This is a genomic window from Planctopirus hydrillae (genome assembly GCF_001707835.1).
GTDB lineage: Bacteria > Planctomycetota > Planctomycetia > Planctomycetales > Planctomycetaceae > Planctopirus > Planctopirus hydrillae.
Genome location: NZ_LYDR01000144.1, coordinates 1 through 108,520, shown reverse-complemented (window position 1 = coordinate 108,520; position 108,520 = coordinate 1). Strand labels below are relative to the sequence as shown.

General features: G+C 53.5%; 83 protein-coding genes, 2 tRNA genes and 2 pseudogenes. 53 read left to right on the top strand and 34 right to left on the bottom strand.

What is annotated here, in order from left to right; translation table 11 throughout:
• Window positions 1-69: 69 nt before the first annotated feature.
• From A6X21_RS17655 to A6X21_RS17635, 5 genes and pseudogenes are all read left to right on the top strand, one after another.
• A pseudogene (locus A6X21_RS17655) lies at window positions 70-1,167 on the top strand (transglutaminase family protein); the annotation flags it as partial.
• A gap of 179 nt (window positions 1,168-1,346) precedes the next feature.
• The gene (locus A6X21_RS17650; RefSeq protein WP_068850496.1) at window positions 1,347-4,040 is read left to right on the top strand and encodes a circularly permuted type 2 ATP-grasp protein; all 2,694 of its coding nucleotides are present in this window, start codon (window positions 1,347-1,349) and stop codon (window positions 4,038-4,040) included.
• 50 nt (window positions 4,041-4,090) lie between these two features.
• A complete protein-coding gene (locus tag A6X21_RS17645; protein ID WP_068850493.1) occupies window positions 4,091-5,005 on the top strand; it encodes a transglutaminase family protein in 915 nt (304 codons plus the stop codon).
• 84 nt (window positions 5,006-5,089) lie between these two features.
• On the top strand, window positions 5,090-6,595 hold the full coding sequence (locus tag A6X21_RS17640) for a circularly permuted type 2 ATP-grasp protein (protein ID WP_068850490.1): 1,506 nt from the start codon (window positions 5,090-5,092) through the stop codon (window positions 6,593-6,595).
• Between the two features lie 104 nt (window positions 6,596-6,699).
• Window positions 6,700-7,707: an alpha-E domain-containing protein gene (locus A6X21_RS17635; RefSeq protein WP_068850487.1), complete on the top strand. Its 1,008-nt coding sequence runs from the start codon at window positions 6,700-6,702 to the stop codon at window positions 7,705-7,707.
• A 54-nt stretch (window positions 7,708-7,761) separates the two neighbouring features.
• Here the strand turns inward: A6X21_RS17635 and A6X21_RS17630 are convergent, their stop codons facing one another.
• Complete coding sequence (locus A6X21_RS17630; RefSeq protein ID WP_068850484.1) at window positions 7,762-8,154, bottom strand: DUF1801 domain-containing protein; 393 nt, start codon at window positions 8,152-8,154, stop codon at window positions 7,762-7,764.
• Between the two features lie 457 nt (window positions 8,155-8,611).
• On the opposite strand from A6X21_RS17630, the gene A6X21_RS17625 reads away from it, so the two are divergent.
• The 8 genes from A6X21_RS17625 to A6X21_RS17585 all read left to right on the top strand — a co-directional run bounded on the left by A6X21_RS17625 (window position 8,612) and on the right by A6X21_RS17585 (window position 18,574).
• A complete protein-coding gene (locus tag A6X21_RS17625; protein ID WP_068850482.1) occupies window positions 8,612-10,366 on the top strand; it encodes a HAMP domain-containing sensor histidine kinase in 1,755 nt (584 codons plus the stop codon).
• A 291-nt stretch (window positions 10,367-10,657) separates the two neighbouring features.
• The gene (locus tag A6X21_RS17620) at window positions 10,658-11,596 is read left to right on the top strand and encodes a PstS family phosphate ABC transporter substrate-binding protein (RefSeq protein ID WP_068850523.1); all 939 of its coding nucleotides are present in this window, start codon (window positions 10,658-10,660) and stop codon (window positions 11,594-11,596) included.
• 218 nt (window positions 11,597-11,814) lie between these two features.
• Window positions 11,815-12,846 (top strand): phosphate ABC transporter permease subunit PstC, encoded by a 1,032-nt coding sequence (gene pstC / locus A6X21_RS17615; RefSeq protein WP_068850480.1) that lies wholly within the window; start codon window positions 11,815-11,817, stop codon window positions 12,844-12,846.
• A gap of 125 nt (window positions 12,847-12,971) precedes the next feature.
• A complete protein-coding gene (gene pstA, locus A6X21_RS17610; RefSeq protein WP_438822581.1) occupies window positions 12,972-13,907 on the top strand; it encodes a phosphate ABC transporter permease PstA in 936 nt (311 codons plus the stop codon).
• 8 nt (window positions 13,908-13,915) lie between these two features.
• Window positions 13,916-14,797 (top strand): phosphate ABC transporter ATP-binding protein PstB, encoded by an 882-nt coding sequence (gene pstB, locus A6X21_RS17605; RefSeq protein ID WP_083233702.1) that lies wholly within the window; start codon window positions 13,916-13,918, stop codon window positions 14,795-14,797.
• 75 nt (window positions 14,798-14,872) lie between these two features.
• Window positions 14,873-15,547, top strand: coding sequence for a phosphate signaling complex protein PhoU (phoU, locus tag A6X21_RS17600; protein WP_068850478.1), 675 nt, complete (start codon window positions 14,873-14,875; stop codon window positions 15,545-15,547).
• Between the two features lie 314 nt (window positions 15,548-15,861).
• Window positions 15,862-16,569 carry a response regulator gene (locus tag A6X21_RS17595; protein ID WP_013109749.1) on the top strand — a complete coding sequence of 236 codons (708 nt, stop codon included), beginning with the start codon at window positions 15,862-15,864 and terminating at the stop codon, window positions 16,567-16,569.
• 550 nt (window positions 16,570-17,119) lie between these two features.
• Window positions 17,120-18,574 carry a hypothetical protein gene (locus tag A6X21_RS17585; RefSeq protein WP_068850472.1) on the top strand — a complete coding sequence of 485 codons (1,455 nt, stop codon included), beginning with the start codon at window positions 17,120-17,122 and terminating at the stop codon, window positions 18,572-18,574.
• An 843-nt stretch (window positions 18,575-19,417) separates the two neighbouring features.
• Here the strand turns inward: A6X21_RS17585 and A6X21_RS17580 are convergent.
• From A6X21_RS17580 to A6X21_RS17545, 8 genes are all read right to left on the bottom strand, one after another.
• Window positions 19,418-20,026 (bottom strand): hypothetical protein, encoded by a 609-nt coding sequence (locus A6X21_RS17580; RefSeq protein ID WP_068850470.1) that lies wholly within the window; start codon window positions 20,024-20,026, stop codon window positions 19,418-19,420.
• Window positions 20,027-20,136: 110 nt separating this feature from the next.
• Entirely contained in the window at window positions 20,137-21,504 is a 1,368-nt protein-coding gene (locus tag A6X21_RS17575; RefSeq protein ID WP_131818410.1) for a class I mannose-6-phosphate isomerase, read from the bottom strand.
• 155 nt (window positions 21,505-21,659) lie between these two features.
• Window positions 21,660-22,898, bottom strand: coding sequence for a glycosyltransferase family 2 protein (locus tag A6X21_RS17570; RefSeq protein WP_068850464.1), 1,239 nt, complete (start codon window positions 22,896-22,898; stop codon window positions 21,660-21,662).
• 89 nt (window positions 22,899-22,987) lie between these two features.
• Window positions 22,988-24,076 carry a DUF1559 domain-containing protein gene (locus tag A6X21_RS17565; protein WP_083233701.1) on the bottom strand — a complete coding sequence of 363 codons (1,089 nt, stop codon included), beginning with the start codon at window positions 24,074-24,076 and terminating at the stop codon, window positions 22,988-22,990.
• Between the two features lie 98 nt (window positions 24,077-24,174).
• Window positions 24,175-26,091, bottom strand: coding sequence for a hypothetical protein (locus tag A6X21_RS17560; RefSeq protein ID WP_068850458.1), 1,917 nt, complete (start codon window positions 26,089-26,091; stop codon window positions 24,175-24,177).
• A complete protein-coding gene (locus A6X21_RS17555) occupies window positions 26,088-27,689 on the bottom strand; it encodes a glycosyltransferase (protein ID WP_068850455.1) in 1,602 nt (533 codons plus the stop codon). The genes A6X21_RS17560 and A6X21_RS17555 overlap by 4 nt, the downstream gene beginning before the upstream one ends.
• Window positions 27,690-27,942: 253 nt before the next feature.
• Entirely contained in the window at window positions 27,943-28,692 is a 750-nt protein-coding gene (locus A6X21_RS17550) for a hypothetical protein (RefSeq protein WP_068850452.1), read from the bottom strand.
• A gap of 144 nt (window positions 28,693-28,836) precedes the next feature.
• Window positions 28,837-30,063 carry a GTP-binding protein gene (locus A6X21_RS17545; protein WP_068850517.1) on the bottom strand — a complete coding sequence of 409 codons (1,227 nt, stop codon included), beginning with the start codon at window positions 30,061-30,063 and terminating at the stop codon, window positions 28,837-28,839.
• Window positions 30,064-30,338: 275 nt separating this feature from the next.
• Between A6X21_RS17545 and A6X21_RS17540 the strand changes: the two genes are divergently transcribed.
• Window positions 30,339-31,115 carry a sulfite exporter TauE/SafE family protein gene (locus A6X21_RS17540; protein ID WP_068850449.1) on the top strand — a complete coding sequence of 259 codons (777 nt, stop codon included), beginning with the start codon at window positions 30,339-30,341 and terminating at the stop codon, window positions 31,113-31,115.
• 205 nt (window positions 31,116-31,320) lie between these two features.
• The gene (locus A6X21_RS17535; RefSeq protein ID WP_068850445.1) at window positions 31,321-32,904 is read left to right on the top strand and encodes an aldehyde dehydrogenase (NADP(+)); all 1,584 of its coding nucleotides are present in this window, start codon (window positions 31,321-31,323) and stop codon (window positions 32,902-32,904) included.
• A 104-nt stretch (window positions 32,905-33,008) separates the two neighbouring features.
• On the opposite strand, the gene A6X21_RS17530 is transcribed toward A6X21_RS17535, so the two are convergent.
• Together A6X21_RS17530 and A6X21_RS17525 are read right to left on the bottom strand one after the other, a co-directional pair.
• Complete coding sequence (locus A6X21_RS17530; protein ID WP_240490307.1) at window positions 33,009-35,246, bottom strand: serine/threonine protein kinase; 2,238 nt, start codon at window positions 35,244-35,246, stop codon at window positions 33,009-33,011.
• A 279-nt stretch (window positions 35,247-35,525) separates the two neighbouring features.
• Window positions 35,526-35,996: a tRNA (cytidine(34)-2'-O)-methyltransferase gene (locus A6X21_RS17525; protein WP_083233700.1), complete on the bottom strand. Its 471-nt coding sequence runs from the start codon at window positions 35,994-35,996 to the stop codon at window positions 35,526-35,528.
• Between the two features lie 434 nt (window positions 35,997-36,430).
• On the opposite strand from A6X21_RS17525, the gene A6X21_RS17520 reads away from it, so the two are divergent.
• Together A6X21_RS17520 and A6X21_RS17515 are read left to right on the top strand one after the other, a co-directional pair.
• On the top strand, window positions 36,431-37,432 hold the full coding sequence (locus tag A6X21_RS17520) for a DUF1559 domain-containing protein (RefSeq protein ID WP_068850437.1): 1,002 nt from the start codon (window positions 36,431-36,433) through the stop codon (window positions 37,430-37,432).
• 259 nt (window positions 37,433-37,691) lie between these two features.
• Window positions 37,692-38,150, top strand: coding sequence for a hypothetical protein (locus A6X21_RS17515; protein ID WP_131818409.1), 459 nt, complete (start codon window positions 37,692-37,694; stop codon window positions 38,148-38,150).
• A 128-nt stretch (window positions 38,151-38,278) separates the two neighbouring features.
• Here A6X21_RS17515 and rbp read toward each other — a convergent pair whose 3' ends face one another.
• The 3 genes from rbp to A6X21_RS17495 all read right to left on the bottom strand — a co-directional run bounded on the left by rbp (window position 38,279) and on the right by A6X21_RS17495 (window position 41,658).
• Window positions 38,279-38,587 (bottom strand): RNA-binding regulator, encoded by a 309-nt coding sequence (gene rbp, locus A6X21_RS17510; protein WP_068850432.1) that lies wholly within the window; start codon window positions 38,585-38,587, stop codon window positions 38,279-38,281.
• A gap of 876 nt (window positions 38,588-39,463) precedes the next feature.
• Window positions 39,464-40,672, bottom strand: coding sequence for an aminotransferase class I/II-fold pyridoxal phosphate-dependent enzyme (locus A6X21_RS17500; RefSeq protein WP_068850427.1), 1,209 nt, complete (start codon window positions 40,670-40,672; stop codon window positions 39,464-39,466).
• 2 nt (window positions 40,673-40,674) lie between these two features.
• Window positions 40,675-41,658, bottom strand: coding sequence for a hypothetical protein (locus A6X21_RS17495; protein ID WP_068850425.1), 984 nt, complete (start codon window positions 41,656-41,658; stop codon window positions 40,675-40,677).
• Between the two features lie 381 nt (window positions 41,659-42,039).
• Here A6X21_RS17495 and A6X21_RS17485 point away from each other — a divergent pair.
• Window positions 42,040-42,114 (top strand) — tRNA-Pro (locus A6X21_RS17485).
• Between the two features lie 267 nt (window positions 42,115-42,381).
• On the opposite strand, the gene A6X21_RS17480 is transcribed toward A6X21_RS17485, so the two are convergent.
• The 3 genes from A6X21_RS17480 to A6X21_RS17470 all read right to left on the bottom strand — a co-directional run bounded on the left by A6X21_RS17480 (window position 42,382) and on the right by A6X21_RS17470 (window position 44,508).
• Window positions 42,382-42,954: a cupin domain-containing protein gene (locus A6X21_RS17480; protein ID WP_068850421.1), complete on the bottom strand. Its 573-nt coding sequence runs from the start codon at window positions 42,952-42,954 to the stop codon at window positions 42,382-42,384.
• A 12-nt stretch (window positions 42,955-42,966) separates the two neighbouring features.
• Window positions 42,967-43,356, bottom strand: a complete 390-nt coding sequence (locus tag A6X21_RS17475; RefSeq protein WP_068850413.1) for a YciI family protein — start codon at window positions 43,354-43,356, stop codon at window positions 42,967-42,969.
• A 69-nt stretch (window positions 43,357-43,425) separates the two neighbouring features.
• Entirely contained in the window at window positions 43,426-44,508 is a 1,083-nt protein-coding gene (locus A6X21_RS17470; protein WP_068850410.1) for an alkene reductase, read from the bottom strand.
• A gap of 122 nt (window positions 44,509-44,630) precedes the next feature.
• On the opposite strand from A6X21_RS17470, the gene A6X21_RS17465 reads away from it, so the two are divergent.
• Together A6X21_RS17465 and A6X21_RS17460 are read left to right on the top strand one after the other, a co-directional pair.
• Window positions 44,631-45,002: a winged helix-turn-helix transcriptional regulator gene (locus tag A6X21_RS17465; protein ID WP_068850407.1), complete on the top strand. Its 372-nt coding sequence runs from the start codon at window positions 44,631-44,633 to the stop codon at window positions 45,000-45,002.
• A 384-nt stretch (window positions 45,003-45,386) separates the two neighbouring features.
• The gene (locus tag A6X21_RS17460) at window positions 45,387-46,802 is read left to right on the top strand and encodes a DUF1254 domain-containing protein (RefSeq protein ID WP_068850401.1); all 1,416 of its coding nucleotides are present in this window, start codon (window positions 45,387-45,389) and stop codon (window positions 46,800-46,802) included.
• A 776-nt stretch (window positions 46,803-47,578) separates the two neighbouring features.
• Here the strand turns inward: A6X21_RS17460 and A6X21_RS24805 are convergent.
• Complete coding sequence (locus A6X21_RS24805; RefSeq protein ID WP_165603844.1) at window positions 47,579-47,755, bottom strand: hypothetical protein; 177 nt, start codon at window positions 47,753-47,755, stop codon at window positions 47,579-47,581.
• Between the two features lie 135 nt (window positions 47,756-47,890).
• Here A6X21_RS24805 and A6X21_RS17455 point away from each other — a divergent pair, with 135 nt between their 5' ends.
• Window positions 47,891-48,277, top strand: a complete 387-nt coding sequence (locus A6X21_RS17455) for a hypothetical protein (protein ID WP_068850399.1) — start codon at window positions 47,891-47,893, stop codon at window positions 48,275-48,277.
• Between the two features lie 227 nt (window positions 48,278-48,504).
• Here the strand turns inward: A6X21_RS17455 and A6X21_RS17450 are convergent, their stop codons facing one another.
• Window positions 48,505-49,809: a class I SAM-dependent methyltransferase gene (locus tag A6X21_RS17450; protein WP_068850397.1), complete on the bottom strand. Its 1,305-nt coding sequence runs from the start codon at window positions 49,807-49,809 to the stop codon at window positions 48,505-48,507.
• Between the two features lie 409 nt (window positions 49,810-50,218).
• Here A6X21_RS17450 and A6X21_RS17445 point away from each other — a divergent pair, with 409 nt between their 5' ends.
• Both A6X21_RS17445 and A6X21_RS17440 read left to right on the top strand, forming a co-directional pair.
• Complete coding sequence (locus A6X21_RS17445; RefSeq protein ID WP_068850395.1) at window positions 50,219-50,635, top strand: ExbD/TolR family protein; 417 nt, start codon at window positions 50,219-50,221, stop codon at window positions 50,633-50,635.
• A gap of 167 nt (window positions 50,636-50,802) precedes the next feature.
• The gene (locus tag A6X21_RS17440; protein WP_131818408.1) at window positions 50,803-53,019 is read left to right on the top strand and encodes a prenyltransferase/squalene oxidase repeat-containing protein; all 2,217 of its coding nucleotides are present in this window, start codon (window positions 50,803-50,805) and stop codon (window positions 53,017-53,019) included.
• Window positions 53,020-53,081: 62 nt separating this feature from the next.
• Here A6X21_RS17440 and A6X21_RS17435 read toward each other — a convergent pair whose 3' ends face one another.
• Entirely contained in the window at window positions 53,082-53,699 is a 618-nt protein-coding gene (locus A6X21_RS17435) for a hypothetical protein (RefSeq protein WP_068850391.1), read from the bottom strand.
• On the bottom strand, window positions 53,689-54,390 hold the full coding sequence (locus A6X21_RS17430; RefSeq protein ID WP_165603843.1) for an RNA polymerase sigma factor: 702 nt from the start codon (window positions 54,388-54,390) through the stop codon (window positions 53,689-53,691). Before A6X21_RS17430 ends, A6X21_RS17435 begins: the two co-directional genes overlap by 11 nt.
• 453 nt (window positions 54,391-54,843) lie before the next feature.
• Between A6X21_RS17430 and A6X21_RS17420 the strand changes: the two genes are divergently transcribed.
• Window positions 54,844-58,179, top strand: a complete 3,336-nt coding sequence (locus tag A6X21_RS17420; RefSeq protein WP_131818407.1) for a chromosomal replication initiator protein DnaA — start codon at window positions 54,844-54,846, stop codon at window positions 58,177-58,179.
• 58 nt (window positions 58,180-58,237) lie between these two features.
• Here A6X21_RS17420 and pyrE read toward each other — a convergent pair whose 3' ends face one another.
• Window positions 58,238-58,795, bottom strand: coding sequence for an orotate phosphoribosyltransferase (gene pyrE, locus A6X21_RS17415; RefSeq protein ID WP_068850384.1), 558 nt, complete (start codon window positions 58,793-58,795; stop codon window positions 58,238-58,240).
• 443 nt (window positions 58,796-59,238) lie between these two features.
• On the opposite strand from pyrE, the gene A6X21_RS17410 reads away from it, so the two are divergent.
• The gene (locus A6X21_RS17410; protein WP_068850381.1) at window positions 59,239-60,093 is read left to right on the top strand and encodes a diguanylate cyclase domain-containing protein; all 855 of its coding nucleotides are present in this window, start codon (window positions 59,239-59,241) and stop codon (window positions 60,091-60,093) included.
• 174 nt (window positions 60,094-60,267) lie between these two features.
• Here the strand turns inward: A6X21_RS17410 and A6X21_RS17405 are convergent, their stop codons facing one another.
• The 6 genes from A6X21_RS17405 to A6X21_RS17375 form a co-directional block, all read right to left on the bottom strand.
• Window positions 60,268-60,759 carry a transthyretin-like family protein gene (locus A6X21_RS17405; protein WP_068850379.1) on the bottom strand — a complete coding sequence of 164 codons (492 nt, stop codon included), beginning with the start codon at window positions 60,757-60,759 and terminating at the stop codon, window positions 60,268-60,270.
• Between the two features lie 261 nt (window positions 60,760-61,020).
• The gene (locus tag A6X21_RS17400; protein ID WP_083233698.1) at window positions 61,021-61,839 is read right to left on the bottom strand and encodes a class I SAM-dependent methyltransferase; all 819 of its coding nucleotides are present in this window, start codon (window positions 61,837-61,839) and stop codon (window positions 61,021-61,023) included.
• A gap of 186 nt (window positions 61,840-62,025) precedes the next feature.
• Window positions 62,026-64,266, bottom strand: coding sequence for a WD40 domain-containing protein (locus A6X21_RS17395; protein WP_165603842.1), 2,241 nt, complete (start codon window positions 64,264-64,266; stop codon window positions 62,026-62,028).
• Window positions 64,267-64,417: 151 nt separating this feature from the next.
• The gene (locus A6X21_RS17390) at window positions 64,418-66,919 is read right to left on the bottom strand and encodes a DUF1549 and DUF1553 domain-containing protein (RefSeq protein ID WP_083233697.1); all 2,502 of its coding nucleotides are present in this window, start codon (window positions 66,917-66,919) and stop codon (window positions 64,418-64,420) included.
• 127 nt (window positions 66,920-67,046) lie between these two features.
• Window positions 67,047-69,509, bottom strand: a complete 2,463-nt coding sequence (locus A6X21_RS17385; RefSeq protein WP_068850373.1) for a PPC domain-containing protein — start codon at window positions 69,507-69,509, stop codon at window positions 67,047-67,049.
• Between the two features lie 541 nt (window positions 69,510-70,050).
• Window positions 70,051-71,379, bottom strand: coding sequence for a DUF1501 domain-containing protein (locus tag A6X21_RS17375; protein WP_068850367.1), 1,329 nt, complete (start codon window positions 71,377-71,379; stop codon window positions 70,051-70,053).
• Window positions 71,380-72,032: 653 nt separating this feature from the next.
• Here A6X21_RS17375 and A6X21_RS17365 point away from each other — a divergent pair.
• The 4 genes from A6X21_RS17365 to A6X21_RS17350 all read left to right on the top strand — a co-directional run bounded on the left by A6X21_RS17365 (window position 72,033) and on the right by A6X21_RS17350 (window position 75,641).
• The gene (locus tag A6X21_RS17365; RefSeq protein WP_068850362.1) at window positions 72,033-72,881 is read left to right on the top strand and encodes a M90 family metallopeptidase; all 849 of its coding nucleotides are present in this window, start codon (window positions 72,033-72,035) and stop codon (window positions 72,879-72,881) included.
• Between the two features lie 255 nt (window positions 72,882-73,136).
• Window positions 73,137-74,129 carry a hypothetical protein gene (locus tag A6X21_RS17360; protein WP_068850353.1) on the top strand — a complete coding sequence of 331 codons (993 nt, stop codon included), beginning with the start codon at window positions 73,137-73,139 and terminating at the stop codon, window positions 74,127-74,129.
• A gap of 77 nt (window positions 74,130-74,206) precedes the next feature.
• Window positions 74,207-74,280, top strand: a tRNA-Arg gene (locus A6X21_RS17355).
• Window positions 74,281-74,402: 122 nt separating this feature from the next.
• Window positions 74,403-75,641: a tyrosine-type recombinase/integrase gene (locus tag A6X21_RS17350; RefSeq protein WP_165603841.1), complete on the top strand. Its 1,239-nt coding sequence runs from the start codon at window positions 74,403-74,405 to the stop codon at window positions 75,639-75,641.
• A gap of 173 nt (window positions 75,642-75,814) precedes the next feature.
• On the opposite strand, the pseudogene A6X21_RS25255 reads toward A6X21_RS17350, so the two are convergent.
• Window positions 75,815-76,327 (bottom strand): annotated as a pseudogene (locus tag A6X21_RS25255) (transposase); the annotation flags it as partial.
• A 53-nt stretch (window positions 76,328-76,380) separates the two neighbouring features.
• Between A6X21_RS25255 and A6X21_RS17340 the strand changes: the two are divergent.
• Both A6X21_RS17340 and A6X21_RS17335 read left to right on the top strand, forming a co-directional pair.
• Complete coding sequence (locus A6X21_RS17340; protein WP_068850349.1) at window positions 76,381-77,475, top strand: recombinase family protein; 1,095 nt, start codon at window positions 76,381-76,383, stop codon at window positions 77,473-77,475.
• 404 nt (window positions 77,476-77,879) lie between these two features.
• Window positions 77,880-78,473, top strand: a complete 594-nt coding sequence (locus A6X21_RS17335) for a hypothetical protein (RefSeq protein ID WP_068850346.1) — start codon at window positions 77,880-77,882, stop codon at window positions 78,471-78,473.
• A gap of 76 nt (window positions 78,474-78,549) precedes the next feature.
• On the opposite strand, the gene A6X21_RS17330 is transcribed toward A6X21_RS17335, so the two are convergent.
• From A6X21_RS17330 to A6X21_RS17315, 4 genes are all read right to left on the bottom strand, one after another.
• Complete coding sequence (locus A6X21_RS17330; protein ID WP_068850343.1) at window positions 78,550-78,918, bottom strand: hypothetical protein; 369 nt, start codon at window positions 78,916-78,918, stop codon at window positions 78,550-78,552.
• A gap of 185 nt (window positions 78,919-79,103) precedes the next feature.
• Window positions 79,104-80,318: a phosphorylase family protein gene (locus A6X21_RS17325; protein WP_165603840.1), complete on the bottom strand. Its 1,215-nt coding sequence runs from the start codon at window positions 80,316-80,318 to the stop codon at window positions 79,104-79,106.
• A 17-nt stretch (window positions 80,319-80,335) separates the two neighbouring features.
• The gene (locus tag A6X21_RS17320) at window positions 80,336-80,800 is read right to left on the bottom strand and encodes a PleD family two-component system response regulator (protein ID WP_013109368.1); all 465 of its coding nucleotides are present in this window, start codon (window positions 80,798-80,800) and stop codon (window positions 80,336-80,338) included.
• Window positions 80,797-84,222 (bottom strand): hypothetical protein, encoded by a 3,426-nt coding sequence (locus A6X21_RS17315; RefSeq protein ID WP_131818405.1) that lies wholly within the window; start codon window positions 84,220-84,222, stop codon window positions 80,797-80,799. The genes A6X21_RS17320 and A6X21_RS17315 overlap by 4 nt, the downstream gene beginning before the upstream one ends.
• Before the next feature lie 579 nt (window positions 84,223-84,801).
• Between A6X21_RS17315 and A6X21_RS24800 the strand changes: the two genes are divergently transcribed.
• The 22 genes from A6X21_RS24800 to A6X21_RS17205 all read left to right on the top strand — a co-directional run bounded on the left by A6X21_RS24800 (window position 84,802) and on the right by A6X21_RS17205 (window position 107,855).
• Entirely contained in the window at window positions 84,802-85,101 is a 300-nt protein-coding gene (locus A6X21_RS24800; RefSeq protein ID WP_068850333.1) for a helix-turn-helix domain-containing protein, read from the top strand.
• Between the two features lie 77 nt (window positions 85,102-85,178).
• Window positions 85,179-88,061, top strand: coding sequence for a DUF3854 domain-containing protein (locus A6X21_RS17305; RefSeq protein ID WP_068850331.1), 2,883 nt, complete (start codon window positions 85,179-85,181; stop codon window positions 88,059-88,061).
• A 353-nt stretch (window positions 88,062-88,414) separates the two neighbouring features.
• Window positions 88,415-88,705, top strand: a complete 291-nt coding sequence (locus A6X21_RS24415; RefSeq protein WP_131818403.1) for a hypothetical protein — start codon at window positions 88,415-88,417, stop codon at window positions 88,703-88,705.
• An 83-nt stretch (window positions 88,706-88,788) separates the two neighbouring features.
• Complete coding sequence (locus tag A6X21_RS17295) at window positions 88,789-89,208, top strand: hypothetical protein (RefSeq protein WP_068850326.1); 420 nt, start codon at window positions 88,789-88,791, stop codon at window positions 89,206-89,208.
• Between the two features lie 366 nt (window positions 89,209-89,574).
• Window positions 89,575-90,072, top strand: coding sequence for a hypothetical protein (locus A6X21_RS17290; protein ID WP_068850324.1), 498 nt, complete (start codon window positions 89,575-89,577; stop codon window positions 90,070-90,072).
• Window positions 90,073-90,226: 154 nt separating this feature from the next.
• Window positions 90,227-91,852, top strand: coding sequence for an efflux RND transporter periplasmic adaptor subunit (locus A6X21_RS17285; RefSeq protein ID WP_068850322.1), 1,626 nt, complete (start codon window positions 90,227-90,229; stop codon window positions 91,850-91,852).
• 21 nt (window positions 91,853-91,873) lie between these two features.
• Complete coding sequence (locus A6X21_RS17280; protein WP_083233695.1) at window positions 91,874-95,044, top strand: efflux RND transporter permease subunit; 3,171 nt, start codon at window positions 91,874-91,876, stop codon at window positions 95,042-95,044.
• The gene (locus A6X21_RS17275) at window positions 95,041-95,418 is read left to right on the top strand and encodes a hypothetical protein (RefSeq protein ID WP_068850320.1); all 378 of its coding nucleotides are present in this window, start codon (window positions 95,041-95,043) and stop codon (window positions 95,416-95,418) included. The genes A6X21_RS17280 and A6X21_RS17275 overlap by 4 nt, the downstream gene beginning before the upstream one ends.
• Window positions 95,419-95,521: 103 nt before the next feature.
• Window positions 95,522-95,722 (top strand): hypothetical protein, encoded by a 201-nt coding sequence (locus A6X21_RS17270; RefSeq protein WP_068850318.1) that lies wholly within the window; start codon window positions 95,522-95,524, stop codon window positions 95,720-95,722.
• Window positions 95,723-95,905: 183 nt separating this feature from the next.
• Entirely contained in the window at window positions 95,906-97,996 is a 2,091-nt protein-coding gene (locus tag A6X21_RS17265; RefSeq protein WP_205847489.1) for a heavy metal translocating P-type ATPase, read from the top strand.
• 40 nt (window positions 97,997-98,036) lie between these two features.
• The gene (locus A6X21_RS17260) at window positions 98,037-99,389 is read left to right on the top strand and encodes a TolC family protein (RefSeq protein ID WP_068850316.1); all 1,353 of its coding nucleotides are present in this window, start codon (window positions 98,037-98,039) and stop codon (window positions 99,387-99,389) included.
• Between the two features lie 96 nt (window positions 99,390-99,485).
• Window positions 99,486-100,463 (top strand): DUF932 domain-containing protein, encoded by a 978-nt coding sequence (locus tag A6X21_RS17255; protein WP_068850314.1) that lies wholly within the window; start codon window positions 99,486-99,488, stop codon window positions 100,461-100,463.
• An 86-nt stretch (window positions 100,464-100,549) separates the two neighbouring features.
• Window positions 100,550-101,323, top strand: coding sequence for a hypothetical protein (locus A6X21_RS17250; protein ID WP_068850312.1), 774 nt, complete (start codon window positions 100,550-100,552; stop codon window positions 101,321-101,323).
• Entirely contained in the window at window positions 101,320-102,177 is an 858-nt protein-coding gene (locus tag A6X21_RS17245) for a RecB family exonuclease (protein ID WP_068850310.1), read from the top strand. Before A6X21_RS17250 ends, A6X21_RS17245 begins: the two co-directional genes overlap by 4 nt.
• Entirely contained in the window at window positions 102,162-102,938 is a 777-nt protein-coding gene (locus A6X21_RS17240) for a hypothetical protein (RefSeq protein ID WP_068850307.1), read from the top strand. The genes A6X21_RS17245 and A6X21_RS17240 overlap by 16 nt, the downstream gene beginning before the upstream one ends.
• A complete protein-coding gene (locus A6X21_RS25060) occupies window positions 102,925-103,527 on the top strand; it encodes a hypothetical protein (RefSeq protein WP_205847488.1) in 603 nt (200 codons plus the stop codon). Before A6X21_RS17240 ends, A6X21_RS25060 begins: the two co-directional genes overlap by 14 nt.
• Window positions 103,496-103,627 carry a hypothetical protein gene (locus A6X21_RS25350; RefSeq protein WP_261340650.1) on the top strand — a complete coding sequence of 44 codons (132 nt, stop codon included), beginning with the start codon at window positions 103,496-103,498 and terminating at the stop codon, window positions 103,625-103,627. The genes A6X21_RS25060 and A6X21_RS25350 overlap by 32 nt, the downstream gene beginning before the upstream one ends.
• Before the next feature lie 98 nt (window positions 103,628-103,725).
• Window positions 103,726-104,793, top strand: a complete 1,068-nt coding sequence (locus tag A6X21_RS17225) for a helix-turn-helix transcriptional regulator (RefSeq protein WP_068850301.1) — start codon at window positions 103,726-103,728, stop codon at window positions 104,791-104,793.
• A 105-nt stretch (window positions 104,794-104,898) separates the two neighbouring features.
• Window positions 104,899-105,300, top strand: coding sequence for a hypothetical protein (locus tag A6X21_RS17220; protein ID WP_068850299.1), 402 nt, complete (start codon window positions 104,899-104,901; stop codon window positions 105,298-105,300).
• Between the two features lie 281 nt (window positions 105,301-105,581).
• On the top strand, window positions 105,582-106,025 hold the full coding sequence (locus A6X21_RS17215) for a hypothetical protein (protein WP_068850297.1): 444 nt from the start codon (window positions 105,582-105,584) through the stop codon (window positions 106,023-106,025).
• A gap of 59 nt (window positions 106,026-106,084) precedes the next feature.
• Window positions 106,085-106,483 carry a hypothetical protein gene (locus tag A6X21_RS17210; protein WP_068850295.1) on the top strand — a complete coding sequence of 133 codons (399 nt, stop codon included), beginning with the start codon at window positions 106,085-106,087 and terminating at the stop codon, window positions 106,481-106,483.
• A gap of 67 nt (window positions 106,484-106,550) precedes the next feature.
• Window positions 106,551-107,855: an MBL fold metallo-hydrolase gene (locus A6X21_RS17205; protein ID WP_068850292.1), complete on the top strand. Its 1,305-nt coding sequence runs from the start codon at window positions 106,551-106,553 to the stop codon at window positions 107,853-107,855.
• A gap of 13 nt (window positions 107,856-107,868) precedes the next feature.
• Here the strand turns inward: A6X21_RS17205 and A6X21_RS17200 are convergent, their stop codons facing one another.
• A complete protein-coding gene (locus A6X21_RS17200) occupies window positions 107,869-108,456 on the bottom strand; it encodes a hypothetical protein (protein WP_131818401.1) in 588 nt (195 codons plus the stop codon).
• Window positions 108,457-108,520 lie beyond the last annotated feature (64 nt).

Sequence of the window (108,520 nt, the reverse complement as noted above, 5' to 3'; positions counted from 1 at the left end):
TAAAACCAGCTCACCATGGGGTACTACACCAGCAGTGCCGAGCGGATGTCGATCTTCTCGGAACCTGACCTGATTACCTATTGGAACAATCATCCTTCGCTCTCTTATCTGTTCTCGGGTCTGTTCATTGGGCCGACCAGCCAGGCACCCCGCGTGGATGAAGGTCGAAAAGATACGCTTTACGAACTGGAATTGGCCTTCGAGCAGATCCCCGATCACACATCTGTCCCTCCCTGGCTGGTGGATCGTATCTTCAGAAATCTGCTGGTGGATGTGACGGGGAACACGCATCGCGCGGAATTCTGTATCGATAAACTGTATTCACCAGACAGTTCCACCGGACGATTAGGACTGGTGGAATTTCGTGGGTTTGAGATGCCTCCTCATGCCCGCATGAGCCTGACGCAACAGTTGCTGATTCGGGCCATTGTGGCATGGTTCTGGGAGGAACCGTATCGTCATCCGCCAGTTCACTGGGGAACATCACTGCATGATCGATTCATGCTGCCACATTTTCTGGAAGAAGATTTCCAGTGTGTGATTGGTGAACTGCAGAATGCCGGTTTTGCATTTGAGAACGACTGGTTCAATCCACATCTCGAATTCCGTTGCCAGAAGATCGGCGAGATCTCTCTGGGATCAGTGCACATCGAGTTCCGCACAGCACTGGAACCGTGGTATGTACTCGGCGAAGAAGGTGCTCCTGGCGGAACGGCCCGGTATGTCGATTCTTCGGTCGAACGACTGCAGGTAAAAGTGAAGGGCCTGACTCCAGGGCGTCAAGTTCTCACTGTGAACGGACGACGAATTCCGCTCCATCCGACGGGTACAGAATCCGAATATGTGGCTGGCATCAGGTACAGAGCCTGGCAACCACCATCATGCCTGCATCCGACCATCGGGATTCATTCACCATTGACCTTTGATGTCGTCGATACCTGGCTGAATCGCTCAGTCGGCGGTGCACAGTATCACGTGGTCCATCCGGGTGGTCGCGGATATGACGTCTTCCCAGTGAATTCCTACGAGGCTGAAAGTCGTCGCATGACGCGCTTCTACAAGATGAATCACACTGGTGGAGCCATGAAGCTTCCTCCGGAACGCACCAACAGACACTTCCCATTTACGTTAGATCTGAGGCGTCCCACAGCACCAATGTTCATGTGATTCCTGCATCAGCCTGCCTGTTGGTTGACATTGCACCATTTGGCATATTGACACGCAGGCACCGCTCATGTATCCACGCATCTATGAAGACGTTGTCACGGTGTGCATGACATCTCGTGGCTGCCGGAACAATGCGGCTTCCATTGGTTCGAACTCGTGTAAAAGATTGACATCGCGAGATGACTCAAGCCCCTGGAACAGTTCTGCGAACCGGACTCGCAGAAGGTCTTGTTGAAAGCTATCCGGTTGCCGAAGGAACTCACGACGAATACTTCATGAGTCGTGGGGTTCTTCGTTCCCATACAACTTCGCTGGTTGATGCCATCCAGGAGATGGGGCCGCTGGAATTGCTGCGATCTCGACAGCAGGCGCAGCGTACAATTCATGAAAACAGTGTGACTTACACGGCTCAGGGCGATACCGAACGGCGCAACCGGCCCTGGGAGTTTGATGTCATCCCATTGATCATCCCACCCGATCAATGGCAGAAGCTTGCTCGAGGATTGTCCCAGCGGGCCTATCTGTTAAACATGATTATTCGCGACCTGTATGGCGAACAGCGCCTGCTCAGCGAACGATTGTTACCACCACAACTGGTCTACTCGAACCCGCATTATTCGCGGGCTTTACATGATCTGCCTGCACCCGTCCAGCATCAGTGGTTGCAGCTTTATGCGGGAGAACTGGCCAGGAATCCCGGTGGAGACTGGGTGATTGTCAGTGATCGAACGGAAGCACCCTCTGGTGTGGCTTACGCTCTCGAAAACCGTATTGTGGGTTCGAGTATTTTCCCCAAAGTTTTTCGAGACCAGCGGGTGCAGCGTCTTGCGCCCTTCTTCATTGCTCTGCGTGAACTCCTCCAGAAAATGGCTTATGATCACCGGGACAATCCGCGGATTGTGCTCCTGAGCCAGGGGCCATCCAACCCGAATTTTTTTGAAGATGCCTACCTCGCTCGTTACCTGGGATATTCTCTTGTCGAAGGAGAAGATCTTGCTGTTCGCGATCAGCAGGTGATGCTGAAAACACTTGGTGGATTACTTCCTGTCGATGTCCTGTTTCGCCGGCTGGATGACCTCGATTGCGATCCACTGGAACTGAAGGCCGATTCATTTCGCGGTGTGACGGGACTGGTTCAGGCCTTGCGGGCCCGGCAATGTGCTGTGGCCAATGCACTGGGATGCAGTTTGCTCGAAACACCCGCCATCATGGCCTACTTGCCGCAAATTGCGAGGAACTGGCTGGGAACAGAACTGGACCTCCCATCGACTCAAACCTGGTGGTGCGGAGACCCCAAATCACTGGAGTATGTCAGGCATCATGCGAATTCGTTGTGGATTCGTCCTGCGTTTTCGCATTCGAACCTCCCTTCGGGACGCCCGGCTGAACTTTCTCAATCCCAAAGAGACACGCTGCTGGCAGCCATGAATCACAGGCCGCATTTGTATGTCGGCCAGGAAATTGTGCGTCGCTCGAAAGCTCCCGTCCTGCTCAATGATTCCTGGCAATCCTGGCATGTCGGGCTGAGAACTTATCTTGTGGCATCAAATTCCGGGTACGTGGCGATGCCCGGTGGATTAGTGCGATGTTCTCCATTGTCTCACACCCTTGATCAATCGGTTTCTTTGGGAGAGGGTGCCAAAGACTGCTGGGTTCAAAGTGATGGCCCGGTACCGCAGATCACGTTGCTTTCGCCACCCGGGGCGGCCATTACACTCCGGCGAAGTGGCTCAGAACTTCCCAGCCGTGTGGCAGATAACATGTTCTGGGTCGGTCGATTTGCTGAAAGGGCGGAAAGCACTGCTCGCTTGTTACGAACAATGGTCAGCCGATTGACCGGTGAATCCGGTGGCAGCAATGTCCCGGATGTTGCTGTACTGATGCGATGCCTGGCTGAAGGAGGTCAGATTGAACCCAGCTTCGCCCTGCAGGATTTCCGTCAGCACATGCCTGCCATTGAAAGTTTATTGCCACCAGCGATTTTTGATGAACGCGAACCATTCAGCCTGAAGTCGACACTCAGCCAGCTCAATCATGTCGCATCGCTGGTTCGGGAAAGACTTTCTCTCGATAGCTGGCGAACAATCAACCGCCTGTACCGGGAGTTTCATCGCCGACGCACCAATGCCGCTACCGATTTTGCAGACGTGCTTCAACAGCTCAACCGCCTGATTGGGGATCTGTCGGCCCTGAGTGGGTTATCGATGGAAAGTACGACGAGAACTTTAGGTTGGCGATTTCTGGATATCGGCCGGCGTATCGAACGGAGTATGCAGACTCTGGTTCTCGGGCGCAGCCTGTTGATCCCTGAATACATGAATTCATCGGCTGTTCTGGAATCGATCGTCGAAGTGGCAGATAGCCTGATTACCTACCGCACACGCTATCTGACCCGCATTCAACTACCACCTGTGCTGGATCTGATTCTGACCGACGAGAGCAATCCACGCTCGGTGATTTTCCAGATGCAGACGTTATCCCAGCACATTGATCAGCTCCCCAGAGACAAGACAACACCACTGAGAACGACCGAACAGCGCTTGATTCTCAACGCGAACAGTCTGCTGCAATTGATCTCTGCCGAAGAACTTTCCAGTGCCAACCAGCCCGATGTGCGAGATCGAATCGATCGCCGCCTGGCAAAACTGGCCCGTATTCTGCCGCAGCTTTCCAATGCCATTACTCATCGTTACTTGTTGCATGCGGTTTCTGCACAACAACTGACAGATGTCCGGCCGCGAAAACTCAAGCCCGCCGAATGGAACATGAACACCACCTCCCGTGAGAAAACCAACGAGCGGGAGAAAATGATTGAGCGGGAACGGAGATCTCTGGAAGACAACGATTTTATGCTGGATAACGAAAGCCTCTGAAATCGGAGGCTTTGCAGGAAACAAATTCCTTCTGAAGATCAGCCAGGCGTATGGAATACCGCATTACTCACACGACCGACTACCGCTACACCGACCCGGTGGCTGTTTGCCATAATGTGGTGCATCTGGCGCCACGAAACATGCTGACTCAACGGTGTTTCGATCATCGGGTCATCGTCAGGCCGAAGCCTGCTGCGATTGTTCGAAGGACCGATTTTTTCGGGAACGTCGAGCATTACTTTGCCATACAAAGACCTCATCGGCGCTTGATGGTGAAGTCGATCAGCCATATTGAAGTCATTGTTAAGCCGCCCGTGATCCCAAGTCTTTCCCCCTCCTGGGAACATATGGTGCAGCGATTATGCCGCGCCGACGGGCACGACTGCCTTGATGCCATGCAGTTTTGCATCGACTCGCCATCGATCCACTCATTTCCAGCCCTTCGAGAGTATGCTGCTCTGTCTTTCAGCCCGGGAAAGCCCATTGTTTCAGCAGTTCTTGATCTCACGGCACGAATTTTTCATGATTTCAAATACGATCCGACAGCCACAACGGTGAACAGCCCTCTGGAAGAAGTTCTGGAGAGCCGACGTGGGGTCTGTCAGGATTTTGCACATTTGCAGATTGGTTGCCTGCGCTCGTTAGGCTTGGCAGCGCGTTATGTCAGTGGTTACATCCGGACAATGCCACCTCCCGGGAAGCCCAGGCTGATTGGTGCGGATGCTTCACATGCGTGGTTGTCAGTCTTTTGCGGTGAGATGGGATGGATTGATTTTGACCCGACAAATAACACGATGGCTTCGGATCAACATATCACCACAGCATGGGGCAGAGACTATACCGATGTCTGCCCCATCAAGGGGGTCTTTATTGGTGGGGGCCAGCATACCATGGCGATTTCTGTGGATGTTATGCCCGAAGAAGAATTCGATACGACAGGCGGTTATGCCGCGACCGCCGGGTAAAGATTTTGCTGCCTGTGACTTCGACTTGCTCATTGCTCAGAATTGTCATCTTTAATCTTTGGCTAACTTCGCAGGATCGAATTCATGAATCCAGTGCTGGCGTCCGTTCCTGACGTAGCCCTCAGCTTTGCCGACTACCAGACCGAGGGGTTTCACGACGAACTGTTTCTCGCAGATCAGACCCCAAGACCTGAAGCCGGCCCGATCATCCAAAGAATCAATTCGCTACCACCTGGCGAGTTAATGCGCCGGCAGGCTGCCGCCGAACGTCTCCTGCTCCAGTTGGGTATTACATTCAATGTCTATGGAGACAATCAAGGGGCTGAACGTATCTTTCCGTTCGACATCATCCCCCGGATTGTACCGGCACATGAGTGGGAATGGCTCGAACGGGGCTTGAAACAACGAATTCAAGCTCTCAACTTATTTATTAATGATATTTATCACGATCAGCACATCATTAAGGATGGTGTCATACCGGCCGAAATTCTGCTGGATGCCAAAAGTTACCGCGAGCAATGCCACGGGATCAACCCGCCCCACGGGATCTGGTGCCATGTGACCGGGACAGACCTGGTGCGCGGCGGCGATGGACAGATCTACGTGCTGGAGGACAACCTGCGCTGCCCGTCGGGTGTCTCTTATGTGCTGCAGAACCGCTCGATCATGAAGCGGACCTTCCCGCAGGTTTTCGATCTCAGCCGGGTGCGTCCGGTCGGTGATTATCCACTTCGATTATTAAGGACATTAGAGCATCTTTCGCCACGGGATGTCGCGAATCCGCGCGTGGTCGTGCTCACACCGGGCGTCTTCAATTCCGCCTACTACGAGCATTCATTCCTGGCACAGCAGATGGGTGTCGAACTCGTCGAAGGACGGGACCTGGTAGTTGCCGGCGAAAAGCTTTACATGCGGACGACCTCCGGCCTGGAGCAGGTGGATGTGATCTACCGTCGCATTGATGACGATTTTCTTGACCCGAAAGCCTTCCGGGCCGATTCCATGCTTGGAGTAGAAGGGCTGATGAATGTTTACCGTGCTGGGCGGGTTGCACTGGCGAATGCACCAGGTACCGGAGTGGCCGATGACAAAGTGATCTATGCGTATGTCCCCAAGATCATCAAGTACTACCTCAATGAAGAGGCCATCATTCCGAACGTCCCCACTTATATCTGCGAAAACGAAGATGAGAGAGCCTACGTCCTCGATCATCTGGACGAGTTGGTCGTCAAGGCCGCCAATGAATCGGGAGGCTATGGCATGCTGGTGGGGCCTCATTCAACTAAAGAACAACAGGCCCAGTTTGCGGAACTGATCAAAGGCAATCCGCGGAACTATATTGCGCAGCCGACACTCTCGCTTTCGAGAGTGCCGACGATCTGTGGAGATCATTTTGAGGGTCGGCATGTTGATCTCAGGCCTTACATCCTCTATGGCAAAGAGATTTTCGTGCTTCCCGGCGGACTGACCCGAGTGGCCTTGAGAAAAGGCTCGCTGGTTGTGAATTCTTCCCAAGGGGGTGGAAGTAAAGACACATGGGTCATTGCCACCAATCAGGAACAGCTCACACCTCAATCGGCGACCCCTTAACGCCCGATTCCGGGTCTGCATGACCCAGTCCGAAAACGAAGAGCCGCACCTTTAGAATTCTCAGATCCTATTTTTCAACCTGAACGCTTGCCGGAAGAACTGGAATGCTCAGCCGTGTTGCCGACGCGATCTATTGGATGAGTCGATACATTGAACGTGCTGAAAACCTGGCACGGTTCATGGACGTGACTTTTAACTTAATGCTCGATTTGCCGCAGTCTCATCAGAATGCCTGGGCGCCCCTGGTCTATACGACAGGTGACCATGAGTACTTTCGCGAAAAATATGGCGATGCGAATCAGAGCAGCGTGATTGAGTTTCTCGCCTTCGACCAGGACTATCCTGGGTCGATCCGTTCGTGTGTCAAATTTGCCCGAGAGAATGCCCGCTCTGTTCGTGAGACGATCTCCAGCGAGATGTGGGAGCAGTTGAACCTGTTCTATTACATGGTGCGGGAAGCTTCGGCTAATGATCGCATCAAGGCGTCTCCTCTCGATTTTTTCCAGGAGATCAAGCAGGCCTCGCATCTCTTCAAGGGGATCACCGATGCCACGATGTCCCGAGGGGAAGGCTGGAATTTCAGCCGGCTGGGGCGTTTGCTTGAGCGTGCCGATAAAACGTCTCGAATTCTGGATGTGAAGTATTACCTCCTGTTGCCAACAGTCCATGATGTGGGCTCACCCACGGATGACCTGCAGTGGCAAGCGGTGTTGAGATCTGTCAGTGCGATGGAAATGTACTCGAAACAATTCCATGCGATCACTCCATCGAAAGTCGCTCAATTCCTTATTCTGGATCGCCATTTCCCGCGGGCCATCAATTATTCGGTCACCGGCGTGGAACATGCCTTACATGCAATTTCGGGTACGCCCATGGATACTTTTCGCAACTCGGCCGAACAGCGCGTCGGGCAACTGCGATCCGAACTGGCCTATACCACGGTGGATGATGTCATTCAGCAAGGCCTGCATGAATTTCTTGATTTACTGCAGACGAAACTCAATAAGATTGGTTCCGCAGTTCATGATACATTTATTGCCGTGAAGCCTGTGGACACATCGGTCCAGTCGCAGGAAAATGGTTATCAGCGACAATCCATTTTCGTTCGCTAAGCTTGTGAGTTGGCTATTTTCCTTGAGCAACAGTTAACGGCTCAATTCAGCAGGCTATGAGAGCCTTTCTAACTGACCTTTACGACGAATGAGATTTTTATAGTCCCATTGAATTTCCTGGGCCTTCTTTAGCCAGCGCCTTAAATCAGTTTTCTTGATCTCAGAAATGTCATTATAGAAAATTGATGCGTCTTTAAACTTTTTGCCGACCACGTTCAGGCTGGCTTCTTCGAAACTCGCACCACTCCAGAACATCAGTCGGATGCCGGGCTTTTGTCGACTATATCCAACAATTGGATTTCCATCGATGAACCAGACGGGATGAGCGTGCCAAATCCTGTTTTCTGACCCTTTCAGATTCTGATCGATTTCCTGTGCTAAAAGATCGCAGATTTCTTTCTGCTGCGGTTCATACTTTTGGTTGTATGCCAGGATTTCCATGTGCATGGATTGATGCCCCTTAAGATTCTGACTTCCGTCACACAAAGACCACGATGGTTCAATTCGCCCGCTGATACAAGCACTCCGGCGGGACGTTTCAGGTATCGAAAGGAAGAGAAACGAGATTACGGAGTGCAAAACTTTGCAGGGATCGCACAGTCAAAGAAGACGTCAAGAACAGGTCCTTCGCATTGCCCACCGCGACAATTCATGCTGACGATGCTCCCCAGTCGACCCGAATTGGCTGTTTCTTCGCGAACTGCTCACCAAAATCTCATCGTCCAGGCTTCCCCAACCGTCTGACGTTGATTGTTGCCCTACAATTTGTACAGAATCAGCCTAGTGAGCGTTGCGCAAGGTCGTGAGTGAAATCTCCCGGCGACGTTGGAATTGTCGTCACTCCTGATACCCGTTTGACGAGCATTGAAAGAACCACGGAAGTTTCTTTAAGACGGATGGCCGCATGCTGACATCGCAACTCTTCTGGAGAATTTTCGCGATCTATGCGGGTTTGACGCTCTGCACGGCATTCGCATTTGCCTTGACACTCACTGCCGGATACCGCGATCTGGCGTATCCGCAAGTAGAAGCCCGGCAGATCGACAATGCGCAGATCCTGTTACCACAACTTCGAAAAATTCCTGCCGATGATCGATGGGATTTTCTGCGCACGATCAACTCAACTTCCGAAACAAGATTCGAAGTCTTGACGTTGGATCAAGCTCGACAGAAGGCCAATGCCGAGCCGGAACTGGCAGATGCACTTGCTCATCGTATTGGAACTTCTCGGCGGCCCAACGCGAACGCCCTGTTTCAGTTTTATGCGATTGAATTTGAGGCCCACGGCGAGACACTGATTCTCCGCATGACGACGCCGCTGGACAGCGTGACAGAAAACCTTTCCTGGATCTCGGCTCGATTGTGGGCCACAGCGTTTACATTGGTGCTGATCGGACTGATTGTGACGTATGTCATGGTCGCCCGAATCATTCAGCCGCTGGATCGACTGACCCACGCTGCCGAACAAATGGCCCTGGGAGAATCTCCGAAGGGATTGAATTTCGATAGCCAGAACGAAATCGGTACTTTAGCCCGCATGCTGAGAAATATGGATCGCCAGTTGGCCCAGCGATTCAGTGAACTCGAAAAACAAAGCCAGGAACTGGAAGAAAAACATGAGCAACTGGCGACAGTCCTTCGCTCGATGATTGAAGGTGTGATTGCCGTCGACCGCTCAGAGCAGATTCTTTTTGCCAACGATACGGTGTTCCAACTGCTGGATGTTCAGCCACAGAGCTTTATGCGCCGGCCGATCTGGGAAGCAGTCAGACATCCGCAGGTTCAAAAAATTGTTCAAGCAGCACTCAGTGGCCAACCCTCAGAAAAGGTCGAGTTCGACGTTGCCCGCACACAGCGAACGCTGGCCATGGTCGCCTCCCCTTTGCCCGGTGAGCCGGCAACTGGCGCGGTCCTGGTTCTGCATGATGTCACAGATCTCAGGCGTCTTGAAAATCTGCGACGAGAGTTTGTCTCCAATGTTTCTCATGAACTGAAAACCCCGCTCACGTCCATCAGTGCCTATGCCGAGACCTTGCTGAATGGCGCGATGGAAGACGAAGAAACTTGCCGGACATTCCTGCAGAGAATTGAGGAACAGGCCGAACGGCTCAACAAGCTGATTGCCGATCTGATTGCCCTCGCCCGGCTGGATTCGATTGAACAGGCATTCGAGCTTGAACCAGTCAACGCCACGTACATCCTGCAAAAAAGCATTGACGAGCATCAGGGTGTGGCCAAGAGCAAGCAGATTGAACTGATTTCGGTCGCTCCGAACGAAGAGATGGAAGTCATTGCCGACAGTGATGGTTTCCAGACAATTATCGACAACCTGCTCGACAATGCATTGAACTACACTCCTTCGGGTGGCCGGGTCACGGTCCGCTGGAGGCTGGAAGGTGAGTGGTCAAGAATCGATGTTGAAGATACCGGTGTCGGGATTCCCCGCGAACATCAGGCCCGAATTTTTGAGCGATTCTACCGGGTCGATAAAGCCCGCTCCCGTGAGGTCGGAGGTACCGGATTGGGCCTTTCGATTGTGAAGCACCTTTGTCAGGTTTTTGGGGGGAGTATCCGTGTCACCAGTCAGGTCGGCTCTGGCAGTCAATTCACGGTCCTGCTGAAGAACGGTCAAAACTCGAATGGCCAGACATGGATGTGAACAGAGAATTTGCCATGCAAATGCCCCTCAGTTGAAATACTTGCCCAATGATCCTGATTGAGGAAAACCCGAATTGGTCAAGGATTTCCTCCGAAAAAGGCTGGATTGAAAGGGCAATCATGTGGCCTCGCTTGAACGCAACCTATTGCCGCACTTAAATTAAGACAATCTTAACAATTGGCTGGTTGGAATTTTCACAGAGAGTCCTTAGGCTCCCTCCGTCGTCGGAAAAACATATCCGGCATCAATTCTTGATCAACGATGAACACAGATGTCTTTGGAGCTGCTGGAATGCCGTTTTTACGTCCCCGATATGCCCTGGTACTAATCGCGTTGTTTGGGACTGTGTTTGGCTCCCTGTCAGGCTGCGGAAAATCAGTCGACAAAACAATTGCCGTCGATGGATCCAGCACCGTTTTTCCAATCTCCATGGCTGTGGCCGAAGAATTTGAAGGCAAATTTCCTGACGTGAAACTGACTGTGGCCATGTCTGGCACAGGTGGTGGCTTTAAGAAGTTTATCGCGGAGGAAATCGACGTGACTGGTGCCAGCCGACCGATCACCGAGAAGGAAGCCGCTGAGTGCAAAGCCAAGGGAATCGATTACGTTGAATTTCAGGTAGCCATTGATGGCCTGACAGTGGTCATCAATCCTGCCAACACCTTCGCCGAATGCATGACAGTGGCAGAACTGAACAAGATCTGGGCTGCTGACAGCAAAATTTCGAAATGGAGTGAAGTTCGCGAAGGCTGGCCCGACGAACCGATCCAACTCTTTGGAGCCGACACAGCTTCGGGAACTTTTGATTACTTTACTGAAGTGATCAATGGGAAGGCGAAATCCAGTCGCTCGGACTATACAGCCAATTCGAATGATAACATCCTTGTTCAAGGCGTTGTCGATTCGAAAGGTGCTCTGGGTTACTTTGGATATGCCTACTATGCCGAAAACGCTTCCAAGCTGAAGGCTGTCAAAATTTCTGACGGCAAGAACGCTGTGTGTGTTGAACCGACACCTGCAACGATTGAATCCGGCGAGTACACACCACTTTCTCGACCACTGTTCATCTACACGACGAAAGCCAAATTGAAGCGTCCTGAGGTCGCAGAGTTCATTAAATTCCTGCTGTCGGAAAAGGGCGACCAACTGGTTGAAGAAGTGAAGTACATCAAGGTTCCCAAATCGGTCAAAGAAACCATGCAGCAGCGATTGGCCGATGCTCTCAAGTAAGGCAGGCAGATCTTTCTGAAATTGTGGTCAAAAGATCGGAATGTGAATCAAAAACTGCGATCTTTTGACTGGATTTTGACTGCCTGTGCCGCCGGAAGATCGAATTATCAGTTCCTCTGAGGTATGTTATTGAGTCTTCATGTCTCATGTGTTTTGAATGCTGATTGACCCAATGAGCATTTAAAACACCTTTGACCGATCAACTGAGTATACAGCACATGTCTGTGGTCGAACAAAAGTCTGCGAGTACTGGCTCGGTCATCGACCGCACGAATCTGGAGGCCTCCGGACTGGCCTATCGCTTCACGTGGCAAAGGCTCCGTGAAAGCCTCATTCAGATGTTGCTGTTTCTTTGTGCTCTGCTTTCCGTGTTAACAACACTGGCCATTATTTTCGTACTGGTCAGTGAGGCGATCTTTGGCATTCCCCCGGAAAAGGCCTTCTTTCAAGAGATCAGTCTCTCTCAGTTCTTCCTGGAAACACGGTGGGCTCCGCAATACAGCCCTCCCGTGTTCGGCATCTGGCCGCTGATCTGCGGAACGTTCCTCATCACGATCATTGCCGCGATCATTGGATTGCCGACGGGATTGCTGGCTGCTGTCTATCTGGCCGAATATGCATCACCACGCGTTCGTTCGATCGCAAAGCCAATTCTTGAACTTCTGGCTGGTGTTCCCACAGTCGTTTATGGGTATTTTGGTCTCAGGATCGTGACGCCCTATCTCATTCGGCCTGTTCTGAAGCCCGCTGAATTCTTTGGTGTCGACTGGCTGTGGAGTATTCCCGTCGATGGGTTCAATGCGTTAAGTGGCGGGATCGTTGTGGGATTGATGATTATCCCAACGGTCTGCTCGCTCAGCGAAGATGTCCTTCGTGCAGTCCCGCGAACTCTCAGAGAAGCTGGATATGCACTGGGTTCCACCAAATTTGATGTCTGTGTGCGCGTGGTGATTCCATCGGCGCTTTCGGGGATCATTGCAGCATTTCTGCTGGCCATCTCTCGCGCAGTCGGGGAGACAATGGCCGTGACGATTGCGGCTGGTCAAAAACCGACGTTAACGCTCAATCCTCTCAGTCAGATTGAAACGATGACTGCGTATGTGGTGAATGTCATGTCGGGCGATACGCCAGTGGGCACGATTGAATATAAAAGTTTGTACGCCGTCGCTCTGGTGCTCTTTCTGACCACATTGACGATGAATCTGATTTCCCAGTTGGTGCTGGCACGTTACCGCGAGGTGTACCAATGAGCCAGCGATCAATACCCCCATTGCCAGTCGAGCCCCCTCAAACGCCTCCTGGGAACAGCCTTGGCAGCACAAAACTGATTGAGGAAAGTTTCGACTCGGAACTCGCCCGTCGTCATCGCTATGGCATGATTTTCGAATGGGTCTGCTGGTTGGCAACCTGGGGTTCAGTCGTCATCCTCGGCGTGCTGATTGCAACCATGGCCTGGCAGGCCATGGGATGGCTGACACCCAAGTTTCTCGTATCGATGCCCCGCAGAAATCCGGCTGACGCAGGGATTCTACCGGGTATTGTCGGGACGTTCTGGTTGATCCTGCTGACAGCAGTGTTATCAGTCCCCCTGGGGGTTGGTGCCGCAATTTACCTCGAAGAATACTCCAAGCCGACTCTGCTGACAAAATTCATTCAGTTGAATATCGCGAATCTGGCCGGTGTTCCTTCGATCGTTTATGGCATTCTCGGATTTACCGCTTTCGTGCGCATGTTCGGCCTCGCGAAAAGTGAATACCTCATTAATCTGGGGATCGGAAGCCTGCAACTGACGCTCCCTTTCGGTCGCACAGTGATCTCGGGGGCATTGACACTGGCGCTCTTGAGCCTGCCTGTTGTGATCATTGCCAGCCAGGAAGCACTTCGATCCGTTCCCCCAAGCCTGCGTCATGCTTCATTAGCTCTGGGAGCCACGAAGTGGCAGACCATCTGGCATCAGGTTCTGCCTTCAGCTCTGCCGGGAATGATGACGGGAGTGATTCTTGCCATGTCGCGGGCCATTGGTGAAACCGCACCACTCGTGGCAATTGGTGCGGCAACTTACATCACCTTCACACCGGGACGTCTCAATTCCGTCTCCGAAGCATTCACCAGGCCAGACAAGCTGGCGCAAGTTCCCTTTGATTCGTTTACCACTATTCCGATGCAGATTTATGGCTGGATCAACGAAGCAAAACCTGAATTCCAGCACGTTGCGGCGGCAGCCATTCTTGTGCTGCTTGTGATCCTGCTGATCTCCAATGGTCTGGCAATCTTTATTCGCCAGCACTTCCAGAAGAAAGTTCGCTGGTAGGGCCACTTATGAATCTGATACCACCACAAGCGGGCTTCGCACAGGCCACCACAATGCCTCAGCCACACCCATCGCCAACGGCGGGTCAAACTCATTCGTCGACGTCCACTGCTGCGGTTTCTGATCACAACCAACAGAAGTTGAAGATCGAAACCCGACACATGAACTTCTTTTACGGCAGCCACCAGGCGCTGTTCGACATCAATCTGAAAATTCCAGAGCGGGCCGTCACCGCTCTGATTGGCCCTTCGGGCTGTGGCAAAAGTACCTATCTGCGGGCACTCAACCGCATGAACGACATCATCGAAGGCACCCGACATACCGGAGACGTCTTACTCGATTCACAGGATATCTACGCGCCGCGTATCGATGTGGTCGCCTTACGCAAACGCGTTGGCATGGTCTTTCAGAAGTCAACTCCGTTTCCCAAGTCGATCTTTGAGAACGTCGCCTACGGAATGCGGATCGCCGGTATCCGAAATCGCTCATTTGTCCAGGAGACGGTCGAGCGCTGCCTGCAACAGGCCGCATTGTGGAACGAAGTCAAAGACCGGCTCAAAGATTCCGCGATGGCGCTCTCTGGTGGGCAGCAGCAGCGATTGTGCATTGCCCGGGCACTGGCCACGAATCCTGAAGTGCTGCTGATGGATGAGCCGGCCTCGGCACTGGATCCAGCTTCAACAGCCCGCATCGAAGATCTGATCATCGAGCTGAAGCAGAATTATACGATCGTTATCGTGACACATAACATGCAGCAGGCTGCCCGTATCAGTGAGTGGACTGCCTTTTTCTGCCAGGGGCGACTGGTGGAAGTCGGTTTAACGAAGCAGCTCTTTTTCAAGCCTCGGGAAAAAGAGACGGAAGATTATATTACCGGTCGTTTTGGTTAATCATGTCCGGTGTCACTGAATGTAAAATATGAAGAGTCAGTCCATTTCTCCATTCAGTACATAAGGCCGTCGTTTATGGCGATTCACCTCATTCGCGACCTTGATGCTCTGCATCGCAACGTCCTCACGATGTGTGCCCGCGTTGAGGAACTGATCGATTCAGCCGTCGATGCCCTGCACCGCCGCGATTACGAGAAAGCCGAGGAGATCCCGGCTCAAGATGACGAAATCGATCGCATGGACGTGCAGATCGAAGAGGAATGTCTCAAACTCCTCGCACTGCATCAGCCAGTTGCCGTCGACCTGCGGCGAATTACAACCGTGATGAAGATCTCTGGTGAACTCGAGCGAGTCGCTGATCTGGGAGTGAATATCTCTGAGCGTGCGCTCTCGATTATCCGTTGCGGTGAAGTCCACGTACCCGACGATTTCCGCGAGATGTCACATCTGGCATTGAGCATGTTGCATCGGAGTATCGACTCTTATGTGGACATGGATGTCAAGCTGGCACGCGATGTCTGCCAGACAGATGATCGTGTTGACAACCTCAACCGGGAGATTATTCAGGATCTCATTCTGCGGATGCAGCGACAGCCACAGCTCATTGAATTGCACATGCACCTTTTCAGTGTGTGCCGACAGATCGAACGGGTTGCCGATCACGCGACGAATATTGCCGAAGATGTGGTTTATCTTGTCGAAGGTGAGATCATCCGGCATCGCAACCGCTTAGAGACAGGGACCACTTAAGGCCTGGGCATCGACAAGATTTCAGGTCCCTGAAAATCTCAGGTCGTTGAAAAAGTTTGTCATGGGGAATTCGCACAGTAAGTTGATGAAGTTCTTGTGAATAAACACTTTCACCCACTTCCAGCGAGTGACGGCAAGAATCCTTCGGCTATTCTTACGACAAAACAGGTCAGAGGGACTTACACGGAAATCATCCGCAGCAACGGATCATGAAACCTTCCGGCAGTTATCGGAATGTTTCTGGCTACTTGATTCTTCAGAATCCACTCATTTGACAAACGAGTTCTTGTCTCAGTCGTCATCATTGGGATTGTATGGCCAAGCCGAAAGTTCTTTTGATCGAAGATGAAAGATCTCTGATCGATATTCTGACTTACAATCTTGAAAAAGAGGGGTTCGAAGTCACTTCGGCCTCAGATGGTCAGGATGGTCTGCGGCGAGCACAGGCCATGACGCCGGATCTGGTGATTCTTGACCTGATGCTCCCTGTGATTGACGGCCTTGAAGTGTGTCGTCAGCTTCGCAGTGACCCGAAGTTACCAAACTGCAGGATTTTAATGCTCACTGCCCGTGCCGAGGAAGTTGACGAGATTGTCGGCTTCAACATGGGTGCGGATGATTATGTCGCCAAGCCCTTTAAGGTGAAGCCCCTGATTCATCGAATCAAAGCTCTGTTGCGACGATCTCAGGCCGGTGAACAATCACGAGATGTGATTGTGACAAGGGGCATCGAGATTGATCGGATCAATCATACGGCTCGCCTGAATGGTGAAGAGCTGCATCTGACACCCACTGAATTTCGATTGCTCTGGACTCTGGCACGTTCACCTGGCCGACCCTTCGGTCGAAATGAATTGATGGATCGTTGCCGAGGTGAAGATGCCAATGCACTTGAACGAACGATTGATGTTCATGTGCGTTCGTTGAGGCAGAAGCTGGGGGCACTGGCAGATATTGTGGAGACAGTGCGTGGCGTCGGTTATCGATTCCGTGCCGAGAACTCTGAAGTGATTGCGGAGTGAGTCTTCGTCCGCTCCCGATGGCGCCTGCGAAAATCACTCTCCTTAGCAACAAGCCTGAGTATTCCCGGGATCTTGAACCGCTCTAACGGTACTTCCGACACTTTCGACTCTTCGCCCATGTCGTTTACAGAGTCGACTTAGGGTGTCGTTTTAGAGTGCAGTTTTAACGGTTGCATGGATTGCACCGTCCAGTGCCTGCTGGAATTCAGGTCGTCGCGAACTCCAGCCTCGATTGAGCTGCTGAATCGTGTGCTATGTTTCCCAGTGAGGAAGTAACCCACTGGAGGATCAATCGCAGGCTGTGGTGAAAACAGAGGCTGTCGAATCAGTCTTGTGATTGGTTCTAGATCTGAAGTCGCTTTGAAAAGTGTCGAGATCAACTCGGCTCGTGTGAATTCGATTTCACCAGTCTGATCAGATGATTCTTCTGAAAACGAAGGTTGTTCCTCGAAAGAGGATGAACGAAGTTCTCGGCACAGCGTGTGAGAACATTCAAAGATTTGTTCGCTGCTCAACAGGCTGGCGCAGCGCACAACACGACAGGCATGTCATGCGGAATGAATCAGAACTCCCAGTCGATGAAGACCGACTGTTCGACAATATCGAGCAAGTTGAGAAGTCTTTATTTGAATTGGATTCAGCAGCAGGCTTTGTCGATCCGACCGACATTCAAGCAACAAAGAGGCCCAGTCACGGGCAACATTCTTCCGATCTTCCCGCGACTTGGGATCGGTCACCTGAAACTGGAGAGATCTCTGCACAAGATTTCGACGATCTGATCAGCGCACGAACAGCCGAAAATCCTTTGACTGATCACACTGTTGAGCAGACCTGGAATGAGGACAATCACCTTTCCTCGATGGATCAGCTCGCGTCTCCAAAAGTCACTTCAGAACTCCGGATCTCAAAGCAGCGTATGCATCCTCCATCGGTTGCAAATCCCTCCCATCGGGGGGCTGCCATTGAGCACGGACGACAAAGGAAGGAACGGTCAATCCTCGATGAACAGCAACGCGCGAACGAGCACTTCAAAGCTGCTGCCCTTTCGCGCATTCAATCCCTTGAAATCGAGCTGGAAAATAAGAACAACCTGATCCAGGCACTCACTGAACGGCTGGAACAGGCGGCTGAACAGCTTGATCGACTGCATCGCACCGGGGCAGATCGTAAGGTTGTCAGCTCATCATTTGGTGCCAGTGTTGATCGACATGCCACATTAACCGCAGATATGCAAAGGTTTCTTGAACAGTGGGATGCCATGCAACCTGCTGTTTTGCTGGGACAACTCGATTCTCGCCTGGCAGACATTCGGGATTATCTGTCTGATCAATTCGAACAACTGAAAAGCCAAAATGCCTTCTATATGGGGTCAACCTCTCAGTTGTCATCGCTTAATGCAGCAGTTGACCAGACTTTAGATTCGCTGCTGGCCAATGAACAAAGTGCGCATCACGAATCCTCTTCTGAAGGGAATAGTGTTCTCTGGGAAAGCCTGAAATCGCAGATGCTCTCTGTCGATGAGCCAACTGATGCTTTCGAAGAAGGAACTGGTGGATCGGGTGTCGAATCGCTGGTCGAGACCGATTTTACCGAACCAGAAGTCCCACTCCCTTTTAACATCGAGGATTGCCAGCAACAGGAGTTTGAAACAGCCATTAATCAGCGAGATGCTTACATCAGTTGGCTGATCAGGCGATTAAGAGCCCGCGAAATTTCAGGTGGCCCTCCCAACTGGGCCGCTCTGGAACATGCACCGGCAGAACTGGTTGATGAATTGCGTTCATTACAGGTCCGCCTGGAAGAGCATTTACGCCTGGCTGAAGTCGAACTTTCGCTGGAGCGAGCTCGCTGTGCACGCGATCTGGCAAAGGTTCGTCAGCAGCAGGAAGTTCTGCGGGACAGACCCAATTCGGCTCAGAAGGATGATCCCACACCGGCAGTTCATAACACGAAATCTGCCGAGAGACGCTGGCGGCGATTTCTGGGAACACCACCCCGGGATTGAGCTATCCCTGCTTGTCCAGGAAACGTGGGAACGCAATTCACTCCTTCTCCCGTTCCGACGGGAGAAGGCCGGGATGAGGGACACTCGAACGTATGGGGCGTGCAATCAACAAGCCGCTTCATCGCGAGATACTTTTCCTCTTTGCTCATTGACAGACAATCGGCGCCCCTGCGGATACCTCGGTGACTGATCCCTATCGATTGGCAAGACCCTCACCCGGCACTCCGTGCCACCCTCTCCCACGAGGACGCGGGCGAGGGTTTTTTACCCCTTCTCCCGTTCCGACGGGAGAAGGCCGGGATGAGGGACACTCGAACGTATTGGGCATGCAATCAACAAGCCGCTTCATCGCGGGACGCTCTTCATTTTCGCTCACTGCAAGAGAATCGGCGCTCGTGCGAAATCGAGGAGAACTACTCGTTTCCATCGGCCAGCCCTCCGCGAAACGCTTACATGTCACTCTCTCGGATAAGGCTGCCCGAAAGTGAACTGTTGCAGGAGTGCCACGATCGTCAATAAACGTCAACAGCCCATGTTGTATTTTTGATTCAACATTCAGCAATTGCAGAATTCTCGAGCTGAAGCTCGGGTTGTCTTTTGACCTTTACTTGAAGAAAGCTACGTTTTCATGAGTCGTTGTCTCACACATCGTGAGACGTCAGCCGCAAGTCAGGGTACTGCGACTTGCCGCCCCCCTGGGGGCAGTCGCTGCGTGGGCTCTTGGGCCGCGCCGAGAGCCCACGCTCCTCTGTAAAACGCGCGATTTCGTCCTCATGCGACTGTCGGAATCTCACTTGTCGAGACGACCAGATCGTGCGTGATTGATCGGGCAGCCCAGTGGAATCAGGCGGAACGACCTGCACTGCGATCGAGGCACTTCAGCGGCATCAGAAGAATTTCACCGCTGAAGAAAGGAGTCGAGTCCACATAGCCTTCGAATTCCATGCGGGCCGAAACTGGAGCATCCACACTGATCGCTCGTGAAAGCACGTATAATCGGTGACCGTTCAGAGATGCGTGGTGAAACTCGAGGCCATAGATTCCACCAATACCGAAATTGATCCCCATACCTCCAAAATCGAGACGTTTGAGATAATACGCACTGACCTGAGCCGCCACTTCAGTCCAGCGTGGCCCAGCCTGGATGGTTCCCTGACCAACATTTTTGGCATGGATCTCAGAAGCAAAAGGGTTGTCTGCCAGATGCCGATATCCCAGAATTTCCTGCCGATCATCATCGATGGACAGGATTCCATCGAGTTGATGCATCTCAAAACGCTGAGGATTCACAGCATGAATTTGATCGGCCGTAATCAGATCTGGCAGCAAATGCCAATCACCCGGATCAGGTAATGGACTACGATGCACTGGATCTAAGCCGATACCAGGGCTACGACCAGAGAACTCTTCAGTCGATGAAACTGTCTTTTGCTGGCCCGTTGTCTGAATCATAACTGTGATCCTGATAGCCCTTCATCCAACAATCCTGTGCAGTTCACACCGGCTTGTCTGGGCCTGCGTATTGAACAATCCGTTCTCGACCTTGAACCATCTGTTCAGGCTTATCGTGGGACACTCGGTGGTGAGTTGCAACCGAGTGAGGAAGACGATGTCAGCAGCAAAATTGATACCGATTCTCCTTTTGACCTGAGCGACACTTCTCTCAGATCGACCGGAAGCAATCGAACATCCCGTGGCGCAAGGAGTTCTGTGCCTTGCTTCCAGATTAATTCGAGCTCGCCATCAATAACACACAGGACGGTCATTTCTTCAAGATTCAGGATTTGAAGATCGTTTCCAAGCTTTTGAAAGCGAATTTGAAATGGATCCTGGGGAGCCGTGATGTGCCGAATCAATCTTGAAGACTGCTCATGGAGTGTCGATTGATCGACAGGACTTGTCGAATGGCTGTCCCAGAGTAACGAATGGGAAACCTGGGGAAGTCCAGTTCCGGAGCGGATCGCCCGGGCAGCCTCCCGCGGATGAAGCGTACGCAGTTCGCCATCACTTCCACGCCGCCCGTAATCATCAATTCGGTAGGTCACATCGACTGGAGTCTGAACTTCCAGAATGGTCACTCCACGAACAGTATGAACGCTGCCCGGAGGGAGAATCGCCCATTGTCCTGCCTCGACTGGAAGTCGCGTCAATAAGCCAGCTTCCAGAAGTTCGTATTCTCGCGCTCCCGCTTCGACCTGTTTTGCTAACTCTTCCCGCTGATCTTCTCTCACGGGACCAACAATGATTTCACTATCAATCGCAGTTTCCACTACCAGCCAGAACTCAAATTTGCCGTTTTTACCTGAAAACTCGCCTGGTAACTCGACACGAGCTTTTGATGTCTCCGTTTTGTTGGCTGAGTCTGGATTGAACAGTCTCAGTGGCGTCGTTCCAGTCAATCCGCCGGAGTCACATCCCGGAATCACAGCGGGATGGACCTGCAGCGAGAGCCAGTCGTTGCATTCCAGGTGCTTGACCAGCCAGGGAAACTCGGGATGTTGCTCAGCAGTTGGCTGAGTTGAGAACGAAGAGCCAGCGAGTGAGGCCCCGAATTTCTGCCAGAGTTGTTGCAGTGTCCAGATCTCCGGCTGGCCATTTTCCGCTGGATGCCGGCTGACCATCTTGAGACGCGACGATTTTCCTGCGACGCCTGAGATCTCCCACGATTCGCCAATCCGGCAAATCTCATTACCGCCAACGAATGATGAATAATCTGAGGTCTTCTGCTGACGAGCTGCGTGCTCAAGCAGTCGATATCCTCCCCAGACCTTCGGAACCAGTTCGGGTTCAAAAGCTAATGGGCGAATCGAGCCCATCAATTCACTCAGAGTTTCACCAGACCCGGTCAATTCAGAACTTTCCAAAGGGATCAAACGTCCAAGTCGATCATCAACAGTCAGGAATTGACTCGTTTCGATTTCAGTTTCCATCGAGTTCACCATGATCGCCAGTTGATTTCCTAACATATTGAACTGAACACGCCGATGCCGAGTGACAGCTCTCTTTTTCTCGATCGTTAGTGGACCCGCACTTGCGACTTTTGCAGTCGGCACCCGCAAGTCCTCGATCACAAATGGAACTCACTTCAAATTGACTGGGTGGCCGACACAATCACTTCCGTCTCTTCAACAATCCGTATATGGAAAGGTGACAAGACTTCATATGTCACCCCTCGCCATTCGATCCGACGGGTAAATTGAGCTCGCAGGACACACCACAAATTCATCGTTTGTACAAAGACCATCCAGACAGGGATCAAAGCCCAGACCCACCAGGCTCCCCAGAGCCTTCGACGCGGGCTCGAAAGATTCAGAACTGCTCTCTCCAGCAGGAACAGCAACAGACAGAGAGTCGATTGGAATAACACGGCAGCCCCAATTGCCATTAAGGCCTCGTTTCCGTATCCACGCAGAGCGGCCACCAGAGAAAAAATTAAGGAGCCCTCGACCACCACGAAAACAGAGAGACCATGGAGCAACACAAACCACCAGTTTGAGTGATAGAGCCTGGTGTTTAATAATTGCCTGGTCACCCAGCGGCGGAAAGAATTGACACTGATATCTTCTTGATTCACCATCATTAACGTTGGTACAAACTGCACTTTGAGATTCATCTCACGCAAGGCATCCTGTGTCATCGTGTCTTCACAGATGGCTTTGCTCCATCGATCAGCCAGTTTCAACTGATCAAAGACTTCCCGCCGGAAGGCCAACGTGCCACCCCACGCAATATGCAGTTCCGTCATCAAGGCCTGTGCTGCCACATTCCACAGATAACGCATGACAGCCCCAGGTGTGGCCGTTTCCGGTGCATACCAGCGTCCGCCCGTTGCAGCTCCAACACCCGGCTGATTTAAAGCCGCGGCCAATTCTCGCAACCAGGTCGCGTGCGGCACCGTATCAGCATCAAGAAATGCCAGCATTTCAATGGAAGGATCAATCGTCTCCAGCGCTTCAATCTGGCTGCCGCACTTCAGACTGCAACCCGCTCTCCGCTTGAGATGAGGTTGTATCGTCACATGACTGGCATGGAGTTCTTCCTTAATACGATGCACGATCTCCCAGGCCGTATCGTGAACAGAATCCACGATCAGCTTCACAACATACTGAGGATAATCCTGTGCAAAAATGGAACGGAGCGTCGCTTCCAGAAATGGATCTGAACCCCGCAGGCACATTACGACCATCGCTTTGGGGCATTTCTCATCCGGATAGGGAGGCTGTGCGTAATGACTCAACGACCTCAGCACACGGTACGCAATCACCATGTGAATGAGCACCATAGCTATCGAGAGCAGTAATAATCCGCCAGCGATATAGTACATAAAGACTTCAATGCCTAGAAATCCGGCAACAGTGCCGAAAAAGTAAAACCAGAGAACATCACGTCAGAACCGTTTCCAGATGACACCTCTTAGAATTCACCGATCACTTCTCCTCCAGAACGAGAACCCAGGCGACCCCAGACACCGTAAGGAGAAGCTGTCCCGGTATCCGGTTGAGGAGGCTGGCTCGACAAAGTCCCTGTATCGATGTTGTCGGAGACAAATCTCACAGAGCCATCCAGCATCAGGACATGGACCCCACCTGTATGACGACTGCTGGCACTGAAAAAGCCAGTCCCCCAGTGATCCGGAGCCGTCACAAAACAGGAGGCTGAATTGGGGGGGAGAATTGTCGAAAACGACGTAAAATAGGCTGCACCATCTGCCCAGCGATAACCAAAGGCTGTATCCCCCAGATAAACAGGGATAACGCTGCCGTACTCACGGGAACCCGATGGCAATTGAATCTGGCAAGACGTCGGATTGGTTCCATCGGCTAACTCCGTGCGGATACCAATTTCCCGAATTCTCGTTGGCCTGACACCCTCTGACATGGCAATCGTATTACTGCTGCCATCTGTAATATCTGCCAAACGGTAACACTTCAGAGACCCAAAGCCACCGCGGGAACCAACAATCACGGGTGTTGTGGAGGTTGAATTACTTCCAGACGAAGAAAGGGTGTCGCCCGCACTGAAAACATAATTCAAGTACCCCTGTTGATTCGGCGACCCCGAAGGATCAATGCCGGTGGAATCAGAGGGACACACCAGCGAAGGAATTTTTGCCTGCCAGACTGCATTCCCACCCCAGGGAACCTGATTGACCGATTGGATTTGCGAAAACAGTGGTGCCTGATCAATGAACGGCAGCAGCGCCACAAAACCACTCCAGCGATTCGCCCCAGTCGAAGCCGATAGTGCCGGCGTCCCCGGGCCGGTCTGACGTGGGGGAAGCATCTGGGAAGCATCATGATAATTGTGAATCGCCAATCCCAATTGCTTTAAGTGATTACGGCACTGTGTCCGCCTGGCGGCCTCACGAGCCTGTTGGACAGCAGGTAGCAACAGAGCAATCAGCACAGCAATAATCGAAATCACAACCAGCAACTCAATCAGCGTAAACCCACGCCGACTCTTCGTCGCCTGAGAACTCGCACACATAAGGGTTAACAACATTCATTCTCTCCGAGTACTTTTCGCAAGATTCATACAAACTGAAATCAAATATCAAGAACAAAGACTCAGCAGATATTCAATGGGTTTGTATCGATATCCTATGGTGCGGCATAACTTGCCACCTGTGATCCTTGAAGCCCGGCATAATAGATCTCTACAGCATGAGACGATTCACCAGTCGTCTGAGAGATCCGTTCTGACGTCACCACTTCATGAACTTTGTGAGCTTTATATCTCTGCAGGAGATCTTTACGTTCTTTTTCCATCATGCACTGCGTATCAACCAACAGATAAAACGGCTCATTCAGCCACGGAAGAGTATAAATTGAAATGTCATGAAACCCCGCCTCTGCGGCAAAGACCTCACCAAGAGGGGAATTGGCAGTGACATAGACGTTATCGCCAGACTCTTTCTGCTCAATCCATTGCACCGCATCAGCGTAGAGGGCCTGCGTCGGAGTCAGCCGGAGTGGTTGCGATGCTCCCACAAAGGCCATGCCCCACGCGACACCTCCCACAAGACATGCTGACTTTAGGAGCAGGCCCGATAACTGCGAATTCTTATTTCTCACGCAGAACATCATGACGAATAGACAAGCCGCCACAATTGTGACTGTGGGCGAAAGTATATAAGACGTCAAATAGTTCAAGAACCAGCGATCCGTCTGCAGTGACATCAAGATGATTGAGGAGATCACAGCCAGCCACATCACGACTGCCATTCCCAACGGAGAGACCACCAGGCTCAAGGCATGATTAACCTTCCTGAAAAACCCAAGCGAACGAGAGGTTTCTACTCCAGTCTCTAACTTCATCAACTTGAGGAGCTCTGCAAGAGCGGCATGAATACAGAGCACCATCCAGGGGGCGGCTGGCACGAGAAAACGACCGTAGCCACCACTGGCGAAAAAGTTGAGTGAGTACAATGCCGTATTGAGTAGCACTGTTCCCCACGCACCGGCAACAACCAGCCACAAGCCAAGAAGAATGGTGTTTTGCTCACAGATCGCCTGCCAGAACTTCCCTATCAATGAACGACTTCTCGGGGCATCAGGTAGTTGATCCCCATGGGATCGACAGGAGGTTTCGAATAAGGATCTCGTGAGTAGCAGCACTCCACCAAAAATGATGAGTACGATTGCCGCAGTACCTGCCGCTTCCGCCCACATCCAGAAGCCATGAACCAGCCCACCACTTCCGTAGCTATGGTTAGAATTTCCCGACAAATACCGGTTGATGGGAATATCGTACGACTGAAATCGATAACAGGCTGCATTCCACAACAGTTCCGGGAGCCAGACCACGAGTGCCGGACCGAACTGTCTTAAACTGAATAGGACGATTGATCCGGCTGCTACGGTCACAATCGCCTCGTGACGGGTCAGCATGGTCAGCCCCAGGACAATCGCAGCGAGATACCATCGTTTTTCGATGAAAAGCCATGTCGCCAAAATGAAATAGAGCCCGCAGATCGTCTCGGTTAATGTGGTTATCGAAAGCTGGAAATTCAGAGGAATCAGCATGAACAGTGGCCCGCACCATTCCGGACTTCTGAAGTTTAACCGTGCCGCCACTTTGGTCGTCAGGATCGCTGTGAGCGTACAGATCGCCACACTCAAAAGACGGCAAGCCAGCCAACCTGTCAGCGGCGAACCGATAATTGCAGTGAGTGCATAGGGGATGGTGAACCCTGGTCGTCCCCAGACATTGAGAAACAGGACAGGTTGAGTCCAGGCTCTGCGGGAGATGATGTAATGACTCACATCGTCATCATGGTAGGCACCATTCGAAAAACACACCAGAACCAGCTGCAAAAGCCAGAACGGGAGCATCAGGTAACAGAATTTTGACCAGTCAATTCTTGTCTGTTCGCCATGATTCTGAGAATTTACCACGCCCGCGGTATTGGAGCTCACTTCCTGATGGGATGAACTCGCGCCACCCTGCTGGCTCGATATTTCATTGGAGCTATCGATCGATAAGGCTGTCGCCAACGATCCCGCCGGTTGCATCATAATGTGGCTCCTGCCGGTGCAGTCGTCACTGATTCACTTCGACCTTCGGAATTGACTCCATACTCCACGAGTGCCCTACCCTCGACTGTGGCGTTCTCGGGTTGACTGGTTTTGACAATCGAGGGAGCTGCAGGCGTTCCGTAAGCCTCCCAGACAGCTCCGCCAAATAGCCATAGATACCCCACCAGCCATGTCGCTTCGATCACCATCAAAGCCTGGAAATTGAATTTCCAGGCAATAACGATAGACGCCATCAGGTAAAGAATGACAAAGGCGTCCGGCCATACATACCAGGCCAGTTTGCGACGTACTTTCTTTTTACTGCTCTGCTGGCTGAAGCCCTTGGGAGTCACCACCCATTGGTTGGCGCGCTTAAAAACGGCTTCCAATACAGCAATACTGCTTTGGCAGGAAAGCCCTGTCATCATCGCCATAAAGACAAATGTGCGTGGCACCAGCCTTGCCAGCCTTATATACCAGGGGCCTTCATCAAAGCGGATGCGGGGGGTTCCATAAACCAGCAGAACGGCCGGAACCCAGACAAAACCCATATAGCAGAGCTTGACCAGATCTGCATGTTCGGGAGCTGCATGAAGGATTAGTGGCAAGGCACCGGTAATCAGCAGCATGACCAAGCTAGAAAGCATCGTGAATGGTGCGAAAAGCTGTGCCGTCGCATGAATCTTGACCGAGAGTGGGAGCGGCTGCTGCCAGACTTTTCCGAGAATCTTCAGGCCGACCTGGGCATTCCCCTTGAACCAGCGGAACAACTGCACCCGCAATCCTGAAACGGAATTGGGGAGCTCTCCGGGGGTGACATAATCTTCGACATAGACAATCCGGTACCCGAGACTTTGCGTGCGGTAGCTGAGATCCAGATCTTCCACGAGCGTATCGGCACTCCAGCCACCAGCGGCCTCCATAGCAGAGCGTCGCCAGATCCCGGCTGTTCCGTTAAAGGTAATAAAATACCCAGCCCGGTTACGGCCATTTTGTTCGACCGAGTGATGACCATCCAGAAAGAACTGTTGAGCCTGCGTCAGCACAGAATCATGCGCATTCAAATGGCCCCATCGGCTCTGCACGACCGCCACTTCAGGGGAATCAAAGTAAGGCAACAGATGGGTTAGAAAATCGGGCTGAGGGATGAAGTCAGCATCAAAGATCGCAATAAACTCACCAGTTACCAGCGGCATTGCGGCTTGCAGCGCGCCCGCTTTAAAACCTTGCCGATCTGTGCGGTGCAGATACTCAATGTTGAGTTCTGGCTGAGATTGGCGCAGTTCCTCCAGAATCCTTGCGATAATCTCCGGAGAATGATCTGTCGAGTCGTCAAGAATCTGAATCTGAAGTCGATCTCGAGGATAATCGATGCGCGATACCGCCTCGAGAATTCTGGGTGCAATGATTGACTCGTTGAACATCGGCAACTGAATCGTGACGGCTGGCAGTTGCTCGCGATCAATCGGTCTGGTTGTTGGCTTTTGTTTCTTCCAGACACTGCGCCAATAACGATAAGCAAGATCAAACTGGGTCAACTGAAAAACAGTGTTGACCAGAGTGACGAACAATAAAGTCACAATGAGCGGAAGCAGCATCTGCGATCACGATCTGTTGGCTTTTCGATGAAGCCTCCATGCGGGTGCATCGCCCTCCTGACGATCACGCAGTATGAAGTCGTCAAACACGCTACGTCAATCAGGGTCTGCACCATCTTCGCAGTTTTCTTACAGCACCCAAACCACCAACACATGCCGATGTCGCGATGAATAATCCGCACAACTCGAGTATTCGGGAAAATACGTCCCCGTAAGTCCTTGAAGCAACATCATCCATGTGACCACAAGAATACTACTCAATTGATTGAAGAGTTATGTCATGCCGCAACCATTGGGGGCCGGGCTGCAGAGGGGTTGAGAACTTGCGTTTGTCCCATTTCGAAAAACAGGTCTCGCGATGGGCTGGCAGAGCCTGGGAAAGGATCGATTTTTCGAGTTCGGCGAGCGCAACAAAGAGACGGCCTAACAACGTTTTGAGTGCCGGCCATTCACCCTCTGTGGCCGTTCTTTGCGGGGGCATTTCTTCCGTGGACCAGCCAAAATCGATCCGTCGAGCATCGACCAGAAAGAGTGGTGCCAATCCTGATCGGCGCAGCATCACCCGACCATCATGTGGATTTCCAAAACAGACTCCAAAGCCCCACAGTACGAGCAGATTCTCACCTAAGTTCCACTCATAGCGGCTGCTGCAGGGATGAGGCCTGGGACAAGGAATTTTTCGTCCACCGGCTCGCAGCAACAGATTCCCTTCTGTGCGAATATCCTGGCCCAGGCACCACAAATAATAGTCGAGAAGCTCCGAGACCTCCGAGACGAATTCTTCTCCGCACTTACTCATCATGAACTTCTGTGAGTCGCGAAGCTGACGTTCGATCACTCGGGATTCATCGAATGTCGCCCCTTGCGACAAGCCCGGTTCACGATCAAGAGTTTGTCTTTCCGACGAGCTCAACCATAACCGCCGAAAAACACTCCCAACCTCTGCAAGTTGCGGCTCTTTGGAAACTCCCAGATATTTTGACTTATCGATGAGTTTGCGCACCACGACCTCATACCGAGGGAAACGACCTGCTGGAACGGCACGATCCCACCAAAGAAAACAAGTCTCATCGCACTAAAGCAGAGGCATGCTTTTCAGATTGGCCTGAATCGAGAAGTCATCGAGCCTGCCACGCATCAGCGTCTGTTACTTGCCAGAGCCTGTCACATCCTGGTCCACGAAATTCCATGGGGTGAAAGGATCTTCCCAGGCCGACCAGACAGAACTTCCTGCTTCGATTTCTTCATCTGTGAGTAAGCAATCATCAAGGAGTTCCGAGACAGACTCCTCAGACAGCCCCTGACCAATCAGGACCAGCTCCTGTCGGCGATCGCCAAAAGGTTCCTGCCATTGGCACTCCAGGACGGCTCGCTCTTCAGGATCTTCCACATCATCGAGACCACCGATCGCGGCAAACCATGTTCCGGCAGGATCGAGAGCAAACACTCCTCCCGCTTGCGACCATTGCCCGGCATAGTCATGCCTTGTGGCCAGCCAGACAATTCCCTTCGAACGCACAATACTGTCAAACAGCGGGCTTTGTATGGCTTCGAAGAGTCGAGCCGGGTGAAAGGGTCGCCGGGCACGATAGATCACGCTGGCAAAGCCATAGGTTTCACTTTCCGAAACTTCAGCGCCCCGAGGAACAACCAGCCAATCCTGCGACTGCCCGGCCCAATCCATCGAAAATCTCTGCGTGTTTAGGATCTCATTCAAAGGGAGCTGCCCACGTGTGGCACGCACAATGCGCGCATCAGGATTGAGCTGGTGCAGGAGCGATTCCAGACCTTCCAGTTGCGCGGCTGTCACCAGATCGCACTTGCTGATGATCAGCACATTTGCAAACTCGATCTGATCCATCAGCAATTGGGCGACGTCACGATCATCGTCATCACTCAGCCCCATGCGGCGCTCAGCGAGAGTCTCGATGGATTCTATTTCTTTGGGAAAATTGACGGCATCAACCACTGTCACCAGCGTATCCAGCGTGGCGACTTCACTGAGCGAAGCCCCCTGCTCATCGACAAACGTAAAGGTCTCAGCGACAGGCAACGGCTCAGAAATTCCTGTGGATTCGACGAGCAGATAATCAAAACGACCTTCACGAGCCAGGCGGCTGACTTCCGCCAGCAGATCTTCTCGCAATGTGCAACAGATACATCCATTCGAGAATTCAACCAGCTTCTCTTCAACTTTCGAAAGCTCGGCCCCACCGGTTTTGATCAGTTGTCCATCGACATTGATCTCCGCCATGTCATTGACGATGACGGCGACTTTCATCCCTTCTCGATTCCTCAGTACATGATTCAGAAGTGTTGTTTTCCCCGCACCCAGAAATCCGGAAAGGACCGTAACAGGCAGCTTTGAAGTCATGACCAACCCTTTATTGCACACCACCAACATTGCTTGTGGTAACATATCGCAACACAAACAGTTTTGCAACAATTTTGCATAAACATCATTTGTGCCTGTAATGCCTTGGCATGAACCTGCCACTGAAAGTTCCGGGAAATACTCGTAAGATCTGGATCACATTCTCGATCGACCGACGAACGCCCCGGTGACAGGGTCTTGGATTCATCACGAAAATGATTCGCTACGATTCCGTCCCTGCTCGACGCATGCAATTTTCGTAAAGAGGCACCTGCTTGGAAGAACTGTGGAATTTCATCTCACTCAGCGCTGCAGCACTCGCTGCGGGAGTCGTGAATGCCGTTGCCGGTGGCGGAACGTTGATCACTTTCCCCACGTTGACCAATGTGCTGGGCACGGCTGCTGAGGCAGGAAAGATCGCGAACGTAACCAGTACGGTGGCTCTCTTCCCCGGATCGATAGCAAGTGCTTATGGCTACCGGAGGGAAATGGCTGAGATCCGGGAATGGCGAGCGCTGCTCCTCGGGCCCAGCATTCTCGGCGGTGCAGCGGGATCACTCCTGCTCATTCTGCTTCCCGAACTTTTCTTCAAAACCGTTGTTCCATGGCTCATTCTTTTGGCCACGCTTCTGTTTCTGCTGCAGCCGACACTCTCACGTGTCATGGGAATCGGGTTGCCGCACGCCAGGCCACATGGCAGGACGCTGTGCGGCGTGCTTGTCTTTCAATTCCTTGTGGCCACTTATGGCGGTTACTTCGGTGCAGGAATTGGCATTCTCATGTTGAGCTCACTCTCACTTCTGGGGATACCGGACATTCACCAGATGAATGCTCTGAAAACGATTCTCGCTTCCGTCATTAACGGTATCTCAGTCATCATCTTCATATTGAGCGGCAAGATCGACTGGGGTTGGGCCTGGCCGATGATCTTGGCTGCGGCAATTGGAGGATGGCTCGGTGCAGCTTATGGACGCAAACTTCCTCGCTCACTGATTCGCTGGTTCGTGATCTTCACTGGCTTTATCGTCTCGATTTATTTTTTCCTGAAATAACGACTTGCGTCCCTTGTAATCAGTCTGAAGACCACACAGCCCCCATCAGATCCACAACTATCGATTTGACAGATGCAAGTTTGCGGGGTCAATGTCCAAGAAAACAGCTCGTAAAGAACCCCAAAGCGCCTGGAATCCGTTAATCTAGTTTCGACAGCTGCCAGACAACTTGCCGAATTCACTCATGACCTTTAAAGGGATATGAATGCCAACTGCCAAAGTGCTGATTGACGGACATTGGATTTCCAGTGAAGGAGCCGCCACATTCCATGCGATGAATCCTCGCACTGGGGAAACTTTGGAAGAGAAATTCCCTGTCAGTCCGTGGTTTGAAGTTGATAAAGCCCTGCATTCTGCGGATCGCGCTTTTCAAGAGTGTCGGGCATGGCCCGGTGAGCGTTTTGCCGCATTCCTGGAGCGCTATGCCGAGCGAATTGAGGCAAGATCGGAAGAACTGATCGCGGCAGCCCATGCCGAGACTGCGCTGCCGGTCAAGCCACGTCTCGCGGATGCTGAACTCCCGCGCACAATCAGTCAGCTCAAGCTGGCTGCACACTGGGCACGAGAAGGTTCATGGATGCGTCCCACGATCGATGGCAAACTCAACATCCGTTCGACGCTCGCGCCGATTGGACCGGTGGCCGTCTTTGGGCCCAACAATTTCCCATTTGCCTTTAACAGTATCGCAGGGGGGGATTTTGCAGCAGCCGTTGCCGCAGGGAACCCTGTCATTGCCAAGGGACATTCGTCTCACCCTCGAACGACGCAGCTTTTCGCAGAAGAAGCCCAGGCTGCCGCTGATGAAACCCACATGCCCAGTGGATTTGTTCAATTGATTTATCGAACCAGCCACGAGGATGGTGCACAACTGGTTTCTCATCCACTTTTAGGAGCTATTGGCTACACCGGTGGTCGGCACGCGGGGTTGTATCTGAAGTCTGCCGCAGATGCCGTCGGTAAGCCAATCTATCTCGAGCTATCGAGTGTGAACCCTGTTGTCTTCCTGCCCGGTGCCCTGGCGGAACGTGGCGAGGCTTTAGCCACAGAATATGCTGCCAGTTGCCTGATGGGTTCGGGCCAGTTCTGTACCAACCCTGGTGTCGTATTCCTGATCTCTGATTCAGCCGCCGATCAGTTTGTTGCCAATGTTGTTAAAGCTTTCACGGCTAATTCTCCGCAACCGATGCTTGGGCCGGGGGTGCAACGGAGCTTCCTTTCTGGAGTCGAAACGTTATCCAGCCTGGGTGCCAAACTTCTATGCGGCGGTAGTGCGGGGCCAAGCCCCTGCACTTGCGAGAACACGCTGCTGCAAGTATCGGGACAACAATTCGTCGCCAATGCTGCCGGCTTTCAAACGGAGATCTTCGGCAACGGTGCTCTCTTTGTGACGTGTGAAAACCTTTCCGAGATTTCCGCCTGCCTGAAATCCCTGGAAGGCAACCTGACCGGAGCCATTTATTCGGCAACCGCATCAACTGAAGACGAAGCGGCTTATACCCAATTGGCCGGAATTCTCCGCCAGAAAGTGGGACGACTCCTCAACGACAAAATGCCTACTGGCGTTGCCGTCTCTCCGGCAATGAACCACGGCGGGCCGTTTCCAGCGACGGGACATCCCGGTTTTACCGCTGTCGGACTGCCGGCATCGATCACTCGCTTTGCGGCACTGCATTGTTTTGACAATGTCCGCGACGACCGGCTCCCTCCAGCCCTTCAGAACCAGAATCCACTCGGTCTTTTGAGACTGCAGAATGGTGAATGGACGCGAGATCCACTCACGGTTCAATAAATTACAACTCGTCATATCGATTGCAGACAGATGGTGCGAAGTGTTGCTGACTCAGCATTCTTCGCACCGTCTTTGCCTTTCGAAACAAACGATTTCAAGAGACTTCAGGAAATGATCGTCCGCTCATACTGAGAGGATGATGCACTGGTTCCAAACTGGGATGTTGAATTGGCCGATGCGCCAGTCGATTCCTTACCGGTCATTCTTAAATGCCGGGCCCACCAGGTTTCTGCATCAATAAAGGCCCATTCTGTCGTTGCCACCACACGTTCAAGCCTCTCGCACATTTCCCGAGCGGACTGGGGCCGCTTTGATGGCTGCTTCTCGAGACAGGACATGATCAACAGTTCGAGTGTTTGATCGATCGGCTGCCCCAGTTTTTCAGAAGGTGGAACGGGCGGTTCACTGATATGCATCCGGCACAGATCCACCAGATTTTCTCCCATGAAGACTGGCTTTCCCGTCAACAGGAAGTATCCAACAGCCCCTAAGGCATAGATATCTGTCCGGTGGTCGACAAGGTTCGGTGTTTGAATTGCTTCTGGAGATAAATAGAGTGGCGTCCCTGTAAGAGCCGAATGAGCGGTCAAACTCGCCTGGCGGTCTTCATCAATGGCCTTTACCAATCCGAAATCCAGCACTTTGAGCAAATCAGGAATTCCACCGCGCCTGTTCAACATCAGATTGGCAGGCTTGATATCGCGATGGACCAGCCCCTGTGTATGAGCTTCCTGCAATGAGCCACACGCCTGCTTGAGAATTGATACGACGCGACCTTCGGGCTGTGGCCCATATCGCTCAACTAAATGCTGCAGATCAATACCATCCAGATACTCCATGGCATAATAGAAGATCCCTTCGGGTGTCCTTCCATAATCATAGATCGCCACTGTATTAGGATGATTCAGTTGGCAGGTAATCTGCACCTCACGTTCGAACCGGGCAATCGAAGTATCGTTCGTCTTCTCAAAACTCAGCATCTTGATGGCTGTGGGACGTCTCAACAGAGCGTGCTGTCCTTTGTAGACTGTTCCCATACCTCCGGAACCCAGCTTTTCCTCCAGTCGATACTGACCAATCTGCTTAGCATCGAGGGCTGCTTCACGAGCCTTGCGATTTAATCTGGCGACGATGATTGTGAAGACGAAGATCGCAATCGTTGATAAGCCAAAGAGCCCATAAAGTGTCCAGGCTGTCCAGCGAAGGATAATCAGCGGCCCATACGCTTCATCAGCATCGATTTCTGTACTAATTCCCAGTTCGTGTTTCGGTAGCCATGTCACCGCAACCACAGTATTCACACCGCGGTAATCCGGTACTCCATCAACATTGCTAATTGTCCGACCTTCAATGGCCTGTGATGCCACCCAGGTCAGGGGCAGTTCGCTGCGTCTGACTTTGGGGCGAAATCCACGAGTCATGTCGCCGCCGGGATTTTTGAGTTGAAGGTAGAGCAGTGACTCAGCATCTTTCTCATCTGGCAAGAGCCCCAGCAGCACAAGTTCAGAGTCGAATCGACTCTTGGATGCCATGAGCCCTTCTTTTGTGAAGGCATAAGTCTCACCGGTCCGTCCCATACGTCCCAGGTGCATAATTCGCGTAAACTCACCCCGTGGGTCCACTCGAAACACGAGCGCTGCCACCACCTGAAAATTGGCGTCACGCACGGGCGCACACACCAGAATTGTGGGCTGATTGGTGAGTCTCTCTCCCGATTCATTCCGTAAGGAATGACGGCTTCGAAACGGGGGTGTCACGACCGTTTTTCCGTCGAACAATTTCCGAATCATCGATCGATCCGGTACCAGATCATCAACCCCTTCGAGTTCTGGTTGCGAAGAAATGAGTACTTTTCCTTCGTCATCGATGACTGAAAACATTGTGTATCTTTGTGCCGACATCGCTGGATGCAGTTCCTGCTTCAGTTGATCCCGCAGTTCGGCCAAAGATATTGAAGCCTGAGCTTTCGCTGCTGTCGTCGAATCCGCCTGGCGAGTCTTCAGTATCTGATAGATCATCTGCCGTAGCTGGGGATCATTTGCCTGAGTCAGAACCAGTGAATGCTGAGAATCCAGCCAGTTCGAAAGCATTTCGGCTTCGACATCCCGCAATGTTTCCAACTGCGACCGCAGGCTCGCCATCATGGTCGATTCGACTGCCACCCGAACGGTAAATCCCAGCACCATTAGCAGCACGATGGCCATGATTGGCCAGACCCAAAGGTGCTGACTCAAAAACATTCCTGTGCGATGCAACGTGCGGCTGGAAACCCTGGAAAGCTCAGCACCCTGGCCTTTCCTTCTGAGAAACGAGGGCAGCAGATTGCGAATATGACTCAGCATGCTCACAGCAGATGTTCCAGCAATGATGATTTCAAAGAGGTCTCAGTCTGTGGCAATCCTAGCTCACATGTCGAGGGCGAGAAGATTTTCTCAACCTGTTTCTCAATAACTGTCAACCGGCAAACTCGCTAACTCGGCAGGATTTAACGGCAAGTCCGAAAGACTCATCACTAAAAAGCCTAACTTGGATACGTCAGAACTTTTTGCCGTGAGAAATCCAATGCGTCAGAATTTTTTCCCGCAATCCTGCTCGAAAATGAGCTATGGCGGCGAAGTTGGTTACAAGCCCACATGCCCGATCTGCCGGATGGCCTCGTAGACGGCTGTATTCACTGTACTGGCCAGATTCAGGCTGCGAACTTCAGGCCTCATCGGTAGATCAATCATCTGACCACGGCATTCTTCAATCACGGCCGGCGGCAATCCTCGCGACTCGCTGCCAAACACCAGCACACTACCCGGCTTGAATTCAGCATCCCAGATTCGGCGCGGTGCAGGATTCTCCACATACCAGAAGTCGTGGCCTGGTAACTGTTCCCGTACATCATGCAACGAATCGACGACGACATAATCCAGCAATGGCCAGTAATCCATCCCGGCCCGCTTCAAATGGCGGGCATCCAGCACGAAACCCAAGGGTCTGATCAGCCATAATCTGGCACCCACAGCCACACAAGTTCGGCCAATGTTCCCCGTGTTTTGCGGAATGTCTGGCTGGTAAAGAACCACATGCAGCAACGGTGAAATCACAAGAAAACCTTCATGTATTCGGATGATGAATCCATCAGGCAGACGATCTCAGCGACCAATATCGATCTTTTCGTCCGGGAGATCTCACGTGGTAGAGTCAGGATTGCAACCACTTAACACCTTACTGCAATTAACCTTACACCCCACTCAATAACACATCCCAAAGATACAAAACTGTTCAAAGAGAATATGCATAGTGTTTTTATCGTCGATCGCGAGAACATAAAAGGATGTGACAAAAGATCTCAACCAAAAGACATCGACTCTCATTGATGTGTTCGTGGGAACCGCCATGATGGTGGCGTTGCCCAAAAGTGGAAAATCAATGCGCTGGTTTTCCAATTTCAGCAATTGTTCTCTTTCTTTTCTCGGCCCTGATTCTGGTCTTTGACGCGTTCGCGTACTTCATCTCTCGTGATCTTGAGGACTGTACCATGTTGACGTTTTCCACGACTCCAGAGCACCCACGCAGCTATCGAGGATTCACACTGATTGAGCTCCTCGTCGTCATTGCAATCATCGCCATTCTGATTGCCCTCTTGCTACCTGCGGTGCAACAGGCTCGCGAAGCGGCGCGAAGAACTCAATGTCGCAACAATCTCAAACAACTGGGATTAGCCATGCACAACTATCATGACACTCACAACATTCTGCCACCCGGCTCAATCATGAATGTCGGAAACAATGGTCGCCCGGATGTCAACTGGTCGGACGACAACAGCTGGTATCCCATGATCTTCCCCTATATCGATCAAGGCCCCCTTTACAACGCCATCGATTTTCGATTTGCCCTCGCCGCCGGTGGCGGAACTGTCGCTGCTGTTGGAAGCACCTACTACGGTAATGACCAGGCTCAGAAGGCCAACATCCCTGGTTTTGGTTGCCCGAGCGATGGCGTGGTCATCGGTGAACCGGGCGGTGGATGGGCCGTCGCCCGCGTCAACTATGTCGCCAACTTTGGGAACACTGACTATGGCCAGCGCACGAAAGGGACTGAAACATTCCGAGGTGCACCATTTGGCTTCCAGCGTGGGGCCAGAATGCGAGATTTTCAGGATGGAACCAGCAATACCCTCCTGATGAGTGAAGTCATTGCCCCGGATGGCCTCGGCTGGGAAGGCCCGCTGGCGAATGCTCCTTATGCCGGAGGAGCCGGATACACCGGTTACTTCACTCCCAATTCAAGATCCTTCGATGAGATTGCCAGGCGATGTCCCACCACGGGCCAGGGAACAGGGCTTCCTGGTTGCACACAGGTCGGAAACAATCCGGACGATGTTGTGAACAACACGATCGCTTCGAGAAGCCGGCACACGGGAGGAGTGCATTCTCTCATGGGAGATGGAGCCGTCAGGTTCTTTAGTGACAACATCGATCAGGCGGCCTGGCGCTCTCTCAGTACCACCGCAGGTGGCGAAACTGTGGGCGAACTCTAGCGAGAACTCCAACGATTCTCCGTCTTCTCCTTGGGGGACGAAGCCCACTTCTGCGGGATCGCTGCCCACAGCCCCTACGGCATTGAATTGACGACCAGCAGGAATGAATGGCCACTCGCATCATGCCCAACATTCATTCCTCTCGTTCGCCAGCCTGCCGCAGACATTGCACTTGAGAGTCTGCAGCGGCCTTAGTTGGTCCTCATACTCACGGATTTGCCCCGACTTTTCCACGCTTAAACTCCCCGGACCATCTTCCATGAGACATCCGCATTTAGATTGTCTGGCCTGTTTGTTGATTCCTCTGGCGATTGGCTGTGGGAATTCAGGCCCTGAAGAAGCTGTCGTGACTGGCCTCGTCCAGATTGATGGCCAGCCAATCGATAAAGGCAGCATTCAGATGCTCCCCACCGATGGCGTGGGCTCTGCCGTGAGCAGTGAAATTCAAGAGGGGCGTTACCGCCTGAAAATCGTCCCTGGAAAGAAACGCGTCGAGATTCATCTCGGCGAAAAGAAAGGGCAGATCCCAGCTCGCCCGGGCGAAGCCGACAGCCCGATGATTGACATCATCGAAGAAGCGGTCGCTCCCGAGTTCAACATCGATTCCAAACTGGAAGCGAATGTCGTTCTTCCCGCAACCGAAGCGAACTTCGAAACGAAGCGACTACCTCCCGGCGCCAGGCCACGTCGCCCTGGATCGACTCCCAGAGCCCACTAGACCGGGGATCGATTTTCGAAACAAAAAGCCTGCAGTGGGAGTTAACTCCCACTGCAGGCTTTGATTTTGGCTATGCCTGGATCGAAGGAATCAGCCATGAATCCGTCGCTAAGCACCAGCCGGAAACCTTAGCGGCGACCGCCAAAACGGCTGCCACCACCGCCGCCACCGAAACCACCACTGCGTTCTTCGCGTGGACGAGCTTCGTTAACGGTCAAGGCACGGCCATTGACGTCCTTACCATTCATCGCATTGATGGCGTCGCTGGCAGATTGTGAATCGCCGAATTCGACGAAGCCAAAACCCTTGGAGCGACCAGTTTCACGATCCATGACAACCTGAGCTGAGCGAACTTCGCCAAAGCTCGAAAAGAGCTGCTCAAGACCACTGTTGTTGACATCGTAAGTCAAATTACCGACGTAAAGCTTCGTACCCATGACTGACAGTCCTGACTAAGAGACGGCCTGCAGTGCCGACATCCCAGAGGACCGGTCATTGCGAGACTCGACACAAAAACGGCCAAAGCGACAATCGCTTTGACGACGAGATGAACAATGCCTGCAAAGCATTGCCAAACACAAAGGAACCACATGGCTCATGTGGCGAGAAAATATGTTCTTCCGCTGCATAAAGTCGCGAAAGAACATCTCGAAAAGTCCTGCGGTTAAAGCAAGGACAACAGAAACTTGAATCAGATGAATCGCAATCTGATCATCAGCCGGAGCACAAGGAACGCCCTTCCCCGCTGACAGATTCCCTGCTGACAGAATGAACCACGGGGCAAGAATGTACCACAGAGCCAGCATGAACAGCAGAATGATCGCTGTTGTGACACAGCACCATTGCAAGCCGAAACGACTCACAACTGGCTTCACAAACAGTAAACTGCAATTAACAGCTGAAGAAAACGCTTTTTGCACGACCTGAGGCACTCAACCAGACAGCCTTGGCTCCACCCTGAGGAGGAGCAATTATATAATCGATACGGCTGAAAGTGGTGCATTGTTCTCAGAGATTGCCGGGCGAACTCAGCGGCTCGCAAAGCAACTCGGTGCTGGAAAGTCAGGCATCAAACATGCCCGGCATCATCTTTAGGAAATTGTTGAAGTAAACTCCAACGCAGTCCACAGATACCAAACGAACTCAGAGGCAAACTTCAGACAGTGATCAATTTCATCTGAGAGATTATCGCCAAAAATTGTGGCTGAATAGTCCTGAATTCCTAGAAACTCTTCGATTGTTCAAAATCTCACGAAATTTCCTGCTGTTTCCACTCCAGAAGGCTGTTTCCTGCAATCTCTTGGACATTTCCGTCAATCGGCTCCCACAGATCCCTGTGAAAGGATCCGAGCCAGAACCTGGCTCAGTTGCTCCAGATCAGAAATACTCAGTTCACTGTGCAGACTGAGCCTCAAACGCGATGTTCCCCGGGGAACTGTGGGCGGGCGGATCGCAGCGACAAGAAAACCCTCGGCCTCCAGTTGGCGAGCCACGTCCATCACATGAGCTGGCTCCCCCAGCACCAACGAAAGAATGGGACAGCGAAAACTCTTTTCTGACAACAGGCCTTGGCCAATCATCCGCTCGCGAACAAAGTCCACCCGTTGCCACAACCGCTGTATGCGTTCTGGTTCCTTACGGATAATCTCGATGGCTGTCGTGGCCGCTGCGCAGATTGCTGGCGGTAGAGCCGTCGAATAAATCTGCGTCCTGGCATGATTGAGCAAGTATTCGCACAACACCCGCCGGCCGGTTACAAACCCGCCCAGTGCACCAACTGCCTTACTGAGTGTCCCGATCTTTAAGGCGACTCGATCCTCGACATCGAGATATTCGCAGACACCTCTTCCGCGCTCGCCGAAGACTCCAGTCCCATGAGCTTCATCGACGACCACCAGAGCATCATATGCTTCTGCAAGTTCACAAAGCTCTCTCAGTGGAGCGATGTCTCCATCCATGCTGAAGACACCATCCGTGACAATCCACCTGCGACCACCATCAAATGGCTGTATCAATTGCCGCTTAAGGCTCAAGAGATCGTGATGATGATAAATGCGGAATCGACCTCCGCTCTGCCGGCAGCCGTCGACCAGGCTGGCATGATTGAGTCGATCACAATAGACGATGTCATTTTCACCGATCAGTGCCGTCAGTACCCCCACATTGGCAGCGACCCCTGTCGGGAAAACGAGGGCATCTTCACACCCTTCAAACTCGGCAATTGTCTTCTCCAACAGAGCATGCCAATGGGATCGGCCACTTACCAAAGCACTGGCTCTTGCTCCGACCGTCGATTCCATCGCTTTCTTGGCAGCGGCAATCACTCTCGGTTCGTACGAGAGGCCGAGATAATCATTTCCCGAGAGATTCACGAGCCGCCGCCCGTCGGACAGCAGGCTACCATCGGGCAACAATTCAAAAGCCCGCCGGTAACGCCGGAGATTTCCTAACTCCAGTTGTTGCAGATCCGCGTGGATAGAATCCTGCCATTGCTCCAAAGCAGATAGGGCTCGAAAGGTCATGATTACTTGTCGCCTGCCCCTTTCTCCGGGGCTGATTCCTGCTTCTCAGCTTTTGTCTGAGGTGCTGCCTGATCTGCCTGAGCCCTGCGGGCGAAGAATCCAAATTTCCGCCCCGCGACCGTCACCACGCCAGCCATATCGTTCTGGGTATTCGACCAGAGATAGGCCTCTACTGAGACCTGAGTATTCGCCAGAAAAATTTCTAATCGCGCCTGGTGCGGCAAGCCGGAAACATTCCCGGTGATATCGTAAGTATTCCGGGATTCTGCCGAGACGAACTTGCCAAGAATGCGTCCCTCACTATCCACCTTGAGTGACCACTCTCCATTCCAACGATCGTCCGCATTGACAATCCAATCACCAGCGAAACCTTGTCCTGAGGAAACGTCGCCAGGTGCCGAGGACGGCCCTTCCGTGGAAACAAAAGATTTCGACAACGTGAACAGTGCCGCGGGCGGCACAGCTTCAAGCACACTTTCTGCAGAAAACGAGATGTCGCCACCCGCTTTGGCAGGCACGACCTGACCAATATCAAAATCAAACTCGAATCCGGCGAACAGGAGGATATCCTTCCCGGTTGCAGCCGTCATATCGGGGCGATCACCCCGATAGGTCACGAAACGTTCTATCAACAGGACTGGGAGGCGGTCTTCGCCATGCTTGCGAAACCCCCAACTGACCAGCATTTTGGCAAAATTGCCTTCACTCGTTTTGACAATGAGACACGGCGTACTGATCGTCGCCGAGAGTGGCTTCAATTTGGAAGCGTCCTGCATCGAGATCCGCGCCACTGGCGACAATTCGCTCGCAGCTTTTTTCACCAGAGAAAAATCGTGCTTATCAAACAGATCGGCCCCGGAAGCGGAATCTGTGGTCAGCCCAAACCCCGACCATATGAGAAGAGCACTTAACAGATTGAACAACAGGCCCTTTGCCAAAGCATGATCACTGAGGCGGGGTGAGGCATCACGGGGCGAAAATCGCATAATGATCAATCCTGCGGGAGAAAGTTCGTCGAGCCGTTGAGCTTACCATTTTTCTGGAGAGAACAGGAGAATACCGGGAATACACGCCTGAGACCCGAAATCTCTGAGACCTGAATTCAGAGAGTTCTTCCGTACGAAAAAACAGTTCGACCTGCGAAATTGTCTGAGCCTTGCATGACCGGCTGCAATTCCTTGCAGGCCAACAGCATAACCCAAAACTCAGATTTTCTCTGACCAGCAGCCCCCAGTTGCTGACCAGGTGGCAGCAGATCTCCAGAAACCGGCACTCCCCCAGGAACTGCCCCACCGGCAATTCCCGCAGATCTTTCCCCCTCGGTCGAATTGACCAGCCAGACCATCACCGCTAAACTTCGGTCAACTCGGGATGTAGCTCAGCCTGGCTAGAGCACCTGGTTTGGGACCAGGAAGTCGCAGGTTCAAATCCTGTCATCCCGACTACTTTCAGAAAGAAGCCCTTTGGCGAGAACGTCGAAGGGCTTTCTCATTGTGTAAATAAGAGATGCTTGATCGAGATGTGAGCTCAAAAACACAATCTCGATCATCAGCGATTGGTCGCACAAACAGCGGTAAGCCACTGATTAAGAGATGTTTGCGAGAGTTCAAAAGCTTTGAGGTCAACTCGGCAGTTTTACCGTGTGACTGGTCAACTCCGTCCAATTGCTGCATGATCGACTCCAGCGAGTCGCAATGCGATTTGCTCTCCTAGGGCTTCATGAACTGAACGCCATATCTTTTCGCCTGAGCCACGGCCTTCTTGATATCGTCTCCGGTGAATTCTGGAGACACCTTAGAACCGGGCGTGACAGCTTTGCCGATGTCGAGAAACCATTGCTCGAATCCTCCGGGCGTGTAGGTCAGCAGCAAGCGAGTCGGTTCGTCCGTCACGTTCTTGAAATAGTGCTGAACGCCCCTTGGCATGTGAACGAAATCACCGACCTTCACGTCGTACTGCTTTCCGCCAAGCCATGCCCTTAATTTGCCTTCGAGGACAAAGATCGTCTCGTCCTCATTCGTGTGGGTATGCGGAACCGGCCCCGCTCCGGGCGGGATGAAATCTTCGAACAAGGAGTAAGCACCGCCGGTGTCGCCAGCTTTCACCTTCACCGTGACGAGGACACCCATCGCCCATACCTGAGTGCCGTCACTCTCGGCGACAATTTTGGGCACTCCGACTTTTGACTCATCGGCATCCTGAGCATGGGCGACTTGCGATAGGAATGATGCTGCGACAATTCCACCTGCGGTACTCTTTAGAAAGGAGCGACGGTCACTCATGAGGGTTGACCCTTATTCGACGGCGATCTTCTGATCGGAAAAGTGAAACGTGAGGTTCATGCAGCCATCGTTCAGGAGCCAAGGCCGAATGGAATACGATCTTGCACCCGACCGATGAAGGGGGTCGGCTTCTGCAATTCGGGTTGCCTCTTCGAGTGATGAAGCGTTGTAGATAAGCAGGCCGTCACCGGACCACGAATCCGGCTCTTCGTCAAAGAGGGGCCCCGCCATGAAAAGCGTTCCGCTAGACTCCAGTGTTCCGAGGTATTCCAAGTGAGCTTGGATGTTCTCCTTGATCGGACCAAATCCTCCGTTTGCCGTGGATGTGACAACATATAGCAACTTCCTGAGCCGACCCTCACTTGCTTTTAGGGCGTCAGTAATCGTCTTTTTCTCGCGCATCTTTTTACTCCTGCGATGTCTGAGTTCGCAATCGCCCCGGGTCGCTCCACTGACTGAGTTGATCGACGCCTATTCTTCGAGGAATGGATAATCGGTATACCCCTTTTCGTTGCCGCCGTAAAACGTCGCAGGATCGGCAGCATTTAGTGGGGCTTCAGTTGCAAAACGTTTCGGCAAATCCGGGTTGGCGAGGAACAGCCGAGCAAATGACACGAGGTCGGCGTCACCACGGGCCAACACCGCTTCGGCCTTGGCCTGATCGTAATCCTGATTGACGATCAACGTCCCCTCGAAGTGCGGACGGAAGGTCGTGACGGGAATTGCCTTACCGCCATGCCGCAAGTCGGAATCGCTTGCTTCCATGATGTGGACATAGCCAATACCCATCTTGCTCAAGGCAGCGACGACGAATGAGAAAGTCTCGATCGGGTCGCTGTCCCGCATGTCGTTGTACGTGTTCGACGGAGACAACTTGACTCCCACACGATCCGCTCCCCACGCTTCCATAGCGGCGGAGGTCACTTCCAACAGGAACTTAGCTCGATTCTCGACAGATCCACCGTATTCATCCTTACGCTGGTTCGTACCGTCTTGAAGAAACTGATCCGGCAAATAGCCGAATGCTCCGTGAATCTCCACGCCGTCGAATCCTGCCGCCTTGGCGTTTTTCGCTCCCTGTCGGTACTGATCGACGACGCCCGGAATCTCGGAAGTCTCCAGCGGACGAGGAGTCTCAAATGGGACGCCACCGTCGCCTCGGAACTGAAGCGTTTTTCCATTGATTGCAATCGGTGATGGAGCGACCGGCAATTCACCGTTGTGAAAGAAAGAGTGCGAGACTCGTCCGCAGTGCCAGAGTTGTAGGAAGATGCGACCACCAGCGGCGTGTACGGCGTCGGTAACACGTTTCCAGCCAGAGACTTGCTCCAAGGAATGAATCCCCGGGGTGGATGGATAACCGACACCTTGCGGGGACACCTGAGTTCCCTCAGCAACGATGAGTCCCGCCGTGGCTCGCTGCCGGTAGTACGTGGCGTTGAGTTCCGTGGGAACCCCGTTTTCGCCGGAACGGCACCGTGTCATCGGCGACATCACCATGCGATTGGGAAGTTCAAGAGTGCCAAGTCGCCGCGGGGTAAAAAGGCTGCTCATACCAAACTCCGTTAAGGCTGCGCAAAGACGACGGACTTTTTCGACGAGGATTATCGAGGTATTTTAAGTATCGTGACAAGTAGGAACTTTTTGGTGTCCTAGACACTTGAAGGAGACCGTCAATGGGCAAAGTTCATGAACCGTTGTGCATCCTCGATGAGAACTGTCCACTGCGGCAAATGTTCGATCTGGTCGGCGACCGCTGGACGAGCAGCGTTCTCTTCGTTATCGGCGAGGACGTAAAGCGATACAGCGATCTGCAACGGCAGATTCCCGGAGTGAGCAAAAAGATGCTGACGCAGACCTTGAGAAGGCTGGAACAAGCCGGTCTCGTCTCACGAAAGGTCTATCCTGTCGTTCCGCCACGAACGGAATACCGCTTGACGGCGATGGGTAAGAGTATTTTGCAACCCGTGACGGCCTTGGCGGACTGGGCGGTGAAGCACCAGAGCGAGTTAAAAGTCATGCGGAAAAAGCATGACGCAAAAGAGTAGTGCCTTAGCCAATGCCACATTACCTGCTATTTCATACTCCGTAGGGCGCATAGAGGTCAGGATTAACAATGGCAAACCAAGTCACACCGCCAAAACGAGGCGGATGACATCGCCACCCCACTCAGCAACAGAGGCCTAAGAAAGTTTTATTGGTGTCTCGTTCCTCCGACTATTTTTGAAAAGAAGCCTTTTAACGGGAATGCCGAGGTGCTTTTTCATTCAACATGCATTCGGTTGGCCATCTTCTGTAAATCCAGTAGTATCTCTGCTCATAGCTTAAATGTTCAGTGATCATGCAATCAGAAGCGCTGCGAACGATCGTCAATCAGCGTAGCTCGCCTTTGATCACAAGCCTGATCCATCCCTTCCCAGTGGACTAAGAAGATGAGATTTCTGAATCTGGTGGCAGTCCTGCTTTCAGTGACTTTCGCAACATGGGGAGTTCAGCCCAGTATGGCTCAAGAAAATCTTTCCACAGAAGAGATCAAGACCATCGCCGAGGAAGCCTTTATCTACAGCTTTCCCATGGTCATGGGCTACGGGATTTTGTACGAGTATGCCGTGGATGTGAAGTCCGGCCAGTACAAAGCCCCATTCAACCAGATCTACAACACCGCGCGAGTCTACACACCTGAGGATACGGCTGTTGTCACGCCCAACAGCGACACTCCCTACTCATTCGTATGGGCCGACCTTCGAACCGAACCCCTCGTGTTGAGCGTTCCAGAAGTAGCCAAAGACCGCTACTACTCCGTGATGCTCGCTGACATGTATACCTGCAATTACGGCTACATCGGCAGCCGGGCTACAGGCAACGGTGCGGGCACCTTTATGATCGCTGGTCCGGGTTGGAACGGCCCGACGCCCGAGGGAATCAAAAAGGTGTTCCAATGCGAAACTGAGTTCTCACTGGTTCTTTACCGCACGCAACTCTTTGGGCCGGACGATATCAACAATGTGAAGCAGATACAGGCAGGTTACAAAGTTCAGACGCTTTCCTCCTATCTGAACAAATCCACTCCGGCAGCCGCACCGGAGATTCAATGGCCAGCCATCGACAAGAAGTTGGCCGAGGCAGATCCATTCGCCTATTTAAATTTCATCCTGCAGTTCTGTCCCACCACAGGGACGGCGGAGGTTGAAAAGCCGCTGCGGGCGAGATTCGCAAAGATCGGTATCGAAGCTGGAAAACCCTTCCCGCTCGACAAGCTGACCGCAGAACAAAAAGAGGCCTTGAAAGCGGGCGTCTTGGGCGGCCTCGCAAAGATCAAGCAGAAGGTCTACACACTGGGAAAAGACGAGAATGGCTGGCGTGTCGGCGGTGCACAAGGAGACCGGGCTTTTTACAAGGCGGATTGGACGCTCAGAGCAGCTGCAGCAATGGCTGGTATCTATGGCAACGACGAAGTCGAGGCACTTTATCCCCTGCTCTCGACGGACAGCGAGGGGAACAAGCCGGATTGTAGCAGCAAGCGTTATATTCTCACCTTTAGTAAAGGCCAACTGCCACCAACAAATGCCTTTTGGTCGGTCACTATGTATGACGGCAAAACGCAACTGCTCATCGCGAATCCACTCAACCGCTACCTCATCAACACACCCATGTTGCCCGACCTGAAAAGGAACGCCGACGGCTCGTTGACGATCTATGTCCAGAAGGACTCCCCTGGCAAAGACAAGGAGTCGAACTGGCTCCCTGCCCCGGACGGCCCGATCTATGTTGCGATGCGACTTTACTGGCCCAAAGAAGAAGCCCTCAATGGCAACTGGAAACCACCAGCACTGGTGCCTACGAAATAAGGTTCGCAATGAACACTGGGATACCGTCATTCTCGCTTTAATGTAACCTCCTGACTCGGTTTGCCAGCCAGATAAAGTCGATGAGCGAATCTGGAATTTAACAGTGCATTGCGAGCGATGCTGGGGGATTGGAGCTGTTTTCTCCACAAACCTGCTGTGATCTTTGCCCCTAGGAGTGGCCCGACCAACTCCTGGCCGGGTTATAGGATATTGCCATCACAACAAAATACTGATCCCAGCGTGACAGTTGTGCCATGCGATACGACGGATTTACAACGTCTTTCATCTCCCAGGCAACGAAGGCTTGCTTCATGGCCTTTGACACGGTTCACGATGAACAGAATTTGTACGATTTTCTGAGGGCAAAACGAGGACGTCTTTCCCCTGCCGTACTTTTAATCAACACGCCAGAAATGCTGTCTATAGAAAGACTGGAGACTCACACGGCCTTGCCACAGTGTGTTTCGATCCATGCCATGTTTTTTGTGACAGGCTTAACGACCCGCCGGTCGATCTGGTGATCTGATTCGAGCGATTGTCCACGTAGATGCAGGCGAAGACAGCAAACAATGCGCGAACCGCACGTTCTCCAATCTAGAGTTTTATTCCACTCCGTTGCGATCCGACGATCCGATCGCAGAAAACAATTGACAAAATCCCCTCACGATGAGCCAAACAAAGTCGCATGAAAGCCACGCTGATGGCCGAGTTGATGTTCGAATCGTGCCGAGATCCCAATTGCCAATCTTGAAGCGTTATCCACGATGAGCATCGAACTAAGAGAATCGGGATTCCATGAATGGCACGATCATATTGATGGCATGCCAGCTGTTGGCATCGAAAGCAACCGGATCGAAGATTGCCTTGCCCACTACCATCGTCACGGCTTCTGTGGGTTGTTTGGCCATAGCATGTTTGGTTTCACACAAGACAACCTTGATTTCCTCGCTCATGCAACCAATGCCAAATGGCTTTGGTTTTGGGACGTCTCATTACGGGATGTCCATCCCATCTACGATTTAGTTGACCTAGAGTATTTTGGAATACATCCAAAACGGCCCGGCATCGATTTCTCGCGTTTTCCTAAATTGCGAACAGCCATCAACCACTGGATCAAAGCAGATCGAGGGATCTCGGAATCGACCATCTCCAATTACCATTTGTGGCATTACAAGCCAGCAGCAAAATCGTTCGAAGGTTTGGAACTTCCCACAGGAGTCCAAAGATTGGAACTTTACTGGGCGAACCCTGAGACGTTAGCTGGTTTACCCGTCATGCAAAAACTTCAGGTTTTGCAGATTCATCGCTGCCGCAATCTTCGCGACTTATCGGAACTCCCTCGTATCGCCCCAAATCTGCAGAAACTGTTGACAACAACTTCGTCGAAGATCGACGCGACGGAGGGAGTCGTCAATCATCCGGCACTCAAGGAGGCACTAATCGACGGCGAGTTTATTCTTGGAAACAATGATTAACGGACATTAAACTGTTGCCGCCTCAATGATTACTAAGGAATGCAACCACGACGGGCTATCGCCGAGTCAATGTCATTCCTCCTTAATCCCTCTTTCAATGAGAAATTGCCCGGGCCAAGGATCAATCAGCAATACTGAGATAATTCGGTCTAACGTTCTCAGAAGCCAATCGTCGCACTGTGAAAACTGAACCGCGCAGTACCCCCATGATTGATTGATAGAACAACCTAAAAACTCCATGGACTTGTGGAGCTATGTCTGAGTACGACTAGGTCATAGCCGGCAAGCAGATTGAAGACGTGATGCATCACGCGTTCGATGTTTTCGGCTGGCTGCTGGAATTGCTCCATGAGTTCCAGCCGGATCTTACCTAAGGTTCTTCGACCATCCACCAGCGAGAACAACTGCTTCGTCAGGACATCGCACGAAATGGAGACTTTCAGGCAAGGAACACCCGGACGCGATACCTGGAAATCACATGCGGGCGTGGTGCATTCCTGAATCGCGGTTTGAAGATTCGTGATCATCGCCAGATGACTGAAACACGGGATCTGCTCAAGATCATTCAGTGAGGCCTGCTGTCGCCCTGATTTTGATGCCCAGAAGATATGCCGCGAAGCGACACCCCAGTAGAGCTCACAGATGGCCTGCTGCTCAGCCAGAGGCAAACTGAGCACATGCTCAAGCATGGCGGGATCTGACGAAAAGGCATGCATCGGTTCATAGAGCATGCGTCCTTCAAAAGTATGCTCAATGAATCGCAGATCGGCCTGCTGCAACCAGGCAAAGAGCTGGGGAACGGTGTAGGCACGATCCTGCGAATGCAGAAAAATGTCGTAAAACTCCGAGGCTGTCATTTCAGCAATCGGATCAAACAGATCCTTCCCGCGAACATACCAGTTGGTCGCCGGCAGGCGGCTGATCAGAGTTCTGGCCATGGCCAGTTTTTCTTCCCGTGGCAAATTGGCAGGGATTGCCTTGCGTAACATTTCCTGCATCTGGTAAATGCCCATGCGGCCATATTGGCCATAGACCATCAGCCCCATGACTCCCTGAGGATTTAATAGTGCCGACAGCACACGCAATCCCTGATCAGGATCGGGGAGATGATGCAGTACTCCCGAGCAGTTGATGAAATCAAAAGTCCCTATGTTTTCGGGCTTAAGATCAAGAAGTGAGCCTTGAATCCACTCAAAGGATTTCCCCAGTCCTCGCACCAGTATTCGTTCACGGGCAATCCTTTGTGAGGCCTCACTGAGGTCAACGTAGACCAGTTTCGATGGCGTATTTCTTAATTGATGAGCCAGGTAGACCGCTGAATCCCCGGTTCCACCACCGGCAATCAGCACTCGCAACCCTTTGGTCAGATCGCGTCGCCCGCTCCAGGCATAGTGATTAATGGTCGCAAGTTCATCGACGGCTGTCGTCAGCAGTCGCTTGCGTTCGTCCTGCGGATGGCGTGCGGGATATGGCAGCCATTCATATTGCTGGCGAACGGCGGGATTGATGGCATTGGTGGTGGCGAGCCCCATGCTGGCAGCTTTCTATCAGATCCGTGCGACGATTGAACTCCGAGATACGGTATCTATCGATCCAACCCTGGGGAAAAGGCGCGGAAACATCGCTAGAGACAGCAGAGTCTGTGGAAATGACCTGATGAGACCTGTTCTCAATGCCTGATTTCAGTGTTAAACTCTTCGCAATCACCCCCAATCGGCAAATTCAGCCGAAGCCTCATCTTGAAGCCACAGCAGGTCGATAGGATATTGCGGAATGCTGTATTTGAATCAACCGGCACTTGCCTTGAGGAAGGCGACATTCCGATGCTGTTCCTGTCACCACTTCAAATCGTCGTCTCAGTAATTTATTTCCTCGATTGCTGATGCTCTCTGCGACATGATGGTTTCATCGGATGAAACACCCAGGCCAGGATGCCTGTCCATGCCACTGAAAACAGAACCGCTGGAAGAACCGACGCTGAACCTGGCCTCGATGCTCGACATCGTGATGCTGCTACTCATGTTTTTCATGATTGGTACACAGTTCAAAAATCAGGAACGCGAGTACAAAATTCAACTTCCTACGGTTTCCGACGCCAAGGCACTCAGTGGTCAACCTGACGAACTGGTCGTCAACGTCTCTCGGGACGGGGTGATTACTTTGAACACCCGGCAGATTTCTATCGCAGAACTGGAGCAAGAACTGGCAAAAGCGATTCAGAATTTCCCCGCGCAAAGCGTATTGATTCGCGGCGATGGCGCGAGTCCATACCAGAATGTGATGGAAGTCATGTCCGCTGCAAAAAAGGTGGGTGTGCGTAACGTCTCTCTGGCACATCAACCACGGGCTCAAAAGTAATTGGGGGCCCTTGGTTGAAGTTTATCCGATCAACAGTTTCTCAAGGACAACGGGTAAAAACTCAGGCACATGATCAAAGGCTGGAATGACAGGTCAGAATGCTAAGTCGCTTGGTTGAATCATTGTCGTGGTTGATTGATGCGGGAGGCGCAGAAACCTCCTGGCAAATGATCACGCTGCGCCTGGCGCTGATTTTCTGCTCTTTCCTGCTGATGGTGCAGGTGCTTTCCTTACTGGCCACCCGTTGGGGCGATCAGAACGCCACGGGAAAATCGTTCTTTGCCTCCCTCGTGCTGCATGTCTGGCTGGGTCTAGCGTGGGCTAACGTCGCTCAACTGGAGGCAGTCCGGCTTGGTGAAATTGAACGAAACGAACAGGAAACTGAAGGACCCGCCATTCAGCTCGTATCAAGTGAGGCCGACACCCCAGACACAGAGGCCACCAATGCCAGCCTCTCGCGTCTGTCGCCATCGGAAACGCTCCCGATTGAGCGAACTCAGAGGGAAATCTCGGCCGCTGACAAAGCAGAAACCGGTGCATTACCCGAATTAACCCCTCGGGAAAAACCTGCACAAACAACAGCCCTTGAGGCTTTGCCTGAGTTGCCGTTGGAGAAGTCGAAGCCTGAGACTCCGCGCCCGGGTATGGAAGTCCAGCAGCCGATTTTCTCAGGAACTCCAGCAGCCACAGCCCCATTGCCACAGGAGACAATTCAGCAACAGGTGGTTCCCAATTCACTGGCTGCAATGTCCCGTCAAAAAATGACGCCTCAGGAAACTCCACTCGATTCGGATGATCTGCGTCCTCCAGCGGAAGGAGGCGCTGATCGAGCCGAGGATAAGATCAACACCGTGGCTTCCCGGATGGAACTCCCTCTCAATCCGAAAAGTGAAACCCCTGTTCCGAATGCGCTCACTGCCGAAACCATGGCAAGGCGGACGGCCCCATTGGCCACTCCAGTCCCGGCAAATACACCGGGTGCTGATGGTATCGGAAACGATCCCCAGGTACGTCCCGCTGTACCGGCAAAGCCTCTCTTCTCGCGGCAGGTGCCCAATCGATCCATGATGCCAACAGAGGGTCTCCCGCTTGCCATCACACCTGCGGAACCTGCTTCAGGAAATCCATCCACAACTCCCACCTTGGCTGGCGACCAGATTGCCGCCATTAAGTCTGCCACTGAACTGCCCAGCCTCGAAGCCATCACGCCTGCTCCAGAAATGAATCGTGGCACAGGAACAATTCTCCCCAAGCGCCCTGCAGCATCGATGACGCCTGAGACATATCAGTTACGCAGGCTGGACCACCGCAGGGAAATCGCACTTCAGAATGGTGGAACTGAAGCCAGCGAAGAAGCGGTCGAACTCAGCCTAAAATGGCTGGCCGCACATCAGGAGAACGATGGCTCCTGGAGCGCTGCCCGCTGGGGTGCTGGCGCTGTAAAAAGATCGCCAGAAGACCCTGTTGATCTGGTTGACCGCAAAGGCTCCGGCCTGAATGCAGATACAGGAATCACGGGGTTAGCACTGCTGGCGTTTCTCGGGGCAGGCTACACGCGAGACGAAGGGCAGTATTCAAGGACAGTCGACAATGCCATGACCTGGCTGATCTCTCAGCAGCGTGTGGATGGTTATCTGGGTGGAAAAGCGAACTATTACGATGGCATGTACTGCCACGGCATCGCCGGCTACGCCTTAGCCGAAGCTTGTGCAATGCAGGAAAACCCACAGGCTGATCCCGACTTACGGAACGCCGTTGCTAAGGCGGTCCAGTTTACAATTCAAATGCAGAATCGTGATGGTGGCTGGCGTTATCAGAAAGGTGCCATTGAGAGTGATATGAGCATGTTTGGCTGGCAGATGATGCTGCTCAAATCTGCGGAGATCGCCGGGATACCGATTCCAAACGAAACCCGCGAGGGCATGATCACGTTCTTAAAAGCTCGCAGCAGAGGGACTCAATCGGGCCTTGCAGGCTATCGGAGATCGAGTCAACCGTCGCCGGCGATGACAGCCGAGGCCCATTTCTGCAAGCAGATGTTTGGCATTCGTCCGACCAATGATGCAAGTATTGAAGCCACATCCTATCTGCAACGGGCGCTGCCTCGAATCTCCCAACCCAATGATTACTACTGGTACTACGGGACATTAACGATGTTCCAGCATGGTGGAGAATCGTGGGAGATGTGGAATCTGGGGATGCGGGAAAGTCTCGTGCAGATGCAGACACGTTCCGGAACTTATGCAGGAACATGGGAGCCGAAGGATCCGTGGGGAGGGATTGGCGGACGTGTTTATTCGACTGCAATGGCCACCTTGTGCCTCGAAGTTTACTATCGCTTCTTGCCGCTCTATCGAGTGAATGAGCCCTCACCCAACTCGTGAGTAATGATCATCAGTTTGAATACATTTCGTATGGTATTCACAACGAGAGCATCAACGAGAAGTTACCAACGCTGAGTCGTCACCAACGCGGGTGTGGCCATGGCCGGTAGTGAGTACAGAATCTGCCGACGTTGATGAGCCAGTCGATCAATCAGTTCTTGTTCCGGGTCATGCTCTCGTGGAGACACCGAACGGCTCGCCATAACCATCCGGGGTCGAGGAGAGACAACCTCATACAGCAGCGCCTGCATTTCCTTAACAGCCGACTGATTGATGATGTTCCACGAAATCCAGGGGGAGATCACCATCAACATCGCAAACACAAAACTTTGTGCTGCAATCTGCCGCTGCCTGCGATCCTTGACCCGGCGTTCTGTGACGACGGCATGAGCCACCAGTCGATCGCGCACCCGGCGAACCAGAGGTGCCGGCTCGAAAAAATCGACCAGAGGCCATGATTCCTCAGGCTTTGTGCAGCGGAAGAATTCTCGCCCCTCTCGTACCTCCCAATTCTGGTCAGCCAAATGTTGGTCAGCCCAATTTTGGTTAGTACGTGGCAGCAATTCTTCAGGTGATACAAATTCCTCGGTGGGCAGCAGTTCCTCAATTTCTTCAAAATAAAAAAATCGGGTGACGAATTCTTCGTCGGCCTGAAATTGACACTCCCTTTCATGAGACATGGGCGGCTTCTCCTTCCAGAGAACGAAGCAGCCTGGCCAACTTGGCAATCGCATAGCGATAGCGACTGGCCACTGTGTTGGGGCTTTCCCCCATCACTGAGGCAATCTCCTGAAATGTCATGCCTTCCCAGAATTTGAGAATGACAACCTCGGCCTGATCCACGGGCAGCTCGGTCAATGCCGCCTGGATCATCTGTTGACGCTCGGCGACTTCCAGCGGATCAATCGCTATCTCAGAGCGAAACTGAAACTCCGTGAGTAAATTGACCGAGATGGCGGCTGGCCGCTGGTGCTTCATGCGGAAACGAATGGCCTCGTTTCGCACAATCTTTAGAAAGTACGCCCAGGGATGCTGCACAACGCGAAAAAGAGAGGGGGAAGCCGCCAACCGCGTTAGAGACTGCTGAACAACGTCTTCGGCATCAGCGTCGTGTTCCGTCAGAAAACGGGCATATCGCAGAGATCTTGGGCCCACAAGCCCCACCACTCGCGACCAGACTTGCCATTGCCCCTCACCAATCAACTTCAGCGCCTGAATCAACTCCTGTTCGAATGGTCGAATAGCAGCCTTGCCTTCTGGCGGAGCTGGATCAGACGTATGAACATTTCCCGACGGAGTATGAAGAGACTGCCGCATTTCATCGGAGGCTGAGGAAACGAGGGATTGTTCCAGTGAATTCTCTGTTGGCATGCTCAGACCCCACCCACTGTTCAACCGCTCGTCAGCTGGAGGCGAACAGTTCATCATCAGTTTGCAACCTGATCCAATACTAGAAACCTGTTCTCCAGAACGTTTTGTCTATCGAATCACGTATTCGATGAAAAAATCAACGAAATTCTGGCTTTGAGAAACGCGTGGTTTCCAGACATTCTGCCCCCCAAACCAAACCTCGTCACAAAAACTCGGTCCAGTCGATTCAGAAATGACAAAAGCCCCTTATGCTTCACGCTCCAGGAGATACTGGCAATTGAGAAAAAAGAGAGAGTCTGGGCATCAATGGCAGAACTGCACTTCAACTCAAATGCAAATTCTGCTATGACATAAACTCTTGTGTGATTGAGGAGTTACTTCCGTCAAAGACACTGCAGTTGTGGTTCGAGTTTTTTTGGCTCGAAACCTGCACTAGGACAGGGATGGCCCAAGGTGCGATACCGGTATCGGCATTTCATAGAGCGTGAATTTGTAGCCACTCGTCGATGGCTCGGACTGTCCCTCGTGCGATGGTCCGGCTGGTGGCGGAGCGAACTGGAACACCTCGAACGCTATCTCTCACAAAGAGGGGAATGGTATGCAGTCGCGTTTGCAGGATTCCTCGGGGTTTTCCTCACATTCATGCTCCTGGCGTCCTATCGCGAACCAACACTTTACAATGTGAATATCGAATTGCCACCTGTGGCTGCCCGCCTGCCAAGGACCCCTGAACTCCCTGTGGCTGATGTCGATACTCGAATCTCACTGGCTCCCCAGTTGTTGGTGGCCGATTACCCTGCTGAGTTTATGTTCGTGGGATTGGAGCGGCGGGTCGTCGATCCTTATCTGTCCCGATCGACATTCACTGTGCCCGCAGATCTTTCCTTAAGTGTTGACTGGCTGCACAGTGTGGTGCCGGAAGCCGCGTTAGCTGCAATGGATGCATCACGTAATGAAGCCACGGCCAGTTCGGATTCTGGTCAGTCTTCGAGAGCCTGGAGCGACATCCTCAATCGAATACGTGATGACTGGCGGCGGGTACAATCACACCCCGGCGATTCTCAAATGGCGGCATATTCACTGGCAACGCCTTATACGGGTCTCGGTAACCGCCTACCCAAAGCCCTTGCAGACGACCTGACGTCCGACGTCCCCAAATCGACCGTCGCCGCCAGAGGAGAAGCTTATTTCGAAGTGGCCATGGAGTCTTCTCGCAGATCCGATCTGCAACAGGGGGGAGAATCGATTGTTTCCATTCGAAACCTCTCTTCGGAAACATTGCCCCTTGTGGAAGTTCTCGAACCTTTTTCGAGAATGCCGCAGGTTGTGGGAGCATTTCCCGATGGCTACGTCGATCAGGAAGGTTTGAAACGATCCATCTCGCTGTTGCCACCGGGTGAATCAGAGCGACTCACGACTCGCTGGCTTTCCAGCCGACAGACGGCAAACGATCTTCTTTCGACCAATCTGGGAAGGTTTCCCTCAGGAGCGACCAGTGGAGAGTATCGCCTGCCGACGGGAAACCCTTCGCTCGTGCAGACAGTCGCTGAGGTCACAGCCGATGCCGTCGCGGGCTCACGCACATTGGTGACTCCGCCTCGCAAAAATGCCCGCCTGGCAATTCAGCTTTCCAGCACAGATCGGATTGTCAAAGGCAAAAATCTCAAAATGAACATCCGCGTGCAGAACATTGGCGAGATTCCGCTCGACAATGTCCGCATTCTGGCAGATCTGTCTCCTGAACTCACGCATTACTACGGTAACGCCGTCGAATATGAAGTGGGTTCACTCCGGCTCAACGAAGATCACCAGACGATTTTCATCATTGAGGGCAAGACGCTCGGCGCCGGGAAAGCCGTGCTGCGGGCAGTCTCACCAGATACACCCATTGCTATGGAAGTTTCTCAATTACTGGTGACTGATGATACAGGATACTCACCGGTTGCTGTGCCTCCACGAAATACTCCGCGTGACCAGTCCTCAGATTTCCCCTTGCCTCGTCCTGGCCGTTCAGAGAATTCTTCAAGCGACCCACGCGAACCCTCATTGCCCCGTGATGAGTTACTCCCGCCGCGTGAACGAATCCCTGCTGCTCGCCCACAGAACCCAGTACCGGATGATGGACTGTTTGGCCCGGCACCGGGGGAATTGCCAGCAAACCCGCGTCCTAATTCTTCGTCAGATCTCGAGAATTCTTTACGAAATTCCAATCAGCCACTTCCTCGTGTTCCAGCCAACATGAGAGAACGCCCCGATTCAGGCCGTCCTTTTGGTTCTCCCCCGGTCGATGATCCATTGAATCGATCGGATCGAACTGGGCGGGAATTGGATCCGATGCTCGATCCCAATCCCGGAAGAGATCTCAACCTGCGTGACAGAGGCAGTAACATCCCATCAGCAGATCCTTTCGGCCCGGAACCTCAGCCACTGGATTCGACGAATTCTCTTCCCGCTCGAAGGCCCTCACTCCCTGCAGTCAACGAGCCTGCTTTTGAACCTCGACGAACTCAACCCGTCATGCCAGATGACAATACATTCGGCCCTGCACCAGGTCGACGCCCACTGCTGGATCGAGAAGCCTCTCCATCAACCATCGATATGCCGCGAGAAAACTCTCGCGATTTTCCACCATTGCCCGACGATTTTGGCCCGGTCCCAACAGACCTCCCACCATCCGGGCTACCATCTCGCACGATGCCACTCGAACGAGATCGTCTTGACAACCTCCCCGAACCTCTTGAACCAGTCAGACCACGCAATTCGACCACAAGACCTTCCAGCGATCCCTTGGATAATGCGTTTCCTGAACCATTACCTGGGCAGCCTCTTCCTTCCATCAAGACACCAGAACTTGACCGATCTGCCGATCCGCGACAGCCATTGCCGCTGCTGCCAGAGATGACTCCCCGCAATCGAGACGTGCCAGCCAGAGCCCCTTCAGGATCGCCGGAGATCAATCAACCCCTCGAAGATCGGATCGACAAAACCATCCCCAATCGATCCGGATGGAATCCTACACTCCCTGGAAAGCCCAACCCTTCGATCCCGAATGACCCGCTTGATCCATTTCCGGAACTCAATGAGCCAGTCCCGAGTCGGATCAACAGAAATACACCCCGGCTTCCCGACGCCCTCGAGTCTGCTGCTCCCGACGCGGCAACAGCGAATCCTCAAGGCTCAATGCGATCCAGATCGCCACAACCCGCGTCAGAACCGGATCCTTTTTCAAATGGTCTCGATCCACTCGATTTATTAGAAAAAGCCGATCCAACAACCAGTCGACCTGATCCGCTTCGACAACCTGAGTCGCCTGCAGGCAGGCGTACACTTCCGGCACTGCCGACCGAGATCCCGGATGACTTTCCGCCATTGGGTCCTTTGCCAGATGCCGGCCAGCCTGACAGTTCCACGAGAAATCGCGAGTCGCCCACAGGACGGCCCACTCCTGCGGCTCAACCGCCTCTTCCAGAGCGGAATCGAACTTTACCTCAGGATCCGTTTGACCCATTCCCCGCAAATGATGGGGTCATTCGCAAAGTGCGACCTGCAGCACCCGAAATGCCTGTGCAACCAGTTGCCCAAGGAGCTCCGTCTGCCCCATTCAAGGTAGTCACAGCCAGCTATCAGGAATTCGTCCCTGTCCGGACGAGTAAAACACCGGTCAAGAGCCCCCCCTCTGCCTCTGCGCCATCAAGGGCCTCATTTGCAGATAACCCAGCAAACAACAGCAATCCAAAAAATCACCCACGGCCAGCCAGCCCGGAACCGCGACCAGAAGGCACCCGGTGAATTTGGATTTCGCCACATGCCGCACTCTGGAAGTCTATGCCCACCACCGGGGCAATTCTTAGCCGACCACTGGTGGCTTAATCCCGAAGTCTTCAATACTGAGCAGACTTTTGAAGGGCAATTGGCGAGCGGCAAAGTTGGCAGCGCCCCCTTCTTTGCGATCGATCACGCCAACAACCTGAATCACGTTAAGACCAAAATCGATTGAGCGATCAACCGAAAGCAATGCACTCCCACCGGTCGTCACGACATCGTCCACAATGACCACACGCATCCCCGGAGTGACTGGCCCCTCGAGATACTTCTGTGTGCCGTGCCCTTTGGATTCCTTACGTACCAGAAAGCCAGCCAGTTCTTTTCCCCGAGCAGCGGCGGCCGTCAGCACCCCTCCCACGATCGGATCGGCACCTAACGACATCCCTCCAAAAGCATCAAACTCGATCCCTTCGAGGAGATCCAGAAGCCCCTCGCTCAACAGCTTCAACCCCTCGGAATGCAGCGTGATCTGCTTTCCATCCAGGTAATAGCTCGATTTTTTGCCCGATGCGAGTGTGAAGTCTCCGAACCGTAATGCTCTCTGGTGAAACAGTTCGATCAAACGGGCGCGGTCGTACATTTCGCAGGAACCTTCTCGATGGCGGCTATCAAACCGCCGGACTTCTGGATCATTCAAAACCAATGTTCGCCACAGTCTAAAAGCGGAACGTCGACAACGCGAGGATTCCCGTCATCACCGGAGAATTGAGTGATCAAACGTACGCTTCATTTTCAGAGAAAATAATCTCGAATCGGTCCTGCACCACTTATTCGCTACAGCCAGATCATCCATCACCAACAACATTCTCGCGTTGGATTTCTCAGGATCACAAAGAGCGTTTATAAGACAAACTTGGCAGTGGAGAGTCTCATTTGTGGTACAGCTTTCCAACCATCGCCTCGCTTCGAGATTCTGGAACTCAGCCAAAAGATGCGGCCCTCGATGCCAGTCGAATGAGATATCTCTCCAGATATTCGCGTTGAATTCACTGCTCGAAAACTCAAACAGCACAGGCCGTTTCCATGGAATCGCATGAGCAGTTCACTTTGTGGCTCGCATTAACCACAGGCGGACTGGCTCTACTTGTTGCTGCCGCCACAGGATTTATCTGCGGCATCTGGCTGGGGCCCTGGTGGCAACGGCGCCAGTTTTCACGGGCCCTGAAGGATGCCTCTCTCTGGCAAAACCGATTGCTCACAGAATTGGAACAAGTCGAGAAGAACTGTACTTTCGCTTTATCCGAATCTCAAAAACCATTCCCACCGGATCGACAGAATCGGTTAGAGAAAGTCCAATCGCGTTTAATCGAGTCACTACAGCGGCTTGCCAACCTGCGCGGCAATCACAGCAGCCCACCAGCAGTTTTTCAGTTTGAATGGATCAATGACGCTCATTCGGCTTCATCTGGTTTACCAGACAGAAGCACTTTTGACCTCAATCTCAAACACATGCTCGATTATGGCACCTCATGCCATACCACCAGTGCACTTCTGCTCGTACGCATGGATCGGCATGATTCAGCACTCCGGCGGTACGGCTCGAGTGAGACACACCAACTACTACAAAAAATGATCGCTCTGGTTATTCGATCGGCGCGAGATACGGATCTGATCTGTCAGTTCGACGAACAGACGATCTCAGTACTGCTTCCAAATCTCACACCAGCACAAGCCTGGAGACAGGCCGAAATGATTCGTGACTCGATCCGGACTCATCACTTCCTCTTGGAAAATGGCCAACAGGAAGTCATCGTGACGGCATCCTCAGGATTATCCTGCTCACAACCGCAAAACAATCCTGAGGAACTGATCCAGAGCGCCAGAAGAGCGTTAGCCAAAGCGGAAAGCCTGGGACGAAACCGATTAATTGCCGAATGACAGCATCCCAGGACCGTGTGCCAGACTGGCACATTTTTTGACGCCACTTATATCGAACTTAAAAAAGGCGAGTATCGAAAGGCCCAAGAAGGTCCTCAATTCCATTGCAAAAACGCCTTAGGACAGCGAGATCGCAATGAGTTTGAGATTGAGAATACCGAAGTAAAGCAAACCCTAAGGCTGTGACTTCAACGCCAGCTTGAATTCGTTCTTTCCTGAAGATTTCACCTCAGCCATTAACCCGGACTTCTGATGATTGAGGTACTTGGCTGGCACCAGAGCTTTCGGAGCCACTGGTTTCACTTTGGGATCTGGTGGCACATACTCGCCACCGGTAGAACCCGTTGCAGGCGCCGCCTCATACTTGGAAACGCTGATTGTGTAGTTCGCAGCGGCTGCACCATCATTGGGCTGCCAGGTCATGAGTTTGAAGCGACCGGATGAATCGGTGGTTCCAATCGCACTGGGGATGGTCTTGCCATCAGGACTTGAGGCTGGTGCATGAAATGTCACAGTCGCACCATCGAGAGGCTTATCATCCAGTGTCACCACCCCTGTCACAGGAAATGTCGGCACTCGATCTTTCGGTACTTCGCTACCGCCACCACAGCCGTGAAGAGACAACCCCAGAACGATCCCCAATAAACTCAAACGAATGCCATACATTGTTGTCACTCCCAAACAATTGATCACAAGCTGAAGCCGATCTGACTGCCAAGAACGTCGCGAGGGTCTCGGCCCATCAAGACTTGTTGTTTCATTGATTATTTGCGATGACGCCGTAAATAACTAGCCAACCTGAGTGGATTTTCTGACATCCCATCAAACAAACACATACAACAAATGGTAGACAACCCACGACGGAACATGTTCATGTGATCACACATTATGACTTGTGATCTCGGAGTTTCCTCACGAAATCAGCCCCTATGAGAAAATTCGCGTGGTCTGTTCGGAATCTCTGCGATGTCGCCGCGCTTTGAGCCGCACATAGGGGGGTACGAATCGACCTCTGTGCCCTGCCATTCCAGGTGATGCCGTCAGGTCGGCCCGCCTGGGTTCCACCAGATCTTCCAGCACGAAGCCACTGCGGCACAGCTCGCCAATCAGTTCATCCCAGCGATGCAGAAACTCGCTCGTTCCCTGTTCTCGATACATCGTATCTGCTGCCACGGGCAAGGCACGCTGTTCATAGTATTCCACCCCTAACACATAGCGATCACGGTGGTCTCGATGGGTGATCTGCAGACTCCCTGGCTGCTTGTGCTGACTGATGTACAGACCCCCATCTTTGAGTACTCGAGCCAGTTCCCGATACATCCCCGAGAGGCTGGGAATGTAGCAGGTACTGACAGGTTGATGGGCAATATCGAAGGTGGCGTCTCCCAGCATCGACAAATCATCCATCGATGTGGCCAAAGTTCGCACATTGAGACCTCTGCGCTGTGCCTCTCTCAAATCCAGTGCGAGCATCTCTGGACTCAGATCGACAACAGTCACCTCGGCACCGGCAGTGGCATAAAGAATCGATTGCCAACCCCCACCCGCAGCGAGGCAGAGAACTTTCAGGCCCCGGACATCCTCAGGCAACCATCCCCGCGAATCGAGTGTCTTTAAGGGATACCGGCATTCCTCATCACTGGCCACATGGGCAAAAGGACTTCCATTTCGAGCAAGGGTATCCCACGCCTGACGATTCGTCTCCAGAAACTGTTTTCGTGACTGCTCAGACCCATCGATCAACATCTGACACTGCCTTCAAAGACTCTCGATTCCCAGTGGACTCGCCAAGTCTTGGGATCAATCTTTGAGAAATCAAGCAGCCCCCTCGAATCTGGCCTGCCAAACAGAAAAGAGGGATGGCCTTCGATGACACGAAAACCATCCCTCTGGAAAACTATCAAACGGGAGAAGTCAAGCTCTCTCTCGAACCTACTCCACAACGGCTGTAGAAAGTGGTGGCAGATTTCGAGCCGCTTCAATCGTCGAGATTCGTCCTTGCCATCGCGACAGCACTTCCTGAGCAGTCTTCAAGGCTGCTTCCCGTTCAGCCAGTTGCTTCTTTTCATCTTCAGTTGCCGGTGCAGTTTTCATACGCTGCTCAGCTTCCATTCTCGCATTTTTAAGTGCCTGTTCGGCATTACTGCGAGCACTATCCAGAGCTTTTAGTTCATCTCGACCCGTCGTGAGCTTCGCGTCCACAGTGTTCAACTCTGCCTTACCAGCAGCTAAAGGCTGCTTGCGCTCTTCAAGCTGTTTTTCCAGGCCCGAGACAGTCGTGGCTTGCTCTTTCACGGCCGCCTCAATGAGGTCGACCTGGTCTTTAGCCGACTTCAACTTTCCTTCCAGATCAGAAACAATGTTTTTCTGGTCAACGTTTTCGGCATCTCCGTTCAGACGATTCCGTGCTTCGTCCAATGCTTTTTGTGTCGCATCGAAAGCTTCACGTGCCTTCTGCAGGTCTCCCTTTTGGCCATTGAGTTTCGTCACAGCGACTTCCAACGCCTTCGTGGCCTGGTCAAATTCCTGCTGCTGTTTCGAGAGTTGCTGCTTCATTCCCACTAACTGCTGTTCCAGACGGCTCACATCGTTTTGCTTGCCGGTTTTTGCTTCGTTCCTCGCATTCAGTTCAGCTTCACGCACACCCACCATTTTACTGGCTTCTTCCGCGGCTTTCTGGCGGTCTGCAAGCTGCTTACGCAACGATTCCAAAGCCTCATTCGCAGCAGCAACTTTCTGCTGTGACCCTGTCAATTCCGTTTGAGCAGCCGCCAATTGAGCAGTAACTGATGCCGGATTTGTAACACACTGGCCAAACACTGCTCCATCTTTCGCATTCCAGGCATAAACCCGACCGGCCATATCACCCGCGTAGACCCGATCGGTCTCACCCGAATAACAGACTTCCATGCCCACATCTTGAGTCGCAGGGAAATCTCTTTGCTTGTTGCCATTGGCATCGAATAATTTCGTCACGCGATCGCGGCCTGTCGAAACAATCCGGACATCAAGTGTAAAATCCAAGGCCTGAACGCCGCCGCCATGAGCATTAAAGTTCTTGATCTGGCCGCCGTTCTGCATTTCCCACAATCGAATCGTGCCATCTTCGCTGCCACTGGCCAGCGTATTGCTGTCTGGCGACCAGGAGACATCGTTAATACTCCCGGTGTGACCCGTCAGAAAATAGAACTCTCTTCCGGTATATGCTTCCCACACAACGAGTCCATTACTACGGTCACCGCTGGCGAGCAACACGCCATCGGGGCTGAACTCAATCGCGGTCACCCAATCCGTGTGTTTCTTGGATTCGTAAAGCAATTCACCAGTCGCTACTTCATAGACCCGCAGCATCTTCTTCGGGCCACCCAGTGCGACGAGAGACATATCGGGGCTCAAGTCCGCTGCCAGTACGGTATCATACTCTGCACCAACCTGTGCGAGCCTTCTCCCCGTCTTGATGTCGAACAGTACCACCAGACCGCTTTGGCCTCCCCGGCCGCCGCCAGCCAGCAATACAGAACCATTCCGGCTGAACTTCAGAATATGGGGTTGCCCTTCTGGAAATGGGAGTACACCGACGAGATCTAATGTCTGAGCGTTGTAGAGCAGAATCTGCTTATACCCCGATACCGCCAGGAGTGGGGCCCACGGGTTGGCTGCCAAAGCCGTGACCGCATTGGCCCGGGACGTTACAACAACCGGCTCGATTGGCAAGGCGACTTCAGGCATAGGAGCCGGACCATCGGGCCTTTTCATCGATGAAGCTGCCGAGGCAGTCACGACCGATTTCTTTTTGATCTTGGCTTTACTTCCGGAATTCTGAAGCGCCCCCTGTTCAATCCACTTACGAACCAGTTCCAACTGAGCATCCGGCAGTCGAGGTTGCCCCGGAGGCATGATGGGCTCTGACTCATGAGTCATCACCAGATAAAGCTGACTATTGGCAGGTTCACCATTGGTGTTAATGACTTCGCCAGAAGCCCCACCCTGCATGGCAGCAGAGTAGTTATCGAGAACCAGGTCACCTTTTTTATCATTGGCATTATGGCACGAGCCGCATTTCTCCCGAAAAATTGGCAGAATGTGCTCGTCATAAGTGATCTTCTTCTCCTGAGGTTTATCATCCGACGCTTTTTCCTGAGCAGATATCGCTACAGGAACAGCCATCGCCATGGTCAAAATCATTGGGAGAAACCGACCCATACTGATACTCACTCTTCCACGAATGTCAGGCCAACCAGGCGAGGAAAGGCCATCGATATCTACCGATTTACAAAAGCAATCACTTAGGTTCACAAATCAAGGCAACGCTCTCGACGGTGCCTTAGTGATTAAAAATAAATTCCCGGCTGTTCAGCAGTGCCCAGAAAACATCATCGAGATCTTTCTTGGGATCCTTTGACTCAGCCAACGTTGGCAGCAGCACGTCGAGCTCCGCTGGCGTCGCCTTGCGCGAAAGACAGCGGATATAGAGTCGCTGCACAATCTCTTCGTGAGGGACCTTTTCCTGCAACCACTTACCAACCAGGTTCCCCTGCGCGATCTTCTGATTGGAAGAATCGCCATTCAAGAGATGGAGTGCCTGCGACAATGTCGGTTCCATCTTCACTTCACAACTGCAAGCCGTTTCCCGAGTCGCTCGACCAAAGGTCGTCAGGAAATAGTTCGATGTCTGTCCGTCGGCAATCTGAACGGCTCGAGCACCCAGTGGCAACCCGCGGAATTTTTCCCGACCACTTGTGACCTGTGTGATAATATCAAGCATGGATTCGGCTTTAATTCGCCGTAGAGACTGATGAGCAAAATTCTTCTCATCAGTAGCGTTGGATTCATTCCGCTGTGTTGATCGCTGATAAGCTTCTGAACGAACAATTTCTTTAACCAACTGCTTGAAGTTGTAATTCGATGCTGTGAATCTCTTGGCCAACTCTTTCAAGAGGGGCTCATTCGAAGGAGGATTGGAGATTCGCACATCATCAATCGGATCGACAATGCCAATCCCGAAGAAGTGATGCCACACTCGGTTGACGAAGTTTTCAGCAAAGTACGGATTCTCCGGCGAAGCCAGCCAGTTTGCCAGGACTTCACGGCGATCCTTACCCTTCGTATCTGCTTTTGGCCCACCCAGGAAAACAGGCTCCATCACCTTACCGTTGACAGGATGCCTTACGTCGCCACCACCACTATTGAAGATAATCGTCTCGCGGTAGTCTTCGGCTTCCTTACGTCCAATCTGAGAAAAGAACGACGCAAAGGCGTAGTAATCATCCTGTGTCCAGCGATCAAAAGGATGATTATGACATTGAGCGCATTGTGTTCTCATTCCCATGAAGATCTGGGCGACATTCTCGGAAACTTTGAGTGTATCCCGCTCGATCTGATAGAAATTTGTCGGAGCGTTCTTAAAGGTTCCCCCATTCGCAGAGAGAATATCTCGCACCATGACATTGAGTGGGACATTCTCGGCAATCTGCTCCGACAGCCAGTTATAGTACAGCACAATCGACTTATAACTGGTCTGATTGGATGATCTCATCATCAGCCATTCGGCCCACTTGGAGACCCAGACTTCTGTGAATTCTTTCCGCTCGACAAGTTGGTCAATGAGCAGATCCCGCTTCTGAGGATTCGTATCGGTCATGAAAGCGACATATTCTTCTTCCGTCGGGAGAATCCCAACCAGATCGAGGTAAACACGCCTCAGAAATGCTTCGTCGTCCGCTTTGCCACTGGGTTCAATGCGCAGCTTCATGAGTTTCTTATTGACGAGGTCATCAATGTAGTTGGCACTCGGCATCGCCTTAGCCTCATACTGATGCCATTTAGGCAATACGACAAAGTGGGAACCTACGGTAAATGTCGCGAAGCGAGCCATGATAAAGGCTTCGCCGCGAGCTCCCGCCTGAATGATACCTTCGGGAGAAATTGTTGCGGAATTATCATTATTCGACATAAACAACGTCAGTGCAGTCACGTCCCGATCAGAACCATCACTATAGGTAGCGCGAACTGTGACCTGCTGTTTTGTACCTTCGCCATCGAGCACCCCATCTGGCGGGTAGAGTGACAAACTTGTGCAGACGGGGACATCGGTCGGATCCTGTGGGCAATTGGCGGCAACCCAGTCCACGAAAGTCTTGTTCAAATCCGAAGTCATCTCAAAACGTTTACCGCCGCCATGGGGAACAGCCCCCACAGATTTTTCGACCAGAAGGCTGGCTTCAGGCACAGCGAGGTCAACTCGCCGACCGGGGAGTTCTCGCACAATGCGGTGGTAATCCCCGTCCGGATCGTAACCGAAGAGCGAAAGTCGAAAACCATCTTTTCCGCGGGCAGCGCCATGGCAGCTACCACTGTTACAGCCTGACTTCATCAATACTGGCATCACATCCAGTTTGAAACTCACAGGACGTGCTTCAGTCGCTTTAACGACTTCCAGAGGAATGGACTTCACTAAACCACCGTACTCAACACGGATCTCTGTCTTGCCATCAGCCTGAGGACACAGCGTCGTTCCCTCCAGCTTGACGAACTGTTGATCAGCGATCTGGAATTTTGCCTCATGACTGACATCGACAGTCACGCCATCCTCTCGCACTGCCTGAACAACCAGTAGCTGTCGATCAGCGGCCGTCTCGAGCTTGACCTGCTCCGGATAGACACGCAATTGAGTGAGCTTGGACTCACCAAACGCATCACCGGTGGCGAACAAGAATGTTCCCAGAACGCCCCATGTCATCCAGCAACGGTTAAAGATTGTACTATACTTGTCCATAGCCCACCCCAATCCTGATTGAGCATTCGTATCCGAAATTTTGACTTCCATCTCAATCACCTGTGCCGTTATCTGATTGCCATATCGACGGCCCTGACTGATCCAGGGCGAAATCTATTTATATCACTCATGTGCTCTGACTCTGCCGAACTCTGACTCTGTCGAAAAAAGACAAGCTTTAAGGGGCCTGCCCCGCAGCGGCCTTCTGCTGCTGCTCTAACCGCAGTTGCTCCAGGCGGCTCAATGGCTTCGTTGCCGGCGGTTTAGGTGCTTCTGCTACTTGAGGAGTGGGAGCGGGTGCTGGCGTCGTTTTGGGTGGCAACGGTTTATCAATCCGCAGTTCGCCACTCCCTAAATGATGAATCACTTCTTCACCTTCCTGCTGAATGATAATCTGGCAGAAAAGATTCTTGTTTTTGCTGACTGGTGCTTCTGGCCCGGCTTTAATCTTGAACACCAGTTCCTGGGTCTCTTTCGTCATCTCCAGTGGGTCAGCGGTGGTTTGATGAGGCAACCCCATCAGCACGACCTTGGCAGTCCCCTCAAAGGGTGTGACCTGTTCAACTTTCACCGGGTAATCGATCTCTGCATTCTGCTCGACAGCGGACTTTGCAAACTCCAGCTTGACGTAAGGCTCAGAGACTTTCAGAGCGACAAACGGCGACGCGGAAATCCGACTTCCTCCCACATCCGCACGAACTCGGGCACAAATTTTCCAATCACCAACGGGAGCATTTCCGGCAGCATTAACATCAATCACTGTCTCCGTCTGCCCTTCAGCAATGACTGCATTGCGACTTGAATTCACACCGGGCGGATTCTGCAGCAGTTCGACATTGATGGGTCCTTTAAAGTCCCCTTCACGCTTGGCAATCAGCTTTAATTTCAAAGGACTGTTCTTTATCAGCGGGACTTTGGGTTGCACAATCTCCACAGAAAAGGGGACTGGTTCCACCACAGAAACTGCCAAGGCCGGTAGCGCTTCGATAAAGAACGGGCGGTTATTCTGACCGCGCACCATGACAGCATCCTGCCTCACGCGACCTTCAACATGTCGATTGGGATCTGCGGCAATGAAACCCACGATCTGAGACATTTTCAAACTTAGCGGTGCATCAGGAGCTGCGACCAGGACGACCTGAGCCACCCCTTGGCCGTCAGCCAGTTGTGGAGCCTCGATTGTGACGCCCTGAGGAAGATTTTCACTGCGAAACTCAATGGGCCCGCCAACATCCCGTCTTGTGGCTGTTACCAGGAATGGCAATCGCCCACCAGCGGGTAACTCGAGCGTATCTTCCTGAAACTGGACGAACTCATTAATCGAAAAGTCGAGACGAGGCGTAATCGGGTTCGCTTCAATCCGGTAATGATAGGCATTCCCTCCACGACCCAGATGATCGCGAATCATGACAAAGTATTTACCATCCGCAGGGCAATTGAACCGAAGCTGACTATCGGGAGTGCCGGGGGAGTCGTCGCTATTGGCGACTGCATTCCCTTTGTCATTCCAGATCTGCAGCACAGAATCAATCTCGGAACGCAATCGTCTTCCGTAAACAACGAACTCGAAATTCTCACCTTTTTTTGCTTCGAAGGCGAACAGGTCTCGATCTCCTTCTGTCTGCAGAATGCCATTCATGGCGGCGGGCAGAACAGCCAAAGGAGCCTGCTCCATTGAATCATTCGGCTCTGCTTCGATCACGTTCTCAAGATCTGTCAGCCGAAATGCATTACCAGTCGGTGAAGTTCCCGAATCATCACTCGCTGAAAGGGCAAAGTTCAAAGGGGAGGATGCTGGAAGACTTTCCAGAGTTGGCAGCACAACATCTCGCGTCAAAGGACCCTTGACATCCCCGTAATAAGTCACCGAAACGGTGCTTCCAGGTTTACCACCGGCTGGGACAATGGCCAGCGGCCGGGGATAGTTTCCGATGTGGAGCTGGTAATAGCTATCACCCGACCCGCCATAACTGGATTCCCTGACCATCACGATGTATTTACCATCCGCGGGGACGACGATCGAAGCCACGCCATCCTGAGTGCCAAAAGCCGCATCGTCACTGCCAGCCAGTTCAAATCGTGATTCATTGATGATCGACACATACGGATCGAACATCGAATTCCCGAGGCGGATGCCCACGACTTCCGCAGTTAACCGCTCACCAGCTTTCGCATCGACGACGAAGTAATCGACATCCTCGTTCGTCACGACGCCGTTGATTGTCACGTTGTTCGAAATCACCTGTGGCTTGACGAACTCATTGTTCGGCTCGACTTCTTCAACAACCGGCAAGGCCGAGATGGCAAAGTTTTGTGCCTTGGACATGCCACTTTTGGTACGGAGCCTTAAATGCCGAATTCCTGGCGTCTGATCGGAACTCAGTTTGACGCGGGCCTTGACCAGCTTGTCGTTCTCGACTTTGAAATCAAGGACTTCAATTCCCGGCTCGTACATGATCACTTCAGCAGCATCGCCAAGCCGCTCGCCGTTAAACGAAAGTTCGACTTCTGTCCCCCGCTGGGCACCACGAGGCATGACATTTCTAACAACAGGGTCAGCGCCCAGAGCATGTCCAGCGGTCGCAAAGCCCATCAGCAGGCAGGCAATACTTAAGTTGCGAGCGAACCAGAATTTCATCATGGGAGAACATCCTTAGCCTGCACACATCACCTGCTGTGCACGACTTTTCCTTCAGGCGAGAACGATTTGGCAAGCATTCATTTCGAGGCAGGTTATCTTCACGAGGCAGGTCAAGGGCTGTTCGACTCCCGGGAATCAACAGCCCTGATGTAGATCTCGTCACATCGAACTTATTTTATGCAAACAATCAGAGTGAGCTCTCAAGTGTCTGGCGAAAATACATAAGCCTTAACGAATGTAACGATTATTCCAGCAAGCGAGTGGCGTAGCTGATACTCGGCAAACCAGTTTTCAGTGGCACAAACACCATCAAACCAAAAGCCTGCCCTACTGGAACCAACAGGTTCGGAAACCACTTCTCACAAAGGACGTCTCTGTGGCGACCTGCCCCAGGCGAGTGTGCAAATGATTCTGACCAGATCAATGCCTCTGAATCGTAAGTAAGGACATTAACACTGACGGCTAGGCGCCAGGCCATCGCCCAAGAGTCAGGCGATGGCCCGTAGTGCATATGCCAAAAAGACTGCACTGCCAGCCAGGTCTAAGCCAGCAACTCTTTCACAACTTGACCGCCATCGACGATTTCAATCGGGCGATCCCCAGGTGCCATCAATTCCTTGTCAGCGACAATACCCAACGCGTGATAAACGGTGGTGAAAAGATCTTCAATTCCCAGAGGATTCTCATCAGGCTCGGAGGCCACAGCATTCGACGAACCGTACACGGCTCCCTGCTTGATCCCGCCACCAGCCAGGGCTACGCTGAAGACCTTAGGATAGTGATCGCGACCTGCGGTCCCGTTGATCTTCGGTGTCCGGCCAAATTCCGACGACACCATCACCAATGTTTCACCCAGCAGACCACGCTGGTCGAGATCCTTGATCAGCATTGAGAAAGCCTGATCAAACTGAGGCATCTGATTTTTGAATCCCTGAACAATATTGGTGTGGTGATCCCACCCACCGTAAGTCAGGTTCACCAGCCGCACACCAGATTCGACAAGGCGGCGAGCCAGCAGCATGCGAGCGCCTGCCGTATTTCGGCCATACTGATCGCGGATCTCGGGCGATTCCTTCTCAATATCGAAAGCTTCTCGTGCCTGCGACGAACTGATCAGGCTGTAAGCGCGATCATAGAAAGTGTTCATCGCGGTCAGTTCGTCAGATTTTTCCCGCTGTGCAAAATGACCATTGACGGCATCCAGCATGCGGCGACGTGACTCAAATCGAGCATCATCAACTCCGCCAGGCAAGTTCAGATCCCGAACCTTAAATCCGTTGCTGGCCGGATCGGAACCCAGGGCAAACGGTGCAAAGGCACTGCTCAAATAGCCGCTGCCGGCATACTCGTTTGGCACATTCGGCACACAAACATAAGGAGGCAGATTGTTACGTGGTCCAAATTCATGACTGATCACAGACCCAATGGAAGGATACTGCAAGGCAGGACTTGGCCTGTACCCTGTGAACATATTGTGCGTGCCGCGTTCGTGGGCTGCTTCACCATGGGTCATACTGCGAATGATACAGAGCTTGTCAGCGACTTCTGCGGTTTTGGTGAGAGTTTCCCCAAACATCACACCGGGAAGCTTTGTCTGCACCTGCTTCATTTCACCGCGATATTCGATCGGAGCATTGGGCTTCGGATCAAAGGATTCCTGATGAGCGATCCCGCCAGGCAGGAAGATGTGAATGATGGATTTGGCAGTCCCTTGAAAAGTCTTGTAATCCTTCAAGTCTGCCAAAGCCTGCTGCTGCAGAAGATGAGGCAATGTTAATGAGGTCCCTGCCAGCATGCCCACTGACAGAAATCCACGGCGGCTGAGTGCCTGAAAATGCGCTGGTGCACAATTAGGGGAAACTTTCACCATGGCATCAACTCCAGATTTAGGGCGGGAAACTGCGAGGTAAGGGTTACTGCGGAATTCTTGGGAGGCAAAACGCTGGGCATCCAGGCCTGACCATCTCAATTCCTTGGATCGTCAGGCAGAAATAGGGCTTGCCAACATTGCATCAAAAAATGTCGCTGCGTCAACATTTGGCATCTTGAGAAAATTAGTTTCCGGAAAAAACAACAATTTTGTCAAAAACTTGACACGTTATGGAATTCTTCGCACGGCAACCTTCGCTCCGGATGATTCACGTTTTCAAATACAATCGCAACAAATTACAGCATTGAGATTTACGGCACGACCAGCCAAACCTGTAACTTCACTTGCCGAATGCCACCAAGACTTCAAAACCACACCATGCCTACCCCCCCCCCCCCCTGCAAATCCAACACCGCACGCAATGTCACGTTTTCTTGACCACCTTTTCTACGGTCGTCACCTCCTGGGCTCTCGACTCCACGATTGATTAATTTTGTCGAACTGGCAGCACCCATTTCCCCGGAATCATCACAATCGGACTGCCCAACCTGAAATTGAATCATCTTCCGCCTCAGCTTTTCCGTCCCTGTTAGAACCTGCCCCAGATTCAGTACTTCTCAACAGTGTTTAGCAGCGGGAGGGAGTTGGTCATCATGTGGAAATGGTGGAGAAACAGGCAACGTAAACTGAGATCTCAGAAACCTTTGCCTCATTTTTTGCCTCGTTTGATCGAGCGGCCTGATCTCAGTACCTGGCTGACCGATGCTGCCAGGGTCAAACTCATCAACCACGCTCGCAACATGGTTGCCGAAAAGAACTGGGAAGGCCTGAGCGGTTTAGTCGTCACGGAAGAAATGAAGTGGAAGATTGCACTTCAGGCCTCCCGGTTAACCCTTGGATTTGACGACTCGCCGTTTGACTCGATTCAATCCATCCTGATCTACCCCTCGACCTATGTTGCACCTCAGCAAACATGGCTTGGGCATATCGTCGTCGAAAGTTCCTCGCTGCGTCTCGGCGAAGCCTGGAAACGCGGGCCCATTGTTTTGTCGTGGGAAGACATTCAGCGCGAATGGGAAGGTCAAGAGCCACTCCACAATGTCGTCATTCACGAGTTCTCACATGTTCTTGACATGGCCAACGGAGATGCCGACGGCATGCCTGTCATTGAAAATCCGGCTCTTGCCAGAAACTGGATATCACTCGTTCCCCAGCAATTCGCACAATTCGTCCAGCGACTACACTCTGGCCATAGCGATATCATCAATAGCTATGGAGCGACAAACCTCGCGGAGTTTTTCGCTGTCTCGACCGAAGCCTTCTTTTCGTCGCCGAAACTCTTCAATATGTGGCATCCGGAACTCGCACAGCTCTATAGACAATACTATGGCGATACATGCTACTCGACGAGTTGGCCACTTCATCCACAGCACCCACGAAGCAGCCCGTTATTACTGAGCAGCCGCAGAGACTTGAACCATGATTGGGCTCATGTTGGTTGAAGATTCGGTATCCTTTGCAAGGATACCGATGTCATGAATTGAACCGATACGATATCTAAAGGTCTACTTTCATTACCTGCTGAACTGCCTATGCGTCTCCGAGCCTGACGTATTGAGAACACCATCGGATCCCCAAACGCAAAACTCCTTTCGCAACAGAGTTCCCTGGACTTCCGAAAATGGGATGGTAAGCTCGCCAAGACCAATTCGAAGCCCATTCAGCCCTTGAAAACCGATCTTCAGCCAGGACTCCTGATGAGAACCCTTCTCTGCGCCATCACGATGCTCGCTTTGTCTCTTGTTCATTCGACCCTGGCAGATGACACCTCCAGGATTTTGGCGAAACCGCACGATGCGGTCCCCTCAATCGCAGATGCTCGAAAAGTTCTTGATCTTTCTCAGATTCCTCTGGCACCAGGAGTCGAAATAGCACCTCGGCGACCGATTTTTTCTCTCTCCTATGATTGCGCAGCGAGTCCAAAAGAGAGTTACAAGCATCACCAGCGTCAGTTCACTTCGACTGGCTGGAAGGAACTTCCCGGCAGCAGCATCGAAGATGCTTTGGCGAGTGGTACTTTTCAGAGAAGCGGTTATTCACTTTCCCTGATGGTTATGCCGGCCGGAGGAAAATCGCGTGTCAGCATCATTCCCCACGGGAATGTTCCGCTGGCAAAACTCCCCTCGTTGCCGGGTTCGACCGTTCTGTCCGACACTCCGGCTCAAATCATGCTCATCATGCCGGAGACTTCCGCTCCAATTGCCAGAAAAATCACACAAGATCTGATCGATAGAGGCTGGAAGACATACGGTGAAGCTGGGCCCACTCGATCATTCGTCCAAGGCTCCACACTGCTGAACGTCATGATCTCCGATGCTCCCGGGCAGGCGGGGAAATCGATGGTGATGTACTCGACAGTGCTTAGATCAGCCGACCTTCCAGTGACCGATGATGCGACTGCGATCCAGTACTCCGATGCTCTCACCCAGGTCAGTTGGCAAAGTTCTTCAGACCCCAAAGAGGTTATTGCTCGAACGAAATCTCTTATGGAAGCCCAGGGTTGGAAATCCACGACAACCGAACCTCTGTATATCGATTACAAGTGGACCATGTTTTTCCGCAGTGATCCCAAAACACTTCGCAAATTGGAAGTTCGCGATCTCAAGCCCGGCTCTCGAGCATTGCTCAAAGAATTCCTCCCCGAAGAAATTCCTGATCAACCCACCACCGCGGCACCCGGTAATCCTTAGTCCGCAGCAGAGAAACATGCCGCTCAGCTTGCAAACTGTCGTGGCAATCGGGATACTTCCACCGGCCGAGCCAATTCGCACCCCTAGCTCAATTGGATAGAGCAACGGTCTTCGGAACCGTAGGTTAGTGGTTCGACTCCACTGGGGTGCATTTTCCGTAAGTCAAGCCGAATGCTGTAGTTAGCATACCTGCCTGCGTTGGGCAGTGCGGCTCGAAACTCTTCGAAAAAGTGGTAGTACTACCACTTTTCGAAAATGTTCGAGGATCGCACCATGCCCAAGACGCCCAGAATTCCAAAACTCTCGCTCCACAAACCCTCAGGTTGTGCCCGTGTTCGGGTCCAAGGTAAGGATCTTTACCTGGGGCCTTTCGGTGACCCCGAAACACTCCAGCGGTACTCCCGCCTCCTCGCTGAACTGGCGGCACAACAGCATCAGTTGCAAGTGGCCCAGGCCAACTCAGGTCAGTCAACTCCCTCTCAGGATCTCACCATCAGTGAGATGATCCTGGCCTATCTCGAATTTGCCACGACTTACTATGGTCCGAGGTCCCGTGAACCCCAAAGCATGAACCATGCTCTTCGACCACTCCATGCACTTTACGGAAGCACTCTCACTCAGGATTTTGGCCCCAAGTCGTTCAAAGCTGTTCGGCAGCACATGATTGATGTCCACAAACTCAGCCGCACGGAAATCAATCGCCGGATGGGTCGCATCAAACGCGTCTTCAAGTGGGCCGTCTCGGAAGAACTTGTCTCTCCGACCATTCTGCATGGTCTTAGTGCCGTGTCAGGCCTGAGACGTGGACGATCTGAGGCCCACGAGTCGCGACCCGTGCGTCCTGTCGATATCTCACAAATCCAACTGACACTCCCCTTCCTCCCACCTCCTGTGGCCGCCATCTGCCAACTCCAACTGCTGACCGGCATGCGACCTTCCGAAGTGCTCCATATGCGTCCCTGTGACATCGATCGATCGGGGGCCATTTGGCTTTACACCCCCGAACATCACAAAACCGAACATCTCGGCTTTGAGAAGCATGTCCCACTGGGGCCTCAGGCGCAGGCCGTTCTGGCTCCCTTCCTGAATCGCGATCCCAAAGACTACTGCTTCACTCCCGCAGAAGCCGAAGCGTGGCGCAATGAGCAGCGGGCAGTCCACCGCAATCCCGATCGCAAAACAAAAATCTTTCCCTGCGAACTGAAGGCTCGGATCCGGCGCAAAGCCAAGCGTCAAGCGGCTCCCAAGGTGAGGCAACTGCAACCCTGCTACGACGTCGATGCGTATCGCCGCTGCATCACCTATGGAATTCGCAAGGCCCAGAAGGCTGGTCATGCCGTCCAACACTGGTTTCCCTACCAGATTCGGCATACACACGGCACAGAGGTCCGTCGCCGGTATGGGCTGGAAGCCGCTCAGGTCGCGTTAGGTCATGCAACAGCGGACGTGACTCAAGTCTATGCCGAACGCAATCTCAAGCTGGCCATGCAAGTCGCTGCCGAAATCGGTTAAGGTGACTCCCTCGTCAAGCTTATGGCGATCATGCTGCCCTGCAGCCTGATCGCGATCGCAACATCTTGGTGCAAAGCTTAACTTCGCACACTGGCAAAGACCTAAAAAATACAGGGAACTGGATCCGCAGACTCAAGCAGAACCGATTCCCTGTATTCATAGCCTAGAGCCTGTTACGGACTGTTCTGGATGATTTCCGGGATATATTTGATCAATAGTGACATCATGGCGACCCAGTGCCAGCCTGCCACAACTTTTGTCAGTCGTTCATCATCACGGGTCAATCGGCGTGAGCGTCCCAGCCAGGCAAATGTCCGTTCGACAACCCATCGACGAGGCAGCAGTACAAAGCCTTTCTTCGCCTCGGTATGCTTGACCACTTCCAGCTGAATCCCATTCTCAGAGGCGTCGTTTCGTGGCTGATCTCCGGTGTCGCCCTGATCAACATAGGCCACAGTGACCTGCTCATGAGTCACTTCCTGGATCACTGCTGTCAGTTTTGCCACCTGCTGACGCTCCTGTTCATTCGCTCAATTGACCGTGACCGCGATTAAATGCTCTCAAGTATCAACCGCAGCATGAGTTTTTGATCCTTTTCTCCTTTTGTGACCATCATAGACAACTCTGCCGCCGCTCTCAGGAGTGGATTGTAACGTCCGTCCATCCAGAATGACGGCTGTGGGCTCTGTGCAGGGCAATCGCATGTTAATTGCTTGAAAAATGGCGATAAGCTTTTCGATTGCTGAGTTATCCCAAGCGCATCGCTTACGTTTACGACGTCGATCGAGCGACCAAGAAGCTGATCGTCAACGAACTGGAAGCAGAGCGAGTTCGTCAGATCTTCGATCTCTACCTTGAATGCGAGGGACTCATTGGAACTCTCGAAGCCATCCAAGCCCGAGGTTGGCGAGCAAAGAGCTGGGTCACCAAAACTGGCAAGCAACTCGGCGGCGGTCTGTTCTACAAAACGACACTGCACAGCTTACTAACCAATCCGATCTACATCGGCAAAGTCAGCTATCGCGACGAGATGTACGAAGGCGAGCACCGAGCCATCGTTGATCCGGAGGTCTTTGCAGCGGTAAAGAAGAAGCTCAATGCCAACCGCGTCAGCATTGGCGATCGCATCCACGGCAAATCCCCCGGCGTGCTGGCTGGTTTGCTGCGTTGCTCAGCCTGCGATTCCATGATGACGCATTCGACCAGCGGCGGAAGCGGCCGTGGCAGCAAACAATATCGCTACTACGTTTGCAACAAAGCGAAGAAACGCGGCCACAAGACTTGCCCCAGGCCATCGTTGCCGGCGGAGGAGGTCGAACGTTTTGTGGTGGCACAACTCCAAACGCTGACAATCGACGAACACCTTCTCAACGAAACCAGCCTTCGCGTCAGCCGAACCATTAACGACAAAGGGGATACGCTTCGGAAAGAGTTGTCTCTACTGAACGAAAGCTTGGTCAACCTCGAGCGAGCAATTGACGCCATTTCGATTCCCACAGGCGATGATGCACGCGAAGTCAAACGTCTCGATTCACTTGCATCGCTCACCGAGCAACAGACTCGCGACCTGCGCCGTCGCAACGATTTGAAAGACCAACTCGCAAAGATCCACGCCGGTGCACCTGATCGACAGACCATTCGCAAGGCCATCAAGAATCTCGAAGGATTGTGGGAACATCTCACGATGGGCGATCGCAGCCGACTGATGTCCCAGTTGGTAGCACGCATCGATCACGATCCAGCCGACAGCACCTTGTCCATTACGCTTAGCCCGCTCGGGCTGAAGTCATTTGCAACCCAGAATCCCGACAAAGAAGAAAGCGAGAAGTCATGAGCCACTTCAAGATCCAGTTCGAAACAAGTTCATCATCCCACGGTCGACAACGCGTTGGAGCACCCAAGCCTAAGAAGTCAAACGCACCAGCCAAGCTTCCTCTCATCCCCAGCGCCGCTGTTTTCGACCGAACCGCGCCACCATTTTCATCCGGGCTTAACAATACGCGACTTCATCCGAACGATGCCGGCCGCCAGAATCGCAGCGATTTCCGATCGCCGAGCCGGCGCAGACAAGGAAGAAGGGGGAACAGTCGAAAGCAACTCGCACCTCCATGCTCAACGCCGCCATGATTAGCGGCTCGAAGACAGACATTCGCAGCCACAACAGCCGCGTCTATCTGTAGGAATACCCGGTGCGGGTTCGAAATGACGGATTAGGGTGCGAAAGAGAACGCATTCGCCGTGGACTCAATCTGCTATCTCTCGCGGAATTTTTTACGAATTGCCCTGCTCGAAAGTAATAAGCATGTAGGCGGGCAACTTTGCCTCGCCACAATTCAAATGCTTATCATAGGAGCCGTGCCAATGAGAATTGGATTGACCTTTGGAGAATTTGTAGAGCTTGAGCGCAAGCCTATCGTTCGCGGTGAACAGCTGCTGACGATTGAGGAGGCAGCAGAGCACATTAGGCAACGTGGGTATTGCTGCCGACAACAATCACTGAAACTTTTGATGAAATGTAGGCAGCTTGAAGCCTCTAATCGCATCTGGACGCAAGATCTCATCGAGTCCTGTTGTGACTACTTCGAAACTCACGAGTTCTTTACACCTTACGTTGAGATGTGCAGGGTCTTGGGATGTAACTACTTCGCACTCTTGCGAGCCTTGAAAGATGCCTCGGAACGCGAGTCAGAAAAGTATGGCACCGGGGTACGGATGGACGATCAATTGTTCGTGATGCATAGAAGTCCAGCCCGCGAAGAACATGCCGCTGTCATAACCTTCACGTTTTGTGAAGACATCCGCGATCGACTCATTCGCGGCGAAGGCGTGTAGGGCATCATCCATCGATCGCGTATTTGTGCAACGGTGGTGTTAGACGACGCCACCGTTAAACAGATATACCTGGCAGTCAACGGTCGGGAATGTCGTCTTCGGACGCTCGGTTGCCAGACTCAAGCAGTTCAAAAACTTGATTGATCGGTTCTTCGTCAAAATCGCCCCAAGCAAAACCTTTCTTGGTGAGTAGGAGAACCTGGTTCCCCATTTCCATTTCTGACGCGTCGAACGGCACATCATCGAGACATCCTTTGTCTTGAAGCAACTGGATGAAGTCTGGCAGCTCCGCGTAGTCGTACAGGACTTCGCAAACAGCGTCGAACTGTAGTCCGGTGGCATCCATGATTTGATTTATTGTCTGCACCTCAGCGTTTTTGAGGCGTTTCCAGACCTGTTGGAGAACAGCGACCTGGTGGGTTGTTGTCTTTTCTTTGAACTGCATTGTTGGGCTCCCATTGAGTTTGGATTGAAACGAAAATGATGGGAACCAATCTAAGCCCGCGTTTTGACACGTTTGGTCACGCGCTGCCTATGTTTTTTGAAATTTGCATGAATCGTTTCCGGCGTTAGCTTGGCCTGCCGCTTGGTGCAACCGGCCGATCGTGGAAAAAGTAATCCTGGCAGAGACTAGCGAAGATAGTGCTTCGCAAATTCTAGGACAAACTGAGCGCTGGTAAATGCCGCATATTTTTGGTATTCGTCAGTTTTGGGTGGAGCGGCAAAGTCACAAATGGACTTTGCCGCGAAACACTTCGGGCGAGGAGCCCTGGCAGTCCGGCAGGCTAGGAAGCTTCCGTAAACTTCCATCTCTACTCCGATTAGTTTCCTGTTGTGAGTGCGTATGGCATCAATCATTTCTTGACTCTCGACAACCGCTGCCCCAGAGGCAACGGGACCAATACTGAGATTTAGTCTCGATGACGGTGTATTGCCCTGCCATCTGGATTCTATCTCATGCAAAATTGCACTTCGAGTCTGCTTAAAATGTTGCGCTTTTTCCTTCAGTTCAGCATCCACAGCAATGTAGTTTGGTCCAGGCTTAAACACACTTTCAGCGTTGGACGAATTTATGACCTTGCCTGCCCCGTAGTCCCACGACTGATCGGCAAAGATCACGTCCCCAAAGTTGCCCGCCATTCCGGCTGTTATTCCTGCCATCGCTAGATAACGCGGCGAAAAATTGTAGATAACCTTTGTCGCTAGGCAAGCAGTTGCTGCCATTCCCATCTCAATTGCAGCACAGCACACAACCTTAAGCGGTCCGCCTTCGGTTTCAATACGTCCCTCATAGTAATACGTGTCATCTTGGCTTCTCCGCAAACTCTTCCATTCACACGGAAGACTAAGGATAGCGTCTAGTTCGATCTCCTTCAGTGCAGTGATTATCGCTAAATCAGTCTGGTAATCATCGTCGGAACGCATACCCGCCAAGGTCCCGGTGATATAGACAGCTTTCCTGCCTAAAACATCCTGCCATGCAGATGAGTCAAAGGCATAATGCAAGAGTTGCCAAGACTCTGACTCCATCTCAGATTCAGACTCTTTGAAGAGATCTGCGAATTCTGTGAGCCCAACGATATGCTTGGGCCGCCTGAGCCTTGGCCCGCCTCGAACAATAGTTCGCAACAAACGCATACCACCATCTTTGACCGGAGATTCACCATCTCTCATAGGCAGGTTGAGGTCAAGAATCAGTAAATCGAAATCATGCGACTCAAGCATTGCACCTGCGGCGGCAACTGAAGAAGCTGACTTCAAATCAAGTTGCGGTTCTCCTACGGCGTCTGCGAGAGCGCCACGAATTCGGTTGCGCTTTGCCTCATTGTCATCAACAACCAGCACTCGGAGCGGAATCTCTGTCATTCTATAGCCCTTTCAATTGCCATATCGAGTGCCACCCTGAGATCGTCACGCCATTGCGCATCGGAGGCTTGGTAGTAAACGGTCACGATGTAGCTTTCCGGATATTGTGTCGCCAACTGCTCCTTTAGCTGCTCTAACGTCATTTGGTCCGCGCCTTCTCCGAATCGTTCGAACTGAGTGACGATTATTACGCGTCTTGCTTTTCTCCTTCGCTTGAGCCTACGCAAAACTTCAAAACCCGCATATCGCCTCTCGTAGCCACCTGTCTCTTTGCCACCGACATCGAAAGTCGGCATTGTCATGTCAAGGAGGATAACTGTAGGCTCGTCCAGCATTGCGCAACGAAGCGCGCTATTAAAGGAGTTTCGTTCTAGTATTTCTGCATCGACAAACTCCTGCATAACAAACGACTTGAGCTGCCGCATCTTATTTGGGTCGTCATCAGCGATTAGGATTTTCATTGCCGTCTCCATGGTACCTCGAGCTCAATGACTGCCTGAAATTCATTTGAATCAGCACTAACAAAGACTCGATAATTGTCTAGTCCCATCTCATAGCACAAAATCTTGTGTAGCTTGCCGTATCCGCTCCCGCCTTCGACGCGTGAAGTCGCGAGCGAATGCTCGTCTGCGGTCATCTGATTTAGTCTCGCCGCTTTCTCCTTCAGAAGCTCTACGTCGATGTTGCTCGGCAATTCGTTCTTGCAGACCATCTTAATAACCGGCCCATTGGCAACAACCTCGATTGTCACATTCGTCTGCGTCGATTCTGAGTGTTTCGCCGCATTATCAAGAAGTATGAAAAGCATGTCCCATAAAGCACGGAATTGGTTGCCGGGTACAGTAACGTCGTTATCCAAAATGACGTTTATCTCCAATCGCGAAGGCCCACAAAATTGCTTCGCCGCTTCCGTGCTAGCCTCTAATAGAGAGCGCAACTGACAGTCAGGCACATGCTTCTGCTCATCGAGTCTAAACCATTCCGAAATTGCTTTCAGCGCCATGGTCAAATGCGTTCCACAAGTTGTGAAAGCAGCACGAATAGGCATTGATTGATCATGCCCAATCACTGAATCGATTCGCTGCTCGCAACGCTTCATTGCCTCAAAGAGTTCAGATGAAAGAGCATTTTCTATAGTTGCTCTAACCTCCTTTAGGGCTTCGTCAGTGCGTTGCCATAACGCTTCAAATACTTTCCGAACCATGTCGGCTGGCGATTCCGCGCTAAGCGTGGCTTCGTACAAGCAAACGAGCTGGTCTTCTGTAAACTCGAAATTGAAAAGTGCGCTACTTGATCCCGAGCTCTGTCGGATTTGAATCCATTCATTCCTGACTCGATAGATAATGCCATCAACGGTCGCCGAAAACTCTGCCAAGGCTTCGCTTAGGCCAGTCGAATCATGCTCACTGCGACAAACTCGCCTTATCCAGAAATCGTTTTGCATATAACTTCCTGAGCTGTCTTTAAGCGTGACAAGTTGTTGCGATTCGAACGGCGCGCGGAGAGCCCCAGCTAGCGTTCCATGGCGGATTCGCTGGCTCAGATTAGCGTCTAGACCGTACTTATTGCTGGATAAAAATTGTGTCTTCAGGTCCTCAAATACTTGTTTGAAAAGCCGAAACCCTTCGTCAATGATGAAGATCCTGCTATTGTCAATTTCCTCCATTAGAGCTTTTGTAATCTCTATAGTTTGACGGAGACTGACGTCTTTGAGCATGCCGAGCGTCATGCACCGAGTCGCTCGGTCAAGAATTGTCTTTGGAAGAGACTCGATGATTGCATCCGTATCCACGAAGATTCTTGACCGCTCAGCATGATGTGTTAATTCACGAATAGCGAGAATCCTGCTGATCTCAGCAATCTCCGCCTGGTCGATTCGCCGGTTCTCCGGGTCGTTCTCAATAAGCCATTCACAAAGGGAAATTCGCTCGAGAGCAATTTCGTCTTGGGATTCGAACCAAAACGATTCTGCGAGGACTTCGAAAGCGCACACGTTTCGAAGGAAGAACGAGAACTCTCGATTGTTAAACTGGCTCGAGATCTTTAGCAACTCTGATGGCTTTTTGCAGGAACATGCAATTAGGAAGTCTTCGAATACGTCGTGGAGTCTTGAAGGTGATCTTTCTTCGTATTCTAACTGTTGCGAGAGAAAATGGAGAATCGGCCATGCTATATCAGAACTGACTTCGTCATCACCACCTTCTGGATATTGTGTCAGTAATTCGATGAGCGTCGACTTTCCAATGATCTGCGGTCTTTCGAGGCTTGTCTCTACGATAAGCCTCGCAGCTTTAGAGAACTCATTCTTTGCTGTCAAACAGCGATATAGGCCTGAGGCAGCTTCTGATTTCTCCCCTAGTGTAGAGTCGCGTTCGCGTAAGACTTCATCATATTTGTGCGTCGCGGCATCATACAAACGCAACTGTTCGCAAACATTAGCTTCGTTTCGAAGCAGTCGCTTTTTCGGAATATTGAGATCGATTTGAAGCTGGGTCGTGCTTGATCGAATCGCTATCTGATTTGCCTTGAATAATGATACGGCTGCATTCGAGGGATGCAGTTGCTCAAGTGATTCTAGTTCACTGTACGCATTAGGCGAGTCCTTGTAGAGAGACACAACGACTCGAGGGGTGAAGGCCGAAGAATAAATTGCGCATTCGCGACTCAGTACGTGTGGGTTCGACTCGTATGAATGCAATGCGTAGAACGCTCTTAATTGCGGGCCAATTGCGAATCCATCCAACTGGTAGCCGAGTCGCAACAAAGTTTCCAATGCAGAATTAATCTTGTCCTCGCGCGAGAAAACAATTGACAGATTGCTACAGATCTTGGCCGCGATTGAATCTTGACTGAAAGGGCACACAGGAGGACGGCCTAAACGAAGGCTCGACTTTACAAATATCTCGTACGGCTCCAAGGTTTCTGGAGAATCAACTATCGCTTGTTCCGCAAACGAGCGTGCATTTTCGTAATCACCAAGAGTGTAGTAGTGAACAGCTTGAAAGATTTTTTGTTCCAAGGATGTCGCATCGAGTTGCGTCCGCGTTCTCAGTGCCTTTTTCAGGAAGAGAAATCTCGGGCAAATTATTGAGTCAGCTAACGACTGGATAGCGTCTGACAGTCCGGGTTCTAGATCACTCGATTCTCGAAAAATCAGGTTTTCCAGGACCCGTGTGCTTACTATCAGCCTATCGCACAGCGAGTGACTTTCCTCGACATTTAAAACATCTTCGAGATTTGCTATAGAGTTCCGTTTTGCAGGACTAACACGAAAAAATGCGCTTCTCGCAATGGGGTGTAAGTCGTCATTGAAGTCCAGGTGCGACTGGACGACGGCTTCGTATTCCACCGGCGCTAGCGCTGTCTCAACGCGCTCACTTAGAAAGGTTGCAAGTACTGCGATCCAATTTGGTGCCTCGGACGTGATTCGGTGTAGTGCTATCCGATTTCCTTCTATGCCCTCGGAGCATTCCGCTAAAAGAAGCTCGCTTTCAATCGCCCAAATCGATTTTCCAAAACGAAGTTCGGCTTCTGACAGCTGGACACGTGCTTTCGGGTAGTCTCCCGACACCATTGATCGCTCAAAGTCCGTGCGGAGAGAGACCCATTGTTCAAGCCTTTCCTTATGACGAAGAAAGATTGCGGTAAGCCACCTCAGTTCACTTGCCAGTTCGGTACATGGGCTTGTGTGCTTTAGCCTCAAAGACTTAAGAGCCTGAGGGAAAAGTTCGCCGACAAGACCTGCTGCTGACTGCGGCACCGACTCAAGCAAGTGTCGCACGTAGCTTACAGGTTGGTCTTTGAGCAGGATAAGCGAAATCGTGTCCGGCTTTATTCCGGCTAGAATGGGTGCAGAGAAAGGCCTGACACTGCGCCGACTCACCCCCTCTGGAACCCTGCGTATGGTTGCCGTTCGACTTTTTCCCATCAAGCGTCCGTCCTAAATTCTGGTTATTGAAAACACCCCCTTCTCGCTCGTGATGGCCGAATTGCGGGCCAACAGCACGTTGCTGACAGGGGACCTCCTTGCAGGTTGTCGTTCAGGCCAAAACAGATCGTCACAGACCTGAGCCTTGCGAACGCATGAGGGGCTGATGCGTTAACAAATGCAATAGCTTTCTAAATTGTATCGCGAGACGCATTTGCTGTCATTCCGAACGATGTCGAGTGTTCGAATGCATTCTCATCCGGACTCCGAACGAGAACTCTGCGTTAACTCTGGAGGCCCCCGAAAAGAGAGAGTCAGAGAGTTCGGGACCGATTTTTCGCACCGGCGGGTGCAACCTTGAAGGTTGCGTTCGAGAGACGGAAATCTCTCTGCAAACAGAGAGCGCGGCGGATTGGACCGGCGGAACGCGAAAAGCGTTGGAAACCCGCGAAAAACGGGGTAGAAACGAAAAACGCCCGGCGGTCGATCTCTCGACGCCGGGCGTTAAGTCTTTTGGTCGCCAAAGTTCGAATTTTGACGAAAGCTCCCCGAGTTGACCAGCAGGAGAACCAACCTCTACCGGAGGTAGGTGCCTTCCAGATCAACAAGTTACGTCGACGTCCGACGATCGATTTTTACCCCTGGTGTGCGGTCGAAGTCAACGATTCTGACTCCCCCTCCGGGGAACCCGTTAACCGAGATCCGCTCGCTCTGGCCCATTTCTACCAGAGTCTGCTGGACTCGAATGTGGTCGATTCACGAGCGGCTCTGGCTCGCTATCTGGGCGTCAGCCGGGCTCGTGTGACCCAAGTGCTCAACCGCCTCAAGCGGTGATTGTTCCGACGGCCCAGCCTCCACCGTTGGAACTGGGTCACTCTCTCTTCTCTCCCCCAATAGCAGGAGGTCCCCCCATGTCCCATACCATTCCATCGACCAGCAAGGAGTTGTTGGCCCACCATCAAAAACTGCTTCAGGCATCAGCCATCTCGGCAGAGGTCATCCAGGCACGCGGCTACCATTCCGAAACCGTGAAGTCGGAATTGACGACGTTGGGGTTCTCTCCCGTGCAGCGAGTCGTTCCCGCTCTGGTCATTCCGATTTGGCCGCTGAGTGGACCTCCGTCGCTTCACCAGATTCGTCCGGATCAGCCACGCCTGAGCCGAGGCAAAGTCGTCAAGTACGAAACGCCCCTGGGTTCTTCGCTCCAGATCGATGTTCCGCCAACGATTCGAGAAAAGGTGCTCAGTCCAGATGAGCCACTTTTCATCACGGAAGGTATCCGGAAAGCAGATTCCGCCGCCTCCCAGGGATTGGCGTGCGTCGCACTTCTGGGGGTCTACGGATGGAAGCAACGCGATGAATTCTGGCGGCAGATTCCTCTGAGAGGCCGAACCATTTACATCGCGTTCGACTCGGACCTTGCCACCAATCGCCAGGTCCGCCGAGCCGCCGCTGGTCTGTTCGCGTTTCTGGAGTCGATGGGAGCCAAAGTTTTCGTCATTGCCCTGCCGGAAATCAACAGCCAAAAGACGGGTCTGGACGACTACTTCGCTGCAGGGCAATCCGTCGAAAGCCTGATCGGTCTGGCCACCGACAAAGCTCCCTCGTTTCACGCCGCCGATTCGGAAGCCAAGTCCCCGATGTACGAAGCCGATGACACCGGCATCGTCCGGATCATCGATACCGAGAATGGACCGGTTCGGCGACAGGTCAGCAACTTCTCGGCCCGCATAGTTTCCGAGACTCTTTTCGCCTCGGGAAACGAGTTTCAGCGGGAACTCGATCTTGAGGCGACGGTCCGAGGGCAACGGCAACTCATCACGGTCTCCGCAGAAGACTTCGACCGGATGTCATGGCCAATTCCCCGCCTGGGGGCCGACGCCATTATCTTTCCCGGTCATGGAACCAAGGATGAGGTCCGAACGGCGATCCAAATCCTGTCCCCGAACATTCGCAAGCTGCAGGGAATCGACCGGCTCGGCTGGCACCTGGTGCATGGAGAATACGTCTTCGCCCACGCCGGAGGCTGTATTCGGGCAGCAACGCCTACCGGGGACAATTCCGACCAGCCGGATCGTCCCGCCGAAAATACTAACAGGCATAATCACTTAAGTACGACGGAGACGATGGGGACGATTTTCCCAGGGGAAGAGAGTGATCTGGGAATCAGAATGCGAATCCCCACTTCTCTGCGACGCTACAGCCTGCCCAAGCCAAGCGAGGGAAAACAACTCGTCCGGGATATCAAAGCCAGCCTGCAACTGCTGGCCTTGGCTCCCAGTGTGATTTCCGTCCCCATCTATGGGGCCATCTGGTATGCGGGTGTGGCGGAGCCGGACTTCTCGGTCCATCTCTATGGCTCGACCGGGAGTGGCAAGACGGAAGTCGCGGCCCTCGCGACGCAACACTTTGGTGCTGGCCTTGATAGCCGACATCTGCCAGCCAACTGGTCATCGACGCCGAATTACATTCGAGCGATGGCGGCTCACGCAGGGAACGTGATTCTGCCCATCGACGATTTTGTACCCACTGGCTCGCAGCACGACATCGATCGTTCCTACCGAGCCGCCGAGGACGTGTTTCGAGCTCAGGGGAACGCGGCGGGGCGGGGTCGTTGCTATCGCGATGGAACACCCCAGGAACCAGAACCCCCGAAGTGCTTGACCCTGAGCACCGGCGAAGTCCGCCCCAGCGGTCATTCCCTGACGTCACGTGTGATCATGCTGGAAGTTCACCCGGGCGACATCATGGACCGCGATGACGAAGTGAAAAAGCGGGCGATCACCAAAGCCCAGCAGATCGCGAAGTCCGGAGCCTATGCCAGAGTCATGGCGGCTTATCTGCAGTGGAATGCGGCTGATCTGGAACGGCATAGAAAATCGATCCGTGAGCAGACACTGCAGTTTCGTGAAGTCTTTGCCGCCGAGGCCAGGCATGCCCGCACCGTGGATGCCGCCGCGAAACTTCTGGCAGGGCTGGATCATTTTCTGGACTTCGCCCTGACGCATGGCGGGATCGACGAAGATCTGCACGAAGCACTTTGGCAGATTGCTCACGAGGCCCTGTTCGAAGTGCTGGCCAAACAGGAGCAGGATCAGGCCGACGAAGATCCTGTCGAACGTTTTCTGGATCTCTTGAGGACGGCCTTCTCAACGGGACGAGCTCACCTGTTTTACATGCACTCCCCTCATGAGGACGAGGGACTCTTTGGCTCGGCAACATTCTTCGGCTACCAGGAGAAATACATTGTTGTGCCAAAGGTTGGTGCTCCTAAGACCGAAAACGCATCTTCCATCGGTCACGATGGCGAAGCATCCACGGCAGAACAGGAGAAACACGAGGAAAAGTCCATCTTCACCCCGATGGGCGTCCGCGTCGGCTGGAAAGAGTTCGACAATCTGTACATCGAGCCGAAAGAGGCTTTGGCGGTGGTGCAAAGACTGGCCAAGGACATGGCCCAACCACCGCTTCCCATGAATCACAAGGCTCTGGGAAAACGGCTGGCGGAACGTGGACTACTGGTTTCGAGCAAGAAGGGCCGCAATGTGGCCAGGGTGAATATTCTGGGCCGCAAGGAAGATGTGTTCCACCTGCGGCTCGACGATTTCATGGAGCTTCATCGGTACGAAGAAGATACCACGGATGAACAGAACGAAGCCGAATATGCCGAGCATGAAAAGGCCCTCGAACGGGCAGAACAAGCTCGTGCATTGAGGGAACAGCGACGTCATCGAGTCCATGAGTTCCGCCAGCAGCAGTTCATGGATCTGCTGAATCTATCGCGAGTCGAGTGAATCATTCGGTTCACCGGTAAGAGCGACAGACATTAAGTCACACCGCAACCGGGAGGCATGAGGCCATCCCATCCCGACGCGGTGCTCGCTCTTGCGGGCGTGATCGATGGCGATCGATCACCACTCCTTTGATGCTGAAGCCCGAAAAAATGAGGCGAAAGCAAAAGAACGAAATGAAACAGGACAGGAATCAGAATAAAGCACAGGAAATGAAAGACACCATTTAAGTGAAAGTACAGAACAGGAAGAATCACCTCACTGGCAGGGATAAAAGACAGGACTCTGGAAAAGAAGTGTATCTCTCATGGTCGTAACGACCGGAATGGATCAAGGAATTCCGACTGAGGAACAAAATGACCGAAACCAACTCATCGATTGGCCCAGTGCGAACGCACCTGGCTCTATCACCACCGCGATCCGCAGTGGGACGCACACCACCGGGATACCGTGTCCTGCACGTGATCGTGCCGGAACCGATTTTCAACCACGTGAAGGCCCAGGCCTACCTCTCCGGCATGCGGTTCCCCGAGTACGTCGCCCGGTTCCTGAAGGAAGCGTGGCCCCTAACGGACAACCGCCAGCCAGTGGCAACAAGCGAACTACAGGTAGCGGAGATCGTCTCGCCCCAGGATTCCGAGGCCTGACGCTCTCTGTGCCGGTGTTTCGCATAGCGAACCCAAGACCCGCACCTTTGCCGGAGGCCATCGTGACCAGCAGGACAACCGTCATGGACACCGACACCGAACCTGACCCGCAGGTCCGTGTTCAACGTCATGTCTATGACTTCAACGATCTCGCGGGCGGACTCGCCCAACGACTCACCACCATCATGGATGCTCCGGCAGGCTGCCACTACCTGAATCCGGCGGTCTCGGTCTCGTGTTCCCAGCCGACCCCAGCTTTTTTCGCCAAGGTTAAACAGGAGCAGGCTCGCTGGTGTCGGATCGCCAGCCAAACATTCAGAAAACGGGAACGACGAAGTGCCAAGTCGTGGATCAGCCACGAGCGGATCACTAACAAGTATGCCCGCTTCCTGGACCGTGCCGCCTGCTTCACCGGCTTCCTGTTCATCGACGGCAAAGTATCATCGCTTCAGCAGTTGGCAAGATCGTTGAACCTGACAGACCGCGATGTCAGGGCAACCTGAACAGCTACACCGTTTCACAATGAACGTAGGGAATAACTCGACATGAGCAAGCAGCGAAATCAGGGCTACACTGAGGTTTCCGACGTACCAGGGCGATTCTCCAGCAGTGGTGTGAAACGCTCGGGTTTCAACCCCAGCTCTTTGTGAAAGCATTCATGGACGGTAAGCGAATTATCTTTAAGCGGGGACAGACTCCCCGAGGGCCGTCTGATCAGGAGCGAGGCGATGGCAAGGATGTCAGTGCGTTTCCCTCATCCCCTCAAATTGCTCTTGAAAACTTGAGCAATTCTGGGAATTTTCGTCCTAGACGGAGCTGAAAAATGTCGATAAAATTAAGGTTTTGGAGAAGTCCGCCTACGGGATTGTATGGCTAAATCGTTGCTCATCCTGATGCTGATGACGACGCAACTCCTTGCGGGGAGTGGCGGTTCGGTCTATCTCTGCATCTGCAACGACGGCTCATGCACCTGCTTCGATGCTGGCCCGGATTTGTGTACATGCTGTCACGACGAGCACAAAGAGGGCGTCCGCCATTGCTGCGGTGGCTGCGAGAAAGACGGCGACCGTGCTCCGTGCAGCCATCACGACGAAGAGCAGCCGGTCTGCCCCGACGACATTTTTGTTGCGGGCGATCCATGCGGATGCACTCACATTCCTGTCGTGATGTCGTCCGATCAGCCGACGAACGTGGTGCGGCCATCCCGTTCGGTCGAAGGAGAGCGATTATTCTCGCTGATCGCTCTTCTGCCGATGCTGGCCTTTGATCATTACGCTGTCGCACATCCTCCGCTTCGGTGGGCTGACCCACCTGTGGTCCCGGATTTTGCTCTGACCGTCGTCTCCACGGTCGTCATTCGCTGCTAAGCCAGCCTCTCTCTCCTCGGCGTCGTTGTGCTGAGTCGATGACCATCGGTCGTCTTCGACCAATGTGTTCCGCCACGCCTTGTCCTCGTTCCACGAGACGATTCTCGTGTCGTAGCGGGTCGAGGCAACACCCATTCATCTTTTGGGAGAGAGTATGTCCGCTACCGCAACGGCCCCAGCACGTCCATTGGCCACACCTCCGCACATTGAGACTCAACCCGTCGCCCGCCCACGTCGCTCCTGGTGGAAGACGACTCTGAACGCCGTTCCGAACCTTGTCGTCTTTTCGATGCTCGGCGGCGTGATGTATGTCGGCCATCATACCGGCTGGAAGTTGCCGAAGATGTCCGAACTCATGGGAACAACCACAGCCGCCGTCGATGATTGGTGTTCGGAACATCTTGTTCCTGAATCGCAGTGCATCGAATGTCGTACCGACCTGCTGCCCAAGAAAAAGCCGTTTGGCTTCTGTCGGGAGCATGGCGTGGCCGAGTGCGTGATCCATCATCCCGAACTCGCTGAGGTCAAAGGAGAGCCTCAGCTTCCCAAGTACAACACGGCACAGGCTATCGAACTCATCGCTCGCCCGGAGAACAATAGTCGAAGTACGCTGCACACGAGCCGAGTACAGTTCTCGTCCACTGAGGCGGTTACGAAGGCTGGGATCGACATTGATGTAGTGCAAGAGCGTCCCATGCTCGATGCCATCACGGCAAATGGGGAACTCCTCTTCGATCCGACCCGTGTGGGACATCTCTCCTCACGAGTTCCTGGCACGGTTGCTTCCGTGTTCAAGACGGTGGGCGATCCAGTGCGTGCCGGGGAGATTCTCGCCCTCGTCGATGCGTCTCAGGTCGGACAGGCAAAGTCGCAACTGCTTCAGGCGGTCGTCCAGCTTCAATTGCGAAAGACCACAGTCGAGCGTTTGCGACCCATTGCTGGCTCTGGGGCCGTACCACAAAAATCAGTCATTGAGGCGGAAGCCGCTCTCCAAGAGGCGGAAGTTGCTCTGATCTCGACCCGCCAAGCCCTGACGAACCTGGGATTTGAGGTTCCCGATGGTCTCGAAGCCAGTCGTCCGCAGACGCTTGCCGATGAACTTCGCTTTCTGGACATTCCTTCGTCCATGGTTGCCTCGCTTTCATCGGGCACTAAGACCGCAAATCTGATCCCGATCCGTGCGTCTTACGACGGCTTGTTGGTTGCCTCGGAAGTCGTAGCGGGCGAGGTTGTGGACACGACCAGCACGCTTTTTACCGTGAGTGACCCCCGCCGGATGTGGCTTATCCTCAACGTTCGCCAGGAGGACGCCAAGTACGTCCGCCGAGGCCTACCGGTTCGGTTCAATTCCGATAACAGCGATCAGAGCGTGACAGGTCAAGTCGCGTGGATCAGTCCCGCAGTCGATGAGCAAACTCGCACTCTGCGAATTCGGGTCGCCATCGCCAATGAAGATGGCTCGCTACGGGACAAGACATTCGGGACCGGCCGAATCGTCCTACGGGAGGAACAGAATGCCATCACCGTGCCACGAGAGTCCGTGCAATCGACGTCGGATGCTTCGTTCGTCTTCGTGCGTGACAAGAACTACTTCGACGAGCAGTCGCCCAAGTTCTTCCATGTCCGGCAGGTACGCCTCGGAGCAGGGGATGGCCAGTACGTCGAGCTTTTGGCCGGTGTTCTGCCGGGCGAAGTCATCGCCACAAAGGGGAGCAACGTCCTACTCGCTCAACTCCTTCGCAGCAGCCTCGGTGCAGGCTGCGGCTGCCACGAAAACTAAGCGAAGGAGCTTCGGGACGAAATGGACTTCCTCAATCGAATCATCGACTTCTCGCTGCACAACCGCATGCTGGTCATTCTAGGCGTGTTGGCGGCTGGCGTGGCGGGCGTCTTCTCGCTCCAGCATCTCGACATCGACGCCTTCCCGGACACAACTCCGGTGCAGGTGCAGATCAACACAGTCGCACCGGCCCTCAGTCCTGAAGAGGTTGAGCGGCAGATTACGTTCCCCATCGAGCAGGCCATCAGCGGCTTGCCGGGCCTGGAGCAGCTTCGTTCCATTTCCAAGTTCGGAATGTCGCAGGTAGTTGTTGTCTTCAAGGACGGGATTGACATCTATTTCGCCCGGCAACTCATCAACGAGCGGCTCGGTTCGGTCGAGATACCGCAAGGGATTGCTCGCCCGCAGATGGGGCCAGTGGCCACCGGACTCGGCGAGGTCTTCCACTACGTGGTTACGGGCCAAGGAACCGACGTGACGGAACTTCGCACAATCCATGATTGGGTCATCAAGCCACCGATGCGGACGGTACCGGGTACAGCGGAAATCAACAGTTGGGGCGGCTACGTCAAGCAGTATCAAATTCGCCTCAATCCCGACCGACTCATCAAACACGGACTGACCTTCGATCAAGTGGTTGAGGCCGTTCAGAAGAATAATTTCAACGTCGGTGGCGGCAACATCAGCCAACCGAGCGGCATGTTGCTCGTGCAAGGGTTAGGACGCACAACCAACATCGGCCAGATTCAACAAATCGTTCTCGCCGCCACGGACGGCGTGCCGATCCGAGTTTCGGATGTCGGTGAGGTCGTCATCGGCCATGAAATCCGCCGGGGAGCGGTGACGGCCAACGGTCAGGGTGAAGTGGTGCTCGGCCTTGGCTTCATGTTGATGGGTGAGAACAGCCACGAAGTCACCTGGGCCATGAAGGAGAAGCTGAAATCTTTAGAGTCGAGCTTGCCGCCCAACGTCCAGGTCAAGCCGGTCTATGACCGCACGCAACTTGTGGGTTTCGTGATCGACACCGTGCGGAAGAATCTCTTTGAGGGTGGTCTGCTCGTCATTGCCGTGTTGTTTGCGTTCCTGGGCAACCTGCGGGCGGCGACCATCGTGGCGTTAGCCATCCCCCTCTCGATGCTGTTCGCCTTCACCGGGATGTACCGTTTCGGCATCGCCGCTAGTTTGCTCAGCCTTGGGGCCATCGACTTTGGCCTCGTGGTCGATAGCTCTGTCGTGATGATCGAAAACTGCGTGCGGCATCTTGCCCACGACTCCAACAGCGGCAAGTCACGCTTGGACATCATCCGGGACGCCGCCGTGGAGGTTCGTAAACCGACGATGTTCGGCGAACTCATCATTATGATCGTCTATCTTCCGATCCTCACGCTCGAAGGGATCGAAGGGAAGATGTTCCGTCCGATGGCTCTGACGGTCATCTTCGCCCTTATGGGGTCGATGGTCCTGTCGCTAACCCTTATGCCGGTGCTGGCGAGTTTCCTCTTACCGAAGAAAGTCGAGGAGCACGAGCCATTTTTGATGCGGATTGCTCATGCAATTCACTATCCGATTCTTCAATTCGCCATGCACCACAAGCTGGCCGTGATGGGCTTCGCCGCCAGCGTGCTGATTTTGGCGTTCGGGATGATCGCTCCCAATCTGGGTTCGGAGTTTGTCCCCCGGCTCTCGGAGGGAGCCATCGTTGTTGGTGTGATCCGGCTGGCAGGAACAGACCTCAACGAATCGGTTCGTGCAAACACGCAGATGGAGCGGCAACTCCTTTCAGCATTTCCAGATGAGGTCGAGAACGTCTGGAGTCGCATGGGTACTGCTGAGATCGCCACCGATCCGATGGGAGTCGAACTAACGGACATCTTCATCACACTCAAGCCTCGCTCGCGGTGGACGAAAGCCACAACGCAGGCCGGATTGACCGAAAAGCTGGAACGACTGCTTCGGGAATCGAAAGGAGTAAAGCTCGGTTTCTCCCAGCCTATCGAAATGCGAGTAAATGAGATGGTCTCCGGCGTGCGAGCCGATTTGGGAGTGAAACTCTTCGGCGACGACTTCACAGTGCTCGTCAGCAAAGCCCAGGAAATTGAGCGGGTGCTCAACTCAATCGACGGTGCTGCCGACGTGGCCGTGGAGCAGGTTACCGGACAGCCGATGCTCCAGATCAAGGTGAACCAGGACCAGATCGCCCGCTACGGCGTCTCAGCCCAAGAAGTTCTCGATCTCGTAGAGTCCATCGGCAGCAAACCAGTCGGAGAGATCGTTGAAGGACAGCTTCGGTTTCCATTGATCGTGCGGTTGCCGGAAGAGTTTCGGGACAGCCCACAGTCCATTGGCAACATGCTGATTTCGACGCCCAAGGGCGAAAGGATTCCGCTCTCTCGACTGGCTTCGGTCGAGATCGTTGAAGGACCGTCCACGATCACTCGGGAATGGGGACAACGGAGAATCACAATCACCGCCAATGTGCGAGGACGTGACTTGGGGAGCTTCGTGGCCGAAGCTCAGCGGAAAGTCGCCGAGCAGATTTCGCTACCGTCAGCCCGCTACCGGGTGGAGTACGGTGGACAGTTCGAAAATCTTGAACGGGCACAGACTCGGCTCATGATCGTCGTTCCGCTAGCCCTCGTGTTGATCTTCATCCTGCTCTACATGACCTACCATAACGTCGTGGACGCATTACGAGTGTTCACTGGGATTCCGTTCGCTTGGGTCGGCGGCATCTTCGCCCTCTGGCTGCGGGACATGCCGTTCTCGATTTCGGCGGGCATCGGCTTCATTGCCATGTCGGGTGTGGCGGTGCTCGACGACATGATCCTCGTCTCGTACATCCGGCAGCTTCGCCAAAAGGGACTACCGCTGGATGAAGCAGTGACCCAGGCAGCGATCACTCGCCTGCGTCCGGTGCTCATGACGACCCTCGTCGCCAGTCTCGGTTTTCTGCCGATGGCGTTCAGTGAAGGCATGGGGGCCGAAGTGCAACGTCCACTGGCGACCGTCGTCATCGGCGGGGTCATTGGAGCGATGATCATGTCGCTGCTCGTACTGCGTGTGCTGTATCTGATCTTCAACGCTCCCGTGACTCACCATGAGTACCTGGAGCATCACGAAGGAACACCTGCCGAATCTGTATTGGCGGGATCGACTGAGCAACCCTTTTCCGTATGGAGGAACGACGAATGAGAACGGGATTCTGGCTGATGACTTCACTGGTTTTGGCTGTGGCGTTCACAAGCGGCTGCGGACAGAACGGCTCGGCACCGGCCCAGGCCGAGAAGCAAGTGGATGCTCATGACGAGCACAAACACACGGCCTCAACGGAGACCGGTGCGGCCGATCACTCCGGCTGGTGGTGCAACGAACATGGTGTCCCGGAGGAAGTCTGTGCCCTTTGCAACAGCAAAGTGGCAGCGGAGTTTCAAAAGAAGGGGGACTGGTGCAAGGAGCATGACCGTCCCGAATCACAGTGCTTCAAGTGCCACCCAGAACTCGAAGCGAAGTTCGCTGCACAGTATGAGGCCAAGTACGGCAAGAAGCCGCCGACACCTGAAGGCTAACGGCCAGTAGATCGGGCGGGTGTTGAGGAAGGCGGCTCAACGCCCGCCAAGGATCGGCATGAAAATCTGCGACAGGCATCCCGGAGAGATCAAGGAATGAACCATGTTCCAAAATGCAATGGAGTTCTGGAGTCAGAATATTCTGCTGGCTAACACCAGCCATGCAGCCGGTGGCTTCGGTCTTGCAACCGTCTTTCAACGCTATTTGAGCGGCAAAGCAGCAAAGCCGTTCCTGCCGGTGATTGTAGGGTGGATTCTGCTTGCCTTCTGTCTGATCACGCATCTTTATGCGTTCACGAGATAGCAGGCTATCAAGACTCGAACAAGTGATGAGTCCACAATGAAGGCTAGAACGAACAAATGCGATTGAAGTCGATCAGACCTAACGGTTGGGATGCATCTACGCCAACAATGGCCGCTGGTCGAGAGGAGTGACTGGATGACTCGGAACCACATCCTTCAATTTCGTATCGCAGGCATGGACTGCATGGATGAGGTCGCAATTTTGCGGCGTGCCGTGGTACCAGTCGTGGGCAGCGACGACCGACTATCCTTCGACGTACTGAGTCGCCGCATGACGGTGGACATCAGTGGCACCACCGTCGCATCCTCGGCAGTCATGGAAGCGGTCGCCCAAACTGGAATGCGGGCGGAAGTGTGGTCAGAAGGCGACGATCGAGTAGACTCGTCGGCTTGGAACCGGGGTCTTGTTTGGACGGGACTGAGCGGTGGGTTTCTCCTAGTCGCCTTACTGATCCAAGCGGCAGTGGCTTGGCGGTTGGTGTGGGGGCTTCCCTTTGAAGTTATCGAATGGACCGTTCTCGCAGCGTCCATTCTCTGCGGCCTGTGGCTCGTCGCTCCAAAGGCGATTCGGGCGGCAAGAAGTCTGCGGCCCGACATGAACCTGCTAATGACCGTTGCAGTCATCGGGGCCGTCATCATCGGAGAGTATGTGGAAGCGGCGTCGGTTGCCTTTCTTTTTGCGTTGGCCGAATCCCTCGAAGCGTGGAGTATCCGTCGTGCCCATCGAGCCATTACTGCTTTGTTGGACCTCTCTCCTCCTACGGCTCGGCTCATCAAGTCGGACGGCAACGAGGATGTTCGTCCCATCGCGGATGTGCCGGTTCGATCCCATATCATCGTAAAGCCTGGCGAACGGATTCCGCTCGACGGGACGGTTGTTGCTGGAACCAGCCACGTGAATCAAGCACCGATCACCGGCGAGAGCCTTCCTGTTGGAAAACAGGTCGGGGATGCGGTATTTGCAGGAACCGTGAATGGCAACGGGGCATTGGAAGTCGAAACGACGAAAGCGGCGGACGACACGACCGTAGCTCACATCGTTCGCTTGGTGGAAGAAGCCCAAACACGTCGCTCGCCCAGCGAACAATGGGTCGAGCGTTTCGCCCGCTACTACACGCCGACCGTTATGGCAGCGGCTCTGGTGGTGTTTCTCGTACCGCCGCTCGTTCTGGGGCAGGTATGGAACGATTGGCTCTACCGCAGTCTCGTCCTCCTAGTCATTGCCTGTCCATGTGCGTTGGTGATTTCAACTCCCGTGAGCATTGTCGCCGCCTTGGCGGCTGCGGCCCGCCAAGGCGTTCTCATCAAGGGGGGGGTGTACGTCGAAGCCCCTTCTCGGCTCCAAGCCGTCGCCCTGGACAAGACGGGAACTCTCACAGAAGGGCGGCCCAGCGTTCGTGCCGTCATTCCGCTCGACGGACACACGGAAACGGAACTTCTCGAACGGGTCGCTGCCCTCGAAGCACGTAGCGAACACCCGCTCGCCCAGGCGATCTTAGCCCATGCTCGAAGTGCCAGTGTCTCCATCCGGCCTGCTGAGGAATATCAGGAGATTCCCGGCAAAGGAGCATCGGGTCGTTGGAATGGCGAGATGTACTGGCTTGGCTCCGTTCGCCTGCTTCAGGAACGTGGGCAACAGACGCCCGAAGTGCAACAGCAGATCGCCCATCTCGCCGATCAAGGACAGACCGTCGTGGTCGTTGGCAATCAGCGGCATATCTGCGGCCTGCTGGCACTCGCCGATACTGTGCGACCGACAGCCAAAGCGGCTATATCGGAGCTTAAAGCCGCAGGCGTTCGACATGTGATCATGCTCACGGGCGATACGGCAACCACGGCAGAAGCCATCGGACGAGAAGTTGGCGTCGATGAGATTCGAGCCGAACTTCTTCCCGCAGAAAAGGTGCAGGTCGTCGAGAAACTTGTTCAGGAATACAAGTCTGTCGCAATGGTGGGAGATGGCGTGAATGACGCTCCTGCCCTGGCAACCGCCAGCTTGGGTGTGGCGATGGGTGTGGCGGGGAGCGATGCGGCCATTGAGACGGCGGACATCGCTCTCATGTCGAACGACCTGTCGAAGCTGCCGTGGGTTGTTCGGCTGTCTCGACGGACTCTGCGAATCATCAAACAGAACATTTGGTTCTCCTTGTTGGTTAAAGCAGCGTTCGTCGTCCTGACGTTCGTCGGCTATTCGACTCTCTGGGGAGCCATCGCCGCCGACACGGGAGCATCGTTGCTGGTAATTTTCAACGGACTTCGACTGCTCCGGCACTGACCTACTAAATCACTCTTCGCAGGATGCGGAAGGAACTGTCATGGACTCGACGAAATTCATTCTGGCATGGTGTCTCTTGGGATATGCTGTGTGCGGGAACTCAACGACCGGTCAAGAGCCGCTGCCCGCACCGATTCAAGAACAACGGTTTCTGACGTTGGACGATCTCACGAAACTGGGTCTGCAACAGAATCCTGCCTTGCAACGCCTCTCGTTTACTATCGAGGCGGAACGGGGACGAGCGGTACAAGCCGGGCTATTTCCCAATCCTCAATTCAGTGTCTCCGGCGACAACCTGGGTTCTCGAATTGGTCCCGGCGGGCAAATCACGGTCCCGTTCTTCAGTCAAGAGATTGTCACAGCGGGAAAGCTCCGGCTCAGCCGGGCTGTCGTGGAGCGGCAGGTCGATCAGGCGACGTTGGACTTGATGGCCCAGCGATACATTCTTGTGACGACGGTGCGAAGAGGATACTTCGATGTTCTTGCCGTGCAGAAACGTGTGGAAATTCTTGATCAGCTAGTCGCCTTCTCCACGAAATCTGTTGATGTGTCTCAACGACTTCTCGGAGCGAAAGAAGTCGCCGAACTAGACTTGATTCAGTTCCGAGTCGAGCGAAATCGGTTCCGTGCCGAGCGGGATGCTGCACAACGGGAGCTAGCAGCGGCCTTCCGCCGCATGTCCGCCAATCTGGGTGCTCCCAATCTGGCCGTGGTCCCATTGGAAGACTTGTTGATTCTTCCCGACCCCATCTACGAGTTTGAACCGGCAAAGTCGCTCGTCGTGAACACGCATCCGCAACTCAGGTCGGCTCAGGTCGGCGTCGGTCGTGCCCAGGCAGCCCTTCGGCTGGCGGAAGTCCAACCCATCCCCAATGTGACAGTCGGTGCAGGGTACGTTCGGGACAATATCGACCGGCAGGACCAGTGGGCCTTTCAAGTCGGCTTGCCCATCCCAATCTTCAATCGCAATCAAGGCAACATTCGTGCGGCAAGAGCCGTCATCGGGGAAGCGAATCGGCAGGTGAGCGAGACTGAGAATGACCTGATCGCTCGCCTCGCTACTGCCTTCGGTGACTATGCTGCGGCCAAAGAGAGGGTCGATCAGTATCGTGCCGAAATCATCCCTGACGCCCGTAAGGCATATCAGCTTTCCATCGACGCATTTCAAGGAGGAGAGTTTCAGTACCTCAGAGTGCTTCAGGCACAACGCACGGTAGCCGAGACGAACCTCGAATACGTCCGAGCGTTGGGAGAGATGTGGAAGGCTGCCGCCGACATTTCCGGGCTACTCCTCGAAGAGAAATGGCCACAAAGGCAAATCGACGCTATTCCACCGATGCCTGCAGACGATCCGGCTATAGGACGTGCCCGAGTACATGAGTCTGGCAGTTGAGCCTGTAAACAAGGAGACAGCCCCTCTGTGCCCGTAACGATGCTTCATGAGGGTAATAGGATTGGTACAGATCCTTCCCCCAATGGAGCAATCTTTATGGCCCACGAACTCGCGACTACCAATGACCGCACGGCCATGATGTATGCCGGGAAAGTTCCCTGGCATGGACTTGGAACCCGGCTCGACGAACCGGCCACAGCCCGAGAGGCAATCGAAGCGGCGGGGCTGGATTACTTGGCCGAATTGAAGGCGATCAAGACCACAGATGACGTGCCAGTCCCCAGCCGGAAAGCCGTGGTACGGTCGGATTCCGGGGATGTGCTGGGAGTGGTCGGGAATAGCTACGTCCCGGTCCAGAACTACCAGGCGTTCGGGTTTCTCGATGCCGTCGTCGCGGATGGCAGCCTGCGGTATCACACCGCTGGGGCACTTGGAAAAGGGGAGCGGGTCTGGATGTTGGCGAAGCTGCCGGATGACATCCGCGTGAAGGGCTCGGACGACATCACGGAGAAGTATCTGCTGCTGAGCAACTCCCACGACGGCAGTTCATCGCTGCGAGTCCACTTCACGCCCATTCGCGTGGTCTGTTCCAATACGCTCGCCATCGCGGCTCGCAACGGGCGGGGTCAGGGCGTGTCGATCATCCACAAAGGCGATCTGGCCACGAAGGTCCGACAGGCCCAAGAAGTGCTCGGGTTGGCGACACGCTTCTACGATAACGTTCAGGAGCAGATCGACCGACTTGCCCGGCACTACCCCAGCCCGCGTCAGCTGGAAGAATACTTCCGCCAAGTCTACCCCGATTCACCGGAGGGGCCGTCCACGCGGGCGAAGAACATTCGGGAAGAATTCCTGCGACTGTTCGAGCAAGGAATCGGCCACGACATGCCGGAAATTCGTCACACGACTTGGACGGCCCTAAATGCCGTCACGGAATACGTCGATCACTACCGCTCCACTCGTGGTCAGACACCGCAAAATCGAGCCAGCAATAGGCTGGAGTCGGCATGGTTTGGATCGGGGGCACGGATCAAGGAACGAGCCTGGGAGTTGGCCCTGAAGATGGCGGTCTGAGCTCGATCGTCCGATTGCGTCCACAGCGATGCCTTCGTCATCCGGGTAACTGGAGGCGAAGGCATTCTTCATTTCAGGAGCCAAGCATGTTGAAGGTCAATGTCGGACTCAGCCGGAAGCTGTCGCGGGATTACAACTCGACCGGGTTCAGCCTCAATCTCGAACGGGAACTCTGCGTCGGGACGGATGACCCCGAAGTCCTGATCGAGAAGATCAAGGAAGTCTACGACCTCGCTGAAGAGGCTCTGAACCAGCAGATCGAACGGTACGAAGCCGATTCGGCGATCGCCAGCCGGGATGAAGCTCCCCCGCCTCGAAATGGGCAGCAACACAACGGAGCCAATCGGCTACCTCCGTCGAACCCTGAACCGGAACCGCGACCAAAGCCGGAAACTGGCAATGTCCAAGCTCCCAACGGCGATGCGGCGACCAACAAGCAGGTGCAGTATCTGCTGAATCTCGGCAAGCGATATGGTCTGACCCCGCCGCAGCTGGAAGGCCGGATTGAGACCATCCTGGGCAAGCGGATCGGCGTCTACGACCTGACCAAGAAGGAAGCCGGGGACGTGATCGATGCCCTGAGCCAGAACGGTTCACCAGCCACAAATGGCAACGGTCGCACCCGAGCCAGCATGGACCCTCAATTCGCCTGGAATGAACTTCTTGACGCCGTGGCCGAAGACGATCTCGCCGAAGCCGAGTTAAGAGCGGAGGCTCTGGTCACCTGGCTCGACCGGAAAGGGTTTCCGCCGCAGACATCGTTGCGGGTGCTCCCCAGTCACTGGGATGAAGCCATCTGCCGATATGTCTGCCGCAAAGTCATGGCTTCGGCACCATCCCATAAGAGAGGAATCGGATGAGCCAATCCCGGCCCCACTGGAGCTACAGTGCGATCAGCCAGTATCTCCGTTGCCCGCTTCAGTACTACTTTCAGCGGACTCTCGGAATTCCCAGCCGCACCACCAGCAGTGGACTGGCCCTCGGCTCTGCCGTGCATGCCGGTCTGGCCGAATACCACCGGCGATTGATGGAGCGGCAGGAAACCAGTCCGGAAGCTGTCACCAAGGCCTTTCGAGATGACTGGCACGAGCGGGAGACCCGTGAAGCCATCCAGTTCCGTGATGGTGATTCCCGTGACGACTGCATCGCTCAGGGCGTTCATTTGCTGGAACTCTACCTGAAGGAGTCACCGCCTGAGCGAATCGTCGCGGTCGAGCTTCGCTTCATGGCTCCGCTCTGCAACAGCCGCGGGGAGTATCTCGAAACGCCGCTCGTCGCCATCACGGACCTGATTACGGGCACCGAAGACGGGTTACGGGTGCAGGAGTTCAAAACCAGCGGGCGGTCCTATTCGGAGTTCGATGTCGCGTCGTCGCTGCAACCGACCTGTTACGTCCACGCGGTGCGGGAATGTCTGGGGCAGGAAACGTCTGTCGAATACACAGTTCTGGTGAAGACGAAGACGCCCAAGGTCCAGCGGCTCCAGACCAGTCGATACGCCGAGGACTGCGGACGACTTGGCGACCTGGTGCAGTCGATCCAGCGGGCGGTCGATCTGGGTATCTTCTATCCCGTCGAAAGCCCGATGAACTGCTCGACTTGTCCCTATCGGCAGCCGTGTCGGGACTGGGGGCAATCAAATCGGCCCATCGAAGCCGCGGAACTGGTCCCACTGGAAATACCGCAGGAGGCGTTGGCATGCTCACCGAACTGAATGGCAAGGGAGGCTGTCTCTGCGAACCGGCTCGCCTGGGAGAACTTCGTTGTCCGTTGATAGTCCGGCCCACCAGCGAAGATGTCGTCACCGGACAAATGTTCGGGGCGTTAAAGGTGCTCAATCCCCGCTGGTGGCTGCCGGACCTTCTCAACAAGGCTCTGGAGGCGGAACGGTTCCGCAAGCAGGTCTATCGGGACCTCCGCATCGAACTCTGGCAGAAGCAACGGACATACCCGCGTCAGCACCTGCCCTGGGATGAAGGACAAACCGAGGTCGATGTCGTCATCACCTGGGAGAACCCGGCGACGACCGTCTTCATTGAAATGAAATACGGCTCACATCTCTCCGCCACAACCACCCACAATGACGGGACCGACGGGTATCCGTCCGACCAACTGATCCGGAATGCCCGCGTGGGACTGCGGGAGAACGGCTGGTTCGACGAAGACCTGCTGTTCGAGCTTCCAAAGAGGGATTTTGTGCTGATCCTGCTGACACCCACGCGAGGCAATCCGCTCGTCACGGACTACCAGAATCCGGATCGACTCCGGACAGCCATCCCCCACGGCGAACGTCTGACAGCACTTCCGAGATCCCCGTTCATCGGAGAACTGAGCTATCGAGACGTGAGCGACCTCCTGAGTCAGCAACGCCGTTGGTTCAGCCCAGCCGAGCGGACTTTGATCGACGGCCTGAACGAGTACCTCGCCTTCAAACTCGCCCAACTCAAGGCAGGCAACGGTCATGGCCACGACTGAGCCGGTCCTGTTCGACGATTCTCTGGAAGCCCGACAAGCGGCCTTTCAGGCGTGGGCAGAAACCGTTCGCGATCCGGCCCGAGCCCACTCGGAAGGACTCCGGGAACTGATCGTTCTGAACGGAGCGGCTATCGCCGATTATGAGGTCGCACCGCTGCCCAATGGTCGGTGGGCTGTCACAGTCCACTGCTCATATCACTGCGGTCACTTTCATGGGACAGGCATCCCCTGGACCGCATTCGACAGTCGGGATGCCTGTATCGAATTCTTCCTGACGACGGCCCGCAGGCACTTCGGCTATGCCATCGGGCCAGACGGTTCCGACCTGCAACGTCGAGCTCAGGCCGAAATGGCGGGAGTTCTGCAAGGCGGCCTCTTCGGATTCATCGAGCCGCTTCCTTCCCGAGGGTATCAAGGGCAGAAGCGACACACACTTTTCACGCACGAGGAGAAAGACGATGGCGAAGACGAAACAGCAACCGGCTCACGAAATTCGGATGGGAGCGATCAAGGCGACGATCTGGGAGAACCAGACGCAGACCGGGACGCGGCACAACGTGACCGTCAGCCGCATCTACAAGGATGGTGAGGAATGGAAGCAGACCGAAAGCTTCGGTCGAGATGACCTGCCACTGCTGGCCAAGGTGGTTGACCTCGCCCATACCTGGATTTTCGAGCAGGGGGTCTGAAAGGGAGTGGAAAGTCGACTCAGCCCGAACCGGGTGGCTCTGCCCCGCGTCTGGCACTCCCATCCCAGACACTGATGAACCGGAGGGCAACAACGACGATGGCCAAAAAACAACCTGCGAAACGAGTCCCGAAGCGGTCGGGTCCACCCGCGACGAAGAAAGATCGGCCGGACCGCGATCGTCGCGTGCGGCAGGCGGATCGACTGGCTCGAATTCTGCGGGTGCTGGAACTGGTTCAAAGTCGAGGACGATGGACCACGAAGGCCATCGCCGAAGAAATCGAATGCTCTGAACGAACAGTCTATCGAGACCTGGACGTGCTCCGGTTCGCAGGCATCCCCTATTTCCGCGAAGGGGACCAGCAGTTCATCCGCATCCGGCCGGACTTCAAATTCCCGGTGATGACGTTGACCGAGGATGAAGTTCTGGGGCTGTCACTGGCCACCGCAATGACGAATGCCCGTGGTCTGGATGTCACCAAGGGGGCGACCCCGACAACGATGAAACTGGCAGCGGTTTCATCGGAAGACACCCAGGAACTGATCGAAGATGCCCTGCGATTAGTCAGTGTTCTCGACCTCAAGCTAGCCGACCACAGCCGCCATCACGAAGCCATCAAGACGGTGCAACTGGCTCTCGTCCAACGCAAGCAGATTACGGGCCTTTATGAAAGCCCTTACGAAGCGAATCCCGTCAAACTCAAGCTCCATCCGTACCATCTCTGCCTGATCAAGAACGCGTGGTATGTGATCGGCAGGACGGCCGAGGACGCAACGCCGCGGACATACCGCATCGCCCGGTTCAAAGCTTTGCGGGCAGTGGAAGACTCCGCCGAAGTCCCTGCCGAGTTCGACCTCCGCGAATACCTCGGCGACGCGTGGTCGGTCTACCGAGGCGAACAGACCTACGACATCGAACTCCAGTTTGGCTCCGCCGTGGCCAAGATCGTGACGGAAACGATCTGGCACCACACGCAGACGGCCAAGACCCATCGGGACGGCAATGTCACCCTGACATTTCGCGTGGATGGGCTCAACGAAATTCTGAACTGGATCCTGTCATGGTCCGGAAAAGTGACCGTGGTGAACCCGCCTGAACTCCGGACGCTCTTCATTCAGACCCTGCAATCTGCCATTCAAATGCAGACCGTCTCCAACGGCGTCTGACCCGCGTCTGTCGGGTTCCTCGGGTATCAGGTGGAGCAAGGTCGATGGGTCTGTGATCGCGGATCACGCCCGATCTCATTCTCCTGAACTGAAGGAATTCCCGAGATGAAATGGCAAAGTGCGTGGCTGCTGGCAATGGCTCTGATGGTGGGCTGCTCAACGAATTCCGTCGGGACAGAAGCGGCTGCCCGGAACTTCTTTCATGCGGAGTTCCAGAAGTGGATCGCCGGTGAGTCGAATGCCGTCGCCACGAAGCAGTCACAGCGATTGCTGCTCGCTCCGCCGATCAGTTACGACATCCGCAGCGTGGCCAAGAGTGAACCCGACTTCCTCGCCAGCCGGAACATGAAAGAGATTCCTACTGACTGGCAGACCTGGCCGGCCTTCAAACTGAATGTTGCCATCGAGTGGAAGTCGGAAGACGGTTCGCCGATGACGAAGGTGACCACGTACTTGCTTACCTGGAACAGTGCCGAGCAGCGGTGGTATGCGACCGACGTTTTCTAAAAGACTGCTGGTGCAGGTTCGACTGACCCACCCGTGTCCGACCTGAATGTTATCTATAGAGCCTGCTGGCTTCCGGAGTGACGCAAGCCCCGCGATGGGGAGGCGAGTCGGCACAATCCCGTTGGCAACCGACCGTGAATTCTCGGATTCACCAAGCCGGCCCGACCAACACAACTGGGGTGACGACCGACGACATGCCATGAACCAACCGATGCACTCCGGAAGCCAGTCTTATTCTCACCATCAACCGACCATTGGCCGCGTAGACGATAAGGGACTGAATGCCGCAAACAACCGCCTGGGCCACGGTCCTCTTTCATCACGAACGCGGAGCACTGAACCGAGTCACTCCCGCCAAGGCTTATGGTTTTCACGTGGGCATCTGGTGGCAAAACGATCGACAACTTGTGGCGTTCCGGCAACCGGTCACGGAAATCGAGACCACAGGGCATCTCGTGGATTCCGACCTGACGCATGATTCCGCCTGGGAAACCGCCCGGTGGGAGCTTCTCCCTCCCCCCACCGTCGAGTACTTCCAGATTCCTCGTGGCCGAATCCTGTGGGATACCGTGCATCGGTCCGGGATCGTCTATCACGGCAACTCGACGTCGGAAGCTGTCTTCAAAGAACTTGCCCGGCTGTATGGACTCCCTCGCTGGGAAGCCCGGTTGGACGAGCACTACCTGACCGGGGAAGCCCTGGAAGAGTTCTATCGGCTGGAATGATCGCTGACCGCCAACGACGACATCGATCCTTCCGTCCCTCAGTCTGAAGGTTAAGACCTATGCCCCGTCCACGCGAAGTCTACACATTCACCCACGCGGTTCTTCTGACCGGAATGGTCGCTGGTGCCGCAGCATTCATGTACGCCGCTCGGCACAAAAACGACGACCTCGTGTGGTTCATGGAGCACTGGGGTCTCTACATCGGCATGGTCGCCACGGTCGGCATGTTCCTGCTCGGTCTATCGCTGATCGGAAAGCCGATCTACGACGACGAAACACATCAGGAGCGTGAAGCTGAACACAATCGTGCCGTGTTCGAGTGGAACCGCAAAAGCCCCGAAGAACGGGCCATCATTATAGCCGCCCGGCAGAACGAGTTGCTGCAACTGACACAGATCCTGCAGAACAACACGATCATCCAAAACCAGGAACAGGCAAAGCCCAAGCGGCGGTACTGAACTGCAATCCGGCGGACACGCAGACTCGGAACAAGCACGCGGCTTCGCAGGAAGGAATCAGGAATCCATGCACGTCACAATTTATCGAGGAACCCATGAGATCGGTGGCAATTGCATCGAGATCGCCACCAATCACAGCCGGATCATCCTCGACATCGGAATGCCTCTGTTCAACGAGGATCGCGAGCCGCACGACACCGGGGCCTTACGACGGCAGACCACGGATCAGCTTCGTCAGAGCGGAGTGTTGCCCAATGTCCCCGGCCTGTTCGACGAATCAAACTCCCGCCCCGATGCGATACTTCTCTCCCACGCTCACGAGGACCACACCGGACTGCTCGGCCATTCCCACCCGGACATTCCGATCTACTCCAGTATCGGAACGAGCAAGATGATGCTGGCCGGGGCCAAGTTTGCGGGTCAGCCAGTCCTGCCGCGGGAACGACAGCAAGACCTGACTTCCGGGCAGCCGGTTCAGATCGGTGAGTTCACGATCACGCCGTTCTCGGTCGACCACTCGATTTACGGCGGTCAGGCGTTCCTGATCGAAGCTGCGGGCAAGACAATTCTCTATTCGGGAGACCTGAGGCTTCACGGACGAAAACCGGGCATGCACCGGGCCTTGGTCGAAGCCATCAAGCCCCGCAACATCGACCTGCTCCTGATGGAAGGGACGCATATCGGGCACCCTGACCACCGGGGACCGAACGAGTACGACCTGGAAAAACAGATCGCCGAGTTTATTCAATCGGCACCGGGGCTGGTGCTGGCCTCGTTCTCACCGCAACACGTCGACCGACTGGTCGGGTTTCTCAGGGCGACCAAGAAGGCTGGCAGAACCTTCGTCGCCGACGCCTACACCGCCTTCGTCATGCACCTGATCGCCTCAGAAACACCGATCCCGAGGCCGGAATCCACCGAGTGGGTGAAAGTTTTCTTTCCAAAATTCTTCGAGGAAAGTTACCGGAGAAAACAACTCGAAAACCATTTTGTTTTAATGTCCCCGGCCAGGATTGGGATGAACGAAATCCGGGCCAATCCATCCCGTTACGTGATGCTCTTCCGCCCTAGCATGCTGGACAGCGACTTCGGCGGCAGCCTGCCGGAACGCACCCGCTGCCTCTACTCTCGCTGGGAAGGCTATCTCGAACGACCCGACTCGCAGCTGGTGACCACAGCCCTGGAAAACGCGGGTGGTGACCTGACCAAGGTCCACACGAGCGGTCATATTCATGCAGGCGACATCGCCGACCTGATCCAGCAGATCAACGCCAAGCAGGTCATCCCGATCCACACCTTTGAGCCAGAGCGGTTTCAGGCCATCGCCAGCAACGTCCGAGTTCTGGCAGACGGCGTACCAATAGTCTTCTGAGCTGGTGACCGTATCAAGCAATCGGCGGAAATCCGACCATCGGCTGAACCGCCAGACCATCGACGTTCTGGTCATGGCCACTGATGCTGACGAACGAAACAGGAAGCTGTGCCCTCCTGAATTCAGAGAGCAGCTTCTGGAAAGATTCCCAAGTCTCAACGGTGACTGTCAGCCCCTTATTCGTCACCCGCAGCCAGTCGATCCAAAAACTGGCAGGAGCAGCAGCGACCAACGGGACTTTCGATAACCTCAATGGCACCTGATCGATAACCTGATCGGGAAGCTCAAGTTCTTGCAGACGGGCAACCCACGCCGTTCGGAAATGGCTCCAATTCTTCTGGAGAGCAATTGCGTATGCTGCCGCTTCCAGCACCATACGCAGCGGAGTTTCGGTTGCCCGAGTCTTCCCATCGGCATCTGCGTCGGGAGCCTTCTTCAGTTCGACAACCACGGGCAGGCCATTTTTCGCCACCCCGAGCAGATCAATGTATCCCCACCTGTCTTTCTTCTGCTGGTCGAACAGCGGGACCTGACACGCCACAAGACGAGTCCAGGCATCGGGAATCGGCCACATTCCCGCCGTCCCCCAGCGTCGCATCATGGCTGAGTTCATCCCCCGAGCGAATCATGGCCACGCCTTGAGAGAAGAGCAGCGTCGCCATCAG

Excerpts from the sequence above, each read along its gene's own strand:
- A6X21_RS17650 (WP_068850496.1), top strand. The coding sequence starts at position 1,347 with ATGACTCAAGCCCCTGGAACAGTTCTGCGAACCGGACTCGCAGAAGGT.
- A6X21_RS17645 (WP_068850493.1), top strand. The coding sequence starts at position 4,091 with ATGGAATACCGCATTACTCACACGACCGACTACCGCTACACCGACCCG.
- A6X21_RS17640 (WP_068850490.1), top strand. The coding sequence starts at position 5,090 with ATGAATCCAGTGCTGGCGTCCGTTCCTGACGTAGCCCTCAGCTTTGCC.
- A6X21_RS17635 (WP_068850487.1), top strand. The coding sequence starts at position 6,700 with ATGCTCAGCCGTGTTGCCGACGCGATCTATTGGATGAGTCGATACATT.
- A6X21_RS17630 (WP_068850484.1), bottom strand. The coding sequence starts at position 8,154 with ATGCACATGGAAATCCTGGCATACAACCAAAAGTATGAACCGCAGCAG.
- A6X21_RS17625 (WP_068850482.1), top strand. The coding sequence starts at position 8,612 with ATGCTGACATCGCAACTCTTCTGGAGAATTTTCGCGATCTATGCGGGT.
- A6X21_RS17620 (WP_068850523.1), top strand. The coding sequence starts at position 10,658 with ATGCCGTTTTTACGTCCCCGATATGCCCTGGTACTAATCGCGTTGTTT.
- pstC (WP_068850480.1), top strand. The coding sequence starts at position 11,815 with ATGTCTGTGGTCGAACAAAAGTCTGCGAGTACTGGCTCGGTCATCGAC.
- pstA (WP_438822581.1), top strand. The coding sequence starts at position 12,972 with ATGATTTTCGAATGGGTCTGCTGGTTGGCAACCTGGGGTTCAGTCGTC.
- pstB (WP_083233702.1), top strand. The coding sequence starts at position 13,916 with ATGAATCTGATACCACCACAAGCGGGCTTCGCACAGGCCACCACAATG.
- phoU (WP_068850478.1), top strand. The coding sequence starts at position 14,873 with ATGGCGATTCACCTCATTCGCGACCTTGATGCTCTGCATCGCAACGTC.
- A6X21_RS17595 (WP_013109749.1), top strand. The coding sequence starts at position 15,862 with ATGGCCAAGCCGAAAGTTCTTTTGATCGAAGATGAAAGATCTCTGATC.
- A6X21_RS17585 (WP_068850472.1), top strand. The coding sequence starts at position 17,120 with ATGCGGAATGAATCAGAACTCCCAGTCGATGAAGACCGACTGTTCGAC.
- A6X21_RS17580 (WP_068850470.1), bottom strand. The coding sequence starts at position 20,026 with ATGATTCAGACAACGGGCCAGCAAAAGACAGTTTCATCGACTGAAGAG.
- A6X21_RS17575 (WP_131818410.1), bottom strand. The coding sequence starts at position 21,504 with ATGGAAACTGAAATCGAAACGAGTCAATTCCTGACTGTTGATGATCGA.
- A6X21_RS17570 (WP_068850464.1), bottom strand. The coding sequence starts at position 22,898 with ATGTACTATATCGCTGGCGGATTATTACTGCTCTCGATAGCTATGGTG.
- A6X21_RS17565 (WP_083233701.1), bottom strand. The coding sequence starts at position 24,076 with ATGTTGTTAACCCTTATGTGTGCGAGTTCTCAGGCGACGAAGAGTCGG.
- A6X21_RS17560 (WP_068850458.1), bottom strand. The coding sequence starts at position 26,091 with ATGATGCAACCGGCGGGATCGTTGGCGACAGCCTTATCGATCGATAGC.
- A6X21_RS17555 (WP_068850455.1), bottom strand. The coding sequence starts at position 27,689 with ATGCTGCTTCCGCTCATTGTGACTTTATTGTTCGTCACTCTGGTCAAC.
- A6X21_RS17545 (WP_068850517.1), bottom strand. The coding sequence starts at position 30,063 with ATGACTTCAAAGCTGCCTGTTACGGTCCTTTCCGGATTTCTGGGTGCG.
- A6X21_RS17535 (WP_068850445.1), top strand. The coding sequence starts at position 31,321 with ATGCCAACTGCCAAAGTGCTGATTGACGGACATTGGATTTCCAGTGAA.
- A6X21_RS17530 (WP_240490307.1), bottom strand. The coding sequence starts at position 35,246 with ATGCTGAGTCATATTCGCAATCTGCTGCCCTCGTTTCTCAGAAGGAAA.
- A6X21_RS17520 (WP_068850437.1), top strand. The coding sequence starts at position 36,431 with ATGTTGACGTTTTCCACGACTCCAGAGCACCCACGCAGCTATCGAGGA.
- A6X21_RS17515 (WP_131818409.1), top strand. The coding sequence starts at position 37,692 with ATGAGACATCCGCATTTAGATTGTCTGGCCTGTTTGTTGATTCCTCTG.
- rbp (WP_068850432.1), bottom strand. The coding sequence starts at position 38,587 with ATGGGTACGAAGCTTTACGTCGGTAATTTGACTTACGATGTCAACAAC.
- A6X21_RS17500 (WP_068850427.1), bottom strand. The coding sequence starts at position 40,672 with ATGACCTTTCGAGCCCTATCTGCTTTGGAGCAATGGCAGGATTCTATC.
- A6X21_RS17495 (WP_068850425.1), bottom strand. The coding sequence starts at position 41,658 with ATGCGATTTTCGCCCCGTGATGCCTCACCCCGCCTCAGTGATCATGCT.
- A6X21_RS17480 (WP_068850421.1), bottom strand. The coding sequence starts at position 42,954 with ATGAGTGACCGTCGCTCCTTTCTAAAGAGTACCGCAGGTGGAATTGTC.
- A6X21_RS17475 (WP_068850413.1), bottom strand. The coding sequence starts at position 43,356 with ATGCGCGAGAAAAAGACGATTACTGACGCCCTAAAAGCAAGTGAGGGT.
- A6X21_RS17470 (WP_068850410.1), bottom strand. The coding sequence starts at position 44,508 with ATGAGCAGCCTTTTTACCCCGCGGCGACTTGGCACTCTTGAACTTCCC.
- A6X21_RS17465 (WP_068850407.1), top strand. The coding sequence starts at position 44,631 with ATGGGCAAAGTTCATGAACCGTTGTGCATCCTCGATGAGAACTGTCCA.
- A6X21_RS17460 (WP_068850401.1), top strand. The coding sequence starts at position 45,387 with ATGAGATTTCTGAATCTGGTGGCAGTCCTGCTTTCAGTGACTTTCGCA.
- A6X21_RS24805 (WP_165603844.1), bottom strand. The coding sequence starts at position 47,755 with ATGAGCGAGGAAATCAAGGTTGTCTTGTGTGAAACCAAACATGCTATG.
- A6X21_RS17450 (WP_068850397.1), bottom strand. The coding sequence starts at position 49,809 with ATGGGGCTCGCCACCACCAATGCCATCAATCCCGCCGTTCGCCAGCAA.
- A6X21_RS17445 (WP_068850395.1), top strand. The coding sequence starts at position 50,219 with ATGCCACTGAAAACAGAACCGCTGGAAGAACCGACGCTGAACCTGGCC.
- A6X21_RS17440 (WP_131818408.1), top strand. The coding sequence starts at position 50,803 with ATGATCACGCTGCGCCTGGCGCTGATTTTCTGCTCTTTCCTGCTGATG.
- A6X21_RS17435 (WP_068850391.1), bottom strand. The coding sequence starts at position 53,699 with ATGTCTCATGAAAGGGAGTGTCAATTTCAGGCCGACGAAGAATTCGTC.
- A6X21_RS17430 (WP_165603843.1), bottom strand. The coding sequence starts at position 54,390 with ATGCCAACAGAGAATTCACTGGAACAATCCCTCGTTTCCTCAGCCTCC.
- pyrE (WP_068850384.1), bottom strand. The coding sequence starts at position 58,795 with ATGTACGACCGCGCCCGTTTGATCGAACTGTTTCACCAGAGAGCATTA.
- A6X21_RS17410 (WP_068850381.1), top strand. The coding sequence starts at position 59,239 with ATGGAATCGCATGAGCAGTTCACTTTGTGGCTCGCATTAACCACAGGC.
- A6X21_RS17405 (WP_068850379.1), bottom strand. The coding sequence starts at position 60,759 with ATGTATGGCATTCGTTTGAGTTTATTGGGGATCGTTCTGGGGTTGTCT.
- A6X21_RS17400 (WP_083233698.1), bottom strand. The coding sequence starts at position 61,839 with ATGTTGATCGATGGGTCTGAGCAGTCACGAAAACAGTTTCTGGAGACG.
- A6X21_RS17395 (WP_165603842.1), bottom strand. The coding sequence starts at position 64,266 with ATGGCGATGGCTGTTCCTGTAGCGATATCTGCTCAGGAAAAAGCGTCG.
- A6X21_RS17390 (WP_083233697.1), bottom strand. The coding sequence starts at position 66,919 with ATGGAAGTCAAAATTTCGGATACGAATGCTCAATCAGGATTGGGGTGG.
- A6X21_RS17385 (WP_068850373.1), bottom strand. The coding sequence starts at position 69,509 with ATGATGAAATTCTGGTTCGCTCGCAACTTAAGTATTGCCTGCCTGCTG.
- A6X21_RS17375 (WP_068850367.1), bottom strand. The coding sequence starts at position 71,379 with ATGGTGAAAGTTTCCCCTAATTGTGCACCAGCGCATTTTCAGGCACTC.
- A6X21_RS17365 (WP_068850362.1), top strand. The coding sequence starts at position 72,033 with ATGTGGAAATGGTGGAGAAACAGGCAACGTAAACTGAGATCTCAGAAA.
- A6X21_RS17360 (WP_068850353.1), top strand. The coding sequence starts at position 73,137 with ATGAGAACCCTTCTCTGCGCCATCACGATGCTCGCTTTGTCTCTTGTT.
- A6X21_RS17350 (WP_165603841.1), top strand. The coding sequence starts at position 74,403 with ATGCCCAAGACGCCCAGAATTCCAAAACTCTCGCTCCACAAACCCTCA.
- A6X21_RS17330 (WP_068850343.1), bottom strand. The coding sequence starts at position 78,918 with ATGCAGTTCAAAGAAAAGACAACAACCCACCAGGTCGCTGTTCTCCAA.
- A6X21_RS17320 (WP_013109368.1), bottom strand. The coding sequence starts at position 80,800 with ATGAAAATCCTAATCGCTGATGACGACCCAAATAAGATGCGGCAGCTC.
- A6X21_RS17305 (WP_068850331.1), top strand. The coding sequence starts at position 85,179 with ATGTCCCATACCATTCCATCGACCAGCAAGGAGTTGTTGGCCCACCAT.
- A6X21_RS24415 (WP_131818403.1), top strand. The coding sequence starts at position 88,415 with ATGACCGAAACCAACTCATCGATTGGCCCAGTGCGAACGCACCTGGCT.
- A6X21_RS17295 (WP_068850326.1), top strand. The coding sequence starts at position 88,789 with ATGGACACCGACACCGAACCTGACCCGCAGGTCCGTGTTCAACGTCAT.
- A6X21_RS17290 (WP_068850324.1), top strand. The coding sequence starts at position 89,575 with ATGGCTAAATCGTTGCTCATCCTGATGCTGATGACGACGCAACTCCTT.
- A6X21_RS17285 (WP_068850322.1), top strand. The coding sequence starts at position 90,227 with ATGTCCGCTACCGCAACGGCCCCAGCACGTCCATTGGCCACACCTCCG.
- A6X21_RS17280 (WP_083233695.1), top strand. The coding sequence starts at position 91,874 with ATGGACTTCCTCAATCGAATCATCGACTTCTCGCTGCACAACCGCATG.
- A6X21_RS17275 (WP_068850320.1), top strand. The coding sequence starts at position 95,041 with ATGAGAACGGGATTCTGGCTGATGACTTCACTGGTTTTGGCTGTGGCG.
- A6X21_RS17270 (WP_068850318.1), top strand. The coding sequence starts at position 95,522 with ATGTTCCAAAATGCAATGGAGTTCTGGAGTCAGAATATTCTGCTGGCT.
- A6X21_RS17265 (WP_205847489.1), top strand. The coding sequence starts at position 95,906 with ATGGATGAGGTCGCAATTTTGCGGCGTGCCGTGGTACCAGTCGTGGGC.
- A6X21_RS17260 (WP_068850316.1), top strand. The coding sequence starts at position 98,037 with ATGGACTCGACGAAATTCATTCTGGCATGGTGTCTCTTGGGATATGCT.
- A6X21_RS17255 (WP_068850314.1), top strand. The coding sequence starts at position 99,486 with ATGGCCCACGAACTCGCGACTACCAATGACCGCACGGCCATGATGTAT.
- A6X21_RS17250 (WP_068850312.1), top strand. The coding sequence starts at position 100,550 with ATGTTGAAGGTCAATGTCGGACTCAGCCGGAAGCTGTCGCGGGATTAC.
- A6X21_RS17245 (WP_068850310.1), top strand. The coding sequence starts at position 101,320 with ATGAGCCAATCCCGGCCCCACTGGAGCTACAGTGCGATCAGCCAGTAT.
- A6X21_RS17240 (WP_068850307.1), top strand. The coding sequence starts at position 102,162 with ATGCTCACCGAACTGAATGGCAAGGGAGGCTGTCTCTGCGAACCGGCT.
- A6X21_RS25060 (WP_205847488.1), top strand. The coding sequence starts at position 102,925 with ATGGCCACGACTGAGCCGGTCCTGTTCGACGATTCTCTGGAAGCCCGA.
- A6X21_RS17225 (WP_068850301.1), top strand. The coding sequence starts at position 103,726 with ATGGCCAAAAAACAACCTGCGAAACGAGTCCCGAAGCGGTCGGGTCCA.
- A6X21_RS17220 (WP_068850299.1), top strand. The coding sequence starts at position 104,899 with ATGAAATGGCAAAGTGCGTGGCTGCTGGCAATGGCTCTGATGGTGGGC.
- A6X21_RS17215 (WP_068850297.1), top strand. The coding sequence starts at position 105,582 with ATGCCGCAAACAACCGCCTGGGCCACGGTCCTCTTTCATCACGAACGC.
- A6X21_RS17210 (WP_068850295.1), top strand. The coding sequence starts at position 106,085 with ATGCCCCGTCCACGCGAAGTCTACACATTCACCCACGCGGTTCTTCTG.
- A6X21_RS17205 (WP_068850292.1), top strand. The coding sequence starts at position 106,551 with ATGCACGTCACAATTTATCGAGGAACCCATGAGATCGGTGGCAATTGC.
- A6X21_RS17200 (WP_131818401.1), bottom strand. The coding sequence starts at position 108,456 with ATGATGCGACGCTGGGGGACGGCGGGAATGTGGCCGATTCCCGATGCC.